103 protein-coding genes and 1 riboswitch (1 of these 104 running past the window's edge) are annotated in these 115,343 nt (G+C 47.6%); of the genes, 49 read left to right on the forward strand and 54 right to left on the reverse strand.

The genetic code is table 11. The features are described from left to right. The coding region (locus BLS15_RS24325) for a transposase (RefSeq protein ID WP_175460833.1) at positions 1-198 on the forward strand (198 nt) is incomplete at its 5' end. An 18-nt stretch (positions 199-216) separates the two neighbouring features. On the opposite strand, the gene BLS15_RS24330 is transcribed toward BLS15_RS24325, so the two are convergent. Next, complete coding sequence (locus tag BLS15_RS24330; protein ID WP_254777403.1) at positions 217-654, reverse strand: hypothetical protein; 438 nt, start codon at positions 652-654, stop codon at positions 217-219. 41 nt (positions 655-695) lie between these two features. Between BLS15_RS24330 and BLS15_RS24335 the strand changes: the two genes are divergently transcribed. The 6 genes from BLS15_RS24335 (at position 696) to BLS15_RS24360 (ending at position 4,673) form a co-directional block, all read left to right on the forward strand. Continuing rightward, positions 696-989, forward strand: a complete 294-nt coding sequence (locus BLS15_RS24335) for a hypothetical protein (RefSeq protein WP_090514222.1) — start codon at positions 696-698, stop codon at positions 987-989. A 178-nt stretch (positions 990-1,167) separates the two neighbouring features. Next, entirely contained in the window at positions 1,168-1,299 is a 132-nt protein-coding gene (locus BLS15_RS24340; RefSeq protein ID WP_021257338.1) for a DUF4023 family protein, read from the forward strand. A gap of 261 nt (positions 1,300-1,560) precedes the next feature. Then, complete coding sequence (locus BLS15_RS24345) at positions 1,561-2,274, forward strand: GNAT family N-acetyltransferase (protein ID WP_021257339.1); 714 nt, start codon at positions 1,561-1,563, stop codon at positions 2,272-2,274. A gap of 113 nt (positions 2,275-2,387) precedes the next feature. After that, positions 2,388-2,933, forward strand: coding sequence for a PadR family transcriptional regulator (locus BLS15_RS24350; RefSeq protein ID WP_090514224.1), 546 nt, complete (start codon positions 2,388-2,390; stop codon positions 2,931-2,933). Further along, the gene (locus BLS15_RS24355; protein ID WP_090514227.1) at positions 2,917-4,125 is read left to right on the forward strand and encodes a cytochrome P450; all 1,209 of its coding nucleotides are present in this window, start codon (positions 2,917-2,919) and stop codon (positions 4,123-4,125) included. The genes BLS15_RS24350 and BLS15_RS24355 overlap by 17 nt, the downstream gene beginning before the upstream one ends. Positions 4,126-4,304: 179 nt before the next feature. After that, positions 4,305-4,673: an MmcQ/YjbR family DNA-binding protein gene (locus tag BLS15_RS24360; protein WP_021257342.1), complete on the forward strand. Its 369-nt coding sequence runs from the start codon at positions 4,305-4,307 to the stop codon at positions 4,671-4,673. Between the two features lie 112 nt (positions 4,674-4,785). Here the strand turns inward: BLS15_RS24360 and BLS15_RS24365 are convergent, their stop codons facing one another. Continuing rightward, on the reverse strand, positions 4,786-5,733 hold the full coding sequence (locus BLS15_RS24365; protein WP_090514229.1) for a prenyltransferase: 948 nt from the start codon (positions 5,731-5,733) through the stop codon (positions 4,786-4,788). Between the two features lie 685 nt (positions 5,734-6,418). Between BLS15_RS24365 and qoxA the strand changes: the two genes are divergently transcribed. From qoxA to qoxD, 4 genes are read left to right on the forward strand one after another with little or no spacing between them, the layout of a single operon-like run. Then, complete coding sequence (gene qoxA, locus BLS15_RS24370) at positions 6,419-7,393, forward strand: cytochrome aa3 quinol oxidase subunit II (RefSeq protein ID WP_021260887.1); 975 nt, start codon at positions 6,419-6,421, stop codon at positions 7,391-7,393. 29 nt (positions 7,394-7,422) lie between these two features. Next, positions 7,423-9,366: a cytochrome aa3 quinol oxidase subunit I gene (gene qoxB, locus BLS15_RS24375; protein ID WP_021257345.1), complete on the forward strand. Its 1,944-nt coding sequence runs from the start codon at positions 7,423-7,425 to the stop codon at positions 9,364-9,366. Next, entirely contained in the window at positions 9,363-9,959 is a 597-nt protein-coding gene (gene qoxC, locus BLS15_RS24380) for a cytochrome aa3 quinol oxidase subunit III (protein WP_021257346.1), read from the forward strand. The genes qoxB and qoxC overlap by 4 nt, the downstream gene beginning before the upstream one ends. A gap of 1 nt (position 9,960) precedes the next feature. Then, entirely contained in the window at positions 9,961-10,248 is a 288-nt protein-coding gene (qoxD, locus tag BLS15_RS24385; RefSeq protein WP_005545125.1) for a cytochrome aa3 quinol oxidase subunit IV, read from the forward strand. 62 nt (positions 10,249-10,310) lie between these two features. Here qoxD and BLS15_RS24390 read toward each other — a convergent pair whose 3' ends face one another. The 4 genes from BLS15_RS24390 to BLS15_RS24405 all read right to left on the reverse strand — a co-directional run bounded on the left by BLS15_RS24390 (position 10,311) and on the right by BLS15_RS24405 (position 16,073). Next, positions 10,311-11,861, reverse strand: coding sequence for an extracellular solute-binding protein (locus tag BLS15_RS24390; RefSeq protein WP_090514232.1), 1,551 nt, complete (start codon positions 11,859-11,861; stop codon positions 10,311-10,313). Between the two features lie 29 nt (positions 11,862-11,890). Then, positions 11,891-12,757, reverse strand: coding sequence for a carbohydrate ABC transporter permease (locus BLS15_RS24395; RefSeq protein ID WP_021257349.1), 867 nt, complete (start codon positions 12,755-12,757; stop codon positions 11,891-11,893). Positions 12,758-12,769: 12 nt separating this feature from the next. Beyond that, positions 12,770-13,705: an ABC transporter permease gene (locus BLS15_RS24400; protein ID WP_021257350.1), complete on the reverse strand. Its 936-nt coding sequence runs from the start codon at positions 13,703-13,705 to the stop codon at positions 12,770-12,772. A 181-nt stretch (positions 13,706-13,886) separates the two neighbouring features. Further along, entirely contained in the window at positions 13,887-16,073 is a 2,187-nt protein-coding gene (locus BLS15_RS24405) for a helix-turn-helix transcriptional regulator (protein WP_090514235.1), read from the reverse strand. Positions 16,074-16,324: 251 nt separating this feature from the next. On the opposite strand from BLS15_RS24405, the gene BLS15_RS24410 reads away from it, so the two are divergent. From BLS15_RS24410 to BLS15_RS24420, 3 genes are all read left to right on the forward strand, one after another. After that, on the forward strand, positions 16,325-17,452 hold the full coding sequence (locus tag BLS15_RS24410; protein WP_028533328.1) for a copper amine oxidase N-terminal domain-containing protein: 1,128 nt from the start codon (positions 16,325-16,327) through the stop codon (positions 17,450-17,452). Between the two features lie 148 nt (positions 17,453-17,600). Further along, entirely contained in the window at positions 17,601-18,728 is a 1,128-nt protein-coding gene (locus BLS15_RS24415) for an ATP-binding protein (RefSeq protein WP_090514238.1), read from the forward strand. A gap of 423 nt (positions 18,729-19,151) precedes the next feature. Next, positions 19,152-20,477 (forward strand): PepSY-associated TM helix domain-containing protein, encoded by a 1,326-nt coding sequence (locus BLS15_RS24420; protein ID WP_028533326.1) that lies wholly within the window; start codon positions 19,152-19,154, stop codon positions 20,475-20,477. 417 nt (positions 20,478-20,894) lie between these two features. On the opposite strand, the gene BLS15_RS24430 is transcribed toward BLS15_RS24420, so the two are convergent. The 4 genes from BLS15_RS24430 to BLS15_RS24450 all read right to left on the reverse strand — a co-directional run bounded on the left by BLS15_RS24430 (position 20,895) and on the right by BLS15_RS24450 (position 24,383). Next, a complete protein-coding gene (locus tag BLS15_RS24430; RefSeq protein WP_021257356.1) occupies positions 20,895-21,323 on the reverse strand; it encodes a threonine/serine exporter family protein in 429 nt (142 codons plus the stop codon). A 68-nt stretch (positions 21,324-21,391) separates the two neighbouring features. Then, on the reverse strand, positions 21,392-22,150 hold the full coding sequence (locus tag BLS15_RS24435) for a threonine/serine exporter family protein (protein WP_021257357.1): 759 nt from the start codon (positions 22,148-22,150) through the stop codon (positions 21,392-21,394). A gap of 224 nt (positions 22,151-22,374) precedes the next feature. After that, positions 22,375-23,664: a sensor histidine kinase gene (locus BLS15_RS24445; RefSeq protein ID WP_021257359.1), complete on the reverse strand. Its 1,290-nt coding sequence runs from the start codon at positions 23,662-23,664 to the stop codon at positions 22,375-22,377. Between the two features lie 23 nt (positions 23,665-23,687). Next, positions 23,688-24,383 (reverse strand): response regulator transcription factor, encoded by a 696-nt coding sequence (locus BLS15_RS24450; protein ID WP_090514244.1) that lies wholly within the window; start codon positions 24,381-24,383, stop codon positions 23,688-23,690. Positions 24,384-24,782: 399 nt separating this feature from the next. On the opposite strand from BLS15_RS24450, the gene BLS15_RS24455 reads away from it, so the two are divergent. The 3 genes from BLS15_RS24455 to pepT all read left to right on the forward strand — a co-directional run bounded on the left by BLS15_RS24455 (position 24,783) and on the right by pepT (position 28,169). Continuing rightward, positions 24,783-25,889 (forward strand): C45 family autoproteolytic acyltransferase/hydrolase, encoded by a 1,107-nt coding sequence (locus BLS15_RS24455; RefSeq protein ID WP_028533323.1) that lies wholly within the window; start codon positions 24,783-24,785, stop codon positions 25,887-25,889. Positions 25,890-25,903: 14 nt separating this feature from the next. Beyond that, on the forward strand, positions 25,904-26,788 hold the full coding sequence (locus tag BLS15_RS24460; protein ID WP_021257362.1) for an AraC family transcriptional regulator: 885 nt from the start codon (positions 25,904-25,906) through the stop codon (positions 26,786-26,788). 142 nt (positions 26,789-26,930) lie between these two features. Further along, positions 26,931-28,169, forward strand: coding sequence for a peptidase T (gene pepT / locus BLS15_RS24465; protein WP_021257363.1), 1,239 nt, complete (start codon positions 26,931-26,933; stop codon positions 28,167-28,169). Between the two features lie 193 nt (positions 28,170-28,362). Here pepT and BLS15_RS24470 read toward each other — a convergent pair whose 3' ends face one another. Further along, positions 28,363-30,315 carry a GTP-binding protein gene (locus BLS15_RS24470; RefSeq protein WP_021257364.1) on the reverse strand — a complete coding sequence of 651 codons (1,953 nt, stop codon included), beginning with the start codon at positions 30,313-30,315 and terminating at the stop codon, positions 28,363-28,365. A 127-nt stretch (positions 30,316-30,442) separates the two neighbouring features. Here BLS15_RS24470 and BLS15_RS24475 point away from each other — a divergent pair, with 127 nt between their 5' ends. Continuing rightward, positions 30,443-31,204 (forward strand): tyrosine-protein phosphatase, encoded by a 762-nt coding sequence (locus BLS15_RS24475; RefSeq protein WP_028533322.1) that lies wholly within the window; start codon positions 30,443-30,445, stop codon positions 31,202-31,204. Positions 31,205-31,551: 347 nt separating this feature from the next. Here BLS15_RS24475 and BLS15_RS24480 read toward each other — a convergent pair whose 3' ends face one another. The 5 genes from BLS15_RS24480 to BLS15_RS24500 form a co-directional block, all read right to left on the reverse strand. Further along, positions 31,552-32,001 carry a MerR family transcriptional regulator gene (locus BLS15_RS24480; protein ID WP_254777404.1) on the reverse strand — a complete coding sequence of 150 codons (450 nt, stop codon included), beginning with the start codon at positions 31,999-32,001 and terminating at the stop codon, positions 31,552-31,554. Beyond that, positions 32,002-33,015, reverse strand: a complete 1,014-nt coding sequence (locus tag BLS15_RS24485; protein ID WP_021257367.1) for a medium chain dehydrogenase/reductase family protein — start codon at positions 33,013-33,015, stop codon at positions 32,002-32,004. It abuts the gene before it with no gap. A 113-nt stretch (positions 33,016-33,128) separates the two neighbouring features. Further along, entirely contained in the window at positions 33,129-33,836 is a 708-nt protein-coding gene (locus BLS15_RS24490; RefSeq protein ID WP_028533320.1) for a DNA alkylation repair protein, read from the reverse strand. A gap of 21 nt (positions 33,837-33,857) precedes the next feature. Then, on the reverse strand, positions 33,858-34,757 hold the full coding sequence (locus tag BLS15_RS24495) for an RNA polymerase sigma-70 factor (RefSeq protein ID WP_090514380.1): 900 nt from the start codon (positions 34,755-34,757) through the stop codon (positions 33,858-33,860). 100 nt (positions 34,758-34,857) lie between these two features. Continuing rightward, positions 34,858-35,307 (reverse strand): carboxymuconolactone decarboxylase family protein, encoded by a 450-nt coding sequence (locus tag BLS15_RS24500; RefSeq protein WP_028533318.1) that lies wholly within the window; start codon positions 35,305-35,307, stop codon positions 34,858-34,860. Positions 35,308-35,818: 511 nt separating this feature from the next. On the opposite strand from BLS15_RS24500, the gene yedE reads away from it, so the two are divergent. Both yedE and yedF read left to right on the forward strand, forming a co-directional pair. Beyond that, the gene (gene yedE, locus BLS15_RS24505) at positions 35,819-37,021 is read left to right on the forward strand and encodes a selenium metabolism membrane protein YedE/FdhT (protein ID WP_090514250.1); all 1,203 of its coding nucleotides are present in this window, start codon (positions 35,819-35,821) and stop codon (positions 37,019-37,021) included. After that, on the forward strand, positions 37,018-37,245 hold the full coding sequence (gene yedF, locus BLS15_RS24510) for a sulfurtransferase-like selenium metabolism protein YedF (protein WP_021257372.1): 228 nt from the start codon (positions 37,018-37,020) through the stop codon (positions 37,243-37,245). Before yedE ends, yedF begins: the two co-directional genes overlap by 4 nt. A 688-nt stretch (positions 37,246-37,933) precedes the next feature. Here yedF and BLS15_RS24520 read toward each other — a convergent pair. Further along, positions 37,934-39,718, reverse strand: coding sequence for a helix-turn-helix transcriptional regulator (locus tag BLS15_RS24520; RefSeq protein ID WP_028533316.1), 1,785 nt, complete (start codon positions 39,716-39,718; stop codon positions 37,934-37,936). A 202-nt stretch (positions 39,719-39,920) separates the two neighbouring features. On the opposite strand from BLS15_RS24520, the gene BLS15_RS24525 reads away from it, so the two are divergent. The 3 genes from BLS15_RS24525 to BLS15_RS24535 all read left to right on the forward strand — a co-directional run bounded on the left by BLS15_RS24525 (position 39,921) and on the right by BLS15_RS24535 (position 42,580). Further along, on the forward strand, positions 39,921-40,832 hold the full coding sequence (locus BLS15_RS24525) for an ABC transporter ATP-binding protein (protein WP_021257375.1): 912 nt from the start codon (positions 39,921-39,923) through the stop codon (positions 40,830-40,832). Further along, complete coding sequence (locus BLS15_RS24530) at positions 40,829-41,764, forward strand: ABC transporter permease (RefSeq protein ID WP_021257376.1); 936 nt, start codon at positions 40,829-40,831, stop codon at positions 41,762-41,764. Before BLS15_RS24525 ends, BLS15_RS24530 begins: the two co-directional genes overlap by 4 nt. A gap of 108 nt (positions 41,765-41,872) precedes the next feature. Beyond that, on the forward strand, positions 41,873-42,580 hold the full coding sequence (locus BLS15_RS24535) for a DUF4097 family beta strand repeat-containing protein (protein ID WP_051614172.1): 708 nt from the start codon (positions 41,873-41,875) through the stop codon (positions 42,578-42,580). Between the two features lie 114 nt (positions 42,581-42,694). On the opposite strand, the gene BLS15_RS24540 is transcribed toward BLS15_RS24535, so the two are convergent. The 4 genes from BLS15_RS24540 to BLS15_RS24560 form a co-directional block, all read right to left on the reverse strand. Continuing rightward, positions 42,695-44,074, reverse strand: coding sequence for a sugar porter family MFS transporter (locus BLS15_RS24540; protein ID WP_021257378.1), 1,380 nt, complete (start codon positions 44,072-44,074; stop codon positions 42,695-42,697). A 211-nt stretch (positions 44,075-44,285) separates the two neighbouring features. Continuing rightward, entirely contained in the window at positions 44,286-45,656 is a 1,371-nt protein-coding gene (locus tag BLS15_RS24550; protein ID WP_028533313.1) for an AraC family transcriptional regulator, read from the reverse strand. Between the two features lie 45 nt (positions 45,657-45,701). Further along, positions 45,702-47,177, reverse strand: coding sequence for a sensor histidine kinase (locus tag BLS15_RS24555; protein ID WP_231515175.1), 1,476 nt, complete (start codon positions 47,175-47,177; stop codon positions 45,702-45,704). After that, entirely contained in the window at positions 47,174-48,139 is a 966-nt protein-coding gene (locus BLS15_RS24560; RefSeq protein WP_021257381.1) for a substrate-binding domain-containing protein, read from the reverse strand. Before BLS15_RS24560 ends, BLS15_RS24555 begins: the two co-directional genes overlap by 4 nt. Positions 48,140-48,426: 287 nt before the next feature. On the opposite strand from BLS15_RS24560, the gene BLS15_RS24565 reads away from it, so the two are divergent. The 3 genes from BLS15_RS24565 to BLS15_RS24575 are packed head-to-tail and all read left to right on the forward strand — an operon-like array spanning position 48,427 to position 51,645. After that, positions 48,427-49,737 (forward strand): efflux RND transporter periplasmic adaptor subunit, encoded by a 1,311-nt coding sequence (locus tag BLS15_RS24565; RefSeq protein ID WP_028533311.1) that lies wholly within the window; start codon positions 48,427-48,429, stop codon positions 49,735-49,737. Next, positions 49,734-50,519: an ABC transporter ATP-binding protein gene (locus BLS15_RS24570; RefSeq protein WP_269321459.1), complete on the forward strand. Its 786-nt coding sequence runs from the start codon at positions 49,734-49,736 to the stop codon at positions 50,517-50,519. Before BLS15_RS24565 ends, BLS15_RS24570 begins: the two co-directional genes overlap by 4 nt. After that, positions 50,461-51,645: an ABC transporter permease gene (locus tag BLS15_RS24575; protein ID WP_036592662.1), complete on the forward strand. Its 1,185-nt coding sequence runs from the start codon at positions 50,461-50,463 to the stop codon at positions 51,643-51,645. The genes BLS15_RS24570 and BLS15_RS24575 overlap by 59 nt, the downstream gene beginning before the upstream one ends. A gap of 136 nt (positions 51,646-51,781) precedes the next feature. Here BLS15_RS24575 and BLS15_RS24580 read toward each other — a convergent pair whose 3' ends face one another. Continuing rightward, the gene (locus BLS15_RS24580) at positions 51,782-52,420 is read right to left on the reverse strand and encodes a class I SAM-dependent methyltransferase (RefSeq protein WP_254777405.1); all 639 of its coding nucleotides are present in this window, start codon (positions 52,418-52,420) and stop codon (positions 51,782-51,784) included. Between the two features lie 66 nt (positions 52,421-52,486). Continuing rightward, the gene (locus BLS15_RS24585) at positions 52,487-53,209 is read right to left on the reverse strand and encodes a GGDEF domain-containing protein (protein ID WP_021257386.1); all 723 of its coding nucleotides are present in this window, start codon (positions 53,207-53,209) and stop codon (positions 52,487-52,489) included. Between the two features lie 182 nt (positions 53,210-53,391). Between BLS15_RS24585 and BLS15_RS24590 the strand changes: the two genes are divergently transcribed. Next, positions 53,392-54,417 (forward strand): phosphotransferase, encoded by a 1,026-nt coding sequence (locus BLS15_RS24590; protein WP_021257387.1) that lies wholly within the window; start codon positions 53,392-53,394, stop codon positions 54,415-54,417. Positions 54,418-54,492: 75 nt separating this feature from the next. Here the strand turns inward: BLS15_RS24590 and BLS15_RS24595 are convergent, their stop codons facing one another. The 5 genes from BLS15_RS24595 to BLS15_RS24615 form a co-directional block, all read right to left on the reverse strand. Further along, positions 54,493-55,347: a diguanylate cyclase domain-containing protein gene (locus BLS15_RS24595; RefSeq protein ID WP_021257388.1), complete on the reverse strand. Its 855-nt coding sequence runs from the start codon at positions 55,345-55,347 to the stop codon at positions 54,493-54,495. Beyond that, positions 55,328-57,436, reverse strand: a complete 2,109-nt coding sequence (locus tag BLS15_RS24600; RefSeq protein WP_021257389.1) for a cellulose biosynthesis cyclic di-GMP-binding regulatory protein BcsB — start codon at positions 57,434-57,436, stop codon at positions 55,328-55,330. Before BLS15_RS24600 ends, BLS15_RS24595 begins: the two co-directional genes overlap by 20 nt. Positions 57,437-57,726: 290 nt before the next feature. Continuing rightward, positions 57,727-58,977, reverse strand: coding sequence for a glycosyltransferase family 2 protein (locus BLS15_RS24605; RefSeq protein ID WP_021257390.1), 1,251 nt, complete (start codon positions 58,975-58,977; stop codon positions 57,727-57,729). A gap of 10 nt (positions 58,978-58,987) precedes the next feature. Continuing rightward, positions 58,988-60,532, reverse strand: coding sequence for a hypothetical protein (locus BLS15_RS24610; protein WP_028533306.1), 1,545 nt, complete (start codon positions 60,530-60,532; stop codon positions 58,988-58,990). A 1-nt stretch (position 60,533) separates the two neighbouring features. After that, a complete protein-coding gene (locus tag BLS15_RS24615; RefSeq protein WP_021257392.1) occupies positions 60,534-62,078 on the reverse strand; it encodes a glycan biosynthesis hexose transferase WsfD in 1,545 nt (514 codons plus the stop codon). A 461-nt stretch (positions 62,079-62,539) separates the two neighbouring features. Between BLS15_RS24615 and BLS15_RS24620 the strand changes: the two genes are divergently transcribed. After that, positions 62,540-65,467 (forward strand): DEAD/DEAH box helicase, encoded by a 2,928-nt coding sequence (locus BLS15_RS24620; protein WP_090514253.1) that lies wholly within the window; start codon positions 62,540-62,542, stop codon positions 65,465-65,467. Between the two features lie 157 nt (positions 65,468-65,624). Here BLS15_RS24620 and BLS15_RS24625 read toward each other — a convergent pair whose 3' ends face one another. The 12 genes from BLS15_RS24625 to rlmN form a co-directional block, all read right to left on the reverse strand. Then, a complete protein-coding gene (locus BLS15_RS24625) occupies positions 65,625-66,365 on the reverse strand; it encodes a MerR family transcriptional regulator (protein WP_090514387.1) in 741 nt (246 codons plus the stop codon). 338 nt (positions 66,366-66,703) lie between these two features. Then, the gene (locus BLS15_RS24630) at positions 66,704-66,928 is read right to left on the reverse strand and encodes a sulfurtransferase TusA family protein (RefSeq protein ID WP_021257395.1); all 225 of its coding nucleotides are present in this window, start codon (positions 66,926-66,928) and stop codon (positions 66,704-66,706) included. A gap of 12 nt (positions 66,929-66,940) precedes the next feature. Further along, positions 66,941-68,008, reverse strand: a complete 1,068-nt coding sequence (locus tag BLS15_RS24635) for a YeeE/YedE family protein (protein ID WP_302848158.1) — start codon at positions 68,006-68,008, stop codon at positions 66,941-66,943. 176 nt (positions 68,009-68,184) lie between these two features. After that, entirely contained in the window at positions 68,185-68,940 is a 756-nt protein-coding gene (locus BLS15_RS24640; protein WP_090514259.1) for a class I SAM-dependent methyltransferase, read from the reverse strand. A gap of 215 nt (positions 68,941-69,155) precedes the next feature. After that, positions 69,156-69,830 (reverse strand): TerC family protein, encoded by a 675-nt coding sequence (locus BLS15_RS24645; protein ID WP_044353835.1) that lies wholly within the window; start codon positions 69,828-69,830, stop codon positions 69,156-69,158. Positions 69,831-70,501: 671 nt separating this feature from the next. Next, on the reverse strand, positions 70,502-70,897 hold the full coding sequence (locus tag BLS15_RS24655; RefSeq protein ID WP_175460834.1) for a DUF5071 domain-containing protein: 396 nt from the start codon (positions 70,895-70,897) through the stop codon (positions 70,502-70,504). 52 nt (positions 70,898-70,949) lie between these two features. After that, positions 70,950-71,624: an ECF transporter S component gene (locus BLS15_RS24660; RefSeq protein WP_090514390.1), complete on the reverse strand. Its 675-nt coding sequence runs from the start codon at positions 71,622-71,624 to the stop codon at positions 70,950-70,952. Between the two features lie 23 nt (positions 71,625-71,647). Further along, on the reverse strand, positions 71,648-73,321 hold the full coding sequence (locus BLS15_RS24665; protein WP_028533300.1) for an ABC transporter ATP-binding protein: 1,674 nt from the start codon (positions 73,319-73,321) through the stop codon (positions 71,648-71,650). Next, positions 73,294-74,181, reverse strand: coding sequence for an energy-coupling factor transporter transmembrane component T (locus BLS15_RS24670; RefSeq protein WP_021257401.1), 888 nt, complete (start codon positions 74,179-74,181; stop codon positions 73,294-73,296). The genes BLS15_RS24665 and BLS15_RS24670 overlap by 28 nt, the downstream gene beginning before the upstream one ends. After that, the gene (locus BLS15_RS24675) at positions 74,182-75,180 is read right to left on the reverse strand and encodes a DUF4430 domain-containing protein (protein WP_090514272.1); all 999 of its coding nucleotides are present in this window, start codon (positions 75,178-75,180) and stop codon (positions 74,182-74,184) included. It abuts the gene before it with no gap. 109 nt (positions 75,181-75,289) lie between these two features. Further along, the gene (locus BLS15_RS24680; protein ID WP_139170720.1) at positions 75,290-80,701 is read right to left on the reverse strand and encodes a DUF4430 domain-containing protein; all 5,412 of its coding nucleotides are present in this window, start codon (positions 80,699-80,701) and stop codon (positions 75,290-75,292) included. A gap of 158 nt (positions 80,702-80,859) precedes the next feature. Further along, positions 80,860-81,053, reverse strand: a riboswitch (cobalamin riboswitch). A 134-nt stretch (positions 81,054-81,187) separates the two neighbouring features. Next, positions 81,188-82,285 (reverse strand): dual-specificity RNA methyltransferase RlmN, encoded by a 1,098-nt coding sequence (gene rlmN, locus BLS15_RS24685; protein ID WP_021257404.1) that lies wholly within the window; start codon positions 82,283-82,285, stop codon positions 81,188-81,190. 320 nt (positions 82,286-82,605) lie between these two features. On the opposite strand from rlmN, the gene BLS15_RS24690 reads away from it, so the two are divergent. From BLS15_RS24690 to BLS15_RS24695, 3 genes are all read left to right on the forward strand, one after another. Next, positions 82,606-83,202: a helix-turn-helix domain-containing protein gene (locus BLS15_RS24690; RefSeq protein WP_231515173.1), complete on the forward strand. Its 597-nt coding sequence runs from the start codon at positions 82,606-82,608 to the stop codon at positions 83,200-83,202. Further along, on the forward strand, positions 83,199-83,486 hold the full coding sequence (locus BLS15_RS29670; protein ID WP_231515189.1) for a GyrI-like domain-containing protein: 288 nt from the start codon (positions 83,199-83,201) through the stop codon (positions 83,484-83,486). The genes BLS15_RS24690 and BLS15_RS29670 overlap by 4 nt, the downstream gene beginning before the upstream one ends. 156 nt (positions 83,487-83,642) lie before the next feature. After that, positions 83,643-83,972, forward strand: a complete 330-nt coding sequence (locus tag BLS15_RS24695; protein ID WP_021257405.1) for a hypothetical protein — start codon at positions 83,643-83,645, stop codon at positions 83,970-83,972. Positions 83,973-84,020: 48 nt separating this feature from the next. On the opposite strand, the gene pyrH is transcribed toward BLS15_RS24695, so the two are convergent. Next, positions 84,021-84,758, reverse strand: a complete 738-nt coding sequence (pyrH, locus tag BLS15_RS24700; protein WP_090514392.1) for a UMP kinase — start codon at positions 84,756-84,758, stop codon at positions 84,021-84,023. Between the two features lie 272 nt (positions 84,759-85,030). Next, positions 85,031-85,417 carry a winged helix-turn-helix transcriptional regulator gene (locus tag BLS15_RS24705; protein ID WP_021257407.1) on the reverse strand — a complete coding sequence of 129 codons (387 nt, stop codon included), beginning with the start codon at positions 85,415-85,417 and terminating at the stop codon, positions 85,031-85,033. Between the two features lie 223 nt (positions 85,418-85,640). On the opposite strand from BLS15_RS24705, the gene BLS15_RS24710 reads away from it, so the two are divergent. Further along, a complete protein-coding gene (locus tag BLS15_RS24710; protein ID WP_028533297.1) occupies positions 85,641-86,159 on the forward strand; it encodes a DJ-1/PfpI family protein in 519 nt (172 codons plus the stop codon). A 163-nt stretch (positions 86,160-86,322) separates the two neighbouring features. On the opposite strand, the gene BLS15_RS24715 is transcribed toward BLS15_RS24710, so the two are convergent. Both BLS15_RS24715 and BLS15_RS24720 read right to left on the reverse strand, forming a co-directional pair. Further along, entirely contained in the window at positions 86,323-87,138 is an 816-nt protein-coding gene (locus tag BLS15_RS24715) for a GNAT family N-acetyltransferase (RefSeq protein ID WP_090514278.1), read from the reverse strand. A 245-nt stretch (positions 87,139-87,383) separates the two neighbouring features. After that, positions 87,384-88,442 (reverse strand): NAD(P)/FAD-dependent oxidoreductase, encoded by a 1,059-nt coding sequence (locus BLS15_RS24720; RefSeq protein WP_090514281.1) that lies wholly within the window; start codon positions 88,440-88,442, stop codon positions 87,384-87,386. 200 nt (positions 88,443-88,642) lie between these two features. Between BLS15_RS24720 and BLS15_RS24725 the strand changes: the two genes are divergently transcribed. From BLS15_RS24725 to BLS15_RS24740, 4 genes are all read left to right on the forward strand, one after another. Next, positions 88,643-89,443 (forward strand): ABC transporter ATP-binding protein, encoded by an 801-nt coding sequence (locus BLS15_RS24725; protein WP_021257410.1) that lies wholly within the window; start codon positions 88,643-88,645, stop codon positions 89,441-89,443. Then, positions 89,440-90,369, forward strand: a complete 930-nt coding sequence (locus tag BLS15_RS24730) for an iron-hydroxamate ABC transporter substrate-binding protein (protein WP_021257411.1) — start codon at positions 89,440-89,442, stop codon at positions 90,367-90,369. The genes BLS15_RS24725 and BLS15_RS24730 overlap by 4 nt, the downstream gene beginning before the upstream one ends. Positions 90,370-90,448: 79 nt before the next feature. Then, a complete protein-coding gene (locus tag BLS15_RS24735; RefSeq protein ID WP_028533295.1) occupies positions 90,449-91,459 on the forward strand; it encodes a FecCD family ABC transporter permease in 1,011 nt (336 codons plus the stop codon). Continuing rightward, entirely contained in the window at positions 91,456-92,463 is a 1,008-nt protein-coding gene (locus BLS15_RS24740) for a FecCD family ABC transporter permease (protein ID WP_028533294.1), read from the forward strand. Before BLS15_RS24735 ends, BLS15_RS24740 begins: the two co-directional genes overlap by 4 nt. Before the next feature lie 147 nt (positions 92,464-92,610). Here the strand turns inward: BLS15_RS24740 and BLS15_RS24745 are convergent, their stop codons facing one another. Beyond that, complete coding sequence (locus BLS15_RS24745) at positions 92,611-93,417, reverse strand: helix-turn-helix domain-containing protein (RefSeq protein WP_021257414.1); 807 nt, start codon at positions 93,415-93,417, stop codon at positions 92,611-92,613. A gap of 254 nt (positions 93,418-93,671) precedes the next feature. Between BLS15_RS24745 and BLS15_RS24750 the strand changes: the two genes are divergently transcribed. From BLS15_RS24750 to BLS15_RS24770, 5 genes are all read left to right on the forward strand, one after another. After that, the gene (locus BLS15_RS24750; protein ID WP_028533293.1) at positions 93,672-94,523 is read left to right on the forward strand and encodes a transporter substrate-binding domain-containing protein; all 852 of its coding nucleotides are present in this window, start codon (positions 93,672-93,674) and stop codon (positions 94,521-94,523) included. Between the two features lie 43 nt (positions 94,524-94,566). Next, positions 94,567-95,319 carry an amino acid ABC transporter permease gene (locus BLS15_RS24755; RefSeq protein WP_021257416.1) on the forward strand — a complete coding sequence of 251 codons (753 nt, stop codon included), beginning with the start codon at positions 94,567-94,569 and terminating at the stop codon, positions 95,317-95,319. Then, positions 95,282-96,034 carry an amino acid ABC transporter ATP-binding protein gene (locus BLS15_RS24760; protein WP_090514284.1) on the forward strand — a complete coding sequence of 251 codons (753 nt, stop codon included), beginning with the start codon at positions 95,282-95,284 and terminating at the stop codon, positions 96,032-96,034. Before BLS15_RS24755 ends, BLS15_RS24760 begins: the two co-directional genes overlap by 38 nt. A gap of 35 nt (positions 96,035-96,069) precedes the next feature. After that, positions 96,070-96,858, forward strand: coding sequence for a DODA-type extradiol aromatic ring-opening family dioxygenase (locus BLS15_RS24765; protein ID WP_028533291.1), 789 nt, complete (start codon positions 96,070-96,072; stop codon positions 96,856-96,858). Positions 96,859-96,946: 88 nt separating this feature from the next. Further along, positions 96,947-97,270, forward strand: coding sequence for a hypothetical protein (locus BLS15_RS24770; protein ID WP_090514287.1), 324 nt, complete (start codon positions 96,947-96,949; stop codon positions 97,268-97,270). A 253-nt stretch (positions 97,271-97,523) separates the two neighbouring features. Here BLS15_RS24770 and BLS15_RS24775 read toward each other — a convergent pair whose 3' ends face one another. The 5 genes from BLS15_RS24775 to BLS15_RS24795 all read right to left on the reverse strand — a co-directional run bounded on the left by BLS15_RS24775 (position 97,524) and on the right by BLS15_RS24795 (position 103,649). Then, positions 97,524-98,354, reverse strand: a complete 831-nt coding sequence (locus tag BLS15_RS24775; protein ID WP_028533289.1) for a carbohydrate ABC transporter permease — start codon at positions 98,352-98,354, stop codon at positions 97,524-97,526. Next, positions 98,354-99,241, reverse strand: a complete 888-nt coding sequence (locus BLS15_RS24780; protein ID WP_090514290.1) for a carbohydrate ABC transporter permease — start codon at positions 99,239-99,241, stop codon at positions 98,354-98,356. The genes BLS15_RS24775 and BLS15_RS24780 overlap by 1 nt, the downstream gene beginning before the upstream one ends. A gap of 240 nt (positions 99,242-99,481) precedes the next feature. After that, a complete protein-coding gene (locus BLS15_RS24785) occupies positions 99,482-100,867 on the reverse strand; it encodes an extracellular solute-binding protein (RefSeq protein WP_090514293.1) in 1,386 nt (461 codons plus the stop codon). 697 nt (positions 100,868-101,564) lie between these two features. After that, positions 101,565-102,305 (reverse strand): Bax inhibitor-1/YccA family protein, encoded by a 741-nt coding sequence (locus BLS15_RS24790; protein WP_090514296.1) that lies wholly within the window; start codon positions 102,303-102,305, stop codon positions 101,565-101,567. A gap of 204 nt (positions 102,306-102,509) precedes the next feature. Then, the gene (locus BLS15_RS24795) at positions 102,510-103,649 is read right to left on the reverse strand and encodes a DNA cytosine methyltransferase (protein WP_090514299.1); all 1,140 of its coding nucleotides are present in this window, start codon (positions 103,647-103,649) and stop codon (positions 102,510-102,512) included. Positions 103,650-103,959: 310 nt separating this feature from the next. Between BLS15_RS24795 and BLS15_RS24800 the strand changes: the two genes are divergently transcribed. Next, positions 103,960-104,859, forward strand: a complete 900-nt coding sequence (locus BLS15_RS24800; protein ID WP_021257425.1) for an SDR family oxidoreductase — start codon at positions 103,960-103,962, stop codon at positions 104,857-104,859. A gap of 142 nt (positions 104,860-105,001) precedes the next feature. Here the strand turns inward: BLS15_RS24800 and BLS15_RS24805 are convergent, their stop codons facing one another. Continuing rightward, the gene (locus BLS15_RS24805; protein ID WP_072729239.1) at positions 105,002-105,343 is read right to left on the reverse strand and encodes a zinc ribbon domain-containing protein YjdM; all 342 of its coding nucleotides are present in this window, start codon (positions 105,341-105,343) and stop codon (positions 105,002-105,004) included. Positions 105,344-105,654: 311 nt separating this feature from the next. Here BLS15_RS24805 and BLS15_RS24810 point away from each other — a divergent pair, with 311 nt between their 5' ends. The 3 genes from BLS15_RS24810 (at position 105,655) to BLS15_RS24820 (ending at position 109,215) form a co-directional block, all read left to right on the forward strand. After that, complete coding sequence (locus tag BLS15_RS24810) at positions 105,655-106,734, forward strand: Gfo/Idh/MocA family protein (RefSeq protein WP_021257427.1); 1,080 nt, start codon at positions 105,655-105,657, stop codon at positions 106,732-106,734. Further along, the gene (locus BLS15_RS24815; RefSeq protein ID WP_090514302.1) at positions 106,731-107,585 is read left to right on the forward strand and encodes a Gfo/Idh/MocA family oxidoreductase; all 855 of its coding nucleotides are present in this window, start codon (positions 106,731-106,733) and stop codon (positions 107,583-107,585) included. The genes BLS15_RS24810 and BLS15_RS24815 overlap by 4 nt, the downstream gene beginning before the upstream one ends. A 145-nt stretch (positions 107,586-107,730) precedes the next feature. Then, positions 107,731-109,215, forward strand: a complete 1,485-nt coding sequence (locus BLS15_RS24820) for an N-acyl-D-glucosamine 2-epimerase (RefSeq protein ID WP_090514395.1) — start codon at positions 107,731-107,733, stop codon at positions 109,213-109,215. 103 nt (positions 109,216-109,318) lie between these two features. Here BLS15_RS24820 and BLS15_RS24825 read toward each other — a convergent pair whose 3' ends face one another. From BLS15_RS24825 to BLS15_RS24835, 3 genes are all read right to left on the reverse strand, one after another. After that, complete coding sequence (locus BLS15_RS24825; protein ID WP_021257430.1) at positions 109,319-109,555, reverse strand: helix-turn-helix domain-containing protein; 237 nt, start codon at positions 109,553-109,555, stop codon at positions 109,319-109,321. A 15-nt stretch (positions 109,556-109,570) separates the two neighbouring features. Then, positions 109,571-110,059, reverse strand: a complete 489-nt coding sequence (locus tag BLS15_RS24830) for a DUF2975 domain-containing protein (protein WP_021257431.1) — start codon at positions 110,057-110,059, stop codon at positions 109,571-109,573. Positions 110,060-110,202: 143 nt separating this feature from the next. Continuing rightward, on the reverse strand, positions 110,203-111,087 hold the full coding sequence (locus BLS15_RS24835) for a LysR family transcriptional regulator (RefSeq protein ID WP_021257432.1): 885 nt from the start codon (positions 111,085-111,087) through the stop codon (positions 110,203-110,205). Positions 111,088-111,207: 120 nt separating this feature from the next. On the opposite strand from BLS15_RS24835, the gene BLS15_RS24840 reads away from it, so the two are divergent. The 4 genes from BLS15_RS24840 to BLS15_RS24855 all read left to right on the forward strand — a co-directional run. Continuing rightward, positions 111,208-111,948, forward strand: coding sequence for an SDR family NAD(P)-dependent oxidoreductase (locus tag BLS15_RS24840; RefSeq protein ID WP_021257433.1), 741 nt, complete (start codon positions 111,208-111,210; stop codon positions 111,946-111,948). Between the two features lie 182 nt (positions 111,949-112,130). Continuing rightward, the gene (locus tag BLS15_RS24845) at positions 112,131-113,090 is read left to right on the forward strand and encodes a helix-turn-helix domain-containing protein (RefSeq protein WP_036667494.1); all 960 of its coding nucleotides are present in this window, start codon (positions 112,131-112,133) and stop codon (positions 113,088-113,090) included. 200 nt (positions 113,091-113,290) lie between these two features. After that, complete coding sequence (locus BLS15_RS24850) at positions 113,291-114,589, forward strand: ABC transporter substrate-binding protein (RefSeq protein WP_028533282.1); 1,299 nt, start codon at positions 113,291-113,293, stop codon at positions 114,587-114,589. 91 nt (positions 114,590-114,680) lie between these two features. Further along, positions 114,681-115,343 carry the 5' portion of a carbohydrate ABC transporter permease gene (locus BLS15_RS24855; protein ID WP_021257436.1) on the forward strand. 291 nt of this gene lie beyond the right edge of the window, so the window shows 663 of its 954 coding nt (coding positions 1-663); it begins with the start codon at positions 114,681-114,683; the stop codon falls past the right edge of the window.

Raw genomic sequence — 115,343 nt, forward strand, 5'->3', positions numbered from 1 at the left:
CAGATAGCGTTCCAGGAAACAGAATATTTCAAGGCGAAATCTAAGGAACGCTACAAAATTGAAGCCAAAAACAGCGAACTCAAACATGGACACGGGTATGATGTAGCCACATCCTCGGGTCTGCTTGGCATGCAATTACAAGGCGCGATGGCGATATTTGCTGTAAATCTCAAGCGAATATTGAAGCTAGTGGACTGAGGTTACTAGAAAACACAGCTAAGCTAGACCCACAAAAAGAAGACATTCGTCCCGAAAAGCGGTACGAATGTCTTCTTTTCTTTTATCTAAATAGCATCTGAAGAAAATGGCTAGTTCTTCAGTGGCCTCCCGCTCTTGCACACCCATTTTGATAGCCTCCATCGTAGACAAGCCCATTCCTTTGGCCACTTTGTAGGTTTCCAGCACTTTTGTCACGAATTTCACAGTTCCGCCAGCTGCCTTAATGGCGTCTTTTATTTTGGTAATCTTAGCTGGTGCAAAAACAAGAGCTGCTATGGCTAATCCTACTGCAGATGTGCAACCAACAATTCCGCTCGTTTGATACTCGGAGACGCGAAATTCCGTGTTCGTATTGAACCACTCCATGATCGCTTCCGGACCGCGCTCAATGACATCATCAGGTATTCTTTCGATTGCAGCAAGAGCTTTTTCCACTTCAACGAAATTCGGATCGGCTCAAACAGGAGTGATTTAAATTGAAAAAAACTACAGTCAATTACATTCTGTTGGCGGTCATCGTAGCATTTGCCGTTTTTGCGTACTTTTTCATCCCCAATCCTCTCACAAAGGAGATTGCCGTTTCTGGCGCCATTTTATATTTCGTAATTATGATGCTCCTACTCAGAATAAGGGACGATAGGGAGCAGCCAGATAGAGCGAATAAAAAGACGGGGATTTACTCCGAATTTTACAAAGGAGTTTACATCGGTTTCGGCATCGTTCTGGGCATTAATTTTTCATCCAACTATTTACCGATGATGAAACAATGAAAATGACTTCAAGGGTGTTCACCTATACCTATGCCGCTATTTTAGGCATCATCTATTTGACAACGAGGAACAAGTAACAGGAGCCGCAATTCAACAATAAATACGACTTATGTGGACATGATTTTCCCTTCAACCGGTTATAGTATCAAGGAGTGCCTAACAAGGAGGGATCTGTTCAATGGAAGACACCAAACAATTCGTGGATAAGCTGCATGAAGACCAGCAGAAGGCAAAGCGCAACCAGCAGCGCCATGGCGAAGGCAACCCGGGTTCGAGCTTGCCAGGAAAGCAGCACAGCACTAACAAATAAAAAAAGAAAAGCCGCGCAAAAGATCCCGAAGCCGCATTCAATCGCGGTAAGGAGTCCTGCACGGCTTATTTACTATATTAGGGGATATCATTCAACCTGCTGCACACTCGAACTTCATCCACAACGGCAAACGGGAGTAAGGGCACATGCGTTGACTTAGACGAATGCGCAGCAGTACGATAGACAGGAGGTTTCCGAAATTCGGCCGACTAAATGAACAAGCAAGGAAAGCCTAACGTGGAGCCTTATTTACATTGAATCATGATCCGAGGTGGAACCATTTGTAATTCAAGAGCAAGTCACGCTAACGTTACAACGAACAGAACTTCCGAACCCAACTACGTAAAACTACGCCGCACAGATATCCGCCAAGCTGCCGTCGTCCTTGCGCAAGGCTTCATGGATGACCCGCTATATGAGCACATGCTTCCGGAGCGGACAACCCGCCTTGAGGTGCTCATCATCTTCTTCCGCAACTATATTGCCATGCTGTATCAGGAAGCCGACCTGTATGCAACGTCCGAACAGCTTGAAGCCGTTGCCCTCGTGTTCCGTTCTGAGCGGACAGGAGTGTCCCGGTTCTCACATGCACAGTACTTGTACCGAATTGCTTGTGCAATTATCAAATCAATCCCGATGTGCCGTTATATCAGCATCCATCAATTTATACGTGGATTGTCAACGCTTAACTCTATGAGCTCCGCCTGGATATCCGAACTGAACGAGCAGGATTATATCCATTTGGACATGCTTGTCGTGCAGCCGCAATTCCGCGGCCAGGGTTTCGTCAGCCAATTAATGAGGCCCTTGCTCTCTGAGTGCGATGCGCGTGGCATTCCTTGCACGCTGGAGACACATAACCCGAGCAACATTTCCTTGTATGGACATTATGGATTCGAAGTGGTGGATACAATCCCAATGCCCGGGAACAGCGTATCCCAACAATACTGCATGGTGTATCGTCCCGACAAATAGATAATTCACACTTTTTACATGTATTTACATTTACTGAGCCGCATATGATCAATTATCCCTGAGCATAGGTTAAAATAACCTATGCTCTAATTTATATACGAACAGGAGGACATATGTACATCGATATATTGTTGCTTCATCATCTCATGATTAAGCCCAAGCACGGCTATGAGGTAAAGAAGCAGTTGGAGCGTCTGTTCGCCGACTCCATCCGCGTCAACAACAACATGCTCTATCCCTCCCTTCGCAAGTTCGAACAGATGGGAGCCATTACGAAGGAAGTGGATACCCAGTCTGGAAAGCCTTCCCGCCACATGTACGCCATTACTGAGCTAGGAAAAAAGATGTTCCATAAGCTGCTGCGGGAATTCCCTCCGGAATTTGCAGCTCATGAGAATGAATTCATTGTTCGCGTTAGTTTGTTCGATTATTTGCAGGTTCCCGAACAGCAGGCGATTTTGAACGCCCGAACCGATTATCTTCGCAGCCAACTCGAAATCATTACCCAAGGACAGTCACTCACCGAAGGCAAACCTTTCGCCCTGAGCACGTTTCAATTCCTGATCAAGAAGCTTCAAAGCGAACTGAACTGGATCGAAACTCTTAACGACCAGCTATACAATTACGGAGGAGGTAAATCAATTGAAAACAAAGGGTGAAATTTTTATTCATGAGATTACTGGGTTCAACACGAAAGAGCAGTTGTGGAATCCGTATGCCTGGTTCCAGCATATGCGTGAAAAGAACCCTGTCTATTACGACGCAGAGCAGGATGTGTGGAATGTATTCCGCTATGAGGATGCAAAACGAGTTCTCTCGGATCATCAACTCTTCTCCAGCGTTCGCGAGCGTAGTATCGTCCCCGTTCCGAGGGATAACAGCGGTATCAGCCTGACCCTCTCGGATCCGCCGATACATCGTAAGCGCCGTGCGCTTATTGCCAAAGCATTCGTTCCACGCAGCTTGGATCAGTGGAAACCGAAAATTCAAGCAATCGTCGATGGATTACTTGACAACATGCAATCACAGAACACGGTGGACATTGTGAATGCATACGCTGTCCCGCTGCCTGTGACCGTAATTGCCAACCTGCTTGGCGTGCCGTCACGGGACTGGGAACAGATCAAACACTGGTCCAACATTTTGTTCATGGGCCATCATCGGGGGAGCATTGAGCAGCAGAAGCTTCAAAAAGACACGGCCATTAAAGAATTCTCAGCATATTTACTCCCCCTTGTTTTGGAGAAACGAGCACACCCTCAAGATGACATCTTGTCCGACCTGACCATGGCAGAATACGAAGGAAGCCGATTGACCGATGAGGAAATCGCAAGAACCGGTATCGGCCTCTTGGGTGCCGGAAATGAAACGACAACTACACTCATAACGAATTGTTTCTATAGTCTGCTCTATGATCAACCGTCTGCTTACGATGAACTGTGCCAACATCCCGAGCTTGTCCCGCAAACAATCGACGAAGTGCTGCGCTACCGGTTCCACATATCCATTGATCGTACAATCACGCAGGATACGAATGTGTTCGGCCCGCCTATGAAGAAGGGGCAGATCGTGATCGCTTGGATGAGTTCCGCAAATCGTGACGACAGACAATTTGCCCATCCAGAGAAATTCGATATTCATCGTATAGGCAACGACAAGCATTTGACCTTCGGCAGTGGCCACCATTTCTGTCTTGGCGCACCACTTGCCCGGCTGGAGGCAGAATATGCGCTAACATCCTTCGTCAAGCGGTTCCCTTTCGCTTCCGCATCGGAAACCTTCCACATTGACGAGCATATGCCTGATCACAGCCACAAACTCTCCAGCCTACCGATCCGAATTCATGGATAGTCCATTTCCATCTCCAACTCCACCTTTCCGCAACAAGAGAAATCTATCGCCGTATTTTCAGCAAATTCGACAATTTTTTTAAATGAACTTACAGAAGTCAATCCGCCCCGTTGCATTTCTATCAACCTTTCGATATGCTAAAGATAACTATCTTCATCTATGAAAAGGAATGTTTCGACATGCAGGATTGGAATGACTATTGTTTTGACAAACAAGGCGCTCGTCTGACCTACCCGTTCGGAGACGATGTCCCCGTATTCCGTGTAGGTGGCAAAATATTTGCTTTGTTCCGTGAAACGGACGGTTGTCCAAGTGTTACGTTGAAGTGTGACCCCTTCCGTGCCGAGTCCCTGCGCGAGCAATTCGCCGAGATTACACCGGGTTATCACATGAACAAGCGACATTGGAACACGGTGGCGCTCAATGGCAGCTTGAGTGATCAAGATATCCAGATGCTCATTGACCACTCTTATGATCTCGTCTTTAAATCTCTGACGAGAGAAGAGAAAGCCGTCATTATCGCAAATCAATTGATGGGGCGAGTGTAGGTGATCATTCACCTTTACGGTTCGGAGGACGTCAATGTCCTACATGGATGACGTCTTTTTGCGGACAAATAAGACAAGGGATGTGCCAAGCGGCACATCCCTTGTCTTATGTTCAAGAGAATAAGATTGCTAATCCCAACACAAGGATACGAGCAGCATTCATCAGAATGAAGTTCTTCACGGCCAGTACAAAGGTATGTTCCTTCGTCTGCTTCGTTATGAATTTCTTCATATTTCTTCGTACCGGAATGAACGTCGCCACAATAAGCAGCAACAGCACAGGGTGTACCCCGATGGCAAAGAGGACAATGACGTCCAGGTACGCCGCCACATACAACCATTGGAACAACATCAGTGCGCTCGGCTTCCCGATATACACGGGCAGTGTATATCGCTTGTTCGCCAGATCATCCTCAATGTCGCAAATATTATTGGCCAACATAATATTCGCTATGCTCAGAACAGCTGGAATCGATATCGCGAACACCAACAGCACTTCTATTAGATTGATATCGAGATGAGCCATCCGGAAGTCAATCGCCAGTGATACAAGCTGTTCCTTGTCTACATGTATGTATGTAGAAATGAAAATGATAACGAACCCCATAAACAATCCGGAGAACAACTCGCCAAGCGGCATTCGTGATATCGCAATCGGACCTAGCGAATAGAGGAAACCTACAAGGAATGACAAGCCTCCTAACCCAAGAATAAGAATATCCGTCTGCAGCACCAGGGCAACCCCAGAACTTATGGCCGTTACAAGAAGCGTCGCAATGACCCTAACTACCCTCGACTCCTTGAGTCCATAGGATACAATCGCATTGTGTACTTCATAACCATACCCGTGTGTTTTAATCGCCTTTTTGTAATCAATATAATTATTAATGGCCGTGGTCGCCATGTCGAAAGACAATAATGAGGCGAACATAAGTAGAAATGGAACTAGCCGAAATTCATGAAATCGATATAGCGCGTATAACGTTCCGATGAAGAACGGTATCATGCTCGCTACTTTCGTTTGGATTTCAACTAACCTAAGAAATTGCCCAACCTTCACCTCGTTACCCCCATGTTCCGCAAATAAATTGGTGTACCGCCACTGTCCTCGAACCCACATAAAAATATATCAAAATCCGCCTTCCTCGGATAGCGGATGATATATTCTACCTCATAAGGTGTCGTATTCTAGCGAAAACCGGCGAATTCGCGAGTAATTAGAGCTAAAAACACTCTATCCTACTTAAAATTAGAATTATTTCCTAACAATCGTTATGAATGGTTATTCTGTGCTGTTCGTAAACGATGTATTACAAAACGGAGCGAGCGTGCGCTAGAACGAGCAATTCGGATCTCCCTATTGCTTATCTACCACGGTTCATACCAACTTGCACATTCACTTCTGTTGTACACAAATCCTTTAAAATTGAGGAATAATGTGGGTTTTACCGCCTTTGAAGGGCTCACAATTGTGACAGTATTGGTACACTTGATGGTCTTAGAGGCAATTATGAACAAATTTCAAAAACGGCGATTTTGGCGGAAATTCAATGATATTTATCACTTTTTCGGCTTTTGGGCTTAATTTGGGCAGGAAAACTTGATCCTTATATGGATATCTATGTCAACTAAGGATCACTATGTCATTTGTAATTCAGAGTGCTTCCTAATAAGATATAGCATGGTTACAATATCCCGATTTCCTACTATATATAAAGCCAACCAACAGAGAAAGGGGTACCTTGATGAAAAAGAAAGGGTTGTTATTCACCTTATTCGCAGCTCTTCTTGTCCTCTTGACCGGTTGTGATTCATTAGATGTTTTGAATCCGAAAGGTCCTCAGGCCAAGACGCAGTCCGACGTCATTATTTTCTCCATGATTATGATGGCAGGAATTTTGTTCGTCGTGTACGCACTTTATATTTTCATGTTAACGAAGTATCGCGCTTCAAAATCAGCACCTGATTATGAGCCTCCTCATGAGGAAGGCAGCAAGTGGCTGGAAATTACGTGGACGTTAATTCCGGTCATTATTGTAACCGTGCTATCTGTTGTGACGATTCGCTCTACTGTTGCAGTAGAATCGCCTCCAGAAGGCTATGACAATCAGAAGCCACTCGTTATCTATGCCGCATCATCCAACTTCAAATGGCATTTCAGCTATCCAGAAGAAGGCATTGAAACGGTGAACTATCTGAATATCCCTACGAATCGCCCAATCGAGTTCCGTCTCTATTCTTACGGACCGATTACAAGCTTCTGGGTACCGCAGCTTGGCGGTCAGAAGTACGCGATGAGCGACATGGTGACGACGCTTCACCTTGCAGCTGATCATGAAGGTTCATTCATGGGTAAAAACTCGAACTTCAGCGGTAAAGGCTTTGCGCACATGCAATTCGAAGTGCTCGCAATGTCCCCTACCAAGTACACAGAGTGGGTAAAAGAAGTGAAGGGTACCGCTTCTGAATTAACAGAAGAGGAATTCAACTCCTTGCTGAAGACCGAATTTGTAGGACGGAAATCTTATTCCTCCACACACTTGACATTCAGACCAGCACCAGAGGGCGAACATGGCGGCCACAATCATGGTGGATCGTCTCATGACGACTCTCATAAGGAATCGGATAAAGAAATGGACCACTCGAAAATGGATCATTCGAACATGGAACATTCCAACGATGAACACCAAGAGATGGATCATTCTCAACATGGCAACTAGATTGAACAAGAAAGGAGTAATTTGAGACTATGAAATGGGACGAATTTTTCGTTACCGGCGAACCGATGATTTATGGCGCTATGGCCAGCATCGTGCTCGTGACGATAGCCATCATCTTCAGCTTGACCTATTTCAAAAAATGGGGCTATCTGTGGCGGGAATGGCTGACAACCGTTGACCATAAGAAAATCGGTATCATGTACATCCTGAGTGCCCTGGTCATGCTGTTCCGCGGCGGTATGGACGCTCTGATGATGCGTACGCAGCTGGCTGCACCTGATATGAAGTTCCTGGATGCCCAGCACTATAATGAAGTATTTACAACGCACGGCGTTATTATGATTCTCTTTATGGCGATGCCATTTATTATCGGCTTGATGAACGTAGTTATACCACTCCAAATCGGGGCGCGCGACGTCGCATTCCCTCGCCTGAACGCAGTCAGCTTCTGGCTGTTCTTCTGGGGAGCAATGCTGTTCAACATCTCGTTCGTTATCGGGGGCTCCCCGGACGCAGGCTGGACTTCTTACTTCCCGCTTGCAGGTCCTGAGCTTGCACCGAAGATCGGGAATAACTTCTATGCGATCGCATTGCAGATTGCAGGTCTTGGTACTTTGATGACAGGCGTCAACTTCATCGTTACAATCTTGAGAATGCGAGCGCCTGGCATGACATTGATGAAAATGCCAATGTTCACGTGGTCGGTTCTGATCACGAACGTTATCATTTTGTTCGCATTCCCTGTATTGACTGTAGCGCTTGCGCTTATGACATTCGACCGCATGTTCGGCTCTCAGTTCTTCTCGATGGCCAACGGCGGTATGGATATGCTCTGGGCCAACCTGTTCTGGGTATGGGGACATCCTGAGGTATATATCGTTATCTTGCCGGCCTTCGGTATATATAGTGAAATTATCTCAACGTTCTCTCGCAAGAACTTGTACGGTTACAAATCGATGGTTGTCAGTATGGTAGCCATCTCGCTCTTGTCCTTCCTCGTGTGGGCGCATCACTTCTACACGATGGGTCACGGCGCAATGGTTAACGGATTCTTCTCCGTTAGTACGATGGCGATCTCGATTCCGACCGGGGTTAAGATATTTAACTGGCTGTTCACCCTGCGAAAGGGTAAGATACAGTTCACAACACCGATGCTGTACTCCCTTGCCTTCATTCCAATCTTCACGATTGGTGGCGTAACGGGCGTTATGCTTGCAATGGCAAGTGCTGACTATCAGTATCACAATACGATGTTCTTGGTTGCTCACTTCCACTACGTATTGATTCCAGGTACCGTATTTGCGGTTATCGCAGGTATGTACTACTGGTTCCCTAAATTGTTCGGCTTCCGCCTGAACGAGCGTCTTGGTAAGATCAGCTTCTGGTTCATCGCAATCTTCTTTAACGTGACATTCCTTCCATTGTTCTTCTTGGGACTGAAAGGTATGACACGCCGTATGTACACGTACTCTGCAGAAACTGGCTTCGGCCCGCTCAACTTGCTTGCAACAATCGGTTCTGTCGGTCTTGCTATCGGCTTCGCGATTCTCGTGTACAACATTTACTGGAGCTTCCGCTACCAGCCTAGAGATACAACGAGCGATCCGTGGGATGCACGCTCGCTTGAATGGGCAACGCACAGTCCGGTGCCTGAATATAACTTTGCTATCGTTCCAAAGGTGAAGAGCCTTGATGCCTTCTGGCTCTGGAAAAAGAACAAGCAACCATTGTTCGAAGGTGAGCTTGAAGAAATTCATATGCCGAACAATAACGGCCAGCCGTTCATTCTCGGTGTTATCTTCTTCTTCTGGGGATTCTTTATGGTATTTATGTGGTGGACACCTGCCATTATCACAAGCTTCCTCATTCTGATTATGCTTGCAGTACGTTCCTTTGAACGGGATCATGGCCGCCATATCTCGGTGAAGGAAATCAAAAAGACGGAACAACAATTGCGGGGTGATAGAGCATGAAGATCGATAATACGCTGCCGCTAGAATATCAGACAGAGGAGAACCGTAACCGAATCTTCGGCTTCTGGCTGTTCCTCGGCGCGGAGATTGTACTCTTCGCGACTTTGTTCGCCGTTTACTTTACACTGTGGACTCGTACGGGCAACGGCCCGTCTGCCAAAGAAATCTTTGAAATCAAGCCTGTATTGCTAGAGACATTCCTGCTCTTAACGAGTAGCTTCACTTGCGGACTTGCGATTCACAGTATGCGCATGAAGCTGAAGAAGCCAGCCATGGTCTTCTTCGGAATCACGCTGCTGCTCGGCCTAGGCTTCCTAGGCGTTGAGATTTTCGAATTTGTCACTTACGTGCATGAAGGTGCAACACTGCAAACTTCCGCCTTCCTGTCCAGCTTGTTCGTCTTGCTTGGAACACACGGTGCGCACGTAACGATGGGTCTTCTGTGGGGATCCGGATTGATGATGCAAATCAAGCGTGAAGGATTTACACATGATACAGCGAATAAGTCGTTCATCTTCTCGCTGTACTGGCACTTCCTTGACGTAGTATGGATCTTTATCTTCAGCTTCGTATACTTGAAAGGAATGATGTGATATGAAACAACTATTCCCGATACGTCATGTAATGGGTTATGTCTTCTCTCTCGTCCTTTCTGTCGTTGCGTTAGCCGTCATTGTATGGGATATGTCATTCACAACAGGACTTACAATCTTGATTATCTGCGCAGCTATCCAGGCTGCCGTGCAATTATTCCTGTTCATGCATATCGATGAAGATAAGACAACGAAAACAGCCAACTATACGAATATTCTGTACGCGTTATTCGTAGCTCTCGTGACGTTGTTCGGTACATTGTTCACGATGATCTGGGGTTACTTGTAAGAAGAACGAAGAGGCTATCCATGAAGTCGCAAGACTTCTGGATAGCCTCTTTTTTTGATGAGCTACTTCTTTGCCAAGAAGGCATCGATTTGACGCTGCAGCTCCTGCTGAATCCGCTTGAGGGAAGGCCCTGCTTCAGCCTCGAATTTCTTCAGTGTCTCCTCAGGATCAAGGACGCCATTGAACAATGCAGGATAGTACTTCGCCTCGACCGTATTATATTGGCTAAGGTCATTCTGTACACCAGAGGAATCGAATTCGAATCCCGTCAATATATCCTTCGTGAAACTGTCTGCATCACGAAGCACAGCATCAAAGTGTTCGTATGTTTTGTCTGCTCCCGCATCCGTCCGTTCATCGATAGGATTCCATACCCATACGTAGCCAAATTGTGAATACCCCTTCGTATCAAGCACTTTATATTCCTTGTCGCCAATAGCTTCCCAATGCTTCCCTTGTATCCCGTAGGACAGCAGATCATAGTTATCCTTCTGATTCGCCCAGTCCATAAACATAACTGCGCGTTCCTTATTTTTGCTTACCTTCGGAACAGCAAGGAAGTTCCACTGCTTGAAGTTCGAGATATTTGCCCCTTTGGTCGGATCGAAGAAGGTCACGGTCTCCAGATCACCGTTCGGAACATTGCTCTTGAACTGCTGATCGAAGGAGAGTCCCGTACCGAATGATCCCTTCGTCACGATAGCGGCTTTCCCGCTCATGAAAGGCTGAATGAAATCCTTCGCAGTCAAAATATCCTTGTATACGAGGCCATCTTTATACATCTGTCTGGCCTCCTTCAACCATGTCATAATCGGTTCCTTATCCTCGAACAGATTGAATACCTTGCCATCATTCTCTTTGTAATATAAGGTCAGACTGCTTCCAAGGGCATGGGTAAACCGTACATGCGTATCATAATCATGCAGACTGCGCTGGCTGACCATCGAATATGTCTGCTGCCCGGAGGTTCCTGCCGCCGTGAACGGGGCGATGCCTGGCTCCTTCTCCTTCACCTTGTAAGCAAAATCAATTAACTCCTTATAGGTCTTGATAGGCGGCACACCCAGCTTCTCACGAATATCCTTGCGCACGACATAAGCGTTGCCCGCCATGTAGACTAATCCAAGCGGCACTGCCATGATTTTGCCGTCATACTTGTTCGCATCCCACATTTGCTGTGGACGCTTCTCTAACACGTTCTTACCATACTGCTTGAGCAGATCATCTAGCGGCTCATAGTAGCCGTCTGCAATCATTTGATTGATATGCAGCCATGGTGCATCGAAGATCAGATCGATGCTTTCACCAGAAGCAAGGGTCACCTGTGTCTTCTGCCCCAAGTCAGCCCACGGCACGAATACGATGTCCAACTTGACGTTAATCGTATCCTTCATCCGCTTTTCTGCTTCTGCAATAACAAGATCCATATCTGGCGGCCGGTCTCCCGGGATCATGATCTTCAATGTAACCGGTTCCAATTTGCTGCCTAACGACTCGCTCCCCTTCGAGGCATCCGTGCTGGACGATCCTTCCCTCCCTTTTGAGCAGCCCACAATCAGAGACAAGGACAATAGCAACACAAGCGAGATGTTCCACCAGCGTTTCATTTTCATTTCTTCGTCCCCCTACAACAAGATATGAATTAGCCTTTCACGGATCCTAATGTCATGCCTTTAATGAAATATTTCTGTACAAATGGATATACGAACACAATCGGCCCAATTGTGATGCAGACAATAGCAAGCTGCATGCCGTAGGTTGGGACGACAATATTGTATTCCGTCCTGCTCCCGGCTACGTATGCCATGGCATTCAAGTTAGACATCAGCTGCCTGATCATCATCTGCAGCGGATGAAGCTTATAGTTATCAATAAATAGCAGCGACAAGTACCAGTCATTCCAATATTGCAGCGCATAGAACAGAGCAACCGTTGCAATGACCGGCAAGGAAATCGGCCATATGACACGGAAGAAGATACGAATGTCATTGGCCCCATCCACAGTGGCTGCTTCGTTCAACTCATAAGGCAGAGACCGATAATAGGACACAAGGATGAAGGCATAGAACGGGTTCAGCAGGTATGGCAGGACAAGAGCCCATAAAGAGTCTTTCAGATTAAGCCAGTTCGCAATAAGCATGTAGAATCCTACAAGTCCTGCGCCGAACAGCATCGTGAAGAAGGTCAGGAAGGACAGAATATTCCGATATTTCACCTTCGGATGACTCAGCACGTATGCATAGGAAGCTGTAAGGAGAACGCCAAGCACCGTTCCGGTAATGGTGACAAATAACGTGACACCATAGCTCCGGAAGACCTGATCTCCGGACAAGAGCATGGCGTACGCATCTAAGCTGAAGGACGTGGGGAACAACTGATATCCAGCAGTCTGGATATAGGATTCGTTCGCAAAGGAATTGATCAACACAATCCAAAACGGGATGAAGCAAATCAGGGCAAAACCAATTAGAAAACCATATACAATGACAAGAAACAATCGTTCACGCATGTTCATCACACCTTAGAACAATCTAGAATCTGGGTCAACCTTCCGTGTCAACCAATTGAAAAATACAACGGCGATGAGTCCCATAAGAGACTGATAGAGGATAATCGCAGAGGACATGCTGAAGTTGCCCATCTGCCGCAGCGCGCGATATGCATACGTATCAATGACATCCGTCGTTGGGAATAATACGCCAACATCTCCAATAATGGCGTATATCATACCAAAATCCCCGTAGAATATTCGGCCGATGCCAAGCAGCGTCATAATGATGATGATCGGACGCAATAGCGGAAGCGTGATATACATGATTTGCTGGAAGCGGCTCGCCCCTTCCATTTTGGCACATTCATAATATTCAGAAGAAATACTCGTAATCGATGCCAGAAAGATAATGGAGTTGTATCCCGCTACCTTCCATACGTACACGAAGGTTAGAATATACGGCCATACTCCAGGGGATAGATACCAATCCACCCCTTCAAAGCCAAGCGCCGTCAATGTTTGATTCATCATTCCTTCTGTTGAGCTGAACATCGTCTGCACCATCATGCTGACAACGAGCCAAGAAATGAAGTAGGGCAGAAAGACAAATGATTGCGCGGTCTTCTTGAACCACTTGCCTGTGACCTCATTCAACAGAATGGCGAGCACAACTGCTGTCCCAAGACCGAACACGAGAAACAATCCGTTCAGAAATACGGTGTTCCATGTGACGCGCAGCCAGTCATTGCCTTGAAAGAAGAACTCGAAGTTCTGAAAGCCTATCCACTCACTGCCGAACAGTCCATCGGCAAGCCGGTATCTCTGGAAAGCCAGCAAGTGCCCCAGCATCGGCATATAAGCAAATAGAAGCAGAAACAGCAGCCCTGGCAGAGCCAGTAAGTATAGGTATCGATTCTTCCTTATCTCATAAACAAATCCATGGCCTCCTCTTTTTGTACGTCGCAAAGCCTCCCCTCCTCACTATTCACGATCTATGTGTGGAACCATTGAGTAATAGGGTCATCGTAGCAGTTCACCTATGGATCTCACTAGTTCTCATTGGCCGAATCAGGTTCTGCTGTGGTATATGTCAGGGTTCTTATTTTGCCGATTTGGCTTCTATTTCGTTTACGGCTCATTCCCTCCGCTAACCACTTGCCTCTTGCACCTGCTCCAGCCGGTACTGTGCTGGTGTCATCCCTGTTGATTTTTTGAAGGCGGTGAAGAAGTGGCTCTTGGTCTGGAAGCCTGCCTGCTGTGAAATATCTGCAACACTCAAATCGGAATGCAGCAGCAATTCCTTCACCATTTCGATACGCCTATTGAGTATGTACTGAGACATGGAGTATCCATAATGATCGAGAAATAGCTGGCGCACGTATTTGGCGGAGAGTGCAATATGGTCTGCGATATCATCGACGGACAGTGCTGGATCGTGAATATGATATTGGATATATTCGACCACCTCTTGAACGATCTTCCCCTTGCGATTCAAGCTCTTCTGATTACCAAGCAGCGACATGATGCGGACTATCTCTTCCTTCATCCACATATGGATATCCTCCAGCTTCGTGAACCTCTTCAGGCGCTGCTCCATCCCCTCCACACTATCAATGGAAGTCAGCTTGCTGAAGGATTTGACGAAAGAGAAGAATAACAGCCGCAGCTGGAACTGACATTCTGAATACCTCATCGTCTGCAATCTTGCAAATAATTGCTCCATGAGGTTCAAGGATTGCTCTTCCTTGCCGCTCCGAATAGACTGGATGAGCTGATCCAGCAATATATCATCCGGCTGACAGTGCAAATCTGCGTATCGTTCATACTCCTGCTCCGTATAAATGCGATCCTCGCCGCTAACGAACTTGAACAATGTCACCTCACATAGCTCATCATAGACAACACGCATATCATCGCGAACATGCTTGGCTGCACTATAAGCAACAGTGATGTTCATCTGCACATGCTCCTTAGCCTGACGACGGAGCTCCGTTAATTGCTCCATCACATCATCTGCAGGTTCGGCAACTCCAATCAGAAGCAGCAGGTGATCACCGCCAAAGTCGACTACTTCGATCGTTCGGCTCTCGCTGCCTAGAAGTTCTTCCGCAATATTGCCAACTGCATACTTGAGCAGCTTCCGGGACATAAAGTCATATTGCTTCGCAATGTCATAGAAGCCATCAATCTTCACGACAGACAGCCTAATCCATTCGTGTTGAAGAATCCTCGATTCACGAGCAAGCGCTGCCCGCGTGCTGTCTCCCAATCTGCCCTGAAGAATCCATTGACGCAGGTATTCCATCTTGATAAGGGGATAATGATCACGCAGCAGCGTGACACTCTGCTGAATCGCATCGTAATCGCTGACAGCATGAAGTCCAAGCTTGCCGTGAACCTGATTCGCCAGTCTTCGGAAGGGCTTGAAGAAGAGATGTGAATTCCAAAATACAACGATGAGCAGGACAACTAGCAGAAGTACCGAGTACAGCACGATCGTCTGCTGAAAAGTCGTCGCCTGCTGCCGGAATTGCTTCATTCCCGAGAGCGAATATAGGGTCCAGCCTTGCGCTTCTAAGTCGATATAGTTGATGTACAGTCTCTCCCCCTCGTTCTTGAGTTCGAGAGCACCATGTTTATCATTCGATCTAGACTGAATAACCTCAGGCATAATTGACTCGTTGATTGCGCCAAGTACCTGTCTCCCCGACCGGTCTAATAACGCGACTTGATAATCCGGATCAGCGTCTCCCGCGATGAGGTACTGCTCCATTGCACGCTTATTCAACAATACAACGAGATAGCCATACTGCTCCTTACGGATATAGGAGGACGGAAGCAATAAGCCTATGTAGGATTTGTTTCCTACTTCATGATGAAAATATTGCAATAGAGTGGGAGCGCCTTGCTTCACTTTCTCGAGAATCGTATGGTCGGAGAATTCCTGAAAGTCGATCAGCCCTACATTGAAATCAATCACTTTTTCTCTGCGCATATTCAATAAGTAAGCGCCTTCAAAAAAGGGTTCTTTCGATAGGTACTTGGATAGGGTTTGGAGTGCTGCTGCATCCTGCAGTGGATCATCTTGATTCGAATACATCCAGTTCTGAATGGTCTGATCCCCGTACATAATCAGTCCATACCCTTTCAGCTTCGACAGAATAAATTCCGTCCGCTCTCTCGTCTCCTCAATTCTCTCCCGATTCATCGTACCTAACTGCACAGTGGCATAATCTGAGAAACGCTGAACAAGAAACAAGGAGAACGGAATAATGATGAGGGTGATAAATATGCCACTCCATACAAAAATGCGCAAATACGTAGATTTGAACATAACCGTAAACTGCCCCCCTCCTCGACGATCTGAACAGACAGTTGTCTGAAAACTTATGAGTACTATCTTAGCCGAACCTCCCCGCAATTGCCTAGTTCTCGATCTTCCGTCAAGTTCTCTTTCGCCCAATTTCCATGTATCCAAGCTATATTCTCGCCTATTGATCGTGGTCGAATCCTTGACCTGTTGCCTTCCCCTTTCCAGATTCGTCCTGTAATATAGGATGTATATACCTATTTGGAGGGAGATCTTTGAAGATCCTAAAGTGGTTAAACTATGTTTTGGCCGCCGCCGTATTGTTGACAGCCGCCGTCTTCCTCTTCCGTCCCAAAATTGGTTTAGAGTCCGATATTACCATCCGGATTAACCATGCAGAGGCAGAACTAAACGGTAAACCCATATTTCAGTCGGGACGCATATACGTGCCAATGTTTTCACTTGGCCATTATTTATCCTTTTTCACCTGGATGGATAGTTCCAATGATTCCTTTCGCGTGCTTGTTCCCGGACAAGAGGTCATAATGAAGGTAGGGGAATCTCAAGTCAAATCCTTCGGTAAAACGATACAGCTTGAGGGAGCCCCGATTATACATAACAACGCGCTGTATGTTCCGCTTCAGCTGTTCTCTTCCGTATTGCAAGTGCCGATGTCTTGGGAAAGCAGGACTGGCACCGTGGATATTACGTATAACACGCCGTATATATTCGCAAAAGAGAAGGGTGCTGCATTTTGGTTTCGCAAAAGTATAGGTGACCTGTATATGAGTACAGGCAATAAGCCATTTTTACTTAAAAATATAAACTTGAAAACTTCGGATACCAGCATATTGACTGCATCCCAGATCAGTAATGACAGCTATATGCTGCAAATCGAAGATGACTCTACTAGGAGATATGTTATCTATAAAGCGATCATCCATCATCATGAAGTTGCGACTTCGTCCATAGTCGGTTACGAGAGAAACGGAACTAATCTTAAAAGCATTGAAAAAGCCGGAGACTTATGGATCATGATCGACAACAGCACCTTAAAACTCGCCGATACGGACGGAACAATCAAGACATCCTATTCTGCACAGGAGATTTTCGGAGAGAACGATACGTTTACGGTGGAGGAAGCCTTCGACGATTACTTGCTCGTGCGCCCATCCAGACAGAAAATCCTGTATCTCTTCAATAGGAGGACCAAAGAATCGATAGCTTTATACAAGCACCTCCTGACCGGCGAAGAAAAAGCATTGATCGACTCCGCATTGACCAATGGATTGAACAAGCAGGGCGACAGTCTTTACTTCGAGAGTATAAAGGGAGATATGCTCTATTTTACTCGGCGGATCGCTGGCGCGACTCCGAGCTCTTATACATATCAACTGAAGTAGCAGGAGACAAAGAGCCTCTGGAACTGACCTCATTTGGGGCATCCCAGGGCTCATATTATTGAAGCATGCGATTGACATGAAAAACATTCAGTTTATAATTTACTTAAATACGTAATTACGCATTTCAATAATTAGTTTGGAGTGATGTATGATGGTATCTCCACGCAACGTGGAAGCTGAGTTGGATGTACTGAAAGCTCAATTAGAAGAAGTACATCAGCTAGTCAGACGAATCGCATCAGACGGCGCTGTGCCGGGTCAGAGAGCATTCGAAATGCCCCTTACACAGTCCGCGCATCAAAGCTATGACCGAGAAGACCTCGGGGAATTGAATTACTCAGGTTCTTATTACAACAGCACGAATGAACTCTACCATTTGCCTCCTTGTCAACGACGAGTAAGCCAATTGCTTACCTTAGACAGTGATAAGGCCGCCAAGGTACTCGGCGCACTCGGGCATAAACAGCGTCTTGAGATTCTGATCTCCCTACTGCAAGGGCCGCAAACTGGACCGCAGCTTGTAGAACGGCTTCATATGGGGACAACTGGTCAATTGTATCACCATACGAAGGCTTTGCTGGGCGCTGATCTGCTCGTTCAGGAAGAACGCGGCGGAGCCTATTCCGTTCCTAAGCACCGTATTATGCCGCTCTTGCTGCTCCTATCAGCTGCCACCGACTTGAACAACGCCAGCGACTACATGGAGATGGCAGAGGCACGGAGTAATGCCGGTACTTACTTGGGAGCTCCTGAAGATGAATATGACCCGCATCTATTGATACATGCTGTCCTAGAGAACTGTATCCAAGAACACCAGGCAGGGTATTGCACAGAAGTGAACCTGTTTGTACATCAGGATAGTAGCGTTACCATTGCGGACAACGGCCGAGGCATCCCAGTGAATGTGCTTCCCGGTCACGATGTTACACAGGCACAATCCGTTCTAACGGATATGGGAAGGTTCTCAAGAAGCGCTTCGTTCACTGCTCCCGGGGGAGAACAGGGGATTAGCATGGCGGTCGTTAATGCGCTCTCATCCACGCTTTCCGTGGAGATTCGCCGTGAAGGAAGAGTATTCCGCCAAGATTATAAGCAGGGTATTCCGCAAGGAAGATTACGGACAATCGGCATTACTCAAGATACAGGAACGAGCATTACATTCCTGCCAGACAATAAGCTTTTCCGCTTGCCAATCGAATACGATATACTAGCTACCCAAATTAACATAATTAACGAAGCTCATCCTGATTTAAACATCCGTATTCATCATGAATAACTGCACGCTTTAGGCATGATTCTGGCCAAGAATCCATTTACACATCTTGTACTGTTGCAGTCTATAAAGGAATCTTGGCCCCCCCGTTGGGCTGCTGTCAGCGATCCGGTTAATCAAGCAGCTTCCTCATCCGCGGGCTTTAATGGAGGGCTCTCATTCATTGCACTCTCTCCCTTTCTTCTTATGGCGTTCTACTTGTGACCTTCTACGACTTCAATTGCCTCTTCTTCTTGCCACACCAATTTCCTATATATACCATTATAAAATTATCCTCTACTACGATTATCTCGAAATTAAGTAACTAAATTTTCAATAAATGCGGTGAAATATAGCCCGATCGAGTCTTGTCCGCTTTTTCGCCTCCACATACAATGACCTAGTATTGCAACCTAGCCCCTGTTTTTAGAGGAGGAACATCATAGTATGAAAACAAACAACAGACTTAGCCATATGTTTTGGCGATGGCATTTCTATGCGGGGTTGTTCATTGCCCCCCTGCTGATTACGTTATCGCTTAGCGGAATTGGATATCTGTTCAAATCGGAAATCGAGGATATCGCATACAAATCGCTTCACTTCGGACAGAGCACCAACACCCAGACCTTAACAACAAGTCAATCAATTGCAGCTGCGGAGCAAGCGTACCCGGGAGAACGAGTGACGAAGGTCAGTTACTTCGATGATGAATCGCGCAACACCAGATTCTCCATGCGTGATGAAGCCGGTCAAGAAAGATATGTATTTGTAGATCGTAACAAACAACTCGTTGGAAGCATCCTTGCCGACGACACCTTTGGAAATATAACTCGGAATTTGCATAGTTCATTGCTAGTGGGTGGAACCGCCGTCAACTACTTGGTGGAACTAGCAGCATGCTGGGCAGTATTTCTGATCGTCTCTGGCTTATATATGGGTTGGAAAAAGAGAGCGTCTGCAACTGGATCGAAGCGTGAGAAGGCGAAGTCAAGGCATACCGTTTTCGGTATTATATTCACCATACCGTTGCTTATTCTTATCGTTACAGGGCTTCCTTGGTCTGGCTTCATGGGCAATCAGATCTATCAACTGGCGGCAAGCAACGAATCGATTGGGTATCCGAAGCTGTATGTGAGCCCGCCGCAATCCGAAGCGAAGGAGCTGCCATGGGCTACTAGAAAGGAGAAAGCTCCGCAATCCTCATCCGGCTATCTGCCACTCTCTGTAGATGATATCGAGCATATGCTCCATCATTACGGAGTGACCAAGCCTTTCGTCTTGAGCCTGCCAGCAGATGAGAAAGACGTCTACACGGCATCTAAATCCGCAGGATCAGGCATTACCGGAATGGATGTTATCAAGCCTAGCGAGGAAATAACAGCTTACTTCGATCAATATAGCGGCACACAGATTCATAAGATCGACTACCGTGATTACGGACTTATCGCCCAGTGGTTCACTTATGGGATTCCTTTGCATGAAGGGCATCTATTCGGCTGGCCGAACCAGATCCTATGCCTGCTGACGGTAGTTGCACTGCTTGCCATTGTATACTGGGGAGTTAAAATGTGGTGGATGCGCAGACCTCGGGGAAGACTTGCAGCACCTCCAAGACAGCCGTACACGAAATCAATGATCGGCTTCTATGTCATTTTAATCATTCTCGGTCTGCTCATGCCGCTGCTTGGCATGTCCCTGCTTGTGATTGCACTTATTGAATTGGTACGCTTCCTGTTATTCCGAGGAAAATCAGCGAAATCCGTAACCGGTTAATTGAAAATTAGAAAAGGGGACAGGCCTCGGCCTTCCCCTTTCTTTGCTCTACCCGGTTACAATAAAATAATCGTCCTGCCGCACACGTATGATATAATCCCCACAAACCTAATGTAAAGGAAGTGGTATTTCATGACTCTCTCTATAATGGGGGTTATGTCTCTATTATTATTCTACGCTTCATTGACAATAGGCGTTATTATCCTAATCAGCAAACGAGCAAAGGACCCCAATCGTAAACTCGCTCTCCTCACGCTAACCATTACATGTGCGATTTTGGTCAATGAGTTGTTATCCAAGTTCTTATATGGACAGCAAATTAATCTAATTATGATATTTTTATTAATCATCTTAGCCGCCTCTTGTTCTACACAATTCAGAAAGAAAAATTAAGGGAGAGCCTACTTCATCATCACCTTATCCCTTTACTCGCCTGCGCATAACCTGATGAAGCACTTCTGAAAAAATGATTCCGATCGCGATAGCACCCGATATCATCGACGCCTTGAAGGCAAGCTGAATCGCCTGATCGTACTGATCTTCTACAATATTTCGCATCGCATCATATGCTATGCCACCGGGTACAAGCGGAATGACACCGGCAACGTTGAACACAATAATCGGGGTGCGATACAGCTTAGCGAACAAATGACTCATCATCGCAATGACGAATGATGCGGCCAAGCTCGCAGGAATAGGGCCAATATTATTGTCCGTGCACAGAATATATACGAACCAGCCTGCCATGCCGACAAATCCACATTGAAGCATTAGCTTAGGCGGACTGTTGAATAGAATTCCGAACGCAGCCGAAGCAACGAAGCTCACAATGAGCTGCTCAATCATAACCAAGTGCCTCCCTCAGTCTATATGTCCATCGTGTTGAGTTCTAAATCCACTACTTAATTGCGATCCTAGGCAAATGACAAGACACAAGCGACCCCTGCTCCAATCGCGAAGGCAGTCAAAAATGCTTCCGCTCCCTTCGAGATCCCAGATACTAAGTGTCCCGCCATCAAATCACGAACTGCATTCGTAATAAGCAGCCCAGGAACAAGCGGCATCACCGACCCGATGACGATCTTATCGAGATCACGACCCAGACCATACTGCACACAGAAATAGGACACTGTTCCGACTACAATCGATGCTAGAAATTCAGAGAAAAACTTAATCCGCGATAAGCGATGGAAATACAGAAAGAGTGAAAATCCAAGCCCGCCAGCAAGCAGCGAGGGAATGAACTCAGGCCATCCGCCCCGGAACATAATCGTAAAGCAGCCGCTCGACAGCATCGCAGCAGCAATCTGCAGCCATACGGGATAAGCCAGATTGGATACCTCAATCTTTTTCAGTAAACGATGAGCCTCTGTATAGGACAAGCTGCCGCTGCTGATCTTCCGTGAAATATCATTCACGAGTGTCACCTTCTTCAGATCAGTCGACCGCTCGGATATTCGATACAAGCGTGTAATCGGTGCTGAACCATCTATCGCGAAAATAATACCTGTCGGTGTCACGAAGCTGTGGCAATTCTCGTATCCATAGGAAGCAGCAATACGTATCATGGTATCTTCCACCCGATTCGTCTCTCCACCGCTCTGCAGCATAATCTTTCCGGCTAATAAGCACAGTTGTGTAATTTCATAGCTTTCATTTGCTTGTAGGCTCATCCGATGTCTCCCCTATGAATGGCATGAATTTCCCATATTGTAACCGACAGGACAATCTTTAGTCTATGCCTGCTGATTATGCGGCTATTCGCAAGCCTTGGGGTATGCCCCTTGCGCATGAGCGACATCTCAAAAAGGCCCATTGAGTTTTCAATGAGCCTTGCCATACCGCTGAGCTCAAGCAGTGAGCTCATGCCTCAACGCCTTGTTGAACGCCTCCGCTATCACCTTGCGGAAGCACTTGAACGGGACATCGTTGGTGCTGTAACGATTACTCCATTGCTCGATGAATTCTTCGATACTGCTGGCAGTATCGTCTCGAATGTCGTTTGATACGGATTGCTGTATACCGCGATTTGTCCTCCATGAACTTCGATAATACTTTTCGTAATGGCCAGCCCGAGCCCCGTTCCGCCTGTCTCCTTGGAACGGGACTGTTCCACGCGATAGAATCGGTCGAAGATGAATGGCAGATCCCGCTCTGGTATCGGCTCGCCATAATTGATAATACGAATAATTGCTTGTCCGTCCAGTGACTGTATCTCGATGTCGATATATTTCCCCTTGCGGCCATACTGAATTGCATTTGACAATAAATTCTCATACGCCCGAACGAGCCTGTCGCCGTCTGCCAGTACATTGAGCGTGTCCTTCTCTACATGCAATCTGCACTCCAAGCCTGCCTTTTCCAGACTAGGTACGAATTCCTCCACTAATTGACGGATGAAGCTCGTAATGTGCAGTTCCTGTACTTGAAGCGGAAGTCCGTTATTGATGCGTGTATACTCGAACAAATCATCGATTAGTTTTTTCAAGTCGAGCGCTTTTTCATAGGCAATGTTGACATAATAACGAATCTCCACCTCGTCATGATAACGATCCTTCTCTATAAGCTCGAGGAAGCCGAGTATCGATGTTAGCGGTGTGCGCAAATCATGCGATACCCCCGTAATGAGATCGCTCTTTGTTTTCTCCGCCTTCCGCTCTTCCTCAATCGATTGGCTTAACTGTCGACTCATTTGGTTAATGCTCTCCGCCACATTGCCCAGCATTTGAGCTGATCTTACCGGTATTTCATGTTGAAGCTCACCCGTAGCGATTTCACCCAGTCCATGAGTAATCTCTTGCAGGTAGCTATCCAATTCAGTTGCTACGCCATTGATCCTTTGTGCAATATCGCCTAGTTCGTCCGACGAATCTATTTGGATGTTCACAGCGAAGTTCCCGTTCGCCATCTCCTGTAGCCCATTGGAGATATTCGTGAATTGACTTACTATAGGGCGACTCAGCTGATAGTAGCTAAATATAAATAATAGGCATCCCGACATGACAAACACGGGCTGGGAGCCGATATTGTTGATCACCCATTTCAGCGCTATATTATACGGACTGTGCTGCAGCAAGTAAGAGGCCAGCAGCTGTCCGAGCAGCAAAAAAATACCCGTGGCACCGATACTCGCAATAAATGTAATTAGGAATTTCCATCGAATCGAATTCAGCCATTTCGTCGTCATGTTTCGCTTCTCCATATCCGCTCCTACCCCAATTTATAGCCGATGCCCCAGACCGTCTTGATATATTGCGGGTTTTGGCGATCCTTCTCGATTTTTTCCCTTATCTTACGAATATGTACCATTACCGTGTTTTTAGATTCCATGAAGGGCTCGTTCCACACTTCCTCGTATATCTTCTCCATCCTTAGCACGATCCCACGATTGGCCGCAAGCAGCTTCAATATGGCGAACTCCCGCGGCGTTAGCTTTACCTGAATATCATCTACCATAACCGTGTAGGTCGCTGTATTGATCACCATATCGTCAATGAAGATTTCATGTTCAGTATGCGGATTTTCCTCTTGCCGGAGCTGTTTCGTTCTCCGCAACAGAGATTTGATTCGCGCCATTAGCACGAGCGGATTGAACGGCTTCGTCTCATAATCATCGGCGCCAATGCTGAGCCCTGTAATTTTATCTATATCCTGATCCTTCGCGGACAGCATAATAATAGGTGTATTGCGTTCCTCCCGAATCTTCATGCATGCCTGAATGCCATCCATATGAGGCATCATCACATCCAGAATAATCAGCTGCACCTCATGCTTCTCCAGTAGATCCAAAGCCTCGATTCCATTGGATGCCTGAAGTAGCTCGTACCCTTCATTCTTCAAATAAATTTGCAGCAGTTCAATGATTTCCTTCTCATCATCAACGACAAGAATCGTTTCCTTGCCCATGTGACTATCTCCCTTTCCATGTATGCTAATAAAACGCTTCTGCTTGAAGGAGCGTCTCCCCTTGGTACATATTAATTCGACTTCCAACTACTTACTCCTCTTCTGGCAGCGGGATGAGGACGAACCCCTTACGCCGTTCCAACTCTGCAGCTTACGTGATAAGCGATAATAAGCGATATATAATAGGACGCCCAGTTAGGGGAATTGTTCCTGCCGTTAAGTGAATGTTAAGGAGTTAAGAATTTGATAAGGATTGACCTTCAACCAGAGACAAGAGACATCTGAATATGCCGTATTGCTGCACAGCCTTGAGAAGACAGCAGGAAATATCATAACGTAGGAAGCTTATCCCGCTACACTAGAACAAGAGCTAACAATGTCATGAAGGGGGATTTATGTATGCAGCAAATCCAAGGCTATTTTTCTTATATCGAGGGAACACATTATGAGGCGGGGTACCAGCAAGGAGAGTTTGCGAAGAAGCATCCTCACTTTCTGCAAGGCATATTATTGAACGAGCCGTTACCTGAGGATCAATGGAAAGAAGCAGCCGCACTGCTTGAACAATATTGTCCAGGAATAACGGAGGAGATTGACGGATTCTGTGCGGCATTAGAAGTGCCGCCGTCGTTGATTTCTTATTATGCCAGCTCTGCGCTTCATTCAGGATGCAGCCATTGTGCTATCCTTCCAGCTAAAACCGAGAATGGGCACACGTACATGCTCCGCAATTACGATCTCTCCCCCAATGTGGATGATATGAGGCTATGCTCTACATCCATTGAGAAGGCGTATAGGCATACTGGCTTTTCCGTATTTCTGTTCGGCAGAACGGAAGGCATGAATGAGCATGGACTATGCGTCACCTTCTCTGCTTGCGGTATGCCTGTCGGCAATGCACCCGGTATGAGACCTCCTAGAGCTAGCGGCTTGCAATTCTGGGCAGTCGTGCGAGCTTTACTAGAACAGTGCCGCAACGTCAGCGAAGCCCTGCATCTCGTGAAGGAGATGCCGATTGCATCCAACATGAATCTCATCATCTGCGACCCGCATGGCCATGCAGCATTGGTCGAAACCTTCGACGGACACAAAGCAATTCGCGAGGTAGGCGATACAAACCAAACTCCTTATATCGCAGCCACGAACCATCCGCTGTTCGCGGATATTGAGCAATTGGAGCCCGGCAAATTGAATCATTCGGTTGTCCGCCAGCACATCTTGCAGCAGTTCCTGGAGCGGCCTGATTCTGTAAAGATGGAGGATCTGCAATCATTAGTTTCAACTGAATACCCGCAAGGCTTGGCTGTTCATAATTACAACCAGTGGTTCGGCACATTGCGTTCCATGCTGTTCGACTTGGATGATCGAACGATCAATATATGCTTTGGTTCTCCAATTGATAATCCATGGTATACTGTGCCCGTAGGCGGGAAAATACCAGTAGATCATGTGCAGATATCGATACGTCATCATGATTATGCACCTGATTTTTGGCAAATGAAATAAGTGGTGATCCGGTTATGCAAACCTATAAGGAACAGATTGAACAAGCGATTCGATTCATCGAATCGCATCTGACAGAGCGGCTGGATGCAGAGCGTGTAGCCGCCTCTGTCCATTTGTCATACTATCATTTTCATCGTATTTTTGCTGCAATGACAGGGGAGAAACTCGGTGACTACATTCGTAAGCGTAGACTAACCGAAGCTGCTGTAGTCTTACTGTCGAGTGAGCGATCCATATTGGACATTGCCTTAGAGTTTCAATTTGAGTCCCAAGAGGCCTTCTCCCGCTCATTCAAGCAGGTCTTCGGCATAACGCCAGGCAGTTTCCGTAAGCGCAGCAGACGTCCCATCTTCCTCGAGAAGGATACACTGCTGGGCGATCGCCTGCAGCATCGGCTTGACTCCATTAGCCTTGTCCCAAGCATCACAGAAATCGTGAGTGATATTCATGTCGTAGGAGTTAGTGGGGCTGTCTCTCCCGATCACAATACGATACCGGAACTGTGGAAGGAACTACTTCAACGTCGTCATGAAATTCGCGCTCTGACGTCGGAACTCACAAGCTACGGAATATGTCCACCCCAACAAGATGTCAGGTTCCGAGACATCACGGAGCATTCGACTTTTGGGCATATGGCTGGATTCGCCGTGGAGCGTATTGGTGACATTCCGCACGGCATGCGGTTGTACACCATATCTGCCGGTACCTATGCTGTCTTCAAGCATCAGGGTACTACCCAGCAGCTCCGGAGCACCTACGATTACATCTGGGGAACATGGCTGAACAACACACCGCTTCGCCTCGATGATCGGGCAGACTTCGAGGTATATGGACGTGACTTCTATGGACCACACCATCCACAGTCGACGATATGGATTCACATCCCCATTCAAAAATAGGGAGGGTTCAAGAGAAGTTGGAATGGCACCCCCTCCCTCTTATACATGTTCCAAGGGGACGCTGCCACAAATAGGGTAAAGTCCTGCTATTCGTGGTAAGATGAAAGGAGATTGATACGCTACTATTCAGAGGTGAAATGTCGTGAAACAAGAACTAATTGAACGCTTTACATCCTATGTTAAAGTGAATACCCAATCCAATGACGACAGCGAAACTTGCCCTTCCACACCTGGACAGCTCGACTTGGCTCGCCTGCTCGTGGATGAGCTGAAGGCGCTCGGCATGGAAGAAGTGACAATGGACGAGAACGGCTACGTCATGGCTACGCTTCCTGCCAATACAGACAAGGACATTCCTACAATCGGCTTCCTCTCCCATGTGGACACGGCTACCGAACTATCGGGCGAAGGCGTAAATCCTCAACTGGTTGAGAACTACGACGGCAAGGACATCGTGCTGAATGAAGCACAAGGCGTTGTTCTCTCGCCAAAGGACTTCCCTGAACTACACAATTACATCGGGCATACGCTCGTTACAACAGATGGCACAACACTGCTCGGCGCAGACGATAAAGCTGGCATTACTGAAATTATGACAGCGATGGCGTACTTGATTCGCAATCCAGAGATCAAGCACGGGAAGGTTCGCGTTGCCTTCACTCCAGACGAGGAAATCGGCAGAGGCCCTCATCGCTTCGATGTGGAAGCCTTCAATGCTCGTTATGCGTACACGGTAGACGGAGGCCCGCTTGGCGAGTTGGAATATGAGAGCTTCAATGCTGCTCAAGCTACCTTGATCTTCAAGGGCAAGAACGTCCACCCGGGTACGGCCAAGAACAAAATGGTCAATGCAGCGAAAATCGCAATGGAATTCAATAGCCGCTTGCCTGTAGAGGAAGCTCCTGAATCGACAGAAGGCTATGAAGGCTTCTACCATCTGTCCTCCATTAGCGGCGATGTAGAGATGACGAAAATGCGCTACATTATTCGTGATTTCGATAGAGACAACTTTAACGCTCGCAAGCAGAACATGGAGAACATCGTGAAGAGCTTGCAGGAGAAGTATGGAGCTGAACGCATCAGCATTGAGCTGAAGGATCAGTATTACAATATGCGTGAAAAAATCGAACCTGTGAAGCACATAGTCGACATTGCCTACAAAGCGATGAAGAACGTTGGCGTAGAGCCTGATATCAAGCCGATCCGCGGCGGTACAGACGGTTCACAATTGTCTTATATGGGACTGCCTACACCGAACATTTTCACAGGCGGAGAGAACTATCATGGACGCTATGAATATGTGTCCGTCGATAATATGCAGAAGGCTACAGAGGTCATTGTTGAAATTGTGAAGCTGTTCGAACAGCAAGGCGCTGAATAATTGCTTCACGCGTTCTGTCTAAAATAGAGGAACGGAAGAAGGCTGTCCAAGTTGGGAGATTCCCCATTCTGTTGGACAGCCTTTCTTTATGGTAGTACGGAAATAAACGCTTAGACTGGCGATCGTATGAGGACGATCCTCCTTGTGCATGTAGGTCTGATGCACAAAAATTCTAGCTCCGTTATTAGCTATGTTATTCACTATGCATATGGGAATCTGCCTCATCCCATGGAACTCGATACGCCTGTCCCTTGGCACAGAAGATGGAAGAGGATGTATAGGCCGGATCTGCGTCCTTGTCGTAGCTCTTGCGTGCAATCACCTCATCCGCATTATGACACACATCGTATCCGCCGAATAGAAGCTGAAGCATCCCTCTGCCCTGTGTATAGGCGGCAAGCTCCGTGCTGTAGTTCATGAAAGTGGAGACCGGAACCTTCCCTGTGATGACCGCCTTACTGCCGATAAATGCAGGGGGTTCAAGTGCACCGTGCGCCTTCTGCACATCCGCCATTACCTTGCCCATATCATCCGTATCCACCGTTATTTTGAAGTCGTAATACGGTTCCAACAGTACGTTATCCGCCTGCTCCAACCCTTGACGCAGCGCACGGAAAGAAGCCTCTCGGAAATCCCCGCCACTCGTATGGCGGTTATGTGCTCGTCCTGTCAGCAGTGTAATCCGCACGTCCGTTAGCGGCGACCCCGTCAGCAGCCCATGGTGATCCCGTTCCAGCAAATGCTGCATAATTAAATTCTGATAATTGACGCCAAGCTCATCGGGATGACACTCGTTGAACATCTGAATGCCGCTGTCTCGTTCTCCAGGCTCCATACGCAAGCGTGCCTCTGCATAGTGCCCAAGCGGTTCGAAGTGTCCGCATCCATTCACGGTAGAGCGTATCGTTTCTTTATAGAGAATTTCAGGATCCGCAAATGATACCGTAATGCCGAATCGTTCCTTCACGATCCGCGCTAACACTTCCAGTTGAATAGCACCCATGACGTGAATGTGAATCTCCTGAACATGCTCATCCCACTGCACACGAAGAGCAGGATCTTCCGCATCCAACCGGTGGAAGCAAGCCAGCACCTCCTTCACGTGCAACTCGGCTGGGAAGATAACTTTAGACTTGAGTGTAGGTACAATATGATAGATAGCAGTGTCCTTATAGGCGCCGACACCCACTCCTGCAGAAGCAGCCGTAAGCCCCGTAACCGCACATAGCTGTCCTGCTTCTACTCGCTCGACATTCTGCGCCTTCTGCCCATTATAGATACGAATCGATGTAATCTTCTCCAAGATGGTATCCGCTTCTGTTCCATATCGGATTTCATCCCGAACAGACAACGTCCCGCTCGTGACCTTCATATGGGTCGTACGAGTTCCCTGATCATCATAGCGGACTTTATACACCAGTCCCGCCATTTCCCCCGTCGTGCAATATTCAGTCTGTACGAATTGATGGATAAGCTCCAAAGCCTGCTGCACGCCTACATCCTGAAGCGCCGAACCGCATACGCAAGGGAACCATCTGCGCTCGGCAAGCATATGCCGCATCTCCCTCAGCCATACTGCCTGCTCATAACCCTCCTCCATATAGAGCTCGAACAACTGATCATTCCGTTCCGCCATGAAAGCAATGATCTCTTCACTCAGACCCTGATCCGGATCAAAAGACGTCATGTCGATGATATCTGCGGTCAAATTCTCGCGGATATCTGCGATGACCTGATCTGCATTCGCACCCACTCGATCTATTTTGTTCAAGAAGAAGACTGTTGGCACTCCCCGCTCCTGCAGCAGCTTCCATACCGTTTCGGTGTGCCCTTGAACACCTTCCACACTGTTTACAATGATGACGCCCACATCCATGACTTGTATCGCCCGCTCCATTTCCGCGGAAAAATCGACGTGGCCGGGTGTATCGATAAGTGTGTAGGTGTTGCCTTTGTATGTCATCACGGCTTGATCCGCAAATATCGTGATGCCGCGTTCCTTCTCAATCTCATGGCTATCCAGAAATGCATCCTTGTTATCTACTCGTCCCCGCTGCTGTATGCTTCGCGTATGATACAGCACCTGCTCGGCAAAGGTCGTTTTCCCTGCGTCCACATGGGCGAACAGGCCCAATGTAATATTCATAAAGACACCTCATTGCTGCTATAAATGTCTGTCCCCTGCGTCTGTTTTGCCCATTTCTGCTTATGTCCCTTTCCTGTTGTCTATGATAGCATAGACTTACCTACTTCATGAGAGGCGGATAGAAGCAATGATCGAAGACAACAATCAATTCGTACCACAGCCAAAGCAAAATGAACGAATCATCAGCTTGGAAGGCGCATGCAATGTGCGTGACCTAGGGGGATATTCAACAAAAGAAGGACGTGCAATCCAATGGGGGCGCTTCTATCGCGGTGATGGCCAGCACAAGCTGACCGAGCGCGACCAAGCGCAATTGCTGGGACGCGGAATTCATACGGTTATCGACTTGCGTCACGCGCAAGAGGTGAGCGTCGCCAAGGATGCATTTGCTGATTCCGACAACGTTGCCTATCATAATGTCGATCTCCTGAACCCAGCGACAACGAACCAACCTCAAGTTAACAGTCTAGCCGATCTGTATGTCAGTATGCTGGACAATAGCCAAGATGCATTCCTGCGTATATTCGAAATTCTTGCTAGTCCTTCTGACGAAGCCGTTCTCTTCCACTGTACAGCTGGGAAAGATCGAACAGGTATGGTTGCTGCCTTGCTTCTGGATCTGGCAGATGTACCGCATACAACCATTATTGAAGATTATGCGATGACAGCTGAATGTCTCCTCCCTATTATGGATGAGCTGCGCGCTGGCCGACCGGAAGGAATGCCTGCTGACTTATATGAACGGTTGCTAGGATGCAATCCTAGCAACATGGAAATGATGCTTCAACATTTGCATGCAGCATATGGAGGATCAGAGCGTTATTTAGCGGCAATTGGATTGACCGAAAGGCAAATCATAGCCTTGAAGCAGAAACTGCTTGAGGCATAAACAATAGTTAGGAACAGGACTAACCCCACTCGGATTAGTCCTGTTTGCGTGTGAGGACGAAGCAATCCAGAGTACGTATTGTACCTAGTCGTAAATATGGTATTAACTCATTTTAAAGGGCATTTATCCCATTCATAGAATGCACATGATTATCATCTCTTTGTATAGGAGGTATTGCGAAATGTGGCAGGTGCTATTGGAGTTGGCGGGATAGCAGCCATTTTATTTGTTTCTTACTCTCATCCTAATTGATACTTAATTGTTCCAATATCTCTTATAGCAAAGGTATATCAGTGAGATAAATAGAACTTGTTGATCAATCAGGGCAAACCCACATCGGCTAGCCCCTATGAATCCATTGCCTTCTTCTCCTGAGTCAGTAGCATAGCGGCGTACATCTTTCTTTTCTCCTCGGCTATCGTTCTGACAGATTCCAACTGCTCAATCTGCGCCTTAAGCCGTGCAAGATGACGATCAAGCATATCCATTCGTTTGTACAGTGTATCCTCTATATCATGCGGCAGACGCTCGCCAGACAATAGACATCCATCCTCTGTAAATGCTGCAATATCCTCCAGCTTCATGCCCGTTTGCTTCAGTCCATAGATGAATTGAATGAACCTCAAATCCTGATCGGTATACTGCCTCACGCCTTCCGGCTTCCCACCCTGACGCTGCGGACTAGGGAGGAGGCCAATCTGTTCATAGTATCGAAGTGTATAGGCAGATACCCCGGTTATTCGTGCTGCTTCCCCAATGGAGTACATCCCTTTATCAGCTCCTTCCCATTGACTCAATTACGCAATTTCCACAAGAATGATTTTCCCGACAGAATGAGCTCCTGCCAACAGTTCCTGCGCGCGAGCTGCCTCTCGCAGCGGAATCCGATGAGAGATAAGCGGATGGATCTCACCCGCTTCCAGCAGGGACATGACGGCCTGCACATCTTCACGGAACCAATCCAATCGTTCCTTCTTTAGCGTAGTAATACTATACATGTGCACAGGGTTCCCACTCTCCGTTGTTCCGCGGGCAGCCGCCCCCATCCAATCCTTCACCCAGTTGTTATTATGTCCCTGTTCAAGTACAGATGTGTAGCCGTAACCGACAAAGCGCCCTTTCGAACTCAACGTCCGCATGGAACGCTCCCAATTGGAGCCCCCAATCGGATCGAACACGGCAGCCATTCCTTCAGGAACGATGCTAGCAAGTACCTCAACGAAGTCATCTGCATGATAATCTATCGGAATCGCGCCATACCCTGCAACAACCTGATGCTTCGCTGCCGAGGCTGTTCCGTACATCTCCAGTTTCGCCAATCGCCCCAAGTCCAGCAACGCTGTCCCTACACCACCGCTCGCGCCATGGATAAGGATTCGTTCCCCCTCCGATACATTCGCGATGCGGTGCAGCATCTGATATGCCGTCACATAATTCAGCATACAAGCTGCCGCCTCTGAAGCATCTACTGCCGCAGGGATCAGAACAACATCCTCCATTTGGGCATACACATGCGATGCATATCCACCTGTTCCGTTAAAAAATACAGCAACGCGATCCCCTACTGCATAGTCGTTCACGCCAGCTCCAACTGCATCAACGATCCCAACCGCATCATATCCAGGAACAAAAGGTACCTCAGGCGACATCGGATACAGACCTTCCCTGCGCATAATATCTGCAAGCGCAACGCCAGCACTCTGTACCTTCACGCGAACTTCGCCCGCTTCGGGTGTACGCAGTGGTTCCTGCATAGCCCTCAATACCTCAGAGCCCCCATACTCAGTTACCATCATCTTGGTGTTCCACACAAGCCATCTCTCCTTTAGCAACTTCTTCATTGATGGCTGTATTGTATTCCTTCGAGTTTACTCGAAGTCAATACCATAAAATAAGCACAGGAACCCGAATCCTGTGCTTCACCTTAACATATACATGTCTTTCGCTTAGCGCCGAGCTTGCCTGCGGCTTCCACTTTGCGAATATAGGCCGCCGCTTCCGGTACTTTGCAAGCTGTCTCGCCCATATTGACATTCACTTTGCCGATGGCCTCTGCCACCCGCATTGCCTCATCATGCAAGGCCAGTACATACGAGCCTACTACTATAACAAATTGATTCATTGCATACCGCACCCGATTGCGTTCCTGATGAACCGTCGATTCGACGATTGCGAGCATTCTCCTCAATTCTTCGTTATCCAGCTTCATGTCAGGCGTAATCGAGATATAGTGCAGATAGGTGCTCCATCCGCATGTCGCGATCATCTCTTCGCTGGATGCCATCCACTCGCGCGCTAATTCGAGAGCATACGGACTTTCAGCAGCTACACCAGCTACCGTACATTCTACAATCATATGCCAGTGTGCCTTTTGGGCCCATGATTGCAGAAGCTCCTTGGTCATTGCAGATGGATCGACCGTCAGCCCTGCCAAATACATCGCATCGCTATTCCCTGTATCGAAAAGCGCACGCGCAAGCTGCTGATCCTTCTTAACTTCCTTGACCAGCCTCTTCAGATCGCCGATCTTTACGCCGAACAGCGGCTCCTGCGCCCCATGTCGGAGGAACGTTTTCTTTGTTTGTTCTGTGCCCATCGCTTCCAGCTTAGCCATGACTTCGTCCAGTGTCACAGTCATTCCTCCTGCTCCTATCTACAACGATATATGATCCAACTTATCCGGGTTCAAAATAATATAAACATTGCTTATGCGATCTTGCTCAGCCGTTAACTCACAGCAGCATACCGCCTTCACAACTCCTTGATCACAATACACCATGTTCATTTCACCGTTCACGCTAGTGAAAGATACTTGCCAGCTGAAACGCATTGCCCTGAACGCCTTCGGAGAGGTGAGCAGCGTCACTACTCGGCTTCTACCCACAATAGGACGCTTAGCAGAACGTGGATGAGATCCGCCATCCATAATAAGCTCGGCATCCTCGGATAGCAAGGCCAGCAGCGCCTCTACATCATAGTGCTGAAAGGCCGAAACGAACTTCGTGACAAGCGCGTTTCTTGCATCCGCATCTTCCACGGAAGGATATGGCTTACGAGCATGTTCCTTAGCACGGCTCATTATTTTACGGCAATTCGGAGCAGACTTGCCAACGATGTCCGAAATTTCTTCGTACTCGTATTCGAACACTTCCCTTAACAAAAATACAGCCCGTTCGGTAGGCGTTAACCGCTCAAGCATAACTAGATAGGCATACGACAACGAATCTGCCCGCTCAGCCGCTTGATCAGGCTGATCCGCTGACTCAATAAGAGGTTCTGGCAGCCACTCGCCTATATAGTTTTCCCTTGTTCGACGGGGGGATTGAAGTACATTGATGCAGCGATTCGTCATCCACTTGGCTATATAAGCTTTCATATGCCGAACCTCACTCAAGTCCCTGCCTACCATATCCGCGAATAAATCCTGCACGGCATCTTCCGCATCATATACGACGCCAAGCATCCGATATGCAATCGAAAAGGCTAATTTTCGATAGTCGCGGTATAGTTCATCAATTGTATTGTCGACATGCCCGCTTTCCGAATGAAGCATCACCGTTCCCGTCCCCTCCTTTTTCACCCATTTTATCATTCTCAGCATGTGTGAATCCATTTACTAACAAAGAAAAGAAGAGGGCATTCGCCCCCCTCCTTCATTGATCGAAACAGTCCGGATGCATTCCCATTGAAATCGCAATTCGATTCCAACTGTTAATTGTTGCAATTGCCATGACCAGATCAACATATTCTTTCTCGCTAAAATGCTCCCGCACTCTCTCGTATACCGAATCGGGCACGCCTGCATTCGCAACGGTCGTCACGTATTCTGTCAATTCAAGAACGGCCTTCTCCTTATCCGTGAACAACGATGTCTCACGCCAGACACTCATCAGCCTAATACGTCGATCATGATCTCCCATTTTCAATAAATCACTCGTATGTTTGTCAATACAATAAGAGCACCCATTGATTTGGGAAGCCCGAATTTTAATAAGCTCATGAAGGACCTTATCTTCCATACTACTGCTTGCATATTTGTCCATCGCCAACATCGCCTGAAATGCCGGAGTGTTCTCTTTTCGATAATTAAAGCGCAATTTCATTCCATTCACCTCATCTTGGATTTGGTTACATAAGCTAAGACAGATAAGGTGCTCATTTTGTGACACGTCATAATCAATTTTTTCAATTTCCATATGAGGTAAAAAAGTATCATCCCGAATTCCCCCCGCTAGTAAGCAGTTTGTAGTAAAATGGAGAATGGTTTTATTTGCATCTCATCTCGTGATCGGATGTGAATTGCCGCACACAAACAAATCATAGTTCGATCGTGTTCAAAAATTCGGTTTTCAACACCGAGAAGGTTATAAGAACTCGAAGCATATGCTTCCGAAGCGAGTTTTACTTCGCAAAACTTGTAAAGAGCAACGGAGTGTAGGCAGGACTACATGAGTAGCTACAATGTTTCCGTCAGGAAACATACATCGAAAGCATACGCTTTTCAAGAGTGAATATAAGATTCGATGTCGAGTTACTATCTTTATAACTTCGTGATCAAAATTGGATTTTTGAACTCCCTCTTACTAAGATTGGATTGAAGGGGTAAGGGAAAAGATGAAAGATTCGTTACGCAAGCTGTTCACCAACTACTGGAGCCCTTACGTTGCCATCGGCATCGCAGGCGTACTCAGCGCGCTGTACTTCGGCATTACCAACACGGTATGGGCCGTCACCGGCGAGTTTACGCGTTTTGGAGGACATATCCTGGAGCTGTTCGGGGTCGATATTTCCGATTGGGCTTACTTCAAATTGATACAAATGAAGGGTTCGACATTCGAGCGCACGGACGGCTGGATCGTCTGGGGCATGTTCATCGGCGCGCTCATCATGATTCTGTTCAGCAACAACTTCAAGATCCGCATGCCGAAGCAGAAGCGCCGCTTAGTACAGGGCCTGATCGGCGGCATTATCGCAGGTGCAGGCGCACGGCTCGCGCTTGGCTGCAACTTGGCTGCCTTTTTCACAGGAGTGCCGCAATTCTCGTTCCATGCTTGGATCTTCATGGTGGCAACGGCCATCGGTACCTATGCAGGGGTGAAAATTGTTAGCACCAAGTGGTGGAAAGGCAAGCCGATCCTGCAAAAAGGGAATGCCGCGCCTACGATTCAACAAACAAGAAAAGTTCAGCCTTATATCGGCGGGCTTGTTGCACTGGCTTATACAGGACTTATCGTGTACTTCTTCCTAGCAGGCAAGACAATGCTCGGCGTTGCCGCCATCTTCGGGGCTGCCTTCGGCATCTTGATCGAAAGAGGACAGATCTGCTTCACCTCCGCTTTCCGCGATCTGTGGATTAGCGGACGCGCAACAATGACCAAGGCTATTATCGGCGGGATGGCAATCAGCTCTGTCCTAACGCTCATCGTTATTCTCGTGAACGGCGTCGATCCAATTACGAAAATGGCAGCACCAAGCACATTCGTCGGCGGCATCCTGTTCGGCATTGGCATCGTGCTTGCAGGCGGCTGCGAGACAGGAATGATGTATCGCCTCATGGAAGGACAAGTGATCTTCCTGCCTGTATTCATCGGCAACATTATTGGCGCTACTGCTCTGGCGTACGCTTGGGATCATCTTGGCGTATTCGACCTGCTCGTGAAGAGTGGCGCGAAAATTAATCTTATTTCTGTAATGGGCCCAGCTTGGGCGTTAATTGTCACACTTGTATTGCTTGCAATCGGTTATGCTGTAGCTAGCTACTGGCAAAAAAATTACCGCTTCGGCGTTGGATTCAAAAAAGGAGATGCAAAATCATGACGATTGATTTCACATTGGATCTTAGAGGAGAACCTTGCCCATATCCCGTTATCTACACGTTAGAGACATTGCAAGATATGGAGAAAGGACAAGTGTTGCAAGTGATTGCTGACTGTCCAGCCGCCTTCAAGAACGTACCGGAAGAAGTGGTGAAGCACGGCTATACACTGGTGCAAGAGCCTGTGAAGAATGGACAAGAGCTTATTTTCCATATTCAAAAATAATGCAGTAATAATAAGGAGCTGTCCTGCAAGTAGCTCGTCTACTCGCTGGGGCAGCTCCCTATAATTTTTTAACTCATTAGAGGATCCAACGGAACCTCAGGCTCTTAAACTAGCAACGGTTTCCGTAAAGCGGTGTCATCCCCCCATTAGCAGCTTCGGCAGCGCGACAAAGTTCCTACTTTTATAGCTTTTCAAACTCCACTCCATATTTCCCGAAAATATCTTCATATTTCTTTTCGAATATGATCCATCTATTTTCTGACCCATATTTTACTTGTAGTCCCCTCAAATAATGTTTAGCTGCTAAGATATCATTAGATTGCAATAATAAATGAAATATCTCTTCGCTCAAATGTAGCGATGACTTGGAAATATATTGATCAGCAATTGATCTAGGACTTGTCATTGTTTCAAAGAAATCTATGACCTCCCCTAAAAATTGCAGAAGTTCTTTCTTGAACTGATCCATTTTCGTATCAAGGGTTATTGAAAATCTATCTGGAGCAGCTGTAGAGATCTCTTCTATTCTGGATCTGTAACGGCACTCGTCTTCGTAAAGCCGTGACTTGAAAGAAACGGTTTTACATCTTTTTTCATCATTTCATTAAAAAGCTCCTGCAAAATGAATCCCTCCTAAGAAATCGCTGTTTCCACCAGTTCAATTCTAACTTCAAATTCTCACATACCGTTAAGTCAGACACTCAACCATTGCCTTCTCTACCGCTTCTTCACGGCCGCTTACTTGCAGCTTCAGATAAATGGATGAGATATAATTGCGTATCGTTCCTTCCGACAGATGCAGCCTCTGCGCAATTCCCTTGTTGCGCAGCCCTTCCGTCAGGCACCGGAGAACATCGATTTCCCGTTCGGTCAGCTCGTATGGATTCAGTGCCTTACCCCCAGTCTGGTATTGGAACAATTGATGAGCCACATCCTGCGATATCATTGTTCCCCCACCATATATGAGCCGAATCGTTGCGGCTAATTCCTTGGGGTGTATCGATTTCAACAGGTAGCCCTCCGCTCCAATACGCAGCGCCTCAGACGCTAGAGAGACATCCTCTATGGTCGTAATCATGATGATCCGAATGTCAGGCCACGTCTCCTTCAATGACTTTGTAGCCGCGATCCCATCCATTTCCGGCATGTTGATGTCCATTAATACAATGTCGGGACGATCCTTCTCGCATTGCTCGATCGCTTGCTTGCCGTCTCCAGCAACCGCTACTTCAAAATCCTGTTCTTCTCCTAACAACAATCTCAGACTCTCACGGATCAAAGGTTGATCGTCCGCCAATAAAATTTTGATTTTCTGTCCACCTTCATGAGATGGATTCGGGAGCGTACACGTTACCATCGTGCCCGCATCCGCTTGCGAATGGATATAGAGCTTGCCTTGCAATGGGGCCAGTCGCTCCTTCATGCCTGTCAGACCGAAACCATATTGGAGATGATCATCGCCCTTGCCGTTATCCTGCACCTGTAGCATCACCTGCGCCTGATCATATTGGAGCAGAACTTGAATCGTACTGGCCTGCCCATGCCGGCTGGCGTTGGTTAGCGCCTCCTGTAGACAGCGATACAAGGCAAGCTTGGCCTGCTTCATCACAGGGTACGGCTCGCCCATCGTACGGAATATAACTCGAGTCCCAGTGTTCGTCTTGAATTCATCCATTATCTGAAGCAGCGATCGATCCAGAGGCAGCGCCTCCTCGATTGGATCCATCTGATGAACCTGACGGCGAATGTCGTCCAGACCCGATCGTGCCAGCTTGAGCATGCCCTGCAGCTTGGCCTCTCCCTCACTCGAGTGAATATGGGACTTCAATGTCTCCATCCCCAGAATCATGGAAGTGAAGGTATGACCGATCGTATCATGCAGTTCGCGAGCCATACGGTAACGTTCCTCCAATAGTGTCATTCTTTCAATTTGCGAGGAATACTGCTCCAAAATCGTATACTGCTCTTTGATCAGCGCAAGCTTCTGCTTGATGGCATTGATCGCTTGGGCTCCTTTTTGTAGCGCATAGCTTGCCACGTAGAAGATAAGCGCATCGAATAAGCTTTGCCATATGACAGGGTGTGACAACGACGCGTTGACGGAATTCCCTGCGCTCAACGCGAACAGCGTCGCTGCGACGGGCAGCGAGCACCAGTGGAACCGGCTCTTACTATAGAACGCGATCGTAAAGAGAGCCGGTGGGAATAGTCTTGTTAAGCCAAGATCGTAAGCAAGAAATAAAGATACTCCGCCAGCAAACAAGCACTCTGCGATCAAATATCGATAGTAACGACCTTTTACCAATAAAAAGGGAACAAGATTGCACAGCAAAAGAGGAACAAACACCAGCCAAAAAGGAAAGGCAGGCTGATCCTGATACATCAATATGATAACGGCGACGACCCAGAGGCTGCGAATGGCGAGCATAGTCCAGTCCTGCCATGACCACCGATTTTTGATAAGAAAATTCATATGTACAACTCCGTTCAACCTTATTGAAATGAGTGACAAACTGCCTGAACAAGCTCGGCTTCCCTTGTCATACAAGGTTATTACCCCTTGTCACTCGGCTTTATGACAACCGTTCTGTTAGGGTGAGGTTGGCTGAGATGGATCCGGTAGATTACGGAAAATTATATCTCATTCCAATTGCTAATAAAAGGAGTGGTAGGCATTGTCGCTGCTGCAAATTCGTGATCTCACGAAAAAAATAGGAAACAAGACGATTGTCGATCAAGTGACGCTGAATATGGAAAAAGGAGAAATCTTAGGGCTTCTCGGTCCGAACGGCGCAGGGAAAACGACGACGATTCGAATGATCGTCGGTCTCATGTCCAAATCAGGAGGCCAAGTGCTGATTGACGGTATGGACGCTCATGCACACTTTGAACAAGCCATGAAGCATGTAGGCGTAATCGTGGAACATCCGGATTTGTACAACTATTTATCCGGCTATGACAATTTGGTTCACTTCTCCCGTATGACGCCCGGCGTGACAGAAGCAAGAATCCGCGAAGTCATTGCACTCGTCGGATTGGAGCACAGCATCAACGATAAAGTAGCCACCTACTCTTTGGGTATGCGGCAGCGCCTAGGTCTTGCTGTCGTGCTCGTCCACAAGCCTTCCCTACTTGTGCTCGATGAACCGACGAACGGACTCGATCCAGCTGGTATCCGCGAGCTAAGAGGCCATTTGAAGCATTTGGCGCAAAAAGAAGGCGTGGGCATTATGATCTCCAGCCACCTTATGTCCGAAATGGAGATGATGTGCGACCGCGTTGTGATCTTACAAAAAGGGAAGCTGGTAGGCATTCAAAAGATATCGGATATGGTAGATGACGAACGAACGCAGGTCAGATTTGAAATCGACCGACCGGATTTAGCGGTACAGATCCTGCAATCGATCATGTCCGGCGATGAAATCACGACCGATCAACGGCACATACAAGTTCGTATCGCCAAGACGCGTATCCCGGAGATTAGCCGCAAGCTCATGGCATCCGGAATTAATGTGTACGGCGTGCACACGGTCAAGAAGACGCTGGAAGACAAGTTCATGGAGATAACGGGAGGGGAAGAACATTGATTCCATTCATTCGCAATGAAAACATGAAGATTTATAAACGGAGACGTACGTGGGTAATGATTGCTATCGTTCTGCTGTACGTGCTCCTACAAATTGTGAATTTAAAAACTTCTGGAAGTGCTGCTGCAAACGATAACTGGAGAGCGCAGCTCGAACAAGAGAACGTGCAATTCCGCAAGGAAGCTGCCAAGCCGAACGCGCTGAAAATTGAAATCAAGCAGGCCGAGCAACATATCGTGCTGAATCAATATTATTTGGAACATGACATTCCGCCTAGCCCTAATGCATGGAGCTTTGCAGTGAGCATGGTACGAAATATCATATTTGCGGCGTCGCTCATTTCCGTCATTATCGCCGGTGAGATCGTGGCTGTCGAATTTGTATCTGGTACGATCAGGCTGCTGCTGACCCGTTCGGCCAGCCGAACCAAGATTTATTTGTCCAAGTACATCGCCGCCATCCTGTTCGGACTACTGTTATCCGCAGCCGGCATACTCGTTTCCCTCCTCCTTGGAGGCTTTATATTCGGCTTCGATGGATTAGTGGACAGCTATTTCTATGTCAAAGATCAAACCGTAGGAGAAGTTCCGATGCTGCAGGCTTTATTGGCGCAATATGTGCTCAATATTCCCTTCTTGCTGATCGCAATTACGCTTGCTTTCATGATTTCCGCCGCTTTTCGAAGCACGACCTTCTCTGTCGTGATTTCCCTGCTCGTATCGCTAACCGGATTTATTATCGCGATCGCGATGGACGGCTGGGCCTGGACGAAATACTTCATCTTCTCCCACACTGACCTTACGCCGTTCGTATATGGGAACCCTTCTGTAGATGGGGTGACGTTAGGCTTCTCCCTCGTGTTGATCGGGCTCCATCTCGCGATCATGCATTTAATCTCGTACCCCTTGTTCGTTAAGCGCGATGTGGTCTGAAATGTGAATTTCGAGAATAACCACATCATCCGATGCGGGGTTAACTCCACTTCATGATGACAAATCAATATGTTTGGAACATTTCCTATACGGAAAAGGAGGGTAACTATGAACAAAATAAAGATAATACGAAGCATTGTCCTGCTAGCGTTATTGTTAGTAATTACAGCCTGCGGAGCGAAAGAAGAAACCTCGACAAAGAAACTGGAATTGCCAGCAAGCGGTCTGGCTAAGCTTATCATTGACCACCGAAATGGGGAAATCCAGATCTCCGGGAGCACCGATTCGGATAAGATCGAAGTCGTAGCTTTAGCTATAGCCAACGGAATCAGCATGGACAAATTGGAGCTTGCGCTGGAAGCGCGCAACGAGAATGCTTACTTGGATGCGAGATTCGGGGGCCAATTCCTTGCTATGGGATCGGGAGCAGTGAACTTAGACATCAAAGTACCGAAGCAGCTTCAACTAGACATTACGGCTCATCGGGACGGCAGTATCCACATCTCAGATGTATCGTCCAGCGCCAAGATTGACAATATCAACGGTGAGATTCAAGTATCAAACCTATCCGGCTCGCTTGAAATCGACAATCGGGACGGTGACATCACGGTTCGCAACATCGGTTCGGATATATCCATAAATAATATCAATGGGCATATTGCGGTCGATCAAATAGATGGCTCAGCGGATATACATGTCGGAGACGGCAGCCTAGATATTAACTACGTGGGAAAAGATGCGTCGATTACACAGTCCGGAAACGGAGAAGTAAAAATTGGCGAGGTAAAAGGAAACGTAATCCGAAATAAGAAGTAGCAAAAGATAGACTAACGCGTCTCTTTTATACATGGACAAATAACAAATAAACCACCCTGTTGACCGCCTTAGCGGAAAACAGAGTGGTTCTATAAGATGCAACAATCTCTACGATTAAGCCTTGGACTGCGTCCACATGTTCTCGATCTCCTCCAGCGATTTCCCCTTTGTCTCGGGGACGACACGCCAACTAAAGAGGACGGTGAACACCGCCAGTATGCCGAATATCCAGAAGGTAATGGCTGGCCCTGCGGAACTAAGCAGCGGCGGGAACGACTGGGACACGATATAATCTGCTACCCACAGCATCATGGATGCAATCGCCGTAGCCTTGCCACGAATATGGTTCGGGAAGATTTCAGACATCACGACCCAGACTACTGGACCAAGCGATATCGCAAAGGCAGCAACGTACACCAGAATACAGATAAGCACCAGCATTCCAGAGGTATGACCTGTATGGAACGCAAACCCGATCACAAGCAAGCATATCGCCATCAGGGATGATCCGACGATCAATAATGCCTTACGGCCGACCTTGTCGATCAACCACAATGCCAGAATCGTGAACACGAAGTTGATGAAACCGACGAGAATCGTTTGAATCAATGCACCATTCGTTCCAGCACCTGCTTGCTTGAAGATTTCCGGTGCATAATACATAACTGCGTTAATACCTGTTACCTGCTGAAGCACGGCCAGCACGACACCAACAATGAGTGCCAAACGAAGACCTGGCTTGAATAGATCCGAGAGCGAACCCTTTTCATGCTTGAACGTTTCCTTAATGTCCAATACTTCTTTGCGTGCCAGCTCATCGCCGTGGATTTTGCATAGGATTGGCAGAGACTCGGCTGCCCGCCCCTGGGTAATCAACCATCTTGGACTCTCTGGTACGAAGAACAGGAGAACCAAGAACAGTACGCCCGGAATAACTCCTACACCGAACATCCAGCGCCATGCATTCTCCACGCCCCAAGCGTGATCACCTGCGCCAGCGATGCCCAAGTTAACAAAATAGACGAGGAAAATACCTGTTACAACCGCTAGCTGATTCAAAGCAACGAGTCGGCCTCGATACTTCGCAGGCGCGATCTCCGCATTATAGAGCGGGCAGAGTGTAGATGTAATACCAATTCCGAGACCACCAACAATGCGAGCACTGATATAACCCGAGAATGTTGCTGGAATTGCAGAACCTGCTGTACCAACAATGAACAGCAGTGCAGCTGCGATAAGCACCTTTTTTCGGCCGAACTTGTCAGCCAGTATGCCTGTGCTTGCCGCCCCGACGATACATCCTACAATTAAGCTGGATACTGCCCAGCCGACTTGAAATTCGGACAGACCGAACTTCTCTTTCATGAAACCGATTGCACCAGAGACAACAGCAGTGTCAAATCCAAACAGCAAGCCTCCGAGTGCGGCTACAATCGATACGAGCGTAACATACTTCATATTTATTTGATTGTGTTCGCCTTGTTGCGTACTCATAATTTTATACCCCTTTGAGTAAAATCAATGAAGACTGGAGCTTCATTATAACATTCAGCTTGTCCGATCATGACGATGAAACCCTTCACTTCTTTGCGGATCATCAGCATAATATCGTTCCCTGCTCGCACGGATTCCAAACATTGGCCACAAACTAGCACATTCTTGTCTTGGAGGACAAAAAAGTCCATGCCGACATATGGGCATGGACTTAGTTCTCCGTACTTCGATATTCGGTTGGCGTTACGCCCGTTACCTTCTTGAACACACGGCTGAAGTAGTTCGGATCTTTGTAGCCGACCATATAGCACACTTCCTTCAGGCTGAATTGCCCATCCAAGATGAGTGCCTTCGCTTTATCAATCCGCAGCCGCGTGACATAATCAATGAACGTTTCTCCTGTCTGCTGCTTGAATACTTTGCTGAAATAATGCGGATTCAAGTGGACATGGTCCGCTACTTCCTCCAAAGACAATTCTTCCTGATATCGCTCTACGATGTATGCAGCAGCACGATCGACTACATTCCATGTCTGCTGTTCACGTTCCTCCCGGATACGCTTAATTGCATGCTCTACATACGCTCCCTCAGCAGATGTTCCTCGTTCAACCCGATCATCAGGCAGCCAAGAAGCATTACTTGCAGGCAGTTGCAGTTCCTCGAATCGGCATAGACTCCCCCACGAACTTGGATACGTCGAGGCAAACACTGCTTCATAATAGGAACGCCGTATTCCTTCAACGTGCCGCTGAAGCGTCCCAACTCCGACCGTAACTTCAAGACCGCATTGTCTGCGCAAAGCTGCGATAAGCTCTGATCCGATGCCCTGCACTTCCTCTTGCATAGAACCAGCCTCTGCCGTTCCCTTGCCCAAAATAAAAACAGCCATATGTTCATGCACAATCGGACTGACGATCCAGCTGTGTCTCTCCTTTACCTGCTCCTTCAATATACTCTTCGATACGTCGACCGCGAGCTGCTTCTCGTCTTCGTATGATTGGCCCGCAGCAGACTTCATTCCATTCATCGCAACCACTAGCGCATACCCTCGATCGAGCGACAGCTCCAAAATATCAGCAAGCTGCAAGGCGTCTGCCTTATGAACTTGATCCGCCATTAAGGCAAGGGCAAGCTCCGTCTCAGCCATGGGAAGCAGTTGATAAAATTTATCCCGAATGGCAAGTTGCTCGTCACGCTTCCTGCACTCATCCCGAATCTCGTCAACTAGACGCTGTAGTACAGCTACAATTTGATCTCGCTTTGCGGGCTTCACCAAGTATTCCTTCACTCCAAGAGAAAGTGCCTGCTGCGCGTAATCGAAATATTCATACGCAGTAACGAGCACCATTTTGACGAGTGGATGGCGTTCCTTAATCTCCTTCAGGGCATCCAATCCCTGTATGCCTGGCATTCGGACATCCATCATGACGATATGAGGGCGATGCTCGTCAGCCTTCTGAATTGCTGTACGACCATTGTCTGCATGAATAACTTCGAAGGTATCCGGCATCATTTTCGTAATAATCCACTCCAAGCCCTCCCGCTCTAATGCCTCATCATCAGCAATTAGCAATCGATACATGTTCTCCCTCCTTTCTGATTCACATGTTAGTAAGGATACCTCCAATTATCGAGGATTCATTATCCTGCCAATATCCTGTTGCCCCTTGTGATTCTCCTTGTCCGGTATTCGAATCAATACGGTTGTGCCCCCTCCGGGCTCGCTCTGAATATCCACCAGATCGGTTCTGCCATAGTACAGTTCTAATCGTCTAAATACATTGTACGTTCCAAGTCCTGTAGATTGTCCCCCTGATCGGGAATCTGCTGGTTCTGCATCCATGCGAAGCAGGGCGCTGCGCGTCTCTTCCGTCATGCCGCTGCCATTGTCTGCAATCGAGATTCGCACCTCGCTCGGTACACGTTCAATGGACAAGGTTACAACCGCTCCTATTTCCATGCCTTCAATGCCATGAACAAATACATTTTCCAAAATCGGCTGCAGGGTAAGCACAGGAACGAGCACGTCCAAGGCTGCTTCATCAATGTGGGTAACAAACTGGATTCGATCACGGAATCTAGCCTGCTGAATCGTGAAATACTCCTTTGCTTGCTCCACTTCATCTCGGAGCGGTACAGGCTGATCCAGCTTGCGCAGATTATAGCGGAGCAAGTTAGACATCGACACAGTTAAATCGCTAGTTCGTTCCGCACCTTCTAACAAGGCAAGCTTGGCAAGCACATTAAGAGAGTTGAACAGAAAGTGCGGGTTCATTTGATTTTGCAGCGCCTTGAGCTCCAATTCCTTCACGAGCCGATCCTTCTCCAAGTTCGCCTTATCCTTCTCAATCAACTGCAGAAGATCATCCTGCATGCGCCCGAACGCTTCAGACAGCATACGAATTTCACTGCTGCCCTCCACTTGTGGAGGCTTCGTCTGCAAGTTGCCGCGGGAAATTGCTCTCGCTGCATGAACCAGCTTCTTAATTGGCTCGGTAATGCCTAGCGATAGCCAATAGGCAAGCATGATACTTAGCAGCGTATTGATAATAAAAAGTCCGATTCCCCATCGATTCATCGCTTCTGTGTGCGTGAAGATCTGCCGGTAGAAGGGCTGATAATAACGAAGCTCCGCATCAATCAATTGATGCCCTTCTTCTCGGATGAACCCTGCCGTCGCTTCCAGTTCCTCATACAGCGGCACATAACGCAGAGAGCTCGGTTCCCCCCACGCCTTTAGCACACCTGCTTCCTCTTCGATATACGTGTTCAGCAGATTGCGATAATTACGCACGTCCGCTCCGGCGGATGGAGCATTCGTTTTTTGCTCCGTCAATTGATCTCTCATCAACTTCAGACTATGAGCCTCACGAAGATACTCTTCGCGCGATCGATCGCTTTGATCTAACAAATAGATGTTCAAGGCACGCAGATTGCTGTCGGTTTGGGTTGCAATTTGCCTGTACATCAATACCCGCTCCAGCATGACATTATAGCTTTGCTGTACGGTTCTTCCACTCTGGAAGACGAAAAAGGAGACGCCATTGCTCAAGACGAGCAGCGCCGGAATGAAAATCAATAGCTTTTTCCGTATATTCATCATTGTTCCAAAACCTTAGTACTTGTATATTGAGTTGCTGCGTACGGCTCGCCCGCAAAAATTTGCTGCAGAATGGATACTGCTTCGGCGCCAATCTCCCTTGGCTGCTGCACGAGCGTTGCTACGATGTCTCCGTGAGCAATCGCACGCCTAGTTGCCTCTACATCATCGAAGCCAAATACGTTAATCTTCCCCTTATTCGCAGCTTGCAATCCCTCTACAATCCCTGCGGCATCCCACGCACTAAACCCGATAATCGTTCGTATATCCGGATGCTCGCTCAGCATAAGCTTCGTCTGCTTCGCTGCCTCGATGCGAGATATATTCGATGAACGCACGTCTACGATCTCATAGCCTGAAGCCTTATCGATGATGGATCTGAATCCCTCCAGCCGCTTCCGTTGATTGTCAGCCAGTTCGCTGCCTAAGATGATGCCTATTTTCCCTTTGTATGCTGAGCCATGAACGACCAATTCACCCATTTGTACACCAGCCGCCCGATTATCTGTTCCGACATAAGCGAACCGTCTGCTGTCCGGTGCATCGGAATCCACCGTTATAACCGGAATGCCTTGATCCATTGCTCTGCCTACGAGTTCATCGTATCGTGGCTCATTGATTCCCTGTGTCAAAATGGCATCCGGCTTGGAGGCAATGGCCTTGGCCAGCAACCTCATCTGCTCCGACGGGTTAATGCGTATGGGTCCGGTATATTCGATTTCCATATCCCGCTGTGCAGCTGCTTCCTTCGCCCCCTGCTCCACCGTGCTCCAGAAGGGATTATCCAGCTCTTGGGCAATGAGCACCACATGCTTAAGCGATTGCTGCTGCCCTGCGTCTGTACCCGTCTCCAGCTGCCCAACTAGACGTTCGATTGCAAGTGTGGAAGACAAGAATCGAACAATCACATAACCGAATATAGCTGCAAGGACGATCAGGCCTATGATCCACTTTCGTTTTGCCATGATGCCCCCTCGATGTCTGCATTGAAATATAGGCTCTATTATACTGATCTCACTGTGAAAATGAAAATGAGGCTCATCACTACATTACCCCCTGCTTTATTGGCAGCTTCTAGCCGCTCCACTTCCTCCACAATGTAGTCTGTTATTCCACTTTCAGCGTTTATTCAGCTAATGCTCAGTTTTTACTCAGTGTGCTTTAATGGACCATTCATCTATGGTAAGTACCCTAAGTTCAGCGGGCACAACGATTGAATGCCCAACAGAACCGGTAAAGGTGGATAGAGACGATGAAGAAATGGGTGTATGTGGCAGGGATTCTGCTTGTAGCAGGTGCAGCCACCGCTGTGTATTTGACCCAGCGGCCGGCAGAACAGCCTTCAGCTGCTAATTTGCCAACAAGAACCGTACAAGCAAGTAAGGGGAACATGGAAACAAAGGTATCCGGATCTGGAGCCGTTAGCGTGTCGGAGGTGAACAACGTCAAGGCTGGCTATAAAGGTACGATCAGCAAAATCAACTTCAAAGTAGGTGATCAAGTAAAAAAAGGCCAGACGCTTGTTGTATTCAAAAAGACAGACAACTCAGAGCGAATCAAGCAAACGGAGTTGTCGCTTAAAAAGCAGCAATTGCAAATGCAGCAGCTTCAGAAGCAGTACAAGGAGGCACCTGAGGAGAACCGGGAGTCCATTCAGGTGAACATGGAATCCCTCGACTTGGAAATCGAGCAAAATGAATCTACACTCGCCAGCCTCCAGGCCGAAGAAGCAGAGAATCACGATGTAGTTGCTCCAACTGCAGGGACAATTAAGGAGAGCCAGATTGAAACAGGCAATGATGTGAATGAAAATACCGTAGTCGCGGTCATCGCCGACTATACCAAACTCGAATTTATCATGTCAGCTGACGAGCTCGATATTCCATCGATTCAATCCGGACAGTCAGCGCAAGTTACACTCAATGCCTTCCCCAACCAACAATTTACTGGAAAAATCACTTCAATTGGAAAAGAGGGCAACAGCAACAATGGTGTCGCTACTTATGAGGTCGGCATCAGCCTAACCAAGCCGGATGGCGTCCTCGCCGGCATGTCCGGTCAAGCGGAAATCGTTACCCAGTCTAAGAAGGATGTCGTGCTCGTTCCCGTCGACGCTGTTATCGCGATGGGCAGCAAGCATTTTGTGCGTGTGCCTAGCGATGCTGAGAGTCCCCCCACCACGACGAACGATGGCAAGGATACTACTCGCGGACAAGACAACGCCGAAGGAGCAGATAAGCAAGATAGCAAGGCGATCAATCAGCGGAATGCAGGCAATGGGAATACAAGAAACAATGGACGTGTGGGTATGGGACAAGCAATGGGCGGCACACTTAAGGAAGTCGTCGTTGGGATTAGCAACGACACTTATGCCGAAATCACATCCGGGCTTCAAGCTGGTGATGCTGTCTTAATTGCCACCCCACAAGGCAAGGCAGGCAGCGGTAGCAGTACCACCGAGCAAAGACAGCGCCAGAATGGAATGGGCTTTGGCGGTGGTGGGTTCCCTGGGGGAGCGAGCTTCCAGGGCGGCTCGATGGGAAGCAGAGGCGGTCGCCAATGAAGCAGCTTGCCAATACTGCCAATGTCATGGCAAACATGTCTAATAATCAAAGCATCATCTCCATTTGTAACGTTAAGAAGTCATATCGAATGGGATCGGAAGAGGTCAATATTCTCCAAGGCGTCAATCTCGATATTCAGTATGGCGATTTTGTAGCCATTATTGGCCCTTCTGGATCAGGGAAGTCGACGTTGATGAACGTCATTGGCTGTCTGGATACGCCAAGTGAAGGAAGTTATACGCTGGATGGAGTAGAAGTAAGCCGCCTGAGCGACAACAAGCTTGCAGACATTCGCAATCATAAGATCGGATTTATCTTTCAAAGTTTCCACCTGCTCCCTAAGCTGACTGCCATTGAAAATGTTGAGCTGCCTCTCATCTACCGTGGATTAAGCAATAAAGAGAGACGGGAAGCAGCACTGCAGGCACTGCAGCAGGTGGGCTTGGAGGATAGGATTGGGCATCGGCCAAGCGAGCTATCCGGCGGGCAGCAGCAGCGAGTAGCCATCGCTCGCGCATTGGCCGCACACCCTCCCATCCTGCTTGCAGATGAACCAACTGGGGCATTGGATACGAAGACGGGACACGAGGTGCTCGAACTGATCGATAAGCTCAATCAAGAAGGACATACGATCGTGCTCATCACTCACGACATGGAGGTCGCTGCTCGAGCGAAGAGGGTTGTCTTCATGAATGACGGCATCCTGACCGAAGAAAGGGGGAATGGGCGTGAAGCTGTCGCAAGGATTCAAAATGTCATGGCACAGTATCCGTTCCAATAAGCTGCGCACCTTCCTATCTATGCTGGGGATATTAATTGGTGTAGCTACCGTTATTTCCTTAATGGCCATGGGCCAAGGCTCTTCCAATGCAGTCGAGCAATCCCTGCAAAGCCTGGGAACGAATCAGTTGTCCGTGAACATTATGGGTCGAGGCAGCCAAACGACATTAACTTTGGAGGATGCCATCCATCTCGCAGATGATATACCGGATATCGAGGGCTTGGCTCCTATCGTATCTGGGAGTGCGACCGTCAAGAACGGGACGACCGAATCTGCATCCGTGACTGTAGAAGGCATTACACCAGAATATGAGCAGGTGAAGGACTTCAAAAATCAGAGCGGACGCTATATCGTGCCGCTTGACGTCACAGGCTATTCCCGAGTGGCCCTGCTTGGCGTAGATACGGCAGATGAATTATTCAAGGGAGCAGATCCCATCGGGCAAACGATACTGCTCGATGGCGCTCGATTCAAAGTCGTGGGCGTGCTGGAGTCTAAGGGAAGCTCGCTCGGCGGATCGAATGACGAGAAGGTTCTCATCCCTATTACAACGGCGCAGCGAATGTTTCAATCGGCCGGCGTTCGCTCCGTCAACATTAAGGTTGCTCAGGAAGAACGCATGAGCGTGGTCGTCGACCAGCTGAATGAGAAGCTGACGAAGCTGTTCCGCGGCAATACGAACAGCTTCAATATTTTCAACCAGCAGGATGTCAAGGAGACGATGAGCTCGATCACGAAGACGCTGTCAACAATGATGGCAGGTGTCGCTGGCATCTCCCTCATTATCGGGGGAATTGGGATAATGAATATCATGCTGGTATCTGTCACGGAGCGTACGCGGGAAATCGGCATTCGCAAATCGCTCGGTGCCAAGAAACGCGATATTTTACTGCAATTTCTCATTGAATCGGTTGTTCTTAGTGGACTGGGCGGATTGACTGGGATTGGGCTCGCCTATGGCGCCTGTTTTGCCATGACCCATTTCTTGTCCGTTGCTACCGCCATCCAAGTCGATATCGTCATCTACGCATTTGCTTTCTCCGCGATCATCGGCATCGTGTTCGGCATATTCCCTGCCAACAAAGCAGCTTCCTTGAAGCCTGTAGAAGCTTTGCGGCATGATTGAATTAATACTGAAATGATGGACAGCATAGCTTGCAGTCCGATCAACAAGAAAGACAGCCTGATCCCTTTAAGGATAACAGGCTGTCTCTATTTTAAGGTTAAGAAGTATCACGAATCAAGACCACCCCTCGATGCTGCTACGGTCTCGCCCACACAACGTGCAACATATCGAGCCAGTAACTCTCTTCCCGTTCAATCTTGATGTCCGCGCCGCGAATCATATCCATGATGCTGCGTGTATGATGGCAGCCCGTAAAGCGATATAGCAGTGGATTGAGCGTCTTCTGCACCGCAGATACAGCCGCCTTCGAGCTGATCCCATGCTCCATTAGCAGCAGCTTGCCGTCGGGTTTGCACCAGCGACGCATGTTGCGCAGCACCATCATCGGATTCTGGTAGCTGCACATGGATAGCGTGGAGATAACCGTATCGAAAGATTGCTCAGGGAAATTCAATTCTTCCGTATCCGAGCATATGAAATTGACATTCAACCGGTAATGTTCCGCCGCCTTCCTCGCCTTATCCAGCATACCCTCACTGAAGTCAGTAGCGGTAATACTCACACCTGAAGGGTAGTATGGAAAGTTGGCTCCTGCTCCAACTGCAATTTCAAGCACGTCCCCTGCTGCGCTGCCGATTAGTTTCTCTCTCCATTTTCGCTGCTTCGGATCTTCGCGGCGCTTATCGTATTGAGCAGCTTGTTTATCAAAGATACGGACTAGTTTTGTCTTCTCCAACTGATTGCCCCTCCATTGCTCCGTATCGCTTGCAAACATGCTTGTCCACCAAGCGAGGTCGATGTCGTGTAGAAGACAATACGAGGAACACCGTCTGTTGTTTCACTATTTTTCCATTACACATCGGCGTGATGACGCCTCTTCGCAATGTCCATTTGATAGAGTCGCAGTTCGCTTCCGATGGGCATCCGACTTGCTCTGGCGCTTATTCCATAGCATCTGCTGATCCGCAATGTCCACCAGTTCATTCAGACTTATGCCTTGACTTGGGAATGTTGAGCAGCCTATGGAGATAGACAACGGTGTCTGCTGGTAACTCGTCGGAAGCTGAATGTGGGATAGCAAGGTATGCTGAACAATATGCACTTCCTTATCATCCGCACAAGGAACCATAATAACGAACTCATCTCCGCCCCAGCGCGCAACCCGCTTGCCGGGAATTTTCATTTGCAGCAGCTGACTGCTTACCTTCTTCAGCATCGTGTCACCGACATGATGACCATAACTATCGTTAATCGTCTTAAAGTTATCGATGTCGATGAAATAGACAGCCACTTTGTGATTGGCTTTGATTGATTTCTTGGACATTGCACGGAACAGGCGCAATGCTGCCGGGCGGGTGTGCGTCCTCGTTAACGGATCCGTATCACGTTCGTATCGTAATCGATCGATGTACTTGCCAACTTGCCACGAGAATAACAGGGCCAAAGCTGACATGACCACGACCAAATAATGATTTAGACCATTTAGCGACAAATACATATGCAGCGGCAAAGCCGCTAGCAAAGTCACTGCAGTCAACAACATTCTGCCTTTTCGTGTCTCCATACTCCACCTCGGAATCTCATTATCCAACATTATATTCCAGCTTGCTGAACATTTACTGAACAATCTTCAAGAGAGCCCCAATCGAAAGGCGCACTCGCCTATGTCCACTTCTAGTTCCTCGAATACACTGACGATAGACATTCCTTGCGTGAAATGTATAAGGACAGGGGGACATCGAAGAAGTGGCTCGTCGGTTATCTAAGTTTCAATTTCATACGATTACGAGGCAATATGGGTTGCATCTAAGGAAAGTTAAATCATATCGTTCCCTGTATAAATCCACGGCAGCATACCGGGCTTCTACAGAGGAAGGGATATTCGCCATTAAACCCTTTTATAAATCCAAGGTGATAACCAAGCTGACGACGAAGCAGCAAATGATCCGAATTTCGGCTTATGTGAAGATGCTTCAGGAACAGAGCTATCCTCATCTCCCCCGTTGGCTGTCCACATCGACCGGGAGAATGTGGGTGAGCCGCCGTGGCAGGCCGTACTACATGATGGAATGGGTAGAGGGGAATCGACCACAGCATGCTCAGGACTTCGAGCAGTTGGGCAGGGCCTTAGCTGTACTTCATACTTGCTGCCAAGGAATTCTCCCTCCAACACCTCTCGTTACGCATAAGGTAGTACAGCATCTATTCCAGCAAGACGCTGCATTTCGCCGCCAGCTTCCGGTACTGCGCAGAAGCGGAAGAAGGGCATCTTGGTTCAGGACATACGGCACGCAATGTACAGAGCTTGCTGCAGAAGCACAAGGCATCATCAACAACATGGAAATACAACAGCTCTTAAATGAGGAGACCTATCGACCCACACTAATTCATGGTGATATCACTTCTCCGAATGTCATCATGAGCCCGAACGGACTTTATCTCATCGACTGGGATCAAGTAAGAATCGATTCTGCTTATTATGAGATTACGAAAACATTGTTCAACACCACTCATTTCAACCTTGCCCACATAGAGGCCCTATTGCAGGGATATGGGCAAGTGAAGCCTTGGACACCACCTGAACGATTGTTACTGAGCGCCCTATACCGTTGCCCGCTTGAAGCATGGATCGCAGCAAGGACAGTATCGGCAAGCCGTTCAATTCTTTTGCAGCGCATATTGACGCGAACCTGGAACGAGCGGATGGCTGCCATTCAATGGATAGATGAATGGGCTAGAAACACTGACAACGAGGGACAGAACGGAGAATAATAAAAAATCCATCCACCTGACTACGGTGGATGGATTTGATCCAAGGCCGGATGCCCCTATGGCTTTCTGATCCCTTTATACATCGTACTCCATCTGCTTTCTTGCTTGCGTTATGAATTCCAGCGGCGTGGATACCGTCTCAGGAGAATATTCCAAGGCTCCCACGGTAAGATTCAGCTCGATCTTGTATTTGCCAGCCAATTCTACGTCATTGAAGGAGGCAACTTTCTCCTTCAACCGCTCGATGACCACATTGGCGCCGTCACGGTCGGTAAACAACAGCAGGCCCCATGTCGGATTATCCGTATTCAGCATGTATAGCGAGTCATTCATACGTATGCTTGTCTCACTAAGCTTGGACACACCATAGATCATTTCCGACATTTGCTCCTCGCTTACCATTCGCTTCAGCTCGTCCCAATATCTCACTTGCACGACAAGCAGCGTCAGCGGAATATGATAACGCGTAGAGAGAGCCATAAATACCTTGGCATCTTTTTGGAACGAGCGGCTATTTTTCAAGTCCGTGCTTTCGTCCATCGTCGCCAGAGATGCATTTATCCGTTTCAGCTGTTCGTTCTCCGTCTGCAATCTTCGATTGCCGAGTGTAAGCATGGCACTAACTACGGTAAAGGCTGGCGTCATGATAAGCCAGAAATAATTATGAGCCCCAACGACCCCACCTTCCACGACAGTCTGATACAACGTAAACGTCCCGTATCCGAACAGGAACACAATATTCAGAACTAACCCCGTTGTCACACTCGTAAAGTACGTAACGATCGCGATAAGAAAGGCCACATTCAGCAAAATTATGTTCAGGATGTAGCGATTCGGCTCACCCACCGTAAATGCAATGCATACGAAGCTCAGCAAAAACCATAGCAAGAAGGCGCCGTCCGACAGGAGACTACTTTGATTCCGTTTCATCGCCAGCCCCCCGTTTCTTGCGGTATTTGCGAATCATGAAAATGAGGGATACGAGCACGAGCAAGCCGATAAGCATTGCGGCCACCATGAAGCCCAGAACGTCCCCACGCTGCAGAACCTGCTCCACAATCGAGGAAGATTGCTGTTCCGCCTGCTTCTTGAAGCGGAAGGCGTGGATGTCGCCGTCCTTGTTCGTGGCTACGCCATCTCCATATATTCTCCACTTCGCATTATCACTGGCGAGCAGTTTGGAGGCCAAATAATCATATTCGGTGCTCGGTCCACTAATAGCAAGCAAGCCTCGGCCTGCTTCAAACGGAGATTCGATGATCTGAAGCGTACCTAAACGCTTGCCGTAATCCGCGTCCACGCTCATCTTTTCATTGGAGGTAAACCCTTCTCCGTTTGCTCCATATTTAAAATACAATTTATCATTATTATCCCGAATGACTTTATTATTGTTATAGCTGCCAATTGCGATCACGTTATGAGCCTTCAAGTCAGAAGCAGCTGCGCTATCCTCAAAGAACCGGACTTCGCCTGCATTGCCCTCCGCATATTGGCCAAGAAGATTGAACACATTCGCCAGCGACTGATACGTATACATATCTGGATTTTTCGGCATCACAACCGCAACTTGATTGAAGCTGCCGTCACGAAGGAATGGGTTCGGATAGCTGTCGAACAGCAGCTCTGTCTTATCTTTCGTTTTCAGCTGCAGTACCGAATCCTTCGTAATGAATGCCCAGGGCATCTCATCCTGCGGCTCCATGCACACAACATTCCGAAGCTCCAAATCAAATGCAACCGTGACTGTAAAGTTACCCGTTACATCTAAATTTTTCGGAATCGGCAGGGTTAATGTATCCTTGTTGGCTAAATCCATATTCAGCTTCTTGCTGCCGATTGGCGTGTTGTTAATGAGCACCGTAACCATGGAGCGATCAAAATCAAGATTGGTCGCATACCGCATGTCCAGGTGGATTTTACTCGCCTCGGCAATCGTGCGGTTGGCCGGAAGCGATATGAAGTATGATTTCTCTTGATGCATCCAGCCTTTCAGCTTATCGCCATTGTCCGTAAGCTTCATGTCCCTGCTAATGGTGACTTCAGGTGTCGTAACATCCGTATCGCCCGATACCATTTTCGTATCCCCGTCCAACTGCTTGACCAGCTCTTGATTTGCCAGCAATCGTCCTGCCTTCACCAGCATGGCAGGATCCTGAGAAGTAACGACAAGAGTAGGCTGTGTACCCGTCCGAATCACGCGGATCACCGCAGCTTGCGCGACATCTACATTGCCCAGCTCACTCTTCCAAGCCTCCGGCAGTTGATCGTACAATGCCACAGCCACAACTGCTGTTTTCCCCTTCAAGGCATCAGCATCGAATGCATACATCGGAATTTGTTTTTGCTTCAGTCGATTTTGCTTCGCGAATCCTGATAATGCATATACGGCAGCCTCCAGTTCAGCTGGCTTGCTATTCTTCGGGATCGCTATCGCGTTACGTTCATCACTAACCGTATCCATGCCTATAAAATGACGGTTAAAATCGCGAATGCTCGGCTTAATCGCCTCACTCGTATATCGAATGGAGGCGCCTGACGTCGCAAACAGCTGCAGCCAGTTGTCACGCTTCTCCGACGGCATACAAATTTGATTTGCATCCGTAGTGACAATATAACCTTCGATCGTCAGCGTGTTATTCCCTTTCACCAGCAGTTCCTTCGGAACGGATACCGTAAGGCGACGCTTTGGATCATTGCTGACGTCAGGACGAAAGGAATGAAACTTTTTCCCGTTCAATGACAGCGTCACGCTTGACCGTTCTCTTTTCGTCAAAGGCGACGCCTTATAATCTACATGAATCTTAACTTCATCAACCTTCCAATACTCCTCAGTCTGGAAGTTGAACTGTCTGGAGGACATAATCCCGGACAAAGATGTGTCCGCACTTGAAAATGTCTCTTCATACGTACTCAGTTGAGCAGAGCCCAATGCGGGAGCCACAGCTGCCGAGGCCTGTCCAAGCTGTCCGAATAACAAGGACAAGCAAGTCATGCCGACTACGATCCACCGTTTATTCACAAGCTTCTCTCCTGTCTTTTCTTATAAATGAGTATTCCGTAATCGAACGAGTTCCTATATAAATGCCTGATCAAATGGTCGAAATACTGCGTGATCAAAATGGTCGATTTTCAGCACCGAGAAGGTTGCTTGAACTCGAAGCCGATGCTTCCGAAGAGAGTTTTGCTTTGCAAAACTTGTAAGGAGCAGCGGAATGTAGGGCGAACTACATGAGCAGCGGACTTCGAGAGTGAATGCAAGATTCGATGCCGAGTTACTTCCTGAGATACTGCGTGATCAAAATCGACCTTCTAAAAGCGTTCTGTTTTGTACCACTTGACTTCTCGCTTGAATAATAAATCCTTCACATAGTTATAGAGCCCATAAGCGGCTACGACCATCCACATCTGGCAATACGATACATACATCAGCATAATGATCCACAGATTGGAGAGCACCATCTCCCCTTTTTCCGTGATCAACGTAATATAGGTACCTAAGATGAACAGCGTGATGGCCAGCAGCCATAAGAAGGAACTGAAGCCAGCTATCGTCGTATGTACGTAGCCTAAAGCATGTAAGATGAGCAAGATGTCGGACATGACCAATGAGGTAAGCAGCAAAAAGTAAATCGATAAAAAATATAGGATATCAAAACGGATATTTCTTGCCTTGCGGTCAAAAAGCAGCGGGATGTTTTTGATGATGACGTAAATATTCCCCTTCGCCCAGCGTGTTCGCTGCTTGAACCATACCTTTACCGTCTGCGGCTCTTGCTCCCATGTTACAGATTTCGGCTGGAACTTAATTCGATAACCCATCATGTAAATGCGAAAGCTAATTTCCGTATCCTCCGCAATCGCCTTCACGTCCCAGCCGCCTATGCTCTCCACGATACTCCGCCGCATAATGAAGTTCGTCCCCGGAATCGTGCACAGCTTGAATAGCTTCCATCGTCCTGCCTGAGCCATCCATTGGAATGACAGCGTCTCGATGTTAATAAAGCGCGTAAGCAGGTTCGTGTTGCGGTTGCGGGTACGGAACTTGCCGATAACCGCACCGAGTGTATCGTCGTTCGTAATCTCTGCTACCAGATAGCGTAGAGCCGTCTTCTCTGGCGTATTGTCTGCATCGTAGATGGCAATCAATTCGCCTCGGCTCTGCTTGAATCCGATATTAAGCGCGTTAGATTTGCCTTTCCCACCTGTCACCGCATCCGTGTTGATGATAATCAGATTGCGGCCGTCATGCTTGCGCTGCAAATTGCCCAGCAGCTCGCTGCTGTTATCCGATGAATTATCATTGATAACGATAATCTCGTATCGATCATGAGGATAATCCAGCGCCAATAGCGACTCCACCGTCTTCGTGATGACCTTCCCTTCATTATGGGCGGGCACCATGATGGAGACGAATGGCGCCTCGCCCTTAATTTCCGGCACTTCCTCGTTCTCGATCTTGATGTAGTACAAGTATCCTGCAATGATCAGGACGACGTTGACGAGCAAGAGCGACCAAATACAGATAACCGCTATGAGCATTAAAATATCTGCAGTCGTCATGGCTATCTCCTTATTTGTAATATTTGCGCTTGTACAGTCGTTTACCCACGATGAGAAACCCTGTGAATGCAATAAGCGTCAGTACGATAATGACAATAAAAATTTTGTTCTGTACATTGAACAACGTCTCGAAGCTCTTCACTTCTTTTTCCTTATATACATAATCCGAGCTTACCTTCTTGATCACGACATCCAAGTTTACACCCTGTCCGTTAATGGTCACACTACCGCTCCGAGACATAATGATGCTGTTGGGGGTACGAACGGTATGGGAGGCGTGTTTATAATCAGAAAATGTTATCCAGCTGCTCTGCAATTGCTCTATGATGTCGTCCAGCTTCTCTTCTGTATCGGGAAAGTCAAAGGTTAATGCGGTATTCATAGGCATTGCAGGCATGAAAGTTCCGGAATGACCGAATTGCTCTAAAAATCCAGGCTGCATGCTGAATGCGGAGAACGGGAATGCCTTGGACTCATTCGTCTGAATTCTGTACTTCAACGTCTTATTTGGAAACAACACGACCGAGTCCGTAAAGCTCATGCCCTCTTCCGCATATCTTTGGTCATAGGTCCAATAGAAGTCCGCTCCAAGTCCCAATGGTGCAATCCCATAGTCTGCAAGCACGTCAATGAACCCTTCCATCTTCCCCTTTAATGTCGTATCGCTTAGATTGACCGTTGAGGCTACGACTGGAGCATTTGCAATAATGCTTCCATTGCGGGATTGAACATATTTCAGTGTTTCCATATATCGCTTCATTGCCGGATAATCGGTATTCATGAATACCGGCTGCACACTTGCGATGAACGGAATTCCCGCCTCGTACATCCGGTCGGCAAGCCGCTCCAGCAGCTGCAGGTCGGAGAACGGATATACTTCCTTGAAAATAACGTAGCTGCGCGCCTCTTCTGCATTGCCCAGCCAGTCCTTCAACAAATGCGACATTGCCAGTTCACTGATATTGCCCCGCTCGAAATAAGCTGCATAACCGTAGCGGCCGTTTCGCACTCCATAAGGGAACTCGGACGGAGCGCCTGCTGGGCTCAGGCTCCCGTAATGAGTACCCGCTGCATGCTCGATAATGGTCACTTGCTCGGTACGAATTGCATCTTGAACCAGGCGATTAATAGCGATTCGAATTGGGCCAGGCACTCCACTGTGAACGCGAAGCTCTAAGCTTGCGGTCACCGCTGCAGGGACTCTCGTACCAATGTGCAAGTAGTCCCCTCGATACTGTTCGACATCCTGAAGAAAATCCTGATTCGATTCATTCAGATCAGTCAGATTGTGAATCCCTATCACCTTCGCATAAGCGTCCATCTGCCCCCGCTGATAATGGTCAGAACGAACGAGCGTAACCTGCACGCCATAGGATGCCAGCAGGCGCTGCATTGCCTCGACATTTCCCTCTCTCGTTGTCCCTTTGTCCAAGCTATCGTAGATAAGCAGCACCTTAGAGGCCGCTTGCTCTGCTGCGTGAATGGTCATAGGCATCCCACACCCAAGCAGTAGCAGCAATGCAAGCATGTATACAAATAATTTCCTTTGGATCACGTTACATCACCACCTTGGCCCCCTCATGTGCATGAGTGCCGGTATCAGAAGTAAGCAGTGCAGAATCTTCATCCTGCCTGCTCCATAAGCGTCTGCGTATGGCGTCAGACACCGTTACAAACGTGACAAGGTCGAACACCGCCGTAAACACAAATTCATGCTTCGCCAAATCGGCATCCCCCGCACCAATAATGGACACCGCAATTCCCGACAATCCCATCAAAATCATGATAAAGATAAAGGAGAATCGGATCATGCGCCGTATTTGCTTGGCCCTTGCAGCCGCAACAAAGGAAGGCATGTACAATCCGGCAATAAGCACAATCCACAAAATCACAAAGCCGAATGTTTTCGGTGCCATTTTTGCCTTCAGGATACTGTAGCCGGAGAAAAACGTCGTCTGCGCACGGAATGGCTTTCCAACCGATATTTCATAATTCCCCATTGCCGGAGGACGAATTTTGAATGCGCTCTTGGCCGCCAAATCCAGCATGTCGATAGCTTTAGAAGGATGAGTTACATAATAGCCAAGAATCGATACAAATCCGTATTTGTTGTAGAACTGATTTTCTAGAATTTCAGAATCTACATCTACTGTTGTGTACAGCTCGTAATAAATACTTTTGTTCAGTATGGCGTACTGCTTGTCCATATTGAATTGTTCCAATGTAGATTCCGGATCATCGGATCCCATCAATATCCCCCGCGTCATCGCATGATATTGGTTGATGTTCACGAACTCCTTCGGTATAAGCGTGTAGGTGCCAATACCAGCCAGAAGCAAAAGCACGAGCGTTGAAGACATCAATACCCGGAATGTTCTTCCTTTCCGAATAAAGATGAGGAAGATGCCAAATATGCCGAGAATGATGCCGAGAGGCGCATTCTGTTGTTTACTTGTCGTCAACAGCAGTCCGCTGGCCAACAGCACACCCATCATGACATAGTCATTGTATCGATTGCGATAGATGAGCAGCCCTGAGGCGAACACAAAGATCAGCATAATAAACACGATGCTCTCCCCAAAGAAGGAGTTAAAGTAAGCGGTATATGCGGTATCACCGAATAGAAATATCGCGATTATCGAAATCGGGTATGCGTACTTGGAAGGAACCTTCCACGTTAAGCTCTCCACGAGCAAATATACGGCAACGATATACAGCACCACGAATATGGCAGCTTGGAAGCGGATATCGAATACATCTGGATTAAATAATTGATTGAGCCAAATAGCCGCTTTGATAAATATGGACTGGGAAGAGAATAAGGTTGCCGCATTCTCGTTGTAGTATTGGAATATTCCATATTCCTTAATAAAATATCCAAAATACTGACTGTAGTAATCGGGTGCGTTGAAGTACAGGCCATTGCTGTAGAGAATTCGGAAATAGTCGCCGTTATCTGCCATTCCGATATAAGGGGGAACAAATAATGCAATACAAGTAATGATGAATACTCCCGCGGCAGCAAGCAGTGCCGGCGAGACATATCGGCGCAGGGACTCGAGCCTCTGACCGATTTTCAGCTTCAACCATGTGCCCGCCATCGGGTCGGCCTCCTTTTCCTATATTCAACTCAAAAAAAATGAGTCTATAGCCTTATAATTAAACTGCGTGAGATGAGTCTCAAGAAAGTATAATCGCTATTACATTCGACAGGTGACATCCATATCCCTAGGTGATTTGAGGGATATTTTGTATTTTCTGAAAACAATATTTTCACCGTAGCCCCTATTATACATGCCTACAGACATCCTGTCAGTGGTGTCAACTTTCCATAATTGGCTCTATTACGCCTTTAACGTAATTACTGACCATAATATATACCCTAACTCCCATCTTACCAATCGGCACTGAATATATTCTTAATTTCGACTACAATCGCATAGTTCCAAAGTCCTGTTGTTTCTTTTTTATTGCTTTCTGTTATCATATAGCTATCGACATACACGAACATGCGTTCACTTTATATATACTCATCTCACATATAGAAAGGAGAGCAGTGACTATGAATATGGAGTCGGGGAATGATCAGCTAGCCCAGCGAATACTCGGTTTATTTGACGATACTCCACTGAAATCAAGCCGTGTCCGCCCCTTATTCGATACCAGACAGCCGCTTGACGTAGAAATCACCTGCTTCCCGGTTTCATCAGGCAACGAGCAAGCCTTTTTGGCCGTTGAAATGAGGGTCGGGCCGCAGCGACGATATATCGTAAAGCATATTCGCGAATTGCTGCGGTGCATCGACCGCGGAGAATGCTATGTATTTTCAAGGCATTTCTCCTATGATCCGTCACTGCACTGCTTTCGTCCCGAGCATTTTGCCGTTATCCAACAGTTGATCGCGATTTACCGCAACGAAAATGTCTACCGGCACATGCCGCATTCCGCCATTCTTGCCAGGCAGGGCAACGATGAACGGATGCTGCTCATCCCCCCTTATTCGTGGGACGCCCTACTACCTGCCCTTCAACAAGCTCCTTCTGTGCTCCTTGCGCATGACGGATCAACATTTGAGGGACTTTCAGTTATAGATGAGCCTCTTCCAATACAGTTCAGGCTAGATGAGGCGGAAAAAGATGCCTACTGCATTGATGTACAAGGATTAGAACAAGTGACAGTGCTGGAGAGCTACGGAGCTGTCATCGCCAACGGGGCCTTTATTCCAACCCCGATTGAGCAATGCAAGCGGCTCTCCGACCTTAAGAAGACATTGGGCAGCGGTCGCCAGCAACGGATTCTTATATCACCTAATCAGATCGGTCCAATTATGGACAAGGTGGTTCCGGGCTTGCAAAAGCTCGGCAGCGTACGCGTAGCGCAAGCGATAGCAGATCGAGTCGTGCAGCCGGAACTGCAGGCGAAGCTGTATCTTGATCGCATTCGAGATCGCCTGCTTGCGGGGTTGGAATTCCACTACGGAGATATCTCCATTAATCCACTGGATCCGAATCGACACAAGCATACAGAGAATCGGATTCTGATGCGGAATACGGAAAAAGAGCAGCGAATACTAGAAATTATGGAGCAATCGCCCTTTGTAAAGACGGAAGGCGGATACTTCTTGGATGATGAGGATGCCGAATATAATTTCATGTATCATGTCGTTCCCCAACTGCAGCGAATCCTGCACATCTATGCAACATCAGCCGTAAAGGAGAGATTGTTCATCCCGAACGCTCCTCCCAAAATCTCAGTCAATGTGGACGAACGTATCGATTGGCTTGAATTCAAGTTTGAGATGGATGGAATATCAGAAGCAGAAATACGAAGGCTGCTCAAAGCAATCGAGGAAAAACGGCGCTACTATCGAATGGCAAACGGCGCGCTCATGCCGCTTGAAAGCGAACAGTTCCAAGAGATCATTCGCTTCATGAATGAGGTGGGCCTTCGTCAGGGGGAGGCTTCAGGAGCAGAGTTCCGTATCCCTGTTATGCGCGGGCTGCATCTTATCGACTCTCAGGGAGAGCGGCAAGCCGTACGATTCGGCAGATCCTTCCGCAAGCTGCTGGAGAATTTGCGCAACCCGGATCATTTGGAATTCCCCGTCCCGGACAGTCTGGTTCATGTGCTTCGGGAATATCAGGCATATGGGTTCCAGTGGCTGAAGACACTTGCCCACTATCACTTCGGCGGTATTCTGGCGGATGATATGGGCCTTGGCAAGACCTTGCAAAGCATCGCCTTCATGGTGTCTGTTCTACCGGACATTCAAAAGCGGCAGCTTCCTGCGCTCGTCGTCTGCCCAGCGTCGCTCATGTATAATTGGCGTAACGAATTCATGCGCTTCGCGCCATCGGTTCGCACCATCATTGCTGACGGGAATAAGGCGGAACGCATCCGCAAGCTGAATCATCTTGAGCGCGTCGATGTTATCATTACGTCCTACCCGCTGCTGCGCAGAGATATTGAATGGTACGCCAAGCACTCTTTCCACACGCTCATTCTGGATGAAGCGCAAGCGTTCAAAAATTACACGACTCAGACGGCCCAGTCTGTGAAGGCTCTCCAAGCCGAGTACTGCTTCGCACTTACCGGAACGCCAGTAGAGAATTCGCTGGAGGAGCTATGGTCCATTTACGATGCTGTGTTTCCCGGATTGTTCCCTGGGAGAAAGGAGTTCACCGACCTTCCGCGTGACGTCGTAGCGAAGCGCTCCCGCCCGTTCCTGCTGCGGAGATTGAAGACAGATGTATTGCAGGAACTGCCGGAGAAGATCGAATCCCTTCAGGCATCAGAGCTGCTGCCTGAGCAGAAGAAGTTGTATATCGCATACTTAGCCAAACTGCAGAAGGATGCCTTGAAGCATCTGGATGAAGATGGGTTCCAGAAGAGTCGAATCAAAATTTTGGCTGGGATTACAAGGCTTCGTCAGCTCTGCTGCCACCCTGGCTTGTTCATGGAAGACTATACTGGAAGCTCTGCAAAGTTCGAACAGCTGCTGGAGATTATCGCAGAAGCAAGAGAGGCTGGCAGAAGACCGCTTATCTTCTCCCAGTTCACAGAGATGCTCGCACTGATCAAACGAGAGCTGGCGGAACAAGGAGTGTCCTACTTCTACTTGGACGGACAGACGCCGAGCGCTGAGCGGGTGGAGCTGTGCAGCCGATTCAATGCAGGTGAGCGCGATCTGTTCTTAGCCTCCTTGAAGGCAGGAGGTACAGGATTGAACTTGACCGGTGCAGATACCGTTATTCTGTACGACCTCTGGTGGAATCCTGCCGTAGAGCAGCAAGCAGCCGATCGCGCCCACCGGATTGGGCAGAAGCAGGTTGTGCAGGTCATCCGCCTTGTTGCACAAGGAACGGTTGAGGACAAGATGTATGAGATTCAACAGCGGAAGAAGAACTTAATCGAAGAGGTCATCCAGCCGGGAGAAGAAGCGATATCTGCCCTAACCGAGCAGGATATCCGTGATATCTTGAATCTATAGAGGCAGCTGCTCGAATCTATAGAGCTATCAGTTCGATTATATAAAAGCACCCGCTACTGATATAAAACGAATTAGCCCCTAGCTGCGTACAGCAACTAGGGGCAATCTTTCGCTCATTCTTGCTCTTTCCCTCGTATTTCGTACAAAGCTGCAAAGCCTATTCGTTGATTCGATCTGCAAAGACAGCCATAGCGTCGCGCATGAACATGGCAAGGCCCTCTCCGAACTTGTCGATATTTTTGGTGAATCGAGCATCATCTACATACATTTGACCCAGTCCCTTGAATGCTTCAGGAGAGTAGTTGCCCATTGTATTCAAGAAGTCATACCATTGTTTGATCCCTGCCTGCGCTTCTTCTGAATCCGGCGCAGTTCCACGCAGTTCTGCCAGATGGAAGTATATCGCATTCATCTTCTCTCCCATGGAGGTCTGCTCCTCTTTCGTCATATTCCCAACCTTGGCATTGGACGCATCAACAGTCTTATCTCCCCACCGCTTGCGCGCTTCTTGCTCATATGGATTATGACTGAAGTCGAAGCCTTGAAACTTCTCTTTGTTCGTCATGTGAATTTCTCCTTTTCGATGTAGTATCGTCTTATCCAGCATCTCCAGCATGACATCCAGGCGCTTGCGCTTCTCTTGCAGCATACTGCGGTGCAGTTCGAGCGCTTCGGTCTGATCGAATGTTGGGCTGTGAATAATGTCTTTAATCTTTTTCAACGGGAAGCCCAGCTCTCGAAAGAACAAGATTTGCTGAAGCATAGCCAGCTCCTCATCTGAATACTGTCTGTAACCCGCATCCGTAACTTGAGCTGGGGACAGAAGTCCGATTTCGTCATAATGGTGCAAGGTACGCACGCTAATGCCGACAATGTCCGCCACTTCTTTTACTCTCATGATTGCCATGTAACCTCCCTTCAACAAATACTATAAAGTATCACGTAACGTGAGAGTCAATTTATATTTATGGTTTTTCAAGCTTAATTTCCTCCTATTTTTCGTGCCAACCATGGATCTGGAAGTTTGGAGTGCTTGAAGTGGATACATACCCAAAATGCCCATATTAAGATATGTACAAGCTTTCCTAGAGCCATCAAAAATCGGGAATCAATAAAAGGTCGAGTCAGGACTCTCTTTGTCCCCAACTCGACCTTTTTGCTTTAGTCAGCTCTCTTTAGTTCGCTGCATGAAGCGGCATCGTAAAGCTCTCCGCTACGGTTCGTCGATGTTCTCGGTTATTTTTTACGTACCGTAATCGTCCATGATGCATCGTCAATTTGTTCGTAGTTCGTTATCGTATGCCCGGCTTCGGCGGCCCAACGAGGAATGCTCTCCGTAGCTTGCGTGCAGTCGAAGTCGATGACCAGCTCATCGCCACTGTTCAGTGACTGGATCGCCTCCTTCGCCTCGATTAACGGAAATGGACATACCATGCCCAGTACGGCTAATTTCGTTTTCATGTCATTCTCCTCCTATACGGTCTTTGCATGATAAGAAGTGCTTAGGTTACGACTTGCCTTAGTACGCGGCCTAACATATACGAAATACGAAGCCGTCCATGTACCCAAAATCATGAAAATGAGCGATACCCATCCTTGCCAAGTCATCATGGCCGTCATAACGAGCCCATTGCCAATTGAACATCCTCCTGCCCAACTCGCTCCAAAGCCCATGAGAAGTCCCCCACCGAAGCTGGATATAGCTGTCTTTGCATCCGGTGCCCGGAAGCGAAACTCGCGGCTTCCCTTCGCTGCCAGGAAAGAGCCTGCAAAGATGCCAAGCACCAAGAAAACGCCCCAATTTACATACTTGGTACTATCGCCTGTCACCATGTACTGCAACAGATTTGCTGACGGCGTTGTAATGCCAAGACCGGACATCCGTCCTGTCGCTTCGCTCAGCGGCCATGCGAGCAGTGCAATGATTCCTACAAGAGCAGCTGTAGCAAACGGATGCCAGCGCTTTTCGAACAATAGATGATTGAGTCCTTTCCGTTTCGCTGGCAAGGTTGGAATCGCAACAGCAGGTTTACGCAGCTGCTTGCCAACAAGCCATAATGTCACGAGAGCGAGCACGACGATGAACGGCCATACAGACAATCCGAATGTATCCGGGATGGAGTTATTCGGGGCGGCATACGCCTTTAGCCCATTGTTGACCGGCAGCAGCGCACCTGACTTCATAATGGCGCTCATCGCCATATATCCGAATAAGGCAATCCAACTCCCGATCAAGCCTTCCCCGGCACGATACCATGTTCCTGTCGCGCAGCCTCCCGCCAAAATAATGCCGATGCCGAATATGAATGAGCCTACGATCGTGCTCAGCCATTGAAACGAGCCTGCCTTGAACTCCACCAAGCCAAGCTGGATGAGTGCAAATACGCCGATGCTCTGAACCGTGATAGCGATGAGCAGCGCATAGAACATTCGATTATCCTTCGCTAAATACATATCACGAAATCCACCTGTCAGGCAGAATCGGCCGCGCTGCATGACAAACCCGAGCAGTATCCCGCATAACAATCCAGTAATGATCATTTGTGCCAAATCGTATATCCCCCTTATTTATACCTAGTAATACAATAGGATTTATAAGTGATAATGATTCTATCATAATGTATGGCAGAGTCAATACCAAATATGACACAGACGCAAAAAAAGAGAGGTATTTCTCCTCTCTTATGTGAAGCAATATGCTATTCTTGGCTATTTCTCTACACTTCGCCCCAGAAGATTTCCGTCTCATAATCGAAGGATACAACGCCATTCTGCTGATTGCGTTCGAATATGCGGGTGAGCTCAGCCATCATGGGTTCATAGTTCGGGTGGCCAGGCTCTGGTGCATACGAGGAAGACAGCAGTCTACCGGCGAGCTCCTCTTCGTTGAGCAATTGACTCATCGTGTACCTTGCCACCGTCATTTGATTCGGAGCGTAGAAGGCTGACAGCGCTTCTTCTGAAATGTTCTTGTGCTGCACCTTCTCATAATCCGTGCCATACCGCTGCAGCAGCCGCTCGTATTCCTCCAGAAATGGAGTCCCTTGTTGCAATCGTGAATTCCAAATCAGGACAACCTTACCGCCAGGCTTCAGGATGCGCTGAAATTCAGCTCTGGCTGCGGTGCGGTCGAACCAGTGAAATGCCTGCGCACATACAATATGATCGACGGAATGATCAGGCAGTCCTGTTTCCTCCGCTGCTCCGTCGACTGTACGATAGTTCGCGATGCCGCCAAGCTCCTGCACAGCTGCCTCCCGCATCGGCTCATTCGGCTCAACTGCTACAACGCGACTTCCTTGGGCGAGCAGCAGCTTCGAAAACTTCCCTGTTCCTGCCCCAATATCCGCAATCTCGTCACCCGCTTGGAACCTCACTGTATCATACAAATACGACACAGCCTCCGCTGGATAACTTGGTCGGTATTTCACATACGCATCGACTCGAGTTGAAAATCGTTCCTTATTATCCATAACGATCAACCCCCTATAGATATGAAATAAGAACATAAGCAAAGTTCATTATGTTCCATCTAGTGGAATTAAGTTCCATTTTATTGTGTAGTTTTATTATACCGCAAAAGGTATCAGTCTGCATCACCCATTTACATCTGATTCCAGTAATAAGAAGAGCACCCCTGCTAGGGTGCTCAGATCGTCGTTTTCAGCTAAGCAGTTGTTCACTCTTATTAAGCGGCCTGCTTCACTTGCTTCTGCTTCTTCATTCTTCCTGCTGCCAATACACCGACAATGATGACAACGATAAGGCCCCATTTCAGAACGGGGTTCGCTGTAAAGAATCCCTTCACCATTGGCTCATCTACAATCATCTTCGCTGCTGTCCAAGCCAGGACGCCTGCACCAATATAGATTATAATTGGGAACCGCTCCACCCATTTAATAATAAGCGTGCTCCCCCATACCACGATAGGAACACTAATGAGCAAACCGAGTACAACGAGAACAAAATCTCCATGCGCAGCACCCGCTACCGCGAGCACGTTATCCAGTCCCATAACCGTATCTGCAATAATGATCGTCTTAATGGCTGCCAACAAGCTTCCAGCAGACCCGACATCATGGCTTTTCTCTTCCACAAGCAGCTTATACGCAATCCAGACGAGCAACAAGCCGCCGGCTAAGAGCAAACCTGGTATTTTCAACAGCCATACCACAGCAAGCGTCAACAAGGAACGAAGCGCAATCGCTCCAAAAGTACCCCAGAATATGACTTTCTTCTGCTGTTCCTTCGGCAAGTTCCGAGCGGTTAACCCAATAACAATTGCATTATCCCCGGCCAGTACTAAATCAATAACTACAATCGCCATCAACGCGGACCAGAACTCTGGTGTAAAGAAATCCATAGTACCCTCTCCTCTTATCATGTCATGTATATCTTTTCTTCAATTGCGCACAATTATGAGAAATTTCCCTGGACAACCCTCCTTAAAAACAAAAATGGCCTTTACCGATCACGGTAAAGGCCATAAAATAAAGACCTTTACCCTGTCGGTAAAGGTCTCGCTAACAATCGAAGTTGCCAACAAAGCCGGAGGATTATCCTCGTAATGACGACTTTATTGTAACAGCTACTCCCCTTTATAGATCCTATGTTAATCGAAGAAGGTGCAAGGGGTCAAGGTGTAAAATTACTAAATTTATGTATCGAACTGACTTTCACCAAATACACACAAGAGGGACGATCTAAGTTGAAAAATAAGATCCATAAGTCGTTCATCGTATCTCACATACTTGGCTTGAAGTACCATCGTACTAAATAAATAAAATATTTCCCCTGCAAATGATCTGCACAATACATTTTGATCCCTAATTAGATATTTGTATGTATCCAAGTGATGAAGAAGTGTTTCAAATTGTTTTTCGTCTATTTTCTTCTCTAGTTTGAGATCGACTGATATCGACTTAATTAACTGATAGATTTCCTTTTTTATCAGATCCAATGAGTCCTTACTCAATTAGTAATACCCCCTCGCAACAGATTGAAAAATCATGATATACATGATCCGGTTCATCATCATTCCATAGAATGCGTCGACATGATCTCCTTGCAGATCTGAGGAATTTCGTACTCTATAAAGTTCGGGTTCGTGCTTTTGCTCAACATCACCAATTCATTTCTCAGTTCCAAAAGTGTATCTGAGTTTAACCTCCGAACCAAGTACCACAAACAATTTTCAATCCAATCGTATTCGTTACATCGCAATATGACCCTGAGCTGCGGCAACAGAAGCTTATCCAATGGAATCAAAATCTCGATAATCTTAGGTGCAACAGGCCAGTTGATATCCTGAATCCACTCTAGCAATTCCGGTATTATCCTTTGGAGTTCTTCCGGTTTTAGTGACTTCAACCGATCTATTGAATCATAATCACATTTATCGGTCGGCAAGTATTGTTTTACATCGTCCAAGACCATTCAACCTCCTCTTTGCACTATGATTTAGAGTATACAGCTTGAATATTTACATATCCTTCAGTTTCCCGTCATTCGTGGTCAGCAATCCGTATTTCGTTTTCACCCGCAGCAGTATCTTGATCCATATCGCTGAGAAAATCGTAATGAAAAAAACATTCGACAATGCATGTGCTAAATCAAAATAAAAGCTGGCGACATAAGCAGATACGAATACCTTCCAGTTCAAATGATCATACATGCCGATCAGAAACCATAGATTCATAATCCAACCGAACAGGAATCCCCATGAAAACCCGAATATATTTTTGCCCCACAAGCTCTTCATGAATCTTGTATTTCGCAGCAGGCCTGCCGTAAATCCAATCATGCCCCAGCAGAACATCTGCCACGGCGTCCACGGCCCTTGTCCAAGAAACATGTTCGATACCACTGCGGCGATACTACCTACGAGGAACCCTACCTCCGGTCCAAATACGAGCGCAGACATCATAATGACGAAGGATGTCGGCTGCACACTAGGCAGTGGCGCGAACGGCACGCGGCTCACAGCCGCAATCGCACCAAGCATCGCAATCAGCAGAATCTCTTCCGCCTTCATTGTCTTTCGCTCGAAGCGAATGAAGAAGGGCAGCATCGCGAGCCCGATCATCATAAAGCTCAGGGGCAAGTAGTACTTGTCCATCCATAAGACAACTGCCATTACGGCTACGGCCGCTGCCATACTTCCCACGTAGATCGTTCTTTTTAATTTCCCCATTGTTCCCATACATCCTTCACCGTGATCGCTTCGGGCAGAACATCTCCCACTGTGCGATGAATCGTTGTTGTATAGAAGTAGTTGCTCTGCAAGAAGGAGCGTGTGTCTTCTACTGCGACCATGGCGCCGTTGAATAACAAGCCACATCTTGATGCATAGCTGGCCGCGAACTCGATGTCATGACTGACCATGACAATTGTGGTGCCTCCCGCCCGTATCATTTCAAGCAATTCAGCCAACCGGTGCTTGGAAATAGGATCGAGTCCCTTCGTCGGCTCATCCAGCAGCAGCAGCTTCGGATCGGCCAATAAGACAAGCATGAGCGCTATTTTCTGCTGCTGCCCCCCGCTTATATCGAACGGATGCTTATCCATAATAGACTCGACGTCAAAGCGTGCTACGAGTTCATTCAGCTTCTCGATGCTGCTATGCTCGCTTAACCGCCTTAGCCGATCCATCAATTGCTCCCTCACCGTGTCTCTAGTGAAATAGAGCATCGGATTCTGTGCGACATACCCAATCATCCGACTTCGCTCTACTGTAGATTTCCGCAGCAAGGACTTGCCCGCATACAAGATGTCTCCTCGTTGAGGCTTATGTGCGCCCGCAATTTGCTGCAGCAAGGTGGACTTCCCAGATCCGTTGGCGCCAAGCAGGGCGAAGAATTCACCCTCATGAATCGATAGGGACAATCGCTTCAGGACGAGGGGAGCATTTTTGTCATAGGTAAAATACAGCTCTTTGCATGTTAACAATGGCTCTACTTGCTCCCAATCAACCTTCACAGATTCAGACAGGCTCTTCCCAGCAGCTTGCCGTTGTTCTTGCTTGCCAGCAAGCCATCTCCTTCCCTCTTTCACACTCATAGGTACAGCTCGGGCATCGCTGGCTTTCTCTATTTCCAAATAAAGCCGACCGATAGATGGAAGATACGGCAAAAATAATGCATCTTCATCCTTCCATATTTGCTTCATCACCTGATCAGGAGTGCCAAGATATGCAATTTGCCCCTGATTCAGCATGACAAGCTGCGTCGCATGGGGAACAACTTCTTCAATTCGGTGCTCACTGATTATAATCGTAAGGGAGAATTCTTCATTAATTCGGGAGAGCAATTGGATGAACTCTTTGGCTGCGATCGGATCAAGTTGAGCAGTAGGCTCATCCAGCAGCAGTACCCTCGGTCTTAATGTCATTACGGACGCCAAATTGACCAGCTGCTTTTGCCCGCCAGATAGCTCATGTATCGGTAGATGAAGCCATTCCTCCATACCAAAGAACTGTACGAGTTCCCCTACTCTTCGTTGCATTTGCGCGGTAGAATAGCCGAGATTCTCCATGCCAAAGGTCAATTCCTGCCACACCGTATTCATGACAATCTGATTGTCTGGATCTTGAAATACCATCCCGATTTCTTCAATGGATCGTCGCTCATCAAGTTGATCTAGACCAATTCCTCTATAATAAATACTGCCACTCCGATTGCCTTCCGGCCGTACTTCCCGCTTAAGCTGGCGAAGCAGTGTAGTTTTTCCTGATCCTGATGGGCCGCACAGCAGCACGAATTCTCCCTCTTCTATGGTGATGGTGATATGATCAAGCGTCTTCTCTGAACAATTGGGATACTGAAAACTTACATCTTCGATCTGATAGTGCGCCATAACAGCTCTTCCTTTCCGTTCATTACGATCGGGATGAAGATAAATACCAAGTAACATGCTGCATGCAGCCAAATCTGTGGCGACCACTCCAACGACTGCAGCCGTGGATACACTTGGAACCGATTAACGCCGAACAAGCCGCCAATCACAATATTGGCTCCTGTCACGACCATGATCCATGATACAAGGACATCCCTTTTGTCCATCTTGTAGGATACTGCACTCGTCCTCTTCCCAACGCCATATCCTCTCGCACGCATAGAGCTAGCTGTCTGAAGCGCTTCTTCCAGCGACCAGCTAATTAACGTATGCAGGGTCTCCATGCCTTCGCGCATAAAGTGCTTCTTGCTGGCTTTCGGATGCAGGTAACCAAGAACACGTTGAACCGTCATAATATGCTTCAGCCGTCTCGTCAACAGCGGCACAAAACGGAGGGTTACCGTAATGATAAAGGCCGTTCGCGGGGCGATTGGCGTTAATAGGTACAATAATTTCTCCGGCGTGATGACGAGATTGTAAGCGACAAATGCCAGCAGTATATTGAGCAGTGATAATGCGAATAGAGCACCATATATGATCGATTCCAATGTAATCGGACGGTCGAATACATACCATAGAATCGTAGCTCCACGACTAGAGAAGAAGGGATTGAGCAAGAAAATAATTATAGCCATAATTAAGTATCCCTTAATCCCCTTCTTGAGCAATCTCCCTCCATCCAAGGATAGATTCAATAGAACGATACTAAGTAAAGTAAGGACTGAATATACAGGATGCGTGAACATCATGCATGAGAGCAGCAGTACGGCAAAATATGCGAAACATAATCGCGGATGTAATGTGGAGAAGCCGTGTATCATTTAACTTTCCCCATCCCATAGTCCGTCGTCAGTACCCACTCCTAAATCCTTGCCTAGATCCTCCGTATACAGCCATTGAATATGGTCTCCAGGATGAATCGGCCATACGCCTGCGCTGCGGTTGGGAAATTTACTATTAATGCTGTACATCCAGCCGCTCCCTGATCCCTTGTCGAACTCATATAAATTATCAATACCTTTTACATAAGCAGTTGCACCGGAACCGCTGAAGTCCATTTGAATCTTCTTAGCACGCGTCGCTTTTTTCAATACATCCATTACGGTTTCCGAATCGCCAATTTCGATTTCCTCTGTGCCCATGATCGTACCGACATCCGAGGATCCCACAATCGTAAGCTGCACGGTAGTAGTCTGTGGAGGCTTTGCATCTGGCTGAGAAGCAACTCCTTTGTTCGGTGTAGACTGTCCATCTTGCTTATTGCTGCCCTTGCTCTCCTTTTCGCCTGCATTCCCCTTGCTCTCTTTTGCAGAAGGAGACGTGCCAGAAGGTTTTTTATCCTTTGGAGTTACATCCGATTTCACAGAAGACTCCGTTGCTTTACTTACGATGCTTTTTCCCTGCGTTGTTTCAGTAACCTGATTTTTCTGTTGGCCTTTCTCCTTCGCCGATTCTTTACTTGTAGTAGACGGATCAGAGCGAGTGTCCTTGTGATCTGGGTTATCCGTGTCTCCTGTTTTGCTTCCTATGCCCTGCACTGTATCAGACTTGGGATCAGCTGTTGCTTGAGGCAACGATTCTGGATTCCCTTGATCCTGCTTCTGTTCGGATAGATTAGCAGTCTCACTTGCCAGATCCTTAGAGGCTTGGCTCGGGTGCTCTTGCTCTTGTGCCGTTGTATGACCAGCCAGCCTCTCATCCTTCGGCTGGCTGCCATTTCCGCCATATACCCATACCGTGGCAATTACAATGGCCAGTACTGCCAGTCCAGCTATCCATCTCTGTTTGTTGCGCTTTATCCACGCAAACCATTCGGACATGTCCTCACCTCTATGCCATGCATACTCGTTGATGATGCAAGCTTGCTATCATGTAGTTCCGCTCATAGGGAAAGAAGGAGATTGCTCTCCTTCTTTCTGATCGTGCAAATTATTGAATGCCGTGCAGTCTTACCATGACAACAGCGGCCATCTCCCTAGTCACATGAAGCTGTGGCTTAAAGTAACCGCCCTCACCCGACATCAGACCTGCTTGATAGGCATATTTGACGTAAGGCAATGCCCACTCAGCTACTTGCTGTTGATCTTTCGGTCCTACCGATGAATCTGCATCCTTCGGTAGCCCCTTCATTCGTACAAGCATAGCTGCCATCTCTTGTCTCGAAATCGCTTGGTTCGGTGCAAATTTATTAGCTGAAACACCCGAAATAAGACCTTTTTCCTTCGCAGTGGCAACATATCCTGCATACCAAGACGAAGCACTTACATCGGTAAAGCCTGAATCTGTGCCTTGTGGCTGTAAACCAGCATATTTGACGATCAATGCCGCGAACTCAGCCCGACTTAATTCCCGCTTCGGTTCAAATTGGGATGCGTCCTTATCTTTACCCGTACCCTGCATAAACCCGAGTTCCGTTGCTTTATGGACTGCTTCTTTTGCCCAAGCAGAAATGGAGGCATCGTCTGTGTACGTTATTTTCTCATCCTTTGGCTTCTGCGTGCCCGTCGATGCGGCGTCCGTCATCACATACAAGCTTGTTCGATTCGTCAACACGCGATCACAGGCTGTCAGCGCAAGCAATGCCTGCTGTGTAGCCATATAATTACTTGCTTCGCCTCGTGAATGCGCAAATCCGCCGTCTGTATTGAGATACGTGCGCAGTCCTTTCAGCAAATCCCCATCCTTCTTCACGAATCGCTTGTCTTCCAAGTCAATTCCAAGACCGGACAGCGCAATAATCACCTGCGAGATGCTCTCACTCGTTTCAACACCCCATGCTTTAAATCCGCCGTTAGCGAGCTGTTGCGATGACAACCAAGACAATGCCTTGTCTGTGGCTGCTTTGACCTCTTTACGATCTTGATACTTCGCCAATGCCTGCAGTGACATAGCAGTCATATCGATGTCGCTCACAGCATTAGACTCTTTGCTAAGCGGGAACCCGCCGTCTGAATTTTGTTGAGCAAGTAATTGCTGAATCAGCTTATCCCTTGTCCAGAGTGCATCGTTTGGAACAACTGTTTTGTTCGCATCCAAGGCTAATAAAGCAAACACAAGACCGTTCGTTCCTTGATTTGTCATGCGCCCATTATTATAGATTTTCTCTAAGAGGTTGAAGCCTGCTACATTACTTGGATCCTTGCCGATTGCCGTAACAGCCAAAGCCATGCGTTCATAGTCAGTAACTAATCGGAATTCTCCTTTTTTCTCTTTTACATAGTTTTCTAGAATCGCGTAATACGTAGAAGGAACTTTCTTACCTGAACGAGCCAGCGCCATGACGTCCCAATCATTAAAGTTGTCTTGAACGGTGAATTTGCGGTTGCTTAGTATCCATGCTGAAGCACCGTCAATAAGGCTCTTAAGCTTAGCAGACTCTTCTACCTGCTTCGGTGTAAGCGCGCCACCGCCCGTTCCTGCCCCCCCTGGGTGAACTGGCAATCCAGGTTTTCCTGGGGTTTCTGTACCTCCATCAAATTTATTGCCGACGTCTTTACCCAAGTTCGTCGTATACTGCCAACGAAGGACATCGCCCTTCTTCAGGTTATAGATACCAGCGCTATAGTTCGGGAACTTGCCGTTTACAGAGTACACCCAACCGCTTTCGGGACCTTTATCGAACTCTCCCAAGTCGTCGATAGCTTTAACATAAAGCGTAGGCCCCGAACCTGTGTAATCGATAGAAATGCCTTTTTGGTCGACTGCTCTCTTCATTGCTGTAAAGGCCGTTTCTCCATCCTGAAGTTCTACGCGCACTGGTGCTATAATATCGCCTTCGCCAATTGTGCGCTTTTCAACTGATAGCGTAATTGTGTTAGTGGTTGGAGGGTTGACAACGCCCCCATTGCCCGCATCATCTTTGACCTTAGTACGATAAGTTACGAACTCAGTAAAGTGCGTCGTTTTAACAATTAAATTTCCGTCTTGAACGTATGAATAAACCTCGTCTTTTCGTGCCGATGAATCACTATATTTCGGGATTGGGGTAAATACCCCACTTGCATTAACAAATCCTGCTTCTTGATTCGTCTGACCCTTAAATGTAAGAGTGACATGCTTACTGAATTGAATATGCTGATCACCGCCGACTTTTACACGGGAATCAATTTGAGAAGTCTCTTTGTTATTCAATGACAGTTCAGCATTGATTTTAGCTAGCAGCGTACTCTCGTTCGTTTCCAAACTCCGTGGCATTTCCAATTCATTATTCCAAGGAGAGGTAATTTCAGTACCGCTATCAATATTCAAGTTGGCAATTGTATGATTCGCCAGAATTTTAGGAAGTTCTGCCGCTCTGAATTCTAATGTCAACTTTTGTGAGGAAAGCATGTTTTGCTCCGTTCCCACAAGAACTTCCTTGGTATGTTCATTTAACTGAAAATGAGAATCCCCTGATGGTAATCCACCAATATCAAGCCCTAAATTACAGGTGAAACTCCATTGAAGGACATCCCCATCAACCAGCTTATGCTTGTTTGCACTGTGAGCATAGAACTTTTGATTAACGGAGTACATCCACCCACTGTTAGATCCTTTATCGGACACACCTAGGTCAGCTATAGACAGTACAGAAAGCGAGTCCCCTGACCCCGCATATTGTAAAGATATCCCCTTCTCCTTTAGCAGTCTCTCCAATACGGTAAACGCTGTATCATCCTTGAATAGGGGTACAGAAATAGGAGTAATAATGTCCCCTTCCCCAATAGAATGTTTCTCGACAGAGAGTGTTACTGAGCCAGTTACCGGTGGATCAACGACTCCTCCATTGCCGTTATCTCCGCCGGGTGTATCTTTTATTTTTGCGATATATGCTAGAAACTCACCCAATTGCTTAGTCTTAATGACTAGGTCGCCTACACTATTGGCATATGAATAGAACTCATCATATCTAAGCAACTCATCATCATATTTAGGAATGATTACGATTGATCCGTTGGCATCCATGAGCGCTGCTTCTTTATTGCCTTGCCCCTTCAAAGTAAGGGTTGCATGCTTATCAACATGAATATCTTGATCGCCGCCAAGCTTAATACGGGAATCAATTTCTGTTGCCTCTTTGTTATAAGGGGACAAGCCTTCATTCAGCCTAGAAAGTAAAATATCACCGCTTCCACTTAAAATTCTAGGCAATTCGAGCTTTCGATCCCATGAAGAAATTACAAATGTACTCGGTTGGATTTCTAAATATGTACTGCTCGTAACGGAAGCTACATGGGGCAGCTCATCCTTTGAAAATACAAGTGTCACTTTATTTTCTGAAAGAGGTTCCTGTTCCGACCCCACATTTACCGTGGTTTCGTTCTCACCTACTACAATTGTCTTGTCTCCAGACGGGCTTGGATCGTTTATCGAACCAATATCCTTACCCATATCTGTCGTGTACTGCCAACGGAGAACGTCCCCGTCCTTCAATGTATATATCCCCGCGCTATAATTCGGAAATACCCCATTTACGGAATACATCCAGCCGCTTAACGGCCCCTCATCAAATTCCCAAAGTGGATCAATGCCTTTGATATAAACCGATTTGCCTGAACCACTATAGTCAAAGTCAATGTTTCGATCCTCGAGTTCTCTTTTTAAAGCTGTGAAGGCTGTATCTCCTTCATACAATGGTATTGCTACAGGTGCAATGATATCTCCTTGACCGACGGTTCTAATCTCTACGGACAATGTGGCAGTCCCAATCGATTTAGGAATTTCCAAGCTAACTACCAATCCATTGCTTTCCTCTTGTCCCGTTACGGCAGCTCCAAGAGCTTGAACCGTTAGGTCGCCAGTAACAGCACGGCCTTCAAATACAAGCTTTGCTTTTTGACTATTAAGAAGTGAAACTGATTTTAGTTTCAGTCCAGTCGTTCCTGGCTTTACGAGCCAACTGTCAATCTGCGACGCTTGGAGCGTAAAGGTATCCCCCGCGAGCTGCACTTCGACCGTCGGATTTACGGCACCCTGTTGAATAGAAGAGACTGTAGAAATCATTGGTTGGCGACCATAGTAGAAGTAGAGATTATCGCCATCTTTTATCTCGTATGCGCCTGCCCCTACAGATGAAACATTCCCATTCACCTTGTATTTCCAACTATCGCTGCCGCCTAGCTTTCCTTCATTTTGTCCAGCAACAGAAGTTAGTCTTGCTTGATCCCCATTCCCCGAAGTGAGGTAGGGAATTGGTGGATTAACTTGATCCAGCGCTAACTTTAATACATCCAACGCAGTGTGCTTTTTAATGGTCGCATCCAAGGAAATTAGGTTAGGTTGATAAATGACATCTTCAATCCCCTTGACACTTACCTGCACATTAATCTGTGATTGATCCGGTGGAAGTTTCACTTCCGCGAGGCGACTCCATACCGATTTTCCATGCTTGATATCGAGCAATGCAACAAGAGCCTGCTCGGTGGACATCCGGTTTGTAGCGTTATCCGTTACTTTCCATTTAAATGATCCACTATTTTGTTGAAAACGTGCATATGCATCAATAACTGTGTTGCCGGAATTTTGCCACTTTGCTGACAAGACATCATCGCCTGCAGCAACCAATCCCGATACGGATGTAGATAAGCTATTGGAATTATCTCCGGATCCCCATGTACCAACGGAATCAAACCCTCCGTTGTCCAATTGGCGGTTTTTCAACAATTCCTTAGCTCGTTCAATTGCCGCATCTACCGCGCTCTGTCCTTGGTATTGACCAAGTGCAAGCAGCGCCATACCAGTAATGTCAGTATCACCCGAGCTTCCAGTAGCTGACAGTCCATAACCTCCGTCAGCATATTGTGCTTTAAGCAGATAATCGAGTGCTTTTTGCTTGGATGCGGCATTCCATGATCCCATATCCTGACCAAGCTTTTCACCGGCGCTTAAGGCAATCATTGCCCAAATGTGTTTATTGACTCCACCGATAGCACCCGTTGCTGGATCTTGCTGAGCTGCCAGCTCCGCCCACAGATTCCGGTTCGTTTCCCAAGCGTGAGCCGGATTCTTTCCTAACGCAAGTAAGCCATAAATATATCGAATATGATCGGTGCCTCCTGCATTTGGACGAAGTCTTGGCTCTTTTGTTTCCCATTTAGGTAATCTCCAAGTCCCATCATGCAAATCTTGACCCGCGCTCCACAGAGCAACAAGCTCCCACCATGAATCACTTACAGCATCTTGATTAGAAGCATCATTATAATAATCTTTATAGTATTGAACTGTATGTTCAATCATGTTATTTAGTTGTGTATTACCCTGCCCACTAGCCGCTCTTATGACTTGTGGCTGTACAAGAGATAACAACAACACGATACTTAGTAATGCAGACAAGCTCTTCTTCAACATTCTGTTCGTAATCATCTTCAATGTCTGATCTCCTTAATATGTCGATATGAAGGCAATAAAAAAACACCTTTCCATGTTAGAAAGATGTTAGGTAACCACTTCGGTGCAGCTAAATACACTAGTAATCTCCTACTAGCAGCACGAATAAACATCCCCCTCCCATCCTCGTGAGAAATATAGAGCACTTATATGGCAGGTCTCCTGGCTTCGCATCATCGCTCGACAATCTACCTTCCCGTTAACTCAGTTAACAGTGGATAAAAGCCTTGATTGTCAGCTCTGCGTTACAGTGGCGGGACCGCGTCGAACTCGCATCGACTTCCCTATTAAGCTGCGCATGCACAGCACCATATAAACTATTTCTATGTAATTTCGATAAGAATACGTGGTTTTATTGTAGCAAAATTTAGCATGACGGACAAAGAACTTTCTCATAGACAGCACGAAAAAAAGCGCCCTACCCATTGGTAGGTACGCCTTTTGTTGACTACAAAATGTTATTTAGCTCATAGCTGCCTGATCGGCACCAGCACCGCTTTCTTTCTTAATCTGCTTGCTGCGAAGCTGGCCACAAGCTGCATCAATGTCTGTACCATGCTCCAACCGTACACTGCAGCTAATGTCATTTTTCTTCATGACATCATAGAAGCCACGAATCGACTCCTGCTCGCTGCGCTGATACTGGCTGTGCTCATCAACAGGGTTGTACGGAATCAGGTTCACATTGACCTCGTCCTGCATCTTCCACTCTTGAATCAGCTGCACCAACTCAAGTGCGTGCTCCTGCTGATCGTTCACGTCCTTCAGCAAAATATACTCCAGCGTCACCCGTTGGTTTGTCGTGTTGATGAAGTACCGAATCGCTTCCATCACCTTTGCAATCGGAATGGCGCGGTTAATCTTCATAATGCGCGTGCGAAGCTCATCATTCGGCGCATGCAAGGACAGGGCCAAGTTCACCCGCAGATTAATATCTGCGAAGTCTTTAATCTTATTCGCCAATCCGCTCGTCGATACCGTAATTCGTCTCGCTCCAATTGCCAGACCTTTATGGTCGGTAACAACCCGCAAGAAGTCTACGATATTCTCAAAGTTATCGAATGGCTCTCCGATACCCATTACGACGATATGGCTGACCAGATCACCCTCACCCACTGCATCCAAATGGTGCTGAACCTTCATAATCTGCTCCACAATCTCGCCGCTCGACAAGTCGCGGCTCTTCGCCAGCAGTCCGCTCGCACAGAAGCTGCAGCCGATGTTGCAGCCAACCTGAGTCGTCACACATACCGACAGCCCGAATTTGTGTCTCATCAACACGGTCTCAATCAAGTTGCCATCCTGCAGCTTGAACAAGAACTTGATTGTGCCGTCAGCCGATTGCTGCTTCACATGCTCGTTAAGCGTATGAATAACGAAGTGTTCGGACAGCAGTGCTACGCTGGCTTCATTTACTTCTGTCATATCAGCGAAATCCTTGACCCGCTTGCGATATAGATAATCCCATATTTGGGATGCCCGTGACTTCTTATGTCCCCGCTCCTCTAACCAAGCGGCCAACTGATCCAATGTTAATCCATAGATGGATTGCTTATTCATCTAGTGCCCTCTTTTCAACACGTCAAGATTCTGTCTTACTTGCTTATAAGTGCTTTTAAAAATAGTTCAAAAAGGTCGCAGCGGACTTTTTGAACTTCCTCTATAATCTGATTATTATTGTCCCAGAACTTTTGAAATATAACAAGAGTCTTTCCCGTTATAGGCAATAAGCAATTGTTTTCATAGAGCACGGCGAACGCCAACAGGTATAATTAGCGCTATCATGTACCACTAAGAATGGCCGACATATCCGGCACACAAAGACAGGACATACATGCGTCACAACGATACACTGAATGCAGGAAAGGAGGCGAAGGAATATGGAGGCACTCATCATGCTGCGCAACGCAATTGATTATATAGAGGAGCATCTGCACACCGAGCTTGATATCGATGCTATTGCCCGTTCGGCGCTGTCATCCCGGTATCATTTCCAACGGATGTTCCATGCCCTAACGAGCTTTACCGTTACAGAGTATATTCGCAATCGGCGGTTAACACTTGCAGCAGAAGAATTGGCGGGATCGGATAGTAAAGTAATTGATGTTGCATTCAAATACGGGTATGAATCACCCGAAGCCTTCTCCAAGGCATTTCAACGTTTACATGGGGTAACGCCTTCTGCAGCCAAGAAAACGGATGTAAAGCTGAAGTCCTTCGCTCCAATCTCCTTTCACATTCAAATCAAAGGGGAGTCTGCATTGAACTATCGCATGATGGAAGAAGTCGAATCTACGGTCATTGGGAAAAGTATCACCATCCATAACGATCCCTACAAAGAAATTCCTGAATTCGTTCAACGAATTTGGAATGATGGCACGCATGATCGAATAAACGAGATATTGGGTCACCCGCACACAATCTGCTCTACGGGTATTTTTATGACTTTGAAGAGGATGGAACGAAGCGCTATCTGATGGGATATGACCTTCCCGAGGGACAAGGAGTTCCTTCAGAATATGATGTGCTGCATATCCCTGCTATCACTTACGCCGTATTTGAAAGTCGGGAAACGTTAACGGACGAGCCGGACTCCGGTCAGGAAATTCAGAATGTATGGCGACGGATCTATTCTGAGTGGTTCCCTTCCACAAATTTCGAGCAGGTAGAGGGTCCTTGTATTGAAAAATTTTACTGGGTGGATGATCATAGAGTTGAGTCGATTTGTGAGGTGTGGATCCCGGTAAGGAGAAAGAAATAAACCTATCTCTCAAGCGCATACGGTCTATTTCTAAGGATGATTGATATTTATCCTGAAATTTACATTTATAATTAATTCGAGAAAATAAATAAATATAAGATAATAAAGGAATATAAATGAATCTACCTAATATGATGAATATTGGGAGGTGAAAATATGAAAAAGGTAATTGTAACGCTCACAGCACTAGCAAGCATTTTCTCGTTTAGTGTATTTGCAAATGATGCATCTGCCGCTAACGTACAAGAAAGCAAATTCACAAATATCGAGACCAAATCCACCATTTATTCCTCTATTTCAATGAGAGTTGGAGAAGGCAGAAAAATTGCAGGTGATTATGTTTCTATCTCCTCCGCTAACCCAACAGACTGCTTAGGTTTGGATGGATACGGGAATTTAACCGCTTTTAAAGAGGGATATGGCACCGTAGTAGCTGAGTGGAATAGTGGCACAAGAGTAGTCTATTATGTTACGGTGACAAAATAATAGGCAACTGAAATGAAAAGGATCCACACTTGTGGATCCTTTTCTGTATTAATCAAACTGTAGAATTGATTCTTCGCTAATTAATGTGCCCTTATTTTGCCCTTCACATATGTCGCGCATCGTCCCCGGTCGATCGAAGTTGAACACATGGATGGGCAGGCGGAAGTCCCTCGCCAAAATAAATGCGGATTGATCCATTACCCTCAAATTATGCTGGATCACATCGTTATAATGGAGAGAAGCGAACTTCCTCGCATCCTTGTTCGTTCTCGGATCTGCCTCAAGCACACCGTCAACACCTTGCTTCGCCACGAGCAGAGCGTCACAATTGACCTCGATTGCCCGCTGTACGGAGGGATAATCGGTGGTGACATACGGCTGACCGTTGCCCCCGGCAAATATGACAATATACCCCTTCTCCAAATGGTGAATTGCTCGCAAGCGAATATACGGCTCTGCAACAGAAGTAACCGGCACGGCGGTCATGACGCGCACCTCCTTATCGGTCTTCGCCTTCAGAACGCCTCGCAGCATGAGACTGTTGATGACGGTCGCCAGCGTCCCAATATTATCGGCTTCTGCACGCTCAATCCCCCAACTTTCCGCCATATTTCCACGAAATATATTTCCTCCCCCAATGACGATCGACACCTCGACACCCAGCTCCACGACGAACATCACTTCACTAGCAATATGCTCTAGTCTGTCAGGAGCAAAGCCAAATTCACTGCTTCCTGCAACAGCACCGCCGCTAAGTTTAATCATGACCCGCTTGTATCTCGTCATCCCCACACCTCCGTAGAAATTGGCAAAATAAAAAAACACTAAAGCAGCGGATGCCTTAGTGTTCTTATGGAATGAAAATATGAAAATGAAATATCGAATGAACGGTTCGTCTTCGGCTTCCAATTCATACTCCCACTCCTTCTCTTCTTGATTTCCACCTATTGTAAAGAAACCATGTAGAAAAATCAACATGATCTAGATCACACTCACTGCCTCATAGCGACAAGACCGCTATCCTGCTCAGCTATGCCGTTCCTTACACGGCTGAGATGTCAGTCTTCGCCCTCGATCCCCAGTCCCTGCTTAATCTGATCCATTCGCATTTTTCCCCACTCATACATCATTTCCACAAGAGGAAGGAGCGTCATGCCAAGCTCCGTCATCGAATACTCAACCTTGGGTGGCACCTCGGGATACACCTCCCGATGCACAATTCCATCCTCCATCAGCTCGCGCAGCTGGTTGGTCAATATTTTATGAGATACTTTCGGGAATAAGCGCTGGAGATCACTGAAGCGATGAGGGCCTTCGACGCCCAAGTGCCAGAGAATGACGACCTTCCACTTTCCACTAATAATGGACAGCGTCAGTTCCTTCTCACAGTTAAAATCACCATTCACGATTTTTTTCTTTATTTCTTCTCGCAAATTATCAGACATCGATTCCATAACTCCTTAATTCTTCAATAAGTAACCTATAGGTAACCTCCGCACAAAAAAGTGCATTCTTCACAGGATGGGAGAGCGTCGGTACAATAAGACACATCTTACAGCGATGATCGCAACATCAAGTCCACTTCATATTCAGAAGTGATTCAGCACGTGCTGCAGCACGAACCTGACACCAACTTAATTGTGTACCACGAATAGGAGGCCATATTTTATGAATAAAAAAGCTTTATTTATTATACCACCTGAACGATTTAATGAAGACGAGCTGTTCCAGCCAAAAGCTGCCTTGGAGCAGGCAGGAGTGAACGTCACCATTGCCAGCACCACAACCGGCGAGATCATAGGCGACTTCCAAGGCAAAGCCACGGCAGAAGTCATTTTCTCCGATGTGTCCGCTGCTGACTATGACGTCGTAGCCGTTATCGGCGGTTCTGGCACGAATGATTATCTGTGGGATAACAAGGATCTTCAGCAATACTTGAAGCAGGCACATCAAGAACGCGTGCTTGTATCCGGCATTTGCGCAGGCGCTGTTACGGTTGCCCGTACTGGACTGCTTACAGACAGAGAAGCGACATGTTATCCGCTTGATATCCAAATTGACCAATTGAAAGCGAACAATGTCACGTATATCGCACAGCATGTGGTTGTTCATGATGATATTATTACCGCCGACGGCCCGGATGGCGCCGCACAATTCGGTGCAAGCTTGGTACAAGCGCTCGACTAATCAACTAACTGTATGCTTTACGCAAACAATAAGAAGCCTTCGGATCAGATTGAACTGCCGAAGGCTTCCCTTCTTATGTATTATAGGCACGCTTGCCTGATAGCTTCAATGCTTCGGTTCTTCGGTGCATCATAAAATGCATTAATGATTGCCCCTGTTGTGCTTACCCTCTATTAAATCTAATGTCTGTCACTTTGCCGCTGTCCACAAACCCAATTTGCTGGTATACATTATTGGAGTCGGGATTAGTCAAGTCCGCATACAACATCGGCTGCAGGGACTCTCTATGCAGCAGCTCACATACCTCCGCTACAAGGGCACTCGCATAGCCCTGTTTCCGTGATGCAGGCGGCGTATAGACCGCATTAATCCGTCCATGGCGTGGCGATCGGTGCGCAATATTTGCCATCGATGCCGGCCGACCATCGACCATCCAGAAATATAGATTCCCTTGACCAATCAATCCTTCAGCCGCCGACAATTGGCTCTCAGGCGTGACGGATACTCCATATGCACTTTCCGAGAATCCTGCCAAAAACGAAGCCACGATACCCGTACGATTTACCAAGGCCTTTTCCATTGTTCCGCCTACATGCTGTGGCTTGAGCACTTTCGGACAGCAATACGATTCCATCCCCATGTGGGTGTCATAGTGCAGCTGTTTTGCATTCGCATACAGATTGGCGAATCGTTCCACTGTGTTCGGCAATCCCGTAATGCCAGGCAATTCATGCGATTCAAGCACTTCCGCAAGCTCTCTCAAGCGCTCATCACGTTCCGAATCCGTTATCTCCTTCGATATCCAAAGCCACCCATTATGTCCAGGAGACTGTGCAAATATCAAGGTGCCATCCTTCGACTTGAGACAAGTTGCCCCATCCAACTCGCAAATGCGGTACAGCAGATTGAACGGCACCTCGTCCCGTTGAAAATAAGGGTTATTTACCAAGTCATCCGCTGTGCTCCATGATTCCAACATGCCATCGCCCCCTGAAATTTTAACTGATTGTACGCCTATGACATTTATCCGTCAATCCCAATCAAATAGGCCCCATAGCGGCATCATCAACACACTCTTTAAAATAGATCCATAGCAAAATAGATCTTCCGCACTCCTACTAGGCCAATCGGCTTTTTCCCGTGATACTTTGATGGATTCAGGCAAACAAAAAGGGACGCCCCTTAGCTTGCAGCAACAAGCCTTGGTGCGTCCCTTCGTTATCATTATGAATTCATCATCTGCTTCACAAGCTCACGGTTGCGTTCCTTGAACACATCGTTGTGGGAAGATACCATTCCCCAGCTATTTGCATCCGGCTGAATGAATTGCTTCGCCTTATTCACCGCGTTGGCCGCATCCTGGAAGGCGCCTGCTATTAAGTGCAGCTTCCCGTCATGATGCAAAATATCCCCTGCTGCGTACAGCCCAGGAATCGAAGATTCACTGCTGGCATTGCCCGCCACATAGAAGTCCTCTACCTGCTCAATCTTCAATGCACTGTTGCCAATCAGGCTCGAATCCCGCTCATAGCCATGGTTTATTATTACTTCGTCAATCGGCAATATCTCAGTTTCGCCTGTCGCTTGATTCGTCAGTTCTACTCGCTCAATTGTCTCATGGTTGTCCGCTGCAATCAGCTTCGTAATGGAAGTATTGAAGAAGCACTCTATGGAGCTGTTCATCAGCTGCGTAATCGTTGCCTCGTGACCGGACAGGGACTCCTTATCCTTCCGGTACGTCAAGTATACTTTCTTCGCAACCGGCTCCAGTTCGTTCGCCCAATCAATGGCTGAATTGCCGCCGCCTGAAATAACCACGACCTTATCCTTAAACTTCCGGAGCGATTTCACCGTATAATTCAAATTCGTTACTTCGAAGCGCTCCGCACCTTCAATATCAAGCTTAGTCGGGTTCAAAATTCCGCCGCCAACTGCCACGATGACCGTCTTGGAGTAATGCTTCTGACCGGAGGCTGCCTCCAGTACGAAAATACCATCCTCATTGCGAGCAATCGATTCGACCTTCTCATTAAGTACAACCTCAGGGTCGAACGTCAAACCCTGCGCCACCATTTGCTTAATTAACTGTGCCCCTGTGAGAGGTGTTAGTCCACCAACATCCCAGATCATTTTCTCTGGATATACATGCACCTTGCCGCCAAGCTGTGGCTGATACTCGATCAGCTTTGTTTTCATTTCACGAAGTCCACTATAAAAAGCAGAGTACAGCCCTGCTGGGCCTCCTCCAATGACTGTCACATCAAATAATTGTTCCTGATCCATTTCCCTTTCACTCCTCAGAAACTTGTTGGTATTGATTATCATTATCAATGATATCCGATTCATCACCCTTTTACAACAAAAATTACTATTGACAACCGATATGCAGGAATTTATATTATGGAAAGAAATGATCTTGATAATCATTATCAATTAATGTCGATAACGCTCGTTCTTTTCCATAAATAAATGGAGGTTGAAGCATGGCTCGCCTATATACAGATGATTTAAGCATTGGTTACGGTGAACGCTTAATTGTCAAAAATCTAAGTGTACCTATTCCCGATAAAAAGATCACAACGATCATTGGCTCCAATGGCTGCGGTAAATCTACACTGCTCAAAGCAATTACACGCATTATTCCCCACCAATCCGGGAATGTCATCCTCGACGGTGAGAACATTGCCAGAGAAAATACGAAGCTGCTGGCCAAGAAGATGGCCATTCTGCCTCAAACCCCGGAAAGTGCTAGCGGGTTAACGGTTGGCGAGCTTGTCTCCTATGGCCGATTCCCTTATCAGCGCGGCTTCGGACGCTTAACGAAGAAAGATATCGAAGTTATCGACTGGGCATTGGAAGTGACCGGAACGATTGATTTCAAATATCGCCCTGTAGACGCCCTCTCCGGCGGCCAGCGCCAGCGCGTCTGGATTGCAATGGCCCTCGCCCAAGAGACGGAGATCATCTTCCTCGATGAACCGACAACGTATTTGGACATGGCTCATCAGCTTGAAGTATTGGAGCTGCTGCAGCGCTTGAATGATGAGCAGGAGCGTACCATTGTCATGGTTCTCCATGATCTCAATCAAGCAGCACGATTCGCCGACTACATCATCGCAATGAAGAACGGCGAAATCGTTAAGGCTGGCGATTGTGAAGAGGTTATGACCTCAGATGTACTGAAAAAGGTGTTTCAAATCGATGCTGAAATCGGACGGGATCCTCGAACGAACAAGCCGATGTGTATCACATATAACTTAATTAAAGGAGCAACAGCATCATGAAGAAGTGGTTCATCCCCTTTATGCTCATATTCGTGCTCGCGATTAGCGCCTGCACAAGCCCTGCTGCCGAGCCGAAGAAAGATGCAGCAGAGAACAAAGAAAGCAAATCTGACACAATTACATATCAGTCAGAAAATGGGCCTGTGTCAGTTCCTGCTGATCCGAAGCGCGTTGTTGTATTGGCATCCTTCGCTGGTAATGTCATGGCGCTGAACGTAAATGTAGTCGGAGTAGATGCATGGGCGAAGCAGAACCCTCGCTTTGAGTCAAAATTGAAAGATGTTGCAGAAGTGTCTGATGAGAACCTGGAGAAAATTATTGAACTGAATCCGGATCTGATCATCGGATTGTCGGGAATAAAAAATGCAGATAAGCTGAACCAAATTGCCCCTACCGTTACTTTCACTTACGGCAAGGTCGATTATCTAACACAGCATCTGGAGATCGGCAAGCTTTTGAACAAAGAAGCTGAAGCTAAGGCTTGGATCGACGACTTCAAGAAGCGCGCTGAACAAGCTGGCAAAGACATTAAAGCCAAAATCGGTGAAAATGCTACTGTTTCGGTTATTGAAAACTTCAATAAGCAATTGTATGTGTACGGCAACAACTGGGGCCGTGGAACGGAAATTCTGTACCAAGAGATGAAGCTGAACATGCCGGAAAAAGTCAAAGAAAAGGCATTGGGACCTGGCTACTTCGCACTCTCTACTGAGGTTCTTCCGCAATTCGCAGGCGATTATGTCATTCTCAGTAGAAACAAAGCTGGCGATAACTCATTCCAAGAAACGGAATCGTATAAAAATATCCCTGCCGTGAAGAACAATCGCGTGTTCGAGGTTAATATGAATGAATTCTATTTCAATGACCCGCTCACATTGGACTTCCAATTGGAGACATTCAGTAAAGATTTCGCGGCAAGCAAGTAACGTCTGGAGAAGGAATTCTTATAATTAAGAATTCCTTTTCCTGTATTCTAAGCACCATTATGAGAAAGGGACATTATGCATGGTGAACTCGAATCAACGTACGATTCCGTTTATAGGCAAATTAATTGTCGGAATCCTCTTATGTGCAGGAATGTTCGTCGTGGCAATGGTATTCGGCGCGGCTGACACTTCACTGCGCGATGTGTGGCTTGCCCTTACGTCGAATGCTACAAGTGACAACATTTCCGTTTTACGAGATATCCGTCTTCCACGCGAAATAGGCGCGATGGTCGTCGGTGCCGCCCTAGCTGTAGCAGGTGCGATCATGCAGGGCATGACACGCAACCCGCTTGCTGATCCTGGCCTGCTCGGGCTTACTGCTGGGGCCAATGCAGCGCTGGCCATTACACTGGCATTGATTCCTGGCGCCAACTATTATGCGATTACAATTGCTTGCTTCATTGGTGCAGCGGTTGGTGCATTCATCGTATTCGGCATCGGTGCAATGAAGCGGGGAGGCTTCTCCCCGCTTCGTATCGTTCTAGCTGGCGCTGCCGTCACCGCTTTCCTCATCGCGGTAGCGGAAGGAACAGGTCTTTATTTTAAGATATCTCGGGAAATTTCCTTATGGACTGCAGGTGGCCTTATCGGTACCAATTGGAGTCAGCTTCAAATTATCGTTCCCGTAGTCCTCGTTGGTATCTTGATTGCAATTGGCTTCTCCAGGCAGCTGACCATCCTAAGCCTGAATGAAGAGGTCGCTGTGGGTTTAGGTCAGAAAACACTCATGGTGAAGATCATTCTATTTATCGTCATCGTTCTGCTCGCTGGCGCATCTGTAGCACTTGTTGGCAATATGGCCTTTATCGGACTCATGATTCCTCATATTGTACGAGCTATGGTCGGCACGGACTATCGATTTATATTGCCAATGTCCATTTTTACGGGCGCTACCTTCATGCTGCTTGCCGACACGCTCGGACGAACAATCAATAGCCCGTACGAGACACCTGTAGCAGCCATCGTTGCCATGCTGGGTCTGCCCTTCTTCCTGTTCATTGTACATAAAGGAGGCAAAGCATTCTCATGATCTTACCCTCTCTGTTGAGAAAGCAGCGGCTTATTCTCGTATTGCTGCTCGGGCTTATTCTGCTAACTGTCATCGTCGGAATGGGTCTCGGATACTCATCATTATCCTATGATCGGCTGCTCCCTACCCTGCTTGGGCAGGGGACGTTCAAGGAGGACTTCGTGCTGTTTTCTATCCGAATGCCGCGCATCCTGATTACACTCCTATCCGGCATGGCTCTGGCTTTATCAGGAGCCATCCTGCAGGGCGTAACACGCAATGATCTCGCCGATCCCGGAATACTTGGTATTAATGCTGGGGCCGGTGTATCTATTTCGGTGTTCTTCCTGTTCGTTCCCATAGACATGGGCTCATTCGCATATATGCTGCCTCTTGTCGCCTTTATCGGGGCTGTGCTTACAGCAGCTCTTATCTATCTATTTTCGTATCAACGGACATCAGGGCTGCAGCCTGTACGGCTGGTGCTAACTGGTGTCGGTTTCTCCATGGCATTATCAGGAACGATGATCGTGCTTATCTCCTCTTCGGAAAGGGCTAAGGTTGATTTCATCTCGAAGTGGCTTGCGGGGAATGTATGGGGTACAGATTGGCCATTTATCTGGGCGATACTGCCTTGGCTGGTTGTATTGATCCCCTATACCTTATATAAAGCGAATCGTCTGAATCTGCTGGCACTCAATGAGCCTGTCGCAATCGGGGTAGGCGTATCCATCGAGAAGGAACGACTGACATTGCTGATTGCTGCCGTTGCACTAGCTGCCGCAGCCGTCTCCGTGACTGGCGGAATCGCCTTCATTGGATTGATGGCGCCGCATATTGCCAGAGCATTGGTCGGCCCAAGGCACCAGCTGTTCCTTCCAGTAGCGATACTGCTAGGCGGCTGGATGCTGCTGGTGGCGGATACGATTGGACGCAACGTGTTGGAACCTGATGGTATTCCGGTCGGCATCGTCGTCGCACTGATTGGTGCACCATATTTCGTCTATTTATTATTGAAAAAGTAATATAGATGTTATGCCCCTCCTACTCCTTCAACGAGTTAGAGGGGCTTTTTATATGTCCATCTTCCGTGCAAGAAGAACAGAATATCTAATCTTCCGTCTTGGCTTATTGCTACTTGAACTATCGGGTGATTGATGCGGCGGATGAACTCATAGCTGTTCCATGTACTTTTTAGGCGTAAACGTACTGAATTCCTTGAACTCTTTAATGAAATGATTCTGGTCGTAATACCCCAGCTCCATCATCTCCTCCAATACCCCCTCATAATTCAAACGCAGCAGGGCGTCCAATACATGCTGAAAACGCACGATACGGCTGAACAGCTTCGGGGACATCCCTACATACTCATGAAATACCTTCGCAATATATCGTGACGAATACCCTGTATGCTGCGATAAATCAGACATACTTCGCGATCCGCTGCTGCTAATGATTTGCTCCGTTACATGCTTCAGCCAGGACGGTGTCTCGTCCTCTTCTTGGATAAGCTGGCGATAGAACGATTCGAATATCGCGATTCTTGCCGGCATATTGTTCGCTGCCGCAATTTGCTCCAGCAATATGGAGGAATTGCGGATCACATCCGCTAGTGGGATTTCGCGATCAGTGAACTCATGGGCGGGATAGCGAAGCACATGCCTGCCATAGCCGGGGAAGAAGCGAATCGCAAACACATCACAGTTCCCTTGGCGGAATCCGCCTTGCTTGCCTGAAGTCACCGTTCCGCATACGTTAGCGCTTGGGCGATCCTGATCACAGCAAATCATAATATCAATACTTCCATCAGGCAGTATCATCATCGGATGGCTGCTTGCTTCGTTCAAGGAAAACGTATAATACTGAATCCCCATCGGCTTGGGATAAGCCGACAGCCGATTGTCGAAGTAGTTCATCTGCTTCCGTTCAAAGGATGGCTGATGAGGGAAATATCCCAGGTTGTCAGGCTGTGCATTCATGACACGATCACCCCCACATTAATTGTATTTATCCTATCGGATTAATTATATTAAAATCAAATCTTCTGTGTGCTGTCAATCCTCCTCGACCCTCATTTCCTCTGGATCCCTCATAGCTGAAGTAGCTGTCCTTATCAACAAATTTAGCGCTGTTCCGATTTTTACTATATTTACACCCCGATATCCCGTAAGATGGCAAACAAATAACCGTATAGGATTACTCGGATATAGAAGTCGAGGGAGGAACGCCGAATATGAACAAGAAGAAAAGAATACTCTGGTCATTGACCGTAACAGCTGCAGTGGCACTCACCGTAATCGCCACAGGATGCAGCAAGGCAGCCGATCAAGCATCATCTACCGGCGAGCAGAAGGTCAAGACCTTGCTAGTCGGCACGAGCGGCGGGCCGAAGCCTTATGTGTATGTGGATCCGAACAACAACCTCGATGGCTACGACATTGCTGTCTTGAAGGAAATTGACAAGCTGCTCCCGCAATATGACATTCAGTTTGAGAAGACCGAGTTCCCAAGCATATTCGCTGGCATCGACTCTGGACGATATCAAATTGGCGCCAATAACATCACCAAGAAGCCGGAACGCGAAGAGAAATATCTATTCGGCAACGAATACTACTACTTCAATCGCACCGTGGTAGTGGTGAAGAAAGGCCGTACGGACATTGCATCCATTCATGATCTTTCAGGAAAAACGATCCCAATCAGTCCTGGCGGTGGATTCGAGCAGCTGTTCGTCGAACAATTCAACAAGGAGCATCCGGACAAAGAGATTAAGCCTGCTTATACCGAACAAGATCAGATCAAAACCTATCAAGACATTTCCAATGGAGCAGCCGATTTCACCTTTGCTGAAAAAGTCATGCTGAGAGACATTGAGAAGGAATACGGCATTGCGCTTGATACCGTAGAGCTTCCTAAGGAAGAAATCGAAAAGATTCAAAACCCGAAAGCCTATTTCATATTCAGCAAAACAGGCGACGGCCCTGCCATTCGCGATGCATTCGATGGTGCGCTGCGCACACTGCTGGACAATGGCAAGCTGAAGGAACTGTCCATTCAATATTTAGGAGCCGACTATACGAGATAATCAAGCCTGCTCCATTCCAAATATCCATAAAGAAGTGATGTGCATGCCCAATTTATTTGATGTAGAACTCGTGTTCAGTCAAATTCCTGAACTGCTTGCGTACTTGCCGATCACGCTAGGAATTGCCTTTGCATCCATGCTTCTTAGCCTACTGATCGGCCTTGCGACGGCACTAATCAAGATTAAGCAAATTCCCGTGCTCCGCTCTCTGTCGGCATTCTATGTCTCCTTCATGAGAGGGACACCGATTATCGTTCAGCTCTATCTGGCCTTCTATGCGGTTCCGATGGCTATGCAGTATATCAATTATTATTACGGGACGGACTACAATACGAACCATATTCCGCCGATGATCTTCGTGCTCATCACCTTTGCCTTGAATGAAGGAGCCTACAACTCAGAGAGTATTCGGGCTGCTATCCAATCTGTCGATAAGGGTGGCATTGAAGCCGGATATTCTATGGGTATGACAACAACGCAGGTTCTGCGCCGCATCATTTTGCCCGAAGCGCTCGTCGTTGCACTGCCAACCCTCGGCAATTCTCTAATCGGGCTGATTAAGGGCACTTCACTTGCCTTTGTATGCTCGGTTGTGGAGATGACAGCCGCAGGCAAGCTGATGGCTTCCCGCAATTTCCGCTTCTTCGAAGTGTATGTGTCGCTTGCGATCATTTACTGGCTCGTGACAATTGTGATAGAGCGCCTAATTGCGCGTTGGGAAAAGCGGCTGAAGGTCAACGAGAGGAGGGTGGCAGCTGATGATCCGAATCCAGGGCTTACACAAAACATTCGGTAAACATGTCGTGCTGCACCATGTGGATCTGACGGTTGAGGAAGGTCAGGTTGTCGCCATCATCGGCCCTTCGGGCTCAGGCAAGTCTACACTGCTTCGCTGCCTGAACTTCCTGGAGACACCGCAAGCGGGCTCAATCGCACTGGGCGACTATGAGCTTAATATGTCCAAGGCGACGAAGCGCGATATTCTGTACTTGCGCCGCAATACCGCAATGGTATTTCAGCAGTTCCATTTACTGAAGTACAAGACAGCTCTTGAAAATGTTATGGAAGGTCTCGTGACGGTACAAGGAATGAAGACACAGCAAGCCCATGACATCGCAAGCAGCTACTTGGATCGAGTCGGACTTCAGGATCGGAAAGACTACTACCCTCGCGAGCTATCAGGCGGTCAGCAGCAGCGTGTGGGCCTTGCCCGGGCACTCGCCCTTCAACCGAAGATAATTCTGCTCGATGAGCCAACCTCTGCACTTGATCCGGAGATGGTCGGCGAAGTGCTTAACGTTATTCGGGCAGCTGCCAAGGAAGGACGGACGATGATTATCGTATCTCATGAGATGGGGTTTGTTCAGGAAATTGCAGATAAAGTGATCTTCTTCGATCAGGGTTCGGTCGTGGAAGAAGGAACACCGAAAGAAATCTTCAGAGCTGCGAAGCACGAGCGGACGAAGCAGTTCCTCTCCCGTGTCAGCCGACCTGCTGATTATGTGATTTAACGCTAAGAGCTATAAAAAAGGAAGGTGTGTGAATCATGTCCACCGCTACAACGACTTCAGCGCCTGTATTATTTCTTGCACATGGATCGCCGCTCATCGCCATTCAGGAGAATGACTATACTCAATTTTTAGCTCAATTTGCCAAGGATCTGCCTGTAAAGCCAACTGCCTTCGTCGTATTCACTGCACATTGGGAAGTGGAATCCAGCACGCGAATAACGTACACGGACGATACCTACCACACCATTCATGACTTCGGTCCGTGGTGGATGGATGAGATGTTCGCCGTACAATATCCTGCTAAAGGAAATAAAGAGCTGGCTCTCCGTATCCACAATCTATTCAACCAACACGATATCCAGAGTGAGCTGGACGCCGAGCGAGGGCTTGACCATGGCACATGGTCCTTGCTCAAGCAGTTCGATCCGAACGCTTCCACTCCTGTCGTACAGTTGTCAGTGAATCCGAATCTGAGCGCCAGGGATCAATTCTTGATTGGCCGTGCCATTCGGGAGCTGCAGCATGAAGGTGTGCTCATTATCGGAAGCGGCGTGACCGTTCACAATCTGAGCCTGCATAGCGACGTAACTGAATCATGGGCGCTGGAATTCGACGATTGGCTGATTGACAACATTGAACGCAAGAACTATGATGCTCTATTCAACTATGCCGAAGACGCTCCCTACGCGAAGCTTGCTGTGCCTACACCGGAGCATTTCGTTCCGATCCTGATCGCACTAGGAAGCGGAGAACCAGAACGCGAGGCTAAGGTCATCTACCGAGATTATGCAGGTCTGCTTAGCTATTTGTGCTATCAATTCTGATCTAGGCCTGAGGGTATCTGCGGACAGTCTTGTTTACACGCCATATTGACCATATTGAATAATTTTAAACGAAATGGAGGCGATGAAGATGGCGGATTGGTCGCGAGTACTGCCATTTACCCCTGAATCAGCGGAGCTTATCCCTGAAGCGATCGGAATCTTCGTGTTCCTGACGAAGCAGCTGGACAATCGGATGTACAAAGTCCTCTATGTGGAACAGACTGCGAATTTGCGTGCACGCTATCTCGATTACGTGAATGGAGAAGAGCCGTATCTGCTTGAACATGCCGTAAACTATCGATACGTTGTCGAGCCCCAGCAAGAAGCGCGTGATGCGGAAGAGAGGCTTGTGCTTACTGAAGGTTCCCCCACATTGAACTTGATTAGAAGCGGTTCTCTATCCATCATCTAATCACGCCCATTCACCCTCGTATCATCCTCCGTCGAACAAAGGCCTGCTCTCATGGGTAGGCCTTCTCGCGTATGGGAAGAGGGCACCCTCCTTCCCCAAAGCATCCCTTTCAAGGTACTGAAACCGATATGAGATAACGAACATGCACAATTGCATGCAACCCACTTCCTCTATCCAACATGACAAAGGCTGCCCTCTATGACGAGAAGACAGCCCCATTCCCCAATTCTAGCTATTTGCTAAATCAATTAGATTACCCCTTAACACTTCCTGCTGTCACACCTTCAATAATTTGCTTTTGCAGAACACCATAAATGACAATGACAGGCACGACGCTGATCGTAATGGCCGCAGTGAGTGCCCCATAGTTCATATTGAACTTGTCGGCAAAGGATACGACTGCAACTGGCAGCGTACGCAGCTCCTGATCGGACAAGAACAGGTTCGCCATAATGTACTCGTTCCAGTGGCTGATGAAGTTCAAAATAAAGACCGTGACGAGAGTTGGCATCGTCAATGGGATAATGATACGGCGCAGCAATCCATAAGTGGATAGTCCATCCATAACCCCTGCTTCTTCAAGCTCTGTCGGAATCGACTTGAGGAAGGCAGCGATGACGAACGTCGTTAACGGGATGCCGAATGCCGCATACGGAATCATCAGGGCGAACGGCGTGTTGTAGATGCCGAAGTCCTTAATCATCATATACAACGGTATAAGCAGCGATGCGGGTGGAATGAGGATCGACAGTAGCAGAAGCCCCATTACGAGCTTGCTTAGAGACGGGAACCTCATCCGTGTAACTGCATAAGCAATCGCTGTAGAGAGAAGTATGGTCGCGGTCGTCGCGATCACGCTAATGTATAAGCTGTTCACGAAGTACCGGCCTATATGTGCACTCGACAAGGCATTATCATAATTGTCCCAGCTTAACTTCGCTGGCAATCCCCAAGGATTATTGAAGATCTCTGTATTGTCCTTGAAGGAAGAGAGCACAACGAACAATATAGGGAAAATAACGATGACTACGTAGATGAGAAGCACGGCATGAGACAGAATACGCTTGGATCGATAAGCCCTCATTAGTATTCCGCCTCCTTCGACGTCTTCTTGTTAATGATATGGTAAATGAGCGAGAGAATTGCGGTAAATACCGTAATGATGATCGCAATGGCATTCGCATAACCGAAGTCGCCAAGCGCATATGCCTGCTGATACATGTACGTCGCCATAACTTCAGAGCTGCCGAATGGCCCGCCGTTAGTCATGATGAGTACAATATCCAGCGCCTTCATGGCACCCGTGATGGAGAGCAGCATCGTTACTACAATGACTGGGCGAATGAGCGGAATGGTTAGCAGCCATGCCTTGCGCCAGCCGACCGCACCATCTATTTCTCCAGCCTCCAACATTTCCTTCGGAATCGCGAATATACCCGCCAACACAAGGACAATGTAGAATCCTGTCCATTGCCAAGCATTGGTCACGAGTACGGACAGCATTGCGGTATTCTCATCCCCCAGCCACAATCTTGTCCATGTATCGAGGCCGACTGCTTTCAAGATTTGATTGAGCAGACCTGCATCGGGAGAATAAATGAACTGCCAAATAACCGCAATCGAAGCGGTTGAGAGGATACTCGGCATAAATACAGTCAGCTTGTAGAAATCAAGCATCCGCCTTACATCGCTGACCAATATGGAGACGAACACAATAATGGGTACCTGAATGAATACGGAGAAAGACACAAAATAAATATTGTTCTTGAACGCGATCCAAAACTTCTCATCAGACAATGCCTTGGCGAAGTTATCGAATCCGTTAAAGACTGGCTCCGTAATGCCGTCCCAACTCGTTACGGAATATTGAAGCGACTTGAATAGAGGCACTAAATAGAACGTAATGTAAAGTGCCAGTGCCGGAACTACAAACAGAAAGAAAGCGACACGATTCCGGAGTATCTTGTTCATGATTCACATCTCCCATTATCCGGTGAGCGTGGGGCCATAACCGGGACAAAATGATAGGAAAACACCTGCTGGAGTCCGTTCATAGATGAAGACTGCCTGATCAGCTGCTATTTCTTCCTGGTCAGAGCTGTAATAGCTGTAATAGCTGTAATGCCTAACGAACCAGCCGTACGCATCAACCCTGATAAGAAAGGGGAACCACAGCGCTGCTGCGGCCCCCAACTATGCAATACGACGAGATTATTTCCCTTCCTTATTGCCCTTTTCTTGTGCTTGCTGCATACGCTCAGCTGCCTTCTCAGGCGTGAGCTTGCCGCCAAGAACCTCTTGTACCGTTTGCTCCAATGTTACCTTCACACTCTTCTGTACGAGCGCATCAAATGCCGGGAATGCACCTTTTGCAGAGCCTTGCGATTCGCCGAGCGCCTTCACTAATTCCGTACCACCCTCGACACCGGTCACACCCTTCATAGCAGGGATACGGCTGGATTCAACGAGACTGCGTTTTTGTTCCTCGACCGTGTATAAGTTTTTAATGAATGCTTTAACGGCCTTCAGCTCATTGTCCTTCAGCGTAGCGGAGAAGCCATAGCCGTTCGACCAACCGCCATTGATCAAGCCGTCGCCAGGACCGCCAACATCAGGCATGCGGAAGAATCCAGCTACATCCTTCACTGTAGAAGTATCTCCTGTAATTGCATTTGCTGCCCAGCTGCCATCGAACAGCATCGCAGCCTTGCCTGTGTAGAAATTCGCTTGACCTTGCGGATACTTGAGACCAAGTACGTTCGGGTCAATGTAGCCTTTATTTTTGAAATCTTGAATGCGCTTAAATGTCTCGATGATTGCTGGATCTGTCCACTTTGTCTTTCCGGAAGCAAAGCCTTCTTGCAGCTCTGGTCCGCCCAAGCCGACGAACAGGGAGTTCACAAGCATGTTGGCTGCCCAGCCATCCCCTGCGCCTGAGCCCAACGCGATTGGTGTAATACCTTTTGCTTTCAAGGCTTCACACACTTTGATCAATTCATCCCATGTCTTAGGCACTTCTACGCCCGCATCCTTGAACAGTTTTTGGTTGTAGAAGAAGCCTTCAATATAACCAGCCTCGGGGAGGCCATAAATTTTACCGTCCACTGTAAATTCCCTTAAGTTAAAGAATGCATCCTTCAAGCCCAGTTCATCCAAAATCCCAGTCAAATCAAGCAAACGTCCTGCCTTAGAGTACTTCACCGTGTCATCGCCACCGAACAGGTTGAAGATCGGAGGCTGCGTGCCAGCGGACATTTCCGCCTTCAGCTTCACGTCACGGTTAACTGTATCCTCTACCCCGTCCAACTTGAACTTCAAGCCAGGAACATCCTGTTCTGTCTTCGCCACAACATCCTCCAGCTGCTTCAGCGTCGCCTTCGCAGTGTCACGGACGTTGATGTGACGAATGACCATGGAGAATTCTTCAACCTTCTCCTCTTTAGCAGGTTCTTGCTTCGCAGGCTCCTGCGGTGTTGTCGTTGTTGCCTGCTCCTTCGCTGGTTCAGCCGGTTTTCCAGCATCTTTACTACCGCAACCAGACAAAGCCATCATGCCCATCAAGGCGATAATCATTAACAACATCAAGCTTTTTTTCATCTCATAACACTCCCGCATGTTCAAATTTGTCCAAGCCTAAAAAAATGGCACTATCCTACCATTCAAGCTTCTGCGTATCTTGGAGTTAGCGAAATGAGGCTGTATCTTGTTGACTGTTGTTGGTATAACCCTCTTTTGAATTGTTACGGTGGATATTACAAAGTCATTGTGGCAGCGATCACCTCCTTGCCAGAATCAAAAGCGGAATGAAATATGATCATGATGTAGGCGAATGCTACCGAGAAATTGTAAAAGTGTGGTCTGGCAATAATTAAAGCGCTTTCGAAAGGAGTGAGGACTCGATTAATTAAAGCGCTTACGAAACTGGGTAAGAAGATATTGCCCTATACGGTGATGAGGATAAGATGAATGTCTATTCGGGAAAAAGTAAATTTGGATGTGAATATAAGAATGGATAACGGTAGTACCGAGACTACTCGTGGCTGGTGATGCAGGCTCGATAACTACTAGGTCTAATTGCTTACATTGTAGAGGGATACAGGATGCTACTACAAGGGTGAATTCCTCTACTCGAGGGATAAATTTAACGAAAATGGAGCCTATATTAGCTATAAATGAGCAAAGCACTTCCCATATGCCTAAGAGTGAACAGCTTATGTCAGCCTACTCTCTCTACAGAAGTAAACGAAATAAGCCATCCCTAGAGAGGAATGGCTTAAAAATACAAGTAGACCTATTAATCTCGGTTAGCGATCTTGGCAAGCAAACGAATAATCTCAATGTACAGCCATACAAGCGTCACGAGCAATCCGAATGCACCATACCACTCCATATACTTTGGAGCGCCCTGCTCCGCACCTTCTTCAATCAAATTAAAGTCAAGAATGAAGTTCAATGCTGCAATGATGATAATAACGACAGATATTCCAATGCCTATAAGCGAGCTCTCATGCAAATAAGGAATGGTAATACCGAAAAATCCCAAAATAAAGCTGGACAAGTAGACAAGGGCAACTCCTGCTGTCGCCGTAATGATACCTTTACGGAATCCGTCTGTCGCCTTGATTAGTCCAAGCCTGTACACCAGCAGCATGCCCATGAATACGCACATTGTCAGCAATACTGCCTGAAGGGTGATTCCTCCTTGCCATGCTTCGAACCTTGCAGATATAGCACCCAAGAAAAGTCCCTTGGCTATCGCATAAATCGGCGTAAGGAACGGGGCCGTTGTCGGAACAAAGCTGATAATAAGTGCTAGAATCGCGCCGCCTATTACTCCACCTATTAAATATGGATTCATATTGTATCCATTCGCGAACATGGTCCACGATATGACTGCCGCTCCAACAAGCAGCGCCAGCGCCATGAACGATTTATTGACGGTACCGCTGATCGTCATTCGTTCTTGATTCTCATAGTTACCCTGATTTGCAAACGTTTCTTCATTAAGCGTTGGATTTCCGCTACGTCCGATCAATGAGTATACCTCCTAATTATTGGTTCCATCTATTGTATCATATGCATGTCATTCAGCCTATATGGTTAATTAAATGATTCATGTAAACCTCTTAAAGTCCTAACCGCGAAAGGTGATTCTACTTATTTTTCTACACATATGGATGCACAAAAAAAGTGCAGCAATGATCTCTGCACCTTTTGTATTCCTTATAAGCAACCCATGTTACCTGCTTGCTGCTGCTTCCATTGAATTCGCTTCTTGTATCTCTGTAATGCGCTCAAGCAGCTGCATAATCGAACTGCCCAGCACTCTTGCAAGACGAACGGGAACTGCATTTCCAATCTGCGTATATTGCTGAGATAATGTGCCTGCTACATGATATTCCTTCGGGAATTCTTGCAGGGCAATGTATTCCTCAATGCTTATCGGACGATCCTCATACGGGTGTCCGAGATTCGTACTCTTCTGAATGGGCGAGGTCAGCAGCGTTGGGGCTGGCCGATCGACCCATAGGCGCCGATAGAAGCCTACCTTGCCTCCGCCTGATTCATAGGCGCCGCCCATAGCCAGTTCTACGAACTCCTCGGGCAAGCTTCGCCAGTTGCCTCCACCCTGCGGAATCATGTGCATGTAATACAATCTCTCCGGTGAATACCGAGGGTAATGATGCTCTTCTACGTTCAAGTCGCGCAAAACATCTCCAAGCTTCACCCATCTCGCCAGCCCTTCGCCGCCCTCAGCGTCATGTGTCTTGGCGGGAAACGCATATGTTGTACTCAAGTCCTTGCGTACGCCGACAAAGAATACCCGCTCCCTCGACTGAGGAACCCCGTAATCAGCTGCTTTCAGCAGTTCAAAGGTCACATTGTATTCATGGAAATGCTGGAGCAAATGTGTGAGCGCACTGCCGGGCATCTCCTCCGGTTCAAGCGGAGCATGCTCCTCTCCCCGCTGGCGCAGTGGTCTATGTTTCAATGAAGCAGACAGCAGTCCGCGCACATTTTCCAATAGAAATACCTTGGGGCGTGTCTCCTCCACCAGCTGCGCGAACTTCAACATCGCATTGCCGCGCGGATCTTCAAATGCCTGCCTTTTGCCCGCCGTGCTGAATGATTGACAAGGACTGCCGCCGAACATGAGATCAATGTCCTGCCCCTCATCCAAGCCTGCCTCTCGATAGATGCGCTCCCGAGAATAGTCCGAAATATCGCCTTCGACCACATTCATATCCGGATAGTTTGCCCGAAGCGTCTCGCAAAATATAGGTTCTATTTCAAGTGATAGTTTAATATCGAAGCCTGCCTGGTGAATGCCTGTATCGAGTCCACCAGCACCTGCAAAAAAAGAAATTGCCGTTGCCATAATTGCCACCTCAACCTGTTGTTCTACCTCGTATTATACCATCTCCCTTCTGACAGGTCCATGAGCGTAACCGACTTGTGCTTGTTTATTATTTGCCAAACTCGCACAGGTACAAACTATTCCTACGTTAATTATAGAACTAGGAAGATGTGTTCGATGGGACAAGTCTCTTGTTTGTATAACATGTTCGCATTCCGTTTGCACAATAAAGTCTCCGCCATGTGTCACGATCGTACTTCCGAAGCACCAATTTAGGAGTAGGCGAATATCCTGCCTGTAAGTTTATGAAGCTACAGGAGGATGTCTTGCCATGATTCCGATGATTCCTTATTACAGCTATGAAACGCAATGTCGCCAAGTCCCCCTTACCTTCCCGCCGCAGCATCAGAATGTGCAGCCAGGACTTGAATATTTGATGCACCCTCTGCCAATATCCGATAATCCAGGCTACAAGGGCAGCGGCAAACTGGCGGGCAAGGTAGCGATTATTACTGGTGGTGACAGCGGCATCGGACGTGCTGTTGCCATCGGCTTTGCCAAAGAAGGGGCAGACGTTGCGATCGCCTATCTATATGAGCGTGTGGATGCAGAGGCAACCCGCCAAATGGTCGAAAGCTATGGAGCTCGATGCTTGCTGCTTGAAGTCGATCTCCGTCAGCCAGCACACTGCCAAGAGGTCGTCCGCAGAACAATCGAACACTATGGTCGGCTCGATGTGCTTGTGCTGAACCAGGGCGTTCAGTTCCCTCAGGAAAGTCTGCTCTGCATTTCTGACGAACAGCTGGAAAATACGTTCCGCACGAACATCTTCCCAATGTTTTATTTGACCAGAGCCGCCCTCCCTCATCTACAGCCGGGAAGCTCCATCATCTCAACCGCTTCTGTAACCGCATATGCAGGCGCCCCCTTGCTAGTTGATTATTCCTCTACCAAAGGAGCCGTCGTATCCTTTACACGTTCATTGTCACTGCAGCTTGTTGATAAAGGCATACGCGTCAACGCTGTCGCTCCAGGCCCGATATGGACGCCGCTTACCGTATCCAGTTTCTCAGCTGACTATGTCTCGACCTTTGGGCGCGATACTCCAATGAAGCGTGCCGGACAGCCATTTGAACTTGCACCAACTTATATTTATTTAGCTTCCGATGATTCCTCCTATGTCACAGGTCAGGTGCTTCATGTAAATGGCGGTATCATGTCCGAAAGCTGAGCATACGAAGAACAACGTTGTCAGCGTGACCCCCTCGTCGCTCAGCGATGCCCAATTTCAATCTTGCAAATTGAATAGCGGATACAATAAAACCCACCTGTGACAGTTGTCTAGGTGGGTTTTACATTTTCGCATAGCTCGCTTATATCTTTTTTACAAATTCAGACTTCAGCTTCATTGCGCCAAAGCCATCGATTTTGCAATCAATATCATGATCGCCGTCAACAAGGCGAATATTTTTCACCTTTGTTCCGATTTTGATCACGGAAGAGCTTCCCTTTACCTTCAAATCCTTAATGACAGATACCGTATCTCCGTCGTTCAATATATTGCCGTTCGCATCGCGAATGACCTTGTCATCTTCCGAATGGCTAGCATCTGCATTCGCAGACCACTCGTGCCCGCATTCCGGGCATACCAGCATATTGCGATCCTCATACGTATATTCCGATTGGCAGGAAGGGCAGTTAGGCAAATTAGACATGTTTCATAACTCCATTCATTCTATATTTTCAAATCAGTAAGCTCTAAGTATATGGGATTGATGGCAAGGATTCCACTATATATGGGATTTGTCCGGAATCTGTAAAATATGCACGCCCATTGCAGTAGCTATGTAGAAGACGTAGATTGAGGCGATCCCTACTCGAAAATCGAACAATAATCCCAATTTTATATACGAAAGTCAAATTAATTAAAGCGCATACATGCTACCATGGGAGTACTTATTTCGCAAGTCACTAGAACTAATTCGGCCTAGTTCCTTACTGGCCCCATACCTTGGAGGGATTCGATATGAGTAAAACGATTGTTGCCATTATCGGCTGCGGGACGATTGCCAACAGTGCCCACATCCCGTCTTATATGGCGAATTCAGAGGTAGAGATTAAGTATTTCTGCGATATTCGTAAGGAACGGGCAGAGCAAGCTGTCGAGAAGTACGAGTGTGGGGAAGCAATTGAGGATTATCATATCATTCTGGATGATCCGGAAGTCGTAGCTGTGTCCATCTGTACACCGAACTATTGCCATGCCTCCATCGCGATTGATTGCATGCGCGCAGGCAAGCATGTGCTGTGCGAGAAGCCAGCTGCCAGAACGTATGCAGAGGCACTGGAGATGCAGAAGGTGCAGCATGAAACAGGCATGACGCTGAACATCGGGGTCGTAAATAGGTTCAATACTGGCGTGAATATTATTAAAAAGATGATTGCCGACGGCGATTTGGGCGAACTGTACCATGTTTACGTCAGCTTCCGCTCCCAGCGTTCGATCCCTGGTCTTGGCGGGGACTTCACGAACAAGGCTGTTGCCGGCGGCGGCGCACTCATTGATTGGGGCGTACATTTCCTCGATATCGTGATGTACTGCACGGGCGATCCAGATCCGCAGACCGTGACCGGTCAGGCTTATAGCAAGCTGGGCACGGATATGGAGAACTACTCCTACATCAACATGTGGGCAGGGCCTCCGAATTATGCAGGCACGTACGATGTAGATGACTTTGTAACGGCAATGATCCGCACTTCCGGTCCTTCCATTACAGTCAATGGCGCTTGGGCTCAAAACATTGGCGTGGATGAAATGTACATCGACTTCCTAGGCGATAAGGCTGGCATCCGCCTGCAGTACGGCGCAGACTTCACGATCTACAGCGCGAAGCATGGGGCTCTGATGGAGAGCACGCCGAAGTTCAATAAGACAGATATGTTCCAGAACGAGATTGACAGCTTCATCTCCTGTATTAAATCCGGCGAGAAGCTGCCTTCCCATATTGATACGGTTATTCTGACTGCCAAGATGCTGCAAGCTATTTACGATTCATCCGAACAAAGAAGGGAAATCTCGTTCGCGAAGGAAGGTTCGTTCGCATGAAGAAGATCGGGTTTATCGATTATTACTTAGACGAATGGCATGCCAATAATTATCCAGCATGGATTCGCAATGCTTCTGAAGGAACCATGGAGGTCGCCTATGCCTATGGCCTGAAGGATTCGGAACATGGGCTCAGCAATGCTGCATGGGCGGAGAAGCATGGTGTTCAGCTATTGGACAGCATTGAGCAAGTTGTCGCGCAGAGTGATTACCTAATCGTGCTCGCCCCTGACCATCCAGAGCAGCACGAAATCCTTGCTGAGCTGCCGCTGGCTTCTGGCAAGCCGACGTATATCGATAAGACGTTCGCCCCTGATCGGGCTGCGGCCATTCGATTGTTCGAACATGCTGCTAAGCACGGCACGCCGCTATACTCCTCATCGGCCCTGCGATATTCAGCGGAATATACCGAAGCAGACCGTGATGGGATTGAGGTTATAGCCAGCTTGGGGCCTGGTGCATTTCATAACTACTCCATTCATCAGATCGAACCGATTGTTTCGCTGATGGGAGCAGACGCGAAGCGAGTAATGTCTATTGGAACGAAGACAGCCCCTGCGCTGCTGATTGAATTCGGGGATGGCAGGCAAGCGACAGTTCGCCATCTTGGCGACGAATGCCCATTTACGATGGCAGTAAAATATCACTCAGGCAGCAGCCGCATCTTGAAGGTGGAATCGGACTTCTTCCAGCTGTTCGCCCGCGACTTGGTTGCTTTCTTCGAGTCTGGTCATGCGACTGTTCCGTCTGAGCAGACAATTATGATTATTTCCATTATTGAAAATGGAATGAAAGCATTGCAGCAGCCGTATGAATGGATTGAGCTCCCTTGCGCTGCTGTCCATTCGTAATGCAAGTGAAAAGTGAAATGGACAATTTGCATTTCATGAACCAATTCGTTATAAAGTAACAATAATAATTGAGCCACAGTAGGCTCTGGTTCAACATGAGGCAGAGGTAATGCAGCAAGAAGCTGGCATAAGAGGAGGTATTGTGATGTTTTCATTTCGTTCGTTTCGCAATTTCGGATTAACCGGTTCCCTTACGGATCGCTTACCTCCTCCCATCTTACTGTCATCGATCACGAATACATCGCCCAAGCAGAAGCTGCATCCCTGCTCACCACTTGCGAAACAACATTCCCCTGCCCTTGTAGGGCCTACGATCCAGGTAGATCCGACTTTCCGCTATTATCAAGATCGCTCGGCAGCCAGCATTGCTGATGAGATTATCCAAAATGGCTTTGTGGGCGTCCATTATTTCGTCGTCAACGAAAACAACGTCAATCGTGAACTCATTGAGGCATTCAAGCAGAGAGGGTTGTACGTATGGGCGCTTGTACTCGGCAACGGATCTTACTCCGTAGAGGGATTCCCTCCGGAATGGCCTAGCTGGCAAATGGAACTGCTGAAGCCTGTGAATGACGGTTACTATCGCTTCTCCCCGCATAGTAAGGACTATGTCCAATGGAAGAAGCAGAAGCTCGCCCAATTGGTACGCGATTATCCTTTTGACGGGATCGAGGTAGCAGAACCGTATTTCCCTGAATGGGACGGAATTAAGCGTGGTGTATACGGCGATGTTGGCCCCCTTGCCCAAGCGGCATTCAAGGAACAGTACGGGCACCCACGCATACCGAACTTCACCAATCCACGCGATCCAGACTATTATCTGACCAATAAGGCGCTATATCAGGATTGGATCGATTTTCGCGTCAAAGCGGTGAACAGCTTCCTGAATGAGGTCATGAACGGAGAAGGCGGAGTACGAGAAGCCCGATGCGACATCCTAGTGGCTACTTGGTCGCTGGCGATAGACGCCGGACCTGACTCTGTTGCCAAGCTCCGCGAGCTGCAAGGGCTCGATGCTGCGGCGATGATCTCGGCCGTTCAGCCTGACCTTCACTTCCTGCAAACGCATTGGCCAGATTGGATGAAGCCGCAGAGCAAGCTGCCGCCACAGTATATTCGCAGCTACCAGAACTTCGTGGATCAGATACGTGCCGTCCATCCGAACATCCCGCTAGGTGTGCAGGCCGATATTGGCTCTACCCTGTCAATGGTGAAGGATCGCAGCTGGCTTCAAGAATTCGGCGAGGTAGCACAGGACATGGGGTTCTCTACTTGGACTGCCTATGAATATCATCTCGGCAAGTATATGTACGACGAAGCCCCTGTTCCGACTGCGGTCGCCAGACCACAGCGAGACAAGGTCGTGATATCGTTTCAAAAGCGGATTGATGAAGCTTCCGCCAAGCGTCCCGGCAGTGTGAGCATTGTAACGGGCAAGGCAGAGCTCCCCCTTCCACCAGAACTTATTTCTGTCGACGGCAATATGCTTATCATTCAATCCGATCAACTGCCGCAGTCAGCATTCTTCCTGCGAATTCAACAGATTGCGGATACACCTTCCTATTGGCTGTATAACAAGGATAAGCCCGCCAATGTGATGAAAGGCGTTACGATTGTGACGGTACAATAACAGACAACAAACAAAAAAAGCAATCCACTTGCCCCGAGGCCATTCGGACGGCTGTTGATTGCTTTTTGTGGTGTTCAGCTTATTGACGGATATCCCGCACTTCTTAGGTGTCCGAGCTGTCTCCCTGCTCTTCTTCATCCTCAACATATTCGAGAATATCGCCGGGCTGACAGTCTAAAATTTTGCATAGTGCATCGAGTGTAGAGAAGCGTACCGCCTTCGCTTTATTCGTCTTCAATATCGACAGGTTAGCCATCGTGATGCCCAATTGCTTCGAGAGCTCGGTTGAACTCATCTTCCGCTTGGCCATCATTACATCCAGATTCACGATAATTGCCACAACTATAACCTCGCTTTATATCGTTTGATCGTTTTCCTCCTTGATTCTCGCAGCCTCCTCAAACAACTGAGCCAAGGTTAAGCTCAATAACCCACCTGTTAGCGCAATGAACGTTACGACTACCATCGGGACGATAGTCGCCGCATACAAGAATAGATCGTAAGCGTATATCAAAAATACGGAACAACCATTGAACAAGATAATCTCAATAAATGCACAGACTGCAATGACTTTCAATGCCTTTGCGGTATGATAGGTGAACGGATTGCCGCCTACCGCTATTTTACTAAGTTTCTTGAGCTGAAATAAAGCCATCACAAACGGCACCGCGCATAAATAGATACTGCTCGTAATCACCGTCACCATGTCCTGATCTAGAATCGAATAGGCACTCTTCAAAAAGGCGGTCAGCAGTAAAGGAGTCGCCAAAAGCGCGAGCAAGGTTAACACAATACCGCATGCCACAATGATGTTCACAACTCTTGAACTCATGGATGTTTTCATTTCCCCAGCCTCAACTTCCGTTTTCTATGGATTTGAGACCCATTGTAGATCAGTATTTATTGTTAGTCAATAAATATTAACTCCTTAACAATAATTTCAACGTTTTGCAGACTTGTTACAGATAAGCTAAACATTCGTCCACATCAGTTCTGGCGAAGTTCCCTCTCCAAAAACCGATATATATTTGCGGCTGCACACTTTAACGGATGTTCCCCTGATCTACTAAGCATGCCGGACAGCATGTCCACTTCGACTCCGTCTATCGCTCGTACAGTTGTCCCTTCTGGTATCGGGTTCACCATTATTTTTGGGACTAAGGCAATTCCTAGCCCCCTTTGTACGTAATGCTGCAGTGCCGTCATGCTGCCAATCTCCATGGTGTCCATAGATAACTGTCCGGCTTCCCGCAGGATGAAATCAAGCTTTTTGCGATACGGACAAGTCGCTGCTGTGATCAATAAGCGATGCCCCTCGATATCTGCCAGTTGAATGGTATTGCGTGCAGTGAGCGAATGATTTTCTGGCAATAACAGAACAAACTTCTCTACGAATAGCGGTTCAAAGTGAAGATCGGTGCCTACCTCTGGAGACGAGCAAATCGCAAAATCAATTTCGCCGCGAAGCAGCTTCTCCGCCAATACAGGCGTGCTCGCAATTTCTACAGCAATACGAATCCTCGGATAGTTGTTCATGAATTGTGCGATCTGAATAGGCAGCCGATGGCTAGCCGTCGGTTCCGTTACGCCAATGCGGACTGATCCTGCTTCCCCGTTGCTCATATCCGCAATATTGATCTGCAGCTGTTCCATGCGATGTACAATATCCAGGCTCTGTTCGTAGAACATTCTGCCTGCCTCTGTTAGTTGAATCGTTTTTCCTCGGTCAAAAAGCTGTGCGCCCATCTCCTTCTCCAACTTCTGTATTTGCATCGTAATGGTAGATTGTGCGTAGTTCATTTCCTCTGCTGCACGGTTAAAGCTTCCGTATTTAACGATACACTGGAATGTTTTTAATGTTTTGATATCCATTAGCGTACTCCTGCTCATAAGTTCAATATTATTGAATCATCTCTTCATATCATTCAATTATACAGATAGATAGGCATCCGATACAATGGACATAGGATGAACAGGGAGAGGAGAATACGTATGAATTTGAAGCATAAAGTGGCAGTCGTAACGGGTGGAGGCACCGGAATTGGCAGGGCGGTCGCTCTTACTCTATCAAAGCGTGGAGCAGCGGTTGCCATTAACTACTCGCGTTCCGAGGCCGATGCAGAAGAAACCGTACAACTCATTCGTGCAAGTGGCGGGCGCGCCATAGCGGTTCAAGCTGATATTTCGCAAGATGATGAAGTTAGAGCAATGGTTGATAAGATTGTGCAGGCCTTCGGGACGATTGATGTACTGGTAAACAACGCAGGCATTACGAAGCATATTCCGATGGAGAATCTCGACGCTGCAACGGAGGACATATGGGATGAGATGTTCGGTGTGAATGTGAAGGGGATGTTCTACTGTGCGCGGGCCGCCGCACCTTATATGAAGGAGAAGCAGTGTGGTGCGATCGTCAACGTCGGCAGTATAGCTGGACAGACGGGACTCGGCTCTTCCCTTCCCTATGCGGTATCCAAGGCGGCAGTTCATGGCTTGACCAAATCCTTAGCACGAGCGCTTGCACCCAGCATTCGGGTCAATTGCGTCGTTCCGGGGGCGGTAGCAACAAGATGGTGGCTTGGTCAGGAAGAACGGATGCAGCGTCTGGCTCCGAATCTGTTGCTGCAGCGCATCTCCACACCAGAAGATATAGCTCAGTTCATCTGCTCCGCCTTGGAGCAAGAAGCGATGACGGGGCAAATCATCACGGTAGACAGCGGACAAACCCTGTAATCTGTGAAACGCAGTCAAGGTTACGAGGGGCACGCGAATATACTTGCAATAAGATAAATATCCTCCTGCACTTCTTCTGCGGGAGGATATTTGCATCTTACAGCTAACTGACTAGCATGCTTGATGGAATGGCATTCTCTTCAGACGATCCCCATTTACAAGATGCAAAGGAGTGAACGGCATTGGATATTCAGTGGAAAGCAGCCGACATTGGGAAATGGACTCATTCAGGCATTATCTACTTCACATCCAAAATGGAAATGCTCGAAGACTTGCCCTGCAAAATGTACAGGCTGTACAGGCAGCATAGTCTGACCTATCACTGCCACGACTATTTTCAAATTTGGTATGTGGCAAAAGGGGCTTTCCGGCATACCGTCAGCAATCGGCAATTCGAGATTGAACAGGGTGATATTTTTGTCATCCCCCCATATACCTTGCACAGTATTGATATTCCCCCTGATCAGAACATTGAGATCTACGGCTGTGAGTTTATGCCTTCTTTTATTAACGAGCGCTTCGAGGAGAAACCGATGGAACCCCTCTTTTTCGATGTTGCCTATCTGGAATACTTCCTCAGCGGCGATGATAGCATACAATCAAAAATTACACTCGAACACATTACGGAAATGCGCGTCCGTCATGTGCTTAAAGAAATGCTTGCCGAATATGAGCGGCGATCCCCTTTCTTCCAAATCGTACTGAAATCCAACCTGCTTCTCCTCCTCTCGATGCTCATCCGGGAAATTAACAAGGATCTTGTGCAGGAGGGATACGAGAAAACCGAGAAATATCGCTCGATTATGACAGGGGTCATCGATTATATCCATGCAGCCTATCATGAGGACCTTCATTTGGACACGCTCTGCTCGCTAGCGAAATTGTCCCGCTCCACCTTCTGCAGCATATTCAAAGCATGGACAGGCAAGACATTCAATCGTTACCTAGCGGATCTTCGCATGTTTCATGCCCTTACGATGTTGAAGCAGCCCGAACTGTCCGTTACCGATGTCTGCTATGCGATCGGATTCAACGAACTTTCTTATTTCTGCCGCATCTTCAAGAAATACACCGGCATTTCCCCTACCTCCTACCGCAAGCAAGCGATCCAGCAGGAGCCAGGCACGCCACGCATACGATAATCCCACTTTTGCACACGAAAATGAAATCAAAATAAAGCGCATACATGCTACCATGGGAATACTCCAAGCCCAGAAGGGAGGGAAATTGACGACGATATTTGAACACTTCCAGGTGCTTCAGGCAGCATTCCCTACGCGCACACTCTGTGTAATAGGAAGAGCGGAAGTATACATTTTTGAATGATGGAGGGGGAAAAGTCATGAAAAGAAAGCCGTTGATGTGGTGTCTTGCATTCATTCTCGCGTTCTCCATGCTTGCAGGTTGTTCTGGGGGGGACACCTCCAGCGAAGAAGGAGCGTCTGGCAATTCATCCTCCAAGGACAAGGTAGAACTAAGCTTCTGGTATGGATGGACTGGGCCGGAGGCAGCAGCGCTGGAGAAGCTGATTGCCAAGTGGAACTCTGCCAATCCGGATATTCAGGTGAAGGGGTTGTCCCAGAGTGATTATCAGAAGCAGTTGACCGCCATCACGGGAGGCAATCCTCCCGATATCGCGTCCCAATTCGGGCAAAATGTAGTGCCCTGGGGACTTCGCGGGGCCATGATGCCGCTTGATGATTACATCACTAAAGACGGCGTTGATATGAAAGACTTCGTTCCCGCTGCGATCAGCACTTCCCAGCACGACGGTAACACATATGCCATACCGATTGCCATGCACGTAACGATGCTGTTTTATAACAAAGATATTTTGAAGGAGGCTGGCTTCAACGGGCCGCCGGAGACGATCAGTCAACTTAAGGAGTACATCAAGGCACTTAGCATTGTGGAGAATGGAGGCCGCCTGCAACGGCTCGGATTATGGCCGGGAATGGATACGTACACCTTCGCGAATGCGTACAATGGCTCGTTCTACGATGTGGCTGCGAAGCAGGTAACACCCGACAATGCTGGGGTCAAAGCTGCGCTCGAACTATCCAAGGGCATCTGGGATCAGTACGGCTCAGCTAATCTAGATCGTTTCTCTTCCGGTCTCGGGCAATATATGTCCGCTCAGAATCCGTTCTTCTCCGGCAAGTATGCCATGACGATTGACGGCGAGTGGCTGCCAACCTTTATTAAGCAGTTCGCTCCTACTCTCAACTACGGCATCGCCCCTATTCCTTACGACGAGAATCACCCAGAGCTGAAGAACCCAGGCAATGTAACGACAAGCGTATTCTACATCCCGAAGGGTGTAAAGCATCCGGATGCTTCTTGGAAGTTCCTGAAGTGGATGACAGAGCCGCAGCAGATGGCCGAATTCACGGCAGCGATTGGGAATTTGCCGACGAAGCTGTCTGCATTGAAGAATCCCGCCTATAATGATGTGCCAGGGTTCAAGGAGTTCTTGGATTACTCCACGAGCCAGAACTTGCGCTCTTTCCCAGCCACTTCCTTCGCCAACGAGTATATTGCGGAGTTCGCCGTACAGGTTGATGCCATTCTGAGGGGTACCGTAAGCATGGAAGAAGGCTTGAAGAAGGTGAAAGACAAGATTCAGCCGCTTGTGAAATAAAAGTTGTGTAGATTATGGCCTTCGCATCCGGCTACTTGCAGCAAAGCCAGAGCCGATTTACGTATTTGTTGACGAAAGGAGGGCACTCAAGATGAACGTCTCCTCATCCATTGCCCCACCTAAGCAGAAGAGAGGCTGGTCGAAGAAGGAGCGGCATACTTTCCTCCTCGGTCTAGCGTTCGCTGCCCCATGGATTATCGGGTTTCTAGCCTTTACGGTATATCCGTTCTTCAGTTCCTTATATTTCAGCCTGACAGAGTATGATCTGTTCAGCTCGCCCAAGTGGGTTGGATTGAATAACTATAAGCAAATATTTGAGGACGAGAGCTTCTATCGTTCACTTCGCAACACCTTGTTCATGACCTTCATTGCTGTGCCTATTACGCTTATTGTCTCCCTGTTGATTGCCCTGCTGTTGAATACGAAGGTGAAGGGAATCAACTATTATCGGACGATTTTCTATTTGCCTTCCGTCATTCCGATCGTCGCCAGCGCCCTCTTATGGACGTGGATGCTGAACCCGGATTTTGGCTTAATCAATACCCTACTACGCTCCTTAGGACTCCCCGATCCCGCTTGGCTGCTGGATCCCCAGTATACGAAGCCCTCATTAATTCTCATGAGCTTATGGGGAACCGGTGCAGGAGCTCTCATCTTCCTCGCTGCCTTGCAGGGCGTGCCGATGCAATATTACGAAGCGGCTCAAGTTGATGGGGCGAACTGGTGGCATCGATTTTGGAACATCACCATTCCC

This window comes from Paenibacillus sp. cl6col (assembly GCF_900102125.1).
Classification (GTDB): domain Bacteria; phylum Bacillota; class Bacilli; order Paenibacillales; family Paenibacillaceae; genus Paenibacillus_B; species Paenibacillus_B suaedae.

Bases quoted from the DNA above. Each gene is read 5' to 3' on its own strand.
- BLS15_RS24340 (WP_021257338.1), top strand. From the start codon at position 1,168: ATGGAAGACACCAAACAATTCGTGGATAAGCTGCATGAAGACCAGCAG.
- BLS15_RS24345 (WP_021257339.1), top strand. From the start codon at position 1,561: ATGATCCGAGGTGGAACCATTTGTAATTCAAGAGCAAGTCACGCTAAC.
- BLS15_RS24350 (WP_090514224.1), top strand. From the start codon at position 2,388: ATGTACATCGATATATTGTTGCTTCATCATCTCATGATTAAGCCCAAG.
- BLS15_RS24360 (WP_021257342.1), top strand. From the start codon at position 4,305: ATGCAGGATTGGAATGACTATTGTTTTGACAAACAAGGCGCTCGTCTG.
- qoxA (WP_021260887.1), top strand. From the start codon at position 6,419: ATGAAAAAGAAAGGGTTGTTATTCACCTTATTCGCAGCTCTTCTTGTC.
- qoxB (WP_021257345.1), top strand. From the start codon at position 7,423: ATGAAATGGGACGAATTTTTCGTTACCGGCGAACCGATGATTTATGGC.
- qoxC (WP_021257346.1), top strand. From the start codon at position 9,363: ATGAAGATCGATAATACGCTGCCGCTAGAATATCAGACAGAGGAGAAC.
- qoxD (WP_005545125.1), top strand. From the start codon at position 9,961: ATGAAACAACTATTCCCGATACGTCATGTAATGGGTTATGTCTTCTCT.
- BLS15_RS24390 (WP_090514232.1), bottom strand. From the start codon at position 11,861: ATGAAAATGAAACGCTGGTGGAACATCTCGCTTGTGTTGCTATTGTCC.
- BLS15_RS24395 (WP_021257349.1), bottom strand. From the start codon at position 12,757: ATGCGTGAACGATTGTTTCTTGTCATTGTATATGGTTTTCTAATTGGT.
- BLS15_RS24405 (WP_090514235.1), bottom strand. From the start codon at position 16,073: ATGTTCAAATCTACGTATTTGCGCATTTTTGTATGGAGTGGCATATTT.
- BLS15_RS24415 (WP_090514238.1), top strand. From the start codon at position 17,601: ATGATGGTATCTCCACGCAACGTGGAAGCTGAGTTGGATGTACTGAAA.
- BLS15_RS24420 (WP_028533326.1), top strand. From the start codon at position 19,152: ATGAAAACAAACAACAGACTTAGCCATATGTTTTGGCGATGGCATTTC.
- BLS15_RS24430 (WP_021257356.1), bottom strand. From the start codon at position 21,323: ATGATTGAGCAGCTCATTGTGAGCTTCGTTGCTTCGGCTGCGTTCGGA.
- BLS15_RS24435 (WP_021257357.1), bottom strand. From the start codon at position 22,150: ATGAGCCTACAAGCAAATGAAAGCTATGAAATTACACAACTGTGCTTA.
- BLS15_RS24445 (WP_021257359.1), bottom strand. From the start codon at position 23,664: ATGACGACGAAATGGCTGAATTCGATTCGATGGAAATTCCTAATTACA.
- BLS15_RS24450 (WP_090514244.1), bottom strand. From the start codon at position 24,383: ATGGGCAAGGAAACGATTCTTGTCGTTGATGATGAGAAGGAAATCATT.
- BLS15_RS24455 (WP_028533323.1), top strand. From the start codon at position 24,783: ATGCAGCAAATCCAAGGCTATTTTTCTTATATCGAGGGAACACATTAT.
- BLS15_RS24460 (WP_021257362.1), top strand. From the start codon at position 25,904: ATGCAAACCTATAAGGAACAGATTGAACAAGCGATTCGATTCATCGAA.
- BLS15_RS24470 (WP_021257364.1), bottom strand. From the start codon at position 30,315: ATGAATATTACATTGGGCCTGTTCGCCCATGTGGACGCAGGGAAAACG.
- BLS15_RS24475 (WP_028533322.1), top strand. From the start codon at position 30,443: ATGATCGAAGACAACAATCAATTCGTACCACAGCCAAAGCAAAATGAA.
- BLS15_RS24495 (WP_090514380.1), bottom strand. From the start codon at position 34,757: ATGCTTCATTCGGAAAGCGGGCATGTCGACAATACAATTGATGAACTA.
- BLS15_RS24500 (WP_028533318.1), bottom strand. From the start codon at position 35,307: ATGAAATTGCGCTTTAATTATCGAAAAGAGAACACTCCGGCATTTCAG.
- yedE (WP_090514250.1), top strand. From the start codon at position 35,819: ATGAAAGATTCGTTACGCAAGCTGTTCACCAACTACTGGAGCCCTTAC.
- yedF (WP_021257372.1), top strand. From the start codon at position 37,018: ATGACGATTGATTTCACATTGGATCTTAGAGGAGAACCTTGCCCATAT.
- BLS15_RS24520 (WP_028533316.1), bottom strand. From the start codon at position 39,718: ATGAATTTTCTTATCAAAAATCGGTGGTCATGGCAGGACTGGACTATG.
- BLS15_RS24535 (WP_051614172.1), top strand. From the start codon at position 41,873: ATGAACAAAATAAAGATAATACGAAGCATTGTCCTGCTAGCGTTATTG.
- BLS15_RS24540 (WP_021257378.1), bottom strand. From the start codon at position 44,074: ATGAGTACGCAACAAGGCGAACACAATCAAATAAATATGAAGTATGTT.
- BLS15_RS24550 (WP_028533313.1), bottom strand. From the start codon at position 45,656: ATGTATCGATTGCTAATTGCTGATGATGAGGCATTAGAGCGGGAGGGC.
- BLS15_RS24555 (WP_231515175.1), bottom strand. From the start codon at position 47,177: ATGATGAATATACGGAAAAAGCTATTGATTTTCATTCCGGCGCTGCTC.
- BLS15_RS24560 (WP_021257381.1), bottom strand. From the start codon at position 48,139: ATGGCAAAACGAAAGTGGATCATAGGCCTGATCGTCCTTGCAGCTATA.
- BLS15_RS24565 (WP_028533311.1), top strand. From the start codon at position 48,427: ATGAAGAAATGGGTGTATGTGGCAGGGATTCTGCTTGTAGCAGGTGCA.
- BLS15_RS24570 (WP_269321459.1), top strand. From the start codon at position 49,734: ATGAAGCAGCTTGCCAATACTGCCAATGTCATGGCAAACATGTCTAAT.
- BLS15_RS24575 (WP_036592662.1), top strand. From the start codon at position 50,461: ATGGGCGTGAAGCTGTCGCAAGGATTCAAAATGTCATGGCACAGTATC.
- BLS15_RS24580 (WP_254777405.1), bottom strand. From the start codon at position 52,420: ATGTTTGCAAGCGATACGGAGCAATGGAGGGGCAATCAGTTGGAGAAG.
- BLS15_RS24585 (WP_021257386.1), bottom strand. From the start codon at position 53,209: ATGGAGACACGAAAAGGCAGAATGTTGTTGACTGCAGTGACTTTGCTA.
- BLS15_RS24595 (WP_021257388.1), bottom strand. From the start codon at position 55,347: ATGAAACGGAATCAAAGTAGTCTCCTGTCGGACGGCGCCTTCTTGCTA.
- BLS15_RS24605 (WP_021257390.1), bottom strand. From the start codon at position 58,977: ATGACGACTGCAGATATTTTAATGCTCATAGCGGTTATCTGTATTTGG.
- BLS15_RS24615 (WP_021257392.1), bottom strand. From the start codon at position 62,078: ATGGCGGGCACATGGTTGAAGCTGAAAATCGGTCAGAGGCTCGAGTCC.
- BLS15_RS24620 (WP_090514253.1), top strand. From the start codon at position 62,540: ATGAATATGGAGTCGGGGAATGATCAGCTAGCCCAGCGAATACTCGGT.
- BLS15_RS24625 (WP_090514387.1), bottom strand. From the start codon at position 66,365: ATGAGAGTAAAAGAAGTGGCGGACATTGTCGGCATTAGCGTGCGTACC.
- BLS15_RS24630 (WP_021257395.1), bottom strand. From the start codon at position 66,928: ATGAAAACGAAATTAGCCGTACTGGGCATGGTATGTCCATTTCCGTTA.
- BLS15_RS24635 (WP_302848158.1), bottom strand. From the start codon at position 68,008: ATGATCATTACTGGATTGTTATGCGGGATACTGCTCGGGTTTGTCATG.
- BLS15_RS24640 (WP_090514259.1), bottom strand. From the start codon at position 68,940: ATGGATAATAAGGAACGATTTTCAACTCGAGTCGATGCGTATGTGAAA.
- BLS15_RS24645 (WP_044353835.1), bottom strand. From the start codon at position 69,830: ATGGATTTCTTTACACCAGAGTTCTGGTCCGCGTTGATGGCGATTGTA.
- BLS15_RS24660 (WP_090514390.1), bottom strand. From the start codon at position 71,624: ATGGCAGCGGCCGTAGCCGTAATGGCAGTTGTCTTATGGATGGACAAG.
- BLS15_RS24665 (WP_028533300.1), bottom strand. From the start codon at position 73,321: ATGGCGCACTATCAGATCGAAGATGTAAGTTTTCAGTATCCCAATTGT.
- BLS15_RS24670 (WP_021257401.1), bottom strand. From the start codon at position 74,181: ATGATACACGGCTTCTCCACATTACATCCGCGATTATGTTTCGCATAT.
- BLS15_RS24675 (WP_090514272.1), bottom strand. From the start codon at position 75,180: ATGTCCGAATGGTTTGCGTGGATAAAGCGCAACAAACAGAGATGGATA.
- BLS15_RS24680 (WP_139170720.1), bottom strand. From the start codon at position 80,701: ATGATTACGAACAGAATGTTGAAGAAGAGCTTGTCTGCATTACTAAGT.
- rlmN (WP_021257404.1), bottom strand. From the start codon at position 82,285: ATGAATAAGCAATCCATCTATGGATTAACATTGGATCAGTTGGCCGCT.
- BLS15_RS24690 (WP_231515173.1), top strand. From the start codon at position 82,606: ATGGAGGCACTCATCATGCTGCGCAACGCAATTGATTATATAGAGGAG.
- BLS15_RS24695 (WP_021257405.1), top strand. From the start codon at position 83,643: ATGAAAAAGGTAATTGTAACGCTCACAGCACTAGCAAGCATTTTCTCG.
- pyrH (WP_090514392.1), bottom strand. From the start codon at position 84,758: ATGACGAGATACAAGCGGGTCATGATTAAACTTAGCGGCGGTGCTGTT.
- BLS15_RS24705 (WP_021257407.1), bottom strand. From the start codon at position 85,417: ATGTCTGATAATTTGCGAGAAGAAATAAAGAAAAAAATCGTGAATGGT.
- BLS15_RS24710 (WP_028533297.1), top strand. From the start codon at position 85,641: ATGAATAAAAAAGCTTTATTTATTATACCACCTGAACGATTTAATGAA.
- BLS15_RS24715 (WP_090514278.1), bottom strand. From the start codon at position 87,138: ATGTTGGAATCATGGAGCACAGCGGATGACTTGGTAAATAACCCTTAT.
- BLS15_RS24720 (WP_090514281.1), bottom strand. From the start codon at position 88,442: ATGGATCAGGAACAATTATTTGATGTGACAGTCATTGGAGGAGGCCCA.
- BLS15_RS24725 (WP_021257410.1), top strand. From the start codon at position 88,643: ATGGCTCGCCTATATACAGATGATTTAAGCATTGGTTACGGTGAACGC.
- BLS15_RS24730 (WP_021257411.1), top strand. From the start codon at position 89,440: ATGAAGAAGTGGTTCATCCCCTTTATGCTCATATTCGTGCTCGCGATT.
- BLS15_RS24735 (WP_028533295.1), top strand. From the start codon at position 90,449: ATGGTGAACTCGAATCAACGTACGATTCCGTTTATAGGCAAATTAATT.
- BLS15_RS24740 (WP_028533294.1), top strand. From the start codon at position 91,456: ATGATCTTACCCTCTCTGTTGAGAAAGCAGCGGCTTATTCTCGTATTG.
- BLS15_RS24745 (WP_021257414.1), bottom strand. From the start codon at position 93,417: ATGAATGCACAGCCTGACAACCTGGGATATTTCCCTCATCAGCCATCC.
- BLS15_RS24750 (WP_028533293.1), top strand. From the start codon at position 93,672: ATGAACAAGAAGAAAAGAATACTCTGGTCATTGACCGTAACAGCTGCA.
- BLS15_RS24755 (WP_021257416.1), top strand. From the start codon at position 94,567: ATGCCCAATTTATTTGATGTAGAACTCGTGTTCAGTCAAATTCCTGAA.
- BLS15_RS24760 (WP_090514284.1), top strand. From the start codon at position 95,282: ATGATCCGAATCCAGGGCTTACACAAAACATTCGGTAAACATGTCGTG.
- BLS15_RS24765 (WP_028533291.1), top strand. From the start codon at position 96,070: ATGTCCACCGCTACAACGACTTCAGCGCCTGTATTATTTCTTGCACAT.
- BLS15_RS24770 (WP_090514287.1), top strand. From the start codon at position 96,947: ATGGCGGATTGGTCGCGAGTACTGCCATTTACCCCTGAATCAGCGGAG.
- BLS15_RS24775 (WP_028533289.1), bottom strand. From the start codon at position 98,354: ATGAGGGCTTATCGATCCAAGCGTATTCTGTCTCATGCCGTGCTTCTC.
- BLS15_RS24780 (WP_090514290.1), bottom strand. From the start codon at position 99,241: ATGAACAAGATACTCCGGAATCGTGTCGCTTTCTTTCTGTTTGTAGTT.
- BLS15_RS24785 (WP_090514293.1), bottom strand. From the start codon at position 100,867: ATGAAAAAAAGCTTGATGTTGTTAATGATTATCGCCTTGATGGGCATG.
- BLS15_RS24795 (WP_090514299.1), bottom strand. From the start codon at position 103,649: ATGGCAACGGCAATTTCTTTTTTTGCAGGTGCTGGTGGACTCGATACA.
- BLS15_RS24800 (WP_021257425.1), top strand. From the start codon at position 103,960: ATGATTCCGATGATTCCTTATTACAGCTATGAAACGCAATGTCGCCAA.
- BLS15_RS24805 (WP_072729239.1), bottom strand. From the start codon at position 105,343: ATGTCTAATTTGCCTAACTGCCCTTCCTGCCAATCGGAATATACGTAT.
- BLS15_RS24810 (WP_021257427.1), top strand. From the start codon at position 105,655: ATGAGTAAAACGATTGTTGCCATTATCGGCTGCGGGACGATTGCCAAC.
- BLS15_RS24815 (WP_090514302.1), top strand. From the start codon at position 106,731: ATGAAGAAGATCGGGTTTATCGATTATTACTTAGACGAATGGCATGCC.
- BLS15_RS24820 (WP_090514395.1), top strand. From the start codon at position 107,731: ATGTTTTCATTTCGTTCGTTTCGCAATTTCGGATTAACCGGTTCCCTT.
- BLS15_RS24830 (WP_021257431.1), bottom strand. From the start codon at position 110,059: ATGAAAACATCCATGAGTTCAAGAGTTGTGAACATCATTGTGGCATGC.
- BLS15_RS24835 (WP_021257432.1), bottom strand. From the start codon at position 111,087: ATGGATATCAAAACATTAAAAACATTCCAGTGTATCGTTAAATACGGA.
- BLS15_RS24840 (WP_021257433.1), top strand. From the start codon at position 111,208: ATGAATTTGAAGCATAAAGTGGCAGTCGTAACGGGTGGAGGCACCGGA.
- BLS15_RS24850 (WP_028533282.1), top strand. From the start codon at position 113,291: ATGAAAAGAAAGCCGTTGATGTGGTGTCTTGCATTCATTCTCGCGTTC.